Genomic DNA, 104788 nt, shown 5'->3' with positions numbered 1-104788 from the left:
CACTTATTGCAACAAAGTTGTCATCTCGGTCAAAAGCGCTGAAAAGCGAAGAAGGGCGGCCTTGCGGCCGCCCTTCTTCTATATAGCTCGCGTTACAGACTCGGGAACGCGAACTGCGAAGCCTCATGGCTGGCACGTTGCGGCCAGCGCTGGGTGATCGCCTTGCGCCGGGTGTAGAAGCGCACGCCGTCCGGGCCATACGCATGCAAGTCGCCGAACAGCGAACGCTTCCAGCCGCCGAAGCTGTGGTAAGCCACAGGCACCGGCAGCGGCACGTTGACGCCGACCATGCCCACTTCGATCTCGTCGCAGAACAGCCGCGCCGCTTCACCGTCACGGGTGAAGATGCAGGTGCCGTTGCCGTACTCGTGATCGTTGATCAGTTGCATGGCCTCTTCCAGGCTGCCGACACGTACGATGCACAGCACCGGTCCGAAGATCTCTTCTTTATAGATGCGCATTTCCGGCGTGACGCGATCGAACAGCGTGCCGCCAACGAAGTAACCGTCTTCATGACCGGCCACGCGATAACCGCGACCATCCACCACCAGCTCTGCACCCGCCGCCAGGCCATCGTCGATATAGCCAACGACCTTGTCCCGCGCAGCCGCAGTTACCAGCGGCCCCATGTCCAGGCCACAGGAAGTGCCAGCGCCAATCTTCAGCCCCTTGATCTGCGGAACCAGCTTGGCCACCAACGCATCGGCGACCTGGTCACCCACGCACACCGCAACCGAGATCGCCATGCAACGCTCGCCACAGGAACCATAGGCAGCGCCCATCAGCGCGCTGACCGCATTGTCCAGATCCGCATCCGGCATCAACACCGCATGGTTCTTCGCGCCGCCCAGCGCCTGGACGCGCTTGCCGCGCTTGGTGCCTTCGGAATAGATGTACTCGGCAATCGGTGTCGAGCCCACGAAACTCAGCGCTTTGACTTCCGGCGCTTCGATCAGTGCGTCCACGGCTTCCTTGTCGCCATGCACGACGTTCAGCACGCCCTTCGGCAGGCCGGCTTCCTGCAGCAGTTGAGCGATCAGTAGGGTCGAACTCGGATCACGCTCCGATGGTTTGAGAATAAAAGTGTTACCGCAGGCGATCGCCAGTGGGTACATCCACAGCGGCACCATGGCCGGGAAGTTGAACGGGGTGATACCGGCAACCACGCCCAGCGGCTGGAAGTCGGACCAGGCGTCGATGTTCGGACCCACGTTGCGGCTGTACTCGCCCTTCAGCACCTCAGGAGCGGCGCAGGCGAACTCAACGTTCTCGATCCCGCGCTTCAGCTCACCGGCGGCGTCTTCCAGGGTCTTGCCGTGCTCTTCGCTGATGAGCTGGGAGATGCGTGCTTCATTCTGCTCCAGCAATTGCTTGAAACGGAACATGACCTGGGCGCGTTTGGCAGGCGGGGTATTGCGCCAGGCCGGGAACGCAGCCTTGGCTGCATCGATGGCCTGCTGCACGGTAGCGCGGCTGGCCAGCGACACTTTATGGATCGCCTGGCCAGTGGCCGGGTTGAAAACGTCGGCACTGCGCTCGTTCGGGGAAACCAGCTCGCCATTGATCAGGTGTGCAACGGTGCTCATGCAAAACTCCAGAATTCGGGTTCGGGCAGGCGCAAGACCGCGCCCACCCCGGAAGAGGAAATCAGTCGATGGCGTTCAGGGCTTCGCCCACGGCGTCGAACAGGCGGTCCAGTTCTTGTGGCTTGGTATTGAAGGTCGGGCCGAACTGCAAGGTGTCGCCGCCGTAACGGACATAGAAGCCGGCTTGCCACAACTTCATCGCCGCTTCGTAAGGACGCACGATGGCGTCGCCGTCCCGCGCGCCGATCTGGATCGCGCCGGCCAGGCCGTAGTTGCGGATGTCGATGACGTTCTTGGTGCCCTTGATGCCGTGCAACACGTTCTCGAAGTGCGGCGCCAGTTCGGCGGCGGACTGCACCAGGTTTTCCTTCTGCAACAGGTCCAGTGCGGCGATACCGGCCGCGCAGGCCACTGGGTGCGCCGAGTAGGTGTAGCCGTGGGGGAATTCCACCGCGTACTCAGGCGTTGGCTGATTCATGAAGGTCTGGTAGATCTCGCTGCTGGCGATTACCGCGCCCATAGGAATGGCGCCGTTGGTGACCTGCTTGGCGATACACATCAGGTCCGGGGTCACGCCGAAGGCATCGGCACCGAACATCGCGCCCATGCGACCGAAGCCGGTGATGACTTCGTCAAAGATCAGCAGGATGTTGTGCTGGTCGCAAATTTCCCGCAGACGTTTCAGATATCCCTTAGGCGGCGGCAGGACGCCGGCGGAGCCAGCCAGCGGCTCGACGATCAGCGCGGCGATGTTGGACGCATCGTGCAGCTCGATCAACTTGAGCATCTCATCGGCCAAGGCGATACCGCCCTCTTCCGGCATGCCTTTGCTGAAGGCGTTGCTCGGCAGCACGGTGTGCGGAATGTGGTCGACATCGAGGAACTGGCCAAACAGTTTACGGTTGCCATTCACACCGCCCAGGCTGGTGCCGGCGATGTTCACGCCGTGGTAACCACGGGCACGGCCAATCAGCTTGGTCTTGGTGGCCTGGCCTTTCAGGCGCCAGTAGGCACGGACCATCTTCACCGCAGTGTCACAGCACTCGGAACCAGAGTTGGTATAGAAGACGTGATTGAGGTTGCCAGGCGTCAGGTCGGTGATCTTCTCGGCCAACTGGAACGACAGCGGATGACCGAACTGGAACGCTGGCGAATAGTCCAGCACACCCAACTGACGAGAAACGGCTTCCTGGATTTCCTTGCGGGTGTGACCGGCGCCGCAGGTCCACAGACCCGACAGCGCGTCGAAAATCTTGCGGCCTTTGTCATCGACCAGATAGTTGCCTTCAGCGGCGACGATCAGGCGCGGATCGCGCTGGAAATTACGGTTTGCGGTGTAAGGCATCCAGTGCGCATCCAGCTTCAGCTGGCTAGCCAGACCGGCGGGAGCGTTTTCAGGCAGGTTCATCGTCAAGACCTCGCAAGGCGGATTGAACAGCATTCGAAGAAAGCGTTGTGTTGCCGATACGTTGTCACGGCTATAAAGTCCGGAAAACTGTACTTTTCTAATCCTCAGTTCACTGGACACTAAACTATGAGTCGTCGCCCGGAGCCGCTTTCCCAAGTCAGTGATTTCGACATCCGGCTACTGAAGATTTTCCGCAGCGTTGTTGAATGTGGCGGCTTCTCTGCGGCGGAGAACGTGCTTGGGATCGGGCGCTCGGCGATCAGCCAGCAAATGGGCGATCTGGAACAACGCCTCGGGCTGCGCCTTTGTCAGCGCGGGCGTGCCGGTTTCTCGCTGACCGAGGAAGGTCGGGAGGTCTATCAGTCGGCGCTGCAGTTGCTCAGCGCACTGGAGAGTTTCCGCACCGAGGTCAACGGCCTGCACCAGCATCTACGCGGCGAGTTGAACATCGGCCTGACCGACAATCTGGTGACCATGCCGCACATGCGCATCACCCATGCCCTCGCCCAGCTCAAGGACCGTGGCCCGGACGTGCGCATCCGCATCCGCATGATCCCGCCGAGCCAGGTCGAACAAGGCGTGCTCGACGGCAGCCTGCATGTCGGCGTGGTGCCGCAGGCCAGCCCGCTGTCCGGGCTCGAATACCAGCCGTTGTACAGCGAGCGTTCACTGCTTTATTGCGCGGTGGGCCACCCGCTGTTCTATGCCGATGACCGCCAACTGGACGACCAGCGCCTCAACAGCCAGGACGCCATCGCCCCGACCTTCCGGCTCCCTGCGGAAATCCAGGAGCACTACCAGGCACTTCACTGCACCGCCAGCGCGTCTGACCGCGAAGGCATGGCGTTCCTGATCCTCACCGGACGCTACATCGGCTACCTACCGGATCACTATGCGACCTTCTGGGTGCAGCAGGGGCGCCTGCGTGCACTCAAACCCAGCGAGCGCTTTTACGACCTGAGCCTGGCCTGGGTAACACGCAAGGGGCGGCGCCCGCATCTGGTGCTGGAGAGCTTCCTGGAGAGTCTGGCTGCGACACGATGAGACGCATTTGCGATATTCTGCCGCTTCGCGCTTGTCTGCCCGCTGCGGCTGGGGTATCAGTGCAGGTGCCTCTATTTCCCAGCTCTTGCCGGAATCGCCCATGACCCTCGAAGTGCCCGCCCACCGCCCCTTGGCCGCCAAGCCCGCCGGGCGAATTCGCCAGAAGAACGAGCAAGCCATCATCCAGGCCGCCGAGGACGAATTCGCACGGCACGGCTTCAAAGGCACCAGCATGAACACCATCGCCCAGAACGCCGGGCTGCCCAAAGCCAACCTGCACTACTACTTCACCAACAAGTTGGGGCTGTACATCGCGGTCCTGAGCAACATCATCGAGTTGTGGGACAGCACCTTCAACGCCCTGAGCGTCGATGATGACCCGGCCGAAACCCTCGCCCAGTACATTCGCGCCAAGATGGAGTTCTCGCGACGCAACCCACAGGCCTCGCGGATCTTCGCCATGGAGATCATCAGCGGCGGCCAGTGCCTGAGCGACTACTTCAGCCAGGACTACCGCGAATGGTTCAAAGGCCGGGCCGCGGTGTTCCAAGGCTGGATCGATGCCGGCAAGATGGACCGGGTCGACCCGGTTCACCTGATCTTCCTGCTCTGGAGCAGCACCCAGCACTACGCCGACTTCGCCACCCAGATCTGCCAGGTCACCGGCCGCAGCCGCCTGACCAAGCAAGACATGGAAGAAGCCGGCAACAATCTTACCCACATCATCCTCAAAGGCTGTGGCCTGACGCCGCCGAACTGACACCCGCTTATGCCTTCTACCCTGCTGGACACTTGCGAATACCGCGAAGAGATTCGCAAGAGCCGCTTCATTACCTTGGCCGCGCCCATCAGCACGCCTGGCGACGCCCAGGCGTTCATCGAGCAGAACAGCGACCTCGCCGCCACCCATAACTGCTGGGCCTGGAAGATCGGCGAGCAATACCGCAGCAGCGACGACGGCGAACCCGGCGGCACTGCCGGTCGGCCGATACTCGCCGCCATCGAAGCCCAGGACTGTGATCAAGTGGTAGTGCTGGTGATCCGCTGGTACGGCGGCATTCAGTTGGGCACCGGCGGACTGGCCCGGGCCTACGGCGGCGGCGCCAACAAGTGCCTGCAACAGGCGCCGAAGCGCCTGCTGGTCAGTCGTACGGAGCTCAAGTGCAGTTGCTCGTTCAGCGAATTGGCGCTGCTAAAGTTACGGGTGAGCGAAGCCGATGGCGTGGTGCTGGGCGAGGAGTTCACCTCAAATGGCGTCGATGTCCGCCTCGCCCTTGGCGCAGCGCAGATCGATACCGTGCAGCGGCAGCTGGCGGACCTCAGCCGTGGCCGAATCCTGCTCGAACCCTGCTGAACGATTTGCCCACATGTGCTGTGGGCCCGGTTGTGGATAACCTCTGCGCACTCCTCTACAGGCCTTGTCCAGCAAGGCCTGCAGGGAAACGATCAGATTTTGATCACAATCTGATGACAACCGCTTATTCGTCCAAAAATCAGCCGCTTAAGTCCGGTTATCAGCGTTGGAAAGCAACGAATCCGGGTCTGGATCCCCCGCGCGGTGTTGCACACAAATACTGTGGAGCAAGTTGTGGATAAACCGTGCACGCCTGCGCCAATCGCTTGCCTGGCCGTCACGCGGAGCAGTTGATCGTTTTTTGATCAGCCGAGTTTTCCACAGCGCGTATTGGCCACAACTGCAGCGCCGCCCAGGCCAACTCCATCACCAGAATCCCCCAGATCAATTCGGTCGCGCCCTGCATCAGTGCATACGCTTGCCAACTGGCGAACAGCAATCGGCCCGCGGCGTCATAGCGACCGAATTGCACCTGTGGATCGCGAATACGCAGCACAGACCAGACGCAGACAATCGAGCCCATCAGGTTGGCCATCAACACGTGCATCGGGGCGAAGGGCGGCAGTTCTCCCGCCAATCCCCAACCGGCGCTCAACTGGCTCAACGCACCGTGCAACAAGGCCAGGCTCCAAGGCGTTACGAATGCCGCCGTGACCAACAGGTCGTACCAGCCACTGGCCCTGACCAAACCCCGATAACCCTTCTGACTCCACATGTGCCGCTCCTTGCTGGAAAGTAAAGGCAGCAGGCTAAAGCCTGGAGTATGCTCCAGGGTCAACCCTTCCTCAGGAATCAATTGTGCGTATCGGAGAACTGGCCCAGACCTGTTCCGTAAGCCGCGACATGTTGCGGTTCTACGAGGAGCGCGGCCTGATCCGCGCCCATCGCAGTGCCAACGGCTACCGCAATTACCCGGCAGAAACCGTGCAACTGGTGCTGCTGATCAAGACCGCGCAGAAGCTCGGTTTCAGCCTTGGCGAAATCAGCCAGAACGTCGCCGAGTTGTGGCAGGCGAAAGACCCGGAAGCGCTGGTCACGCGCTTTATCGAAGACAAGCTGGCACTGGTCGAAGCCCGGATAGAGGCCCTTGATCAGTTGCGCCAGGAGTTGCGTGAACGGCTGCAGCAACGCTGTCCCTTGCGCCTGACGGCGTCCCCCTCATTGAAAGGAGCTCTCGCATGACTAACCCGAAAACCGCCCTGATCATCGGAGCCTCCCGTGGTCTGGGCCTCGGCCTGGCTGAACGCCTGAGCGAAGACGGCTGGAAGGTCGTCGCGACCGTGCGCGACCCGGCCAAGGCCAGTGCACTGGCGGCATTGCCAGGCATCCAGGTGGAAACCTTGGAAATGAACAGCACCACCCAGCTCGACGCCCTGCAAAAGCGTCTCGATGGCCAGGCGTTTGACCTACTGTTCGTCAACGCAGGAGTTAAAGGGCCGGACAATCAAAACGCTGAAGTCGCACAACTGAACGAGATCGGAGAACTGTTCCTGACCAACAGCGTGGCACCGATCCGCGTGGCCCAGCGCTTTGCCGGGCAAGTGCGTGGAAGCGGCGTTATCGCGTTCATGAGTTCTATCCTCGGCAGCATCAGCATTCCCGACGCTCCGGACCTGGCCCTGTACAAAGCCAGCAAGGCCGCACTGAACTCGATGATCAACAGCTTCGTCGTGCGCCTGGGCGAAACCGGCCTGAGCGTGCTGGCCATGCACCCGGGCTGGGTCAAGACCGACATGGGCGGCGACGGCGCCGACATCGACGTGCTCACCAGCACCCGCGGTATGGTCGAGCAAGTCAACGCTTACGCCGGCAAGGGCGGCGTGCATTACATCAACTACAAGGGCGAATCGCTGGTCTGGTGATTTCTCCTGCGAAGGGGCCGTTCCACGCAAAGTGAAACGGCCCGGACAGGTGTCACGGCGCAGCTACAGTTCAACCGGCCGGTCAGGTTTCACCGCCCCGGTCCGACAACCTCTGTAGAATGCGCCGATTGCACCTGATGAGAATTGACCATGTACGACTGGCTTAACGCGCTGCCCAAGGCAGAATTGCACCTGCACCTGGAAGGATCGCTGGAGCCCGAGTTGCTGTTCGCCCTGGCTGAGCGCAACAAGATCGCCCTGCCCTGGAATGATGTCGAAGCCCTGCGCGCGGCTTACGCCTTCAACAACCTGCAAGAGTTTCTCGACCTGTACTACCAGGGCGCCGACGTGCTGCGCACCGAGCAGGACTTCTACGACCTGACCTGGGCCTACCTGCAACGCTGCAAGGCTCAGAACGTCATCCATACCGAGCCCTTCTTCGACCCGCAGACCCACACCGACCGTGGCATTCCCTTCGAAGTGGTCCTCGACGGCATCGCCCGCGCACTCAAGGACGGCCGCGAGAAACTGGGCATCGGCAGCGGGCTGATCCTCAGCTTCCTGCGCCACCTGAGCGAAGAAGAAGCCCAGAAGACCCTCGACCAAGCCCTGCCGTTTCGCGATGCCTTCATTGCCGTGGGCCTCGACAGCTCGGAGAAAGGTCATCCACCGAGCAAGTTCAAGCGCGTCTTCGACCGTGCCCGCAGCGAAGGCTTCCTGACTGTCGCCCACGCCGGCGAAGAAGGTCCGCCCGAGTACATCTGGGAAGCGCTGGACCTGTTGAAGATCGAGCGTATCGACCACGGCGTGCGCGCCATCGAGGACGAGCGTCTGATGCAGCGCATCATCGACGAGCAAATCCCGCTGACCGTGTGCCCGCTGTCCAACACCAAGCTCTGCGTGTTCGACCACATGAGCCAGCACAACATCCTCGACATGCTCGAACGCGGCGTGAAGGTCACGGTGAACTCGGACGACCCGGCGTACTTCGGCGGTTATGTCACCGAGAACTTCCACGCCCTGCACACCCATCTCGGCATGACCGAAGACCAAGCCCGTCGCCTCGCCCAGAACAGCCTGGACGCCCGCCTCATCAAAGCCTGAAACGCCTGACCAAACGCTCGGCGACCTTCTCGCCGGGCGTCGTGTTCAGCCCATCGACAGCGGCGCCGGCATGCGGGCGATTTGCTGGATGCCGCGCAGTCCACCGGGGGTCAACTGCGCGACCCTGGACTCATCGCTGATCCGCACCCAACCCGACTGAACGAACAACTTCATGAGACTGCTGCCCAACGCGCCGCCCAGGTGCGAGCGTCGGTCGTGGACCTCGCTGCAGCAGTTGCAGAGGCTGCACAGGCGACCATCGCGTGGGGCCAGTGCGTCGATGAAGATGCCCTGGCGAGCGAAATGAACGCGGCCGTGCAGGGTAATTTCCAGTTGCTGCTCGGCTTGTTGCACCCACTGCGCGTCCAGCAGGCGCTGCAGCAGATCAGCCGCCACCTCGCCGCCCAGGTGATCCCAACACACCCGCGCCCGACGCATTGCCAGCGGCACCGTCACCGGAGCCTGCTCGCGTGATGTCGCCGGCCGCTCGAAGTCGCGGATTGTCACGCTGGCCAGTGCTTCCACGGCAGTGCCGATTTCCGGTGCGGCCAGCCGGAAGTAGCGCTTGCGCCCGCGAGCCTCACGCTTGAGCAGCCCCCCGGCCGACAGCCGGGCCAGATGCGCGCACGCCGAAGAAGGTGTCAGCCCGGCCAGGGTGGCCAGTTCCTCCAGGGGACGCGCCATTCCATCGATAAGTGCCCAGAGCATTGCACTGCGTTTGGGATCGGCCATCAAACTGGCGATCTGGCTGATACTGGCTATCGGTTGCATCTGTCCACTCCCTGCGTAGTTGTCATTGGCGAATGCGGGCTCCTCCCATCTTCAAGCCGGGCAGACAATGGCCCGACCGCCGATACCAGGAAACCGGTACGGTACTTACTCGAGGTAGAAGTTCATGGGGAAAGGGCATCCCGCCCTTGCTTCAACCTGGAAACATTATCCCGATGATGGCAATTGCCCGGTCCAGTATAAGCCTGCTTATTCCGGTGTAAGCGCCGCCTTTTGCGACAAACTGCCCATGCTTTCGCAACCCTGGGTGAAAGCCCGACGCTAGGTGTTCTGCGGGACAACGGCCATTTTTGCGGCGCAAGTGCCTATGTATTCATGGCATCGAGGATGACAGGAAAGTTATCAAGGCAAATTGAATAGTTACTTTACCTACATTCAAAGTAATAACTTCCTTCATACATATGCGCAGTGTATGTCGGACATGAAAACGAATGATTAACCTGCCTCTGTTTTCAACTCATCCAGCAACAACCGGCAGCGCTCCTTGAGCAGGGCGCTCAAGCGTTGTACCGGCTTGCTCAACTGCGCCCGGTGAGTGCACAGCAGGTTCAGCGGCGTGGACTCGCCGCGATAGTGCCCCAGCAACACTCGCAGGCGACCGGCGCGCACATCGGCGGCCACATCCAGCCAGGATTTGTAGGCGATTCCGACACCTGCCACGGCCCAGCGCCGCACGACATCCGCGTCGTCGCAGAAACGGTCGCCGCTGACCAACACGCTTTCCTCGCGGCCCTGCAGATGGAACCGCCAGTGATCATGCACACCGCTGCCCAGTTGATAAAGCAGGCAGTTGTGATCGCTCAGTTGGGCGATGCTGCGCGGCTCGCCATGTCGCGCGAGGTAGTCCGGCGCGGCGCAGAGCACACGACGGTTTTCCAGGCACAGCGGCACCGCGACCAGGCTGGAATCCTCCGGGGTGCCGTAGCGCAGGGCGATATCCACCGGCTGGCGGAACAGGTCGGCGTTGCGGTCGCCCAGCAACAGGCGCACGTTGAGCAGCGGATGGGCGCGCTGCAGTTCGTCCAGCCAGGGCAGCAGCACGTTGCGGCCAAAGTCCGAAGGCGCCGATAACTGCAACACCCCGCTGATTTCATCCTGCTCGCGGGCCAGCAGGCGCCGTCCTTCGTCGAGGCTGGCCAGGGCCGCCCGGGCGTGCGCGAGAAAGCCCTCACCCTCGGCGGTCAGCCGCAGGCTGCGGGTGGAGCGGGCCAGCAAACGCGCACCGAGTTGCGCCTCCAGGCGCTTGAGCGCCGCGCTGGCCACCGCCGGCGACAGGTCGAGCAAGCGCGCCGCCGCCGACAGGCTGCCGTGCTCGGCGGCACTGACGAATAATTGCAGGTCATCGAAGCGCAGCAAGGCGGCCTCCATTTTCAAAATTATTTTGAAAGTTTCTGCGGTTTTAGCGGCTTTTAACTGGAAACGAAAGGGTCAATGATGGCCAGCATCCGTTCACGAGGAATCCCCTGATGAAAGCCGTTGCCTATTACCAGTCGCTGCCGATCGAAGACGCCGCCGCCCTGCAGGACATTGAACTGCCGGCCCCCGAACCCGGCCCGCGCGACTTGCTGGTGGAAGTCCGGGCAATCTCGGTCAACCCGGTGGACACCAAGGTGCGCCGCAACGCCCAACCCGAAGGTGGCGCGGCCAAGGTGCTGGGCTGGGATGTCGCCGGGGTGGTCAAGGCGGTGGGCAGTGAAGTCAGCCTGTTCCAGCCGGGCGACAAGGTCTATTACGCCGGCTCTATCGCCCGCGCCGGAGGCAACAGCGAACTGCACGTGGTCGACGAGCGCATCGTTGGCCACATGCCGAAAACCCTGAGTTTCGCCGAAGCCGCTGCCCTGCCACTCACTGCGATTACTGCCTGGGAACTGCTGTTCGAGCGCCTGCAGGTCGCCGAAGGCAAACAGGACCTGGGGCAGAGCCTGCTGATCGTTGGCGCCGCCGGCGGTGTTGGTTCGATCCTCACCCAACTGGCCAGCCAGCTCACCGGCCTGCGGGTGATCGGCAGTGCTTCACGGGAGCAAACCCAACAGTGGGTGCGCGAGCTGGGTGCCGATCATGTGGTCGACCATCGCCAGCCACTGGCCGCGGAGTTGAAGGCGCAAGGGATCGATCAGGTCACCCATGTCGCCAGCCTGACCCAGACCGATGAACACCTCGATCAACTGGTCGAAGCCCTGGCGCCGCAAGGCAAGCTGGCGCTGATCGACGATCCGAAGCAACTGGACGTGACCAAGCTCAAGCGCAAGAGCCTGTCGCTGCACTGGGAGTTCATGTACACCCGTTCGCTATTCGAAACCCCGGACATGCTGGAACAGCACAAGCTGCTCAACCGGGTGGCCGAACTGATCGACGCCGGCACCCTGAAGACCACCCTCGGCGAGCATTTCGGTCAGATCAACGCCGCCAACCTGCGCCGCGCCCACGCATTGCTGGAGAGCGGCAGCGCCAAAGGCAAGATCGTACTCGAAGGGTTCTGAGGCATCCGACGCACGGCATGACCGTCAGTCCGCGGATTGCGCCAGGTCATGCCGTCTGCGCGAACACGGCGTCTACAATGCGGCAGCCTTTGCCAACCGGAGGTATGCCGCGATGAAGATTGTGCTCAATGCGTCAGGCAAAAAACCGGGCTGCCCTTGGGAAGTCCGGCTCGATCAGCATGTGGTGAGTTTTCGCAGCGAGGCCGAAGCCCGGGCCTTTATAAATACCCTTCAAGCCCGGCTTCAGGCGCCGCATCCGCTCAGGCGCTACGCTTGAGTTGCAGGCGGCGGGTCAATACCGCCGCTGTCACCGCCCCGGCACCGCACAGGGTGATGACCAACGCCATGGGGAGCGCGGTGCCGTCGTGCAACGCGCTCACCAGCGCAGCCGCTCCCGCCGCCACACTGAACTGCAGACAACCCAGCAATGCCGAGGCACTGCCGGCGCGGGCGCCCTGCCCGTTCATCGCGCAGGCCGAGGCGTTGGGAATGATGCAACCCAGACTGGCGATACACAGGAACAACGGCACCAACAGCGGCCACAGCGCTTGCGTGTTCAGCGCGCTGATGCCCAACACCACCAGGCCCGCCGCCAGATACACCCAGATCGTGCGCGCCAGCAGCGAGCTGGGCGCGCGCTTGGCCAACAGGCGGGCGTTGACCTGTGCCACCAGAATGAACCCCGCCGCGTTCATGCCGAACAGCCAGCCGTAGTGCTCGGCTGGCACGCCGTACAACTTGATGAAGACGAACGGTGAACCGGCGACGTAGGCAAACATCCCGGCCATGGCGATCCCGCCGGTCAGGGCGTAACCGAGAAACACGCCATCCTTGAGCAGCCGCCCGTATTGCCCCAGCGCCCCGGACAACGGTGGCCGTGGCTGATTCGCCGGCAGGCTTTCCGGCAAGCCCCAAGCCACGGTCAGCGCACAGACGGCACTGAACAGGGTCAGGGCGATGAAGATCGACTGCCAGCCATAGAGGTTGACCAGCACCCCGCCGAGCATCGGCGCGAGGATCGGCGCCAGCCCCATCACCAGCATCAATTGCGAGAACACTTTCGCCGAGCCGACCGCGTCGCACTTGTCGCTGACGATCGCCCGCGACAGCACCATCCCGGCGCAACCGCCCAGGGCCTGGACGAAGCGCGCGACCACCAGCGTATCCAGGCTTGGCGCGAAGGCGCAGGCCAGCGATGCCAGGGTGAACAAGGTGACGCCGGCCAACAGCGGAATGCGCCGGCCAAAGCGGTCAGCTACCGGGCCATAGGCCAGTTGGCCGATGGACAGGCCGAGGAAATACGCCGCAAGGGTGGTCTGGATATGTTTTTCATCGGTGCCGAAGGTCACCGCCATCGCGGGAAAGCCGGGCAGATAGAAATCGATCGCCAACGGCCCGAACGCACTGAGTGCGCCGAGTATGAGGATGGTTCGCAGGTTCATCGGGAATCCGTAGCAGGCTAAGCAAGTTGGCTAGTCTAACTGGCCCGCGGGGTTCTCGCTGAAGGAGTTATAAGGAAATTCTTTTCGACCCTCATCGCCAGCAAGCAGGGGCGCCGGCCGGCGATGAAGCCGGATCAGTCAGATCGCCCGCGCTTCGTAGCCTTCGTCGCGAATCAACTCGAGAATCTGCTCCGAGGGCAATTCGCTCTTCACCGACACCTGTTTCTGCGCCAGATCGACGGTGACTTGCGCCGTCGCATCTTCACGCTGTACCGCGTTGGTCACGGCCTTGACGCAGTGGCCGCAGGTCATGCCTTGCACATTGAATACTTGCATCGTCGCTACCTCCTGGTTGGATTTGGTCGCAGTCTCAAGCTTGCCACCGGGGCAAGGTCAAGTTTGTCGTGGCGCTGCCGGGCTGGAAATCCTCGCCCGCCTCGGCCAAGCTGCGTGCTTGTCGATTCATCAGCAGGAGATTCATCCATGGGCAAGGCAGCGTTGGGCCTTCTCGGTGTGCTGGGGCTGTTCAGCAGCGTTTCCCCGGCCATCGCTGAAAGTCAGGACTACAGCGTGCTGATCATTTCCCGCGAGCGCCTGGAAGTGGCCACCACATGCGAGATCGGGATTTACCTCAACGACCAGCTCTCCGGTCGCGTATTCCAGGAAGACTCCGTCTCCTTCAACCTGCCGGCCGGCCAGGTGGATATCCGCCTGCGTCTGCTGCCCGGCCAGGCACCAGGCTGCGACAACGGCATCGAAAACCAGCGTAGCCAGCGATTCACCCTGCAGAACGGCCAGATCAATAAATACCGCATCGCCTCGGGCCAGAATGGCCTCTACCTGAAGAAGGCCGACTTGAACTATTGACCTTGCCAGCATGGCAAGGTTGATGCTGGCGGCCAGTCCACGGAGGAGAGCCCCCATGCCCGAGTCAATCACCTTCGACCTGCCGATCTCCGGCATGACCTGCGCCAGTTGCGCGGGTCGGGTGGAGCGGGCGCTGCGCAAAGTCGCCGGCGCCGAGCAGGTCAACGTCAACCTCGCCACCGAGCAGGCCCGCATCCTGGCCCCGGCTGACCGCCTGCCGGCGCTGGTGGAAGCGGTCAGCCAGGCTGGCTACAGCGTGCCGCTGCAGAGCCTTGAGTTGCAGATCGGCGGCATGACCTGCGCGTCCTGCGCCGGCCGTGTCGAGCGGGCCCTGAACAAGGTGTCCGGCGTGCAATCGGTCAGCGTCAACCTGGCCAGCGAACGTGCCCATGTCGAAGTCATCGGCCAACCCGACAGCAGCCTGCTGATTGCCGCCGTCGAGCGCGCCGGCTACAGCGCCAGCCTTCCACAAACCGGCAAGACCGCCGTGGATGACAGCGAACGGCGCCTGCGCCACGAGCGCTGGGCGGTGGGCCTGGCGTTGCTGCTGGCCCTGCCGCTGGTGTTGCCGATGCTGCTGCAACCCTTCGGAATCCAGTGGATGCTCCCGGCCTGGGCGCAGTTCGCCCTCGCCACGCCGGTGCAGTTCGTGCTCGGTGCGCGGTTCTATGTCGCGGCCTGGAAAGCCGTGCGCGCCGGCGCCGGCAATATGGACCTGCTGGTCGCCCTCGGCACCAGCGCCGGCTACGGCCTGAGCCTGTACGAATGGAGCCAGGCCCACGCCGGCATGGCGCCGCACCTGTATTTCGAAGCCTCGGCGGTAGTCATCGCGCTGGTACTGCTGGGCAAATACCTGGAAAGCCGCGCCAAGCGCCAGACCGCCAGCGCCATCCGCGCCCTCGAAGCGTTGCGCCCGGAGCGCGCGCTGCAAGTGGTGGACGGTGTGGAGCGCGATGTACCGATCAGCGCACTGCGCCTGGACGACCTGGTGCTGGTCAAACCCGGCGAGCGCTTTCCGGTAGATGGCGAAGTCATCGAAGGCCAGAGCCACGCCGATGAAGCGCTGATCAGCGGCGAGAGCCTGCCGGTGCCCAAGCAGCCGGGTGATCGTGTCACCGGCGGCGCCATCAACGGCGAAGGCCGGCTGCTGGTCCGCACCCTCGCGCTGGGCACGGAAACCGTGCTGGCGCGGATCATTCGACTGGTGGAAGACGCCCAGGCGGCCAAGGCGCCGATCCAGAAACTGGTGGACCGGGTCAGCCAGGTCTTCGTGCCGACGGTGCTGGTGCTGGCGCTGGTCACCCTGATCGGCTGGTGGTTGGCCGGCGCCTCCATGGAAGTGGCGCTGATCAATGCCGTCGCCGTGCTGGTGATCGCTTGTCCGTGCGCCCTCGGCCTGGCAACGCCCACCGCGATCATGGCCGGCACCGGCGTGGCCGCGCGCCACGGCATTCTGATCAAAGATGCCGAAGCCCTCGAGCGTGCCCATGCGGTGAACCGCGTGGTCTTCGACAAGACTGGCACCCTGACCTCCGGCAGCCCGCGCATCGTCCACAGCCAGGCACTGGCGGTGTCAGCCGATGAACTGCTGCAACTGGCCGGCGCCCTGCAGCGCGGCAGCGAGCACCCGCTGGCCAAGGCGGTGCTGGATGCCTGTGCCGAACAGCAACTGAACGTACCCGAGATCCAGGACAGCCAGTCGCTGACCGGTCGCGGTATCGCCGGCAGCCTCGACGGCCGCTCGCTGGCGCTGGGCAACCGCCGCCTGCTGGATGAAAGCGGCTTGCAGCCGGGCGAGCTGGCAGCGAACGCGCAAGCCTGGGAAGCCGAGGGCCGCACCTTGTCCTGGCTGATCGAGCGTGCTCCGCAGGCGCGGGTGCTGGGCCTGTTCGCCTTCGGTGACAGCCTCAAGCCCGGCGCCGAGCAGGCCGTGAAGCAACTGGCCGCGCAAGGCATCAGCAGCCACCTGCTGACTGGCGACAACCGCGGCAGCGCCAAGGTGGTGGCCGAGGCGCTGGGCATCAAGGACGTGCACGCCGAAGTGCTGCCCGCGGACAAAGCCGCCGAAGTCGGCGCACTGAAGAAGACCGGCGTGGTGGCGATGGTCGGCGACGGCATCAACGACGCCCCGGCCCTGGCCGCCGCCGATATCGGCATTGCCATGGGCGGCGGCACCGACGTTGCCATGCAGGCTGCCGGCATCACCCTGATGCGCGGTGACCCGCGCCTGGTGCCCGCGGCGCTGGAAATCAGCCGCAAGACCTACGCGAAGATCCGCCAGAACCTGTTCTGGGCCTTCATCTACAACCTGATCGGAATTCCACTGGCGGCCTTCGGCCTGCTCAACCCGGTACTGGCCGGCGCGGCGATGGCGCTGTCGAGCGTCAGCGTGGTGAGTAACGCCCTGCTGCTCAAGACCTGGAAACCGGACACGCCGACAGAGGAGCAAAAGCCATGAATATCGGCCAGGCGGCCAAGCGCACGGGCCTGAGCGCGAAGATGATCCGCTATTACGAGTCCATCGGCCTGCTCAAGCCGGCCTCGCGCAGCGACAGCGGCTACCGTCTCTACCAGCAGGACGACCTGCACAGCCTGACGTTCATCAAGCGCTCGCGGGACCTGGGATTTTCGTTGGAGGAAGTGGCGAAGCTGCTGACCCTGTGGCAAGACCGCCAGCGCGCCAGCGCCGACGTGAAGGCGCTGGCCAGCGAACATATCGCCGACCTCAACCGGCGTATCGACGAGTTGGTGAGCCTGCGCGACACCCTCAGCGAACTGGTCGCCCACTGCCAGGGCGATGATCGCCCCGACTGCCCGATCCTCAAGGATCTGGCAGCCGGTTGCTGTCACTGACTCACTGCATCCACGGGGGCGGGGGTTCCTCGCCCTTGGTCGGGCCACGTTCGGCATCGACCTTGGCGGCCTTGCGTCGCTCGTCGTCGATCCGCGCCGCTTCGATTTCCCGCATCACGCCGTTCACATCGGCGGTGTGCTCATCGTCTTTCCACTGTCCGCTCAGGACGCTGTCCGGTTGCAGCTCGCCCGCCTGGTACAGCGACCACATCTCGCGGGCAAAGCGGGTTTCCTTGAGCTCCGGGGCGAAGCGCCCGAAGTAGTGGGCCATGTTCGCCACATCCCGCTCCAGCATGCTGAAAGCGTGGTTGTTGGCGGCGGCGTCCACGGCCTGCGGCAGGTCGATGATCACCGGGCCTTCCGGGTCGAGTAGTACGTTGAACTCGGAAAGGTCACCGTGCACCAGGCCCGCGCACAGCATCAGCACGATCTGACGAATGACGAAGGCGTGGTACTCACGGGCCTGTTCCGGCTCCAGGTCGACATCGTTGAGCCGCGGCGCGGCCTGGCCGTCCTCGCCTGCGACCAGTTCCATCAACAGCACGCCGTCGAGAAAATCGAAGGGCTTGGGCACCCGCACGCCGGCACTGGCCAGGCGGAACAGCGCCGCCACTTCGGCGTTCTGCCAGGCATCTTCAGCTTCCTTGCGGCCGTATTTCGAGCCCTTGGCCATCGCCCGGGCCTGGCGGCTGTTACGCACCTTGCGCCCTTCCTGGTACTCGGCAGCCTGGCGGAAACTGCGTTTGTTCGCTTCCTTGTAGACCTTGGCGCAGCGCAGTTGCTGACCGCAACGCACTACGTACACCGCTGCTTCCTTTCCGCTCATCAGCGGACGCAGCACTTCATCTACCAGACCGTCTTCGATCAGCGGTTCTATCCGTTTGGGAGTCTTCATCGGCTTTTGTTCTTGCTCCTGTCTCTGCCACTGATGGATGCGCTGCCGTGGCGCCGCGCGCACACGATAGCTCAGGCGCCCTGCCGGAAACGGACCCGGATCAAGGGCGAGGGGTTTCAATTTACGTCAGCTCAATTTCTGAACAGTTCCCCGGGAGTGGCACCAAACAACCCTTTGAAGGCCGCGATGAAGGCCGAGGTCGAGTCATAACCACAGCCCAGCGCCGCCTGGGTGACACTCTGGCCCTGTTCGAGGGCGTCGAGGGACGATAACAGACGCATGCGCTGGCGCCACGCACGAAAACTCAAACCGGTCTCGCGCTGGAACAGCCGCATCAGGGTTTTTTCCGAACGCCCCAGGCGCTGCGCCCAGTGTTCAAGGGTGTGCGTCTGCTCAGGGTGGGCCAGCAATTCGTTGCATAACCGCAACAAACCGGGGTGTTGCGGTGAAGGCAGCGAGAAGCCCACCTCCGGCAAACGCTGCAACTGATCGAGCAAGACCTGTACCAGATGGGCCTCGTGGCTGTCGCCTTCGGGGTAGTCCACCGGGTACACGCAAAACTGCTTGATCAGCTCCCGCGCCAGCGGCGTCACCTCCAGCACCCGGCAGTGCGATGCAGCCCAGGACGAATCTTCGCTGCGCACATACAGGCTGCGCATTTCCGCCCGGGTCGAGGTGATCACCTCATGCTCGACCCCGGCCGGAATCCACACGCCCCACTGCGGCGGGGCGAAATAGCTGCCCTCGGCGGTATGCACCCCGAGCACTCCGCTGATGGCGTAGGAAAACTGCACCCAATCGTGCCGATGACGCGGCGTCCAGGAGCCGGCGCCGAGGCTTTCGGCACGGGCATAGAGCGGCCGAGGCAGCACCGTCAGGTCGGGAATCCGACGAGGGGCGGAATTTTGTCCGTTACTCGGCATCGCTTGGCCTTATGTCGCAAGACGGAAACTGACGGGCAGGTTAGCCTCAACCACGATTATTACAAGATGATTCGAAGGTACGCCGATGCAAGCAATCAAACATCTCAAGCGCGTGGTCACCGACTGGTTCCTCTGCGGCATGTTCCTGGCCACCTTTCTCGCCTGGCTGTTCCCGCACTTCGGTGCGGCGGGCGGGGCGATGCATGCCGAATACGTGATCAATATCGGCGTGTTCCTGGTGTTCTTCCTCCACGGCATCAACCTGTCCAGCGAGCAGATCCGCCACGGCCTGAAAAACACCCGCCTGCACCTGATGGTGCAGCTCTTCACCTTCGTGGTCTTTCCGCTGCTGTGGCTGCTGGGCAAGACGCTGCTCGGCAGTCAGGTTCCGGCGCTGCTGATGCTCGGCTTCCTGTACCTGTGCGCCCTGCCCTCGACCATTTCGTCCTCGGTGGCACTGACCGGCAGCGCCGGCGGCAACGTGCCGGCGGCGATCCTCAACGCCAGCCTGTCCAGCGTGCTGGGGATCTTCATCACGCCATGGCTGGTGAGCCTGGTGGTGGGGAGCGGCAGCGACGGCATCGACCTCGGCGCCACCCTGCTCGACCTCTGTGGCCTGCTGCTGGCCCCACTGCTGCTGGGCCAGGCGCTGCGGCCCTGGCTGGGACGCTTCTTCGCCCGGCACAAGCGCTACACCAATGTCATGGACAAGCTGGTCATCCTGCTGCTGGTCTACGCGGCGTTCTGCAACTCGATGATGTCGGGCATGTGGCAGCAACAAGGGCTGTCGGTGATCGTCACCGCCTTGGTCGGCAGCGCGGTGCTGCTGGCGCTGGTCCTGTGGCTGACCACCCGCAGCGCGCGGGCGCTGAAATTCAGCCGTCCCGACGAGATCGCCGCGGTGTTCTGCGCCAGCAAGAAGTCCCTGGCCGCCGGGGCACCGATGGCCGCGCTGATTTTCGGCGCCCACCCGGGCCTGGGACTGATCCTGCTGCCGATCATGATCTATCACCCGCTGCAGTTGATCGTCTGCTCGATCATGGCCGAGCATTACGCCAACCAGCCGGCCCGGGAAGCCGCCGCCCTGGTCAGCGCTCGATAATCGCCGTCACGCCCTGACCGCCCGCGGCGCAGATGGAAATCAGCCCGCGGCCCTGACCCGCCTGGTCGAGCAGCTTGGCCAGGTTGGCGACAATACGCCCGCCCGTAGCAGCGAACGGATGGCCGGCGGCCAACGAGCTGCCCTTCACGTTCAACCGGCTGCGATCGATGGACCCCAGCGGCTGGTCGAGGCCCAGCCGCTCGCGGCAGTAGTCGGCGTCCTCCCAGGCTTTCAAGGTGCACAACACCTGCGCGGCGAAGGCTTCGTGGATTTCGTAGTAATCGAAGTCCTGCAGGCTCAGGCCGTGGCGCGCGAGCAGCCGCGGCACCGCGTAGACCGGCGCCATCAACAAGCCTTCGTGGCCTTTGACGAAATCCACCGCGGCGTTCTCGCCGTCCAGCAGGTAGGCCAGCACCGGCAGGCCGCGCTCTTTCGCCCAGTCCTCGCTCGCCAACAGCACCACCGAGGCGCCGTCGGTGAGCGGCGTCGAGTTGCCGGCGGTGAGGGTGCCCTTCTCGCTGCGCTCGAACACCGGCTTGAGGCTGGCGAGTTTTTCCAGGGTCAGGTCCGGGCGCAGGTTGTGGTCGCGGGACAAGCCCTGGAACGGCGTCAGCAAATCGTTGTGCCAGCCTTCGGCGAAGGACGCGGCCATGTTCTGGTGGCTGCGCAGCGCCAGTTCGTCCTGCTCCTGGCGGCCGATCTGCCAGGTCTGCGCCATCAGCTCGCAATGCTCGCCCATGGACAGCCCGGTACGCGGCTCGCCATTGCGCGGCAGTTCGGGTTTCAAAAAGCTTGGCCGCAGCTTGAGCAGGGCCTTGAGTTTGTCTGCGGTGCTCTTGCCGCGATTGGCTTCCAGCAGCACCCGGCGCAGGCCTTCGTTGACGGCGATGGGTGCATCGGAGGTGGTGTCGACGCCGCCGGCAATGCCGCATTCGATCTGCCCCAGGGCGATCTTGTTGGCAACCATCAACGCCGCTTCCAGACCGGTGCCACAGGCCTGCTGGATGTCGTAGGCCGGGGTCTGCGCCGACAGGCGCGAGCCAAGCACGCATTCACGGGTCAGGTTGAAATCGCGGGAATGCTTGAGCACCGCCCCCGCAGCCACCTCGCCCAGGCGCAGGCCGTGCAGGCTGAAGCGCTCGATCAGCCCTTCCAGGGCAGCGGTCAGCATCACCTGATTGCTGGCGTGGGCATAAGGACCGTTGGAGCGGGCGAAAGGGATTCGATTGCCGCCAATGATCGCGACCCGGCGCAAAACTCGCATAGAAAACTTTCCTTACTTCGCGAAATAGACGCCTACAGCGTAGGTGTTTTTTCCTGGAGCGAACGACCAATGGCCGATCATGGTCCACACTTTGTGGCTTATTTCAGGGAGACGTACTCATGAGCGATCGCTATATCAACTTCGCCAACTCCGATTTCGGACGCCGTGTAGTCGGTGCTGTCGGCCTGCCCGCGCCAGCCCGCCTGGAGCGCTGGGAAGCCGGTCGGCTGCGCCCGGTGGAAGGCGCCCTGCTGCTGGGTGGCGGGCCGCTGGCGGCGAAGGTGGCGGCGTTCGCCAATCGTCTCACTGACGAGTCCTACAGCTTCGCCGACGAAGCCCTGGGCTTGCCGGCCTGGGTCGCCGGGCTGGGCAGCAAGCTCAAGGCGGTGGTGTTCGATGCCAGCGCCATCAGCGATATCGATCAGCTCAAGCAGTTGCGCGAGTTCTTCCAGCCGCTGCTGCGCAGCCTCGCCGGCAGCGCGCATATCGTCATTCTCGGGCGTGCGCCGGAGCATCTCGACGAGGTGCTGGCCAGGGTCGCCCAGCGCGCCCTTGAAGGTTTCAGCCGGTCGCTGGCCAAGGAACTGCGCAACGGCGGCACCCTGCAATTGCTCTATGTGTCCCGCGACGCGGAAGACCAACTCCAAGGTGCGCTGCGCTTCTTCCTGTCGCCAAAAAGCGCCTTCGTCAGCGGCCAGGTGCTGCGCCTGGAAGCCTGCGCCAGCCAGGTGCAGGACTGGACCCGCCCGCTCGCCGGGCGCACGGCGCTGGTGACCGGCGCGGCGCGCGGCATTGGCGCGTCTATCGCCGAAACCCTGGCCCGGGACGGCGCCGACGTCGTGCTGCTGGACGTACCGCAGGCCAGCGATGATCTGCACGCCCTGGCCGAGCGTCTCGGCGGTCGTGCCTTGCCGCTGGATATCTGCGCCAGCGACGCAGCGACGCAACTGCTCCAGGGCCTGCCGGAGGGCATCGATATCGTCGTGCACAACGCCGGCATCACCCGCGACAAGACCCTCGCCAACATGACCCCGGAATACTGGGACTCGGTGCTGGCGGTCAACCTCAAGGCCCCGGCCGTGCTGACCCAGGCCCTGCTCGACGGCGGCGCCCTGCACGACAACGCGCGGATCGTCCTGCTCGCCTCCATCAGCGGGATCGCCGGCAATCGCGGGCAATCCAACTACGCGGCGAGCAAGGCCTGCCTGATCGGCCTCGCGCAGGCCTGGGCGCCGCTGCTAGCCGAGCGCGGCGCCAGCATCAACGCCGTGGCGCCGGGGTTTATCGAAACCCGCATGACCGCGGCCATCCCGTTCACCCTGCGTGAAGCCGGGCGGCGTATGAGCTCCCTCGGCCAGGGCGGCCTGCCGCAGGACGTCGCCGAAGCAGTTGCCTGGTTGTCGCAGCCGGGCAGCGGCGCGGTCAACGGCCAAGTGCTGCGGGTGTGCGGCCAAGCCGTGATGGGGGCCTGACCATGACCCAGACCTGGCACGACGTTGGTCACACCGCCGGCCTTTCCGGGCTGTACCTGAAGGCCGCGAGCAAGCGCAAGATCAGCGGCGACACGCTGCCGACCACCGGCCTGCGCTGCTCGCTCAGCGTCGATGAACGCAATCTGGCCGCTTACCGCAAGCTCTGCCTGTTCAGCAACGACGGCCGCCTGCCGCCGACTTATCCACATGTGATGGCGTTCGCCCTGCAATTGCAGTTGCTGACGGACAAAGCGTTTCCGTTTCCGCTGCTGGGGCTGGTGCACCTGAGCAATCGCATCTGTGTGCTGCGCCCGTTGGGCGGCGTGTCGCGGCTGCGCTTCGCGGTGTCTGTGGATAACCTTCAGCCTCACGAAAAAGGCGCCACCTTCGACCTGCGCACCGACGCCGAAGACGGCCTCGGGCTGCTCTGGTCGGAGAGCAGCCGCATGCTTTGTCGCGGCATGAAACTCGAAGGCGAGCCGCCCGTGGCGCAAGAGCCGGCGCAACTGGAAATGAGCGAGCTGACCCGCTGGTATGCCGACAGCGATATCGGCCGGCATTACGCCAGGGTCTGCGGCGACTACAACCCCATCCACCTCAGCGCCGCGACCGCGAAGCTGTTCGGTTTTCCACAGGCCATCGCCCACGGCATGTGGAGCAAGGCCATGGCCCTGGCTCACCTGCGCGGGCACTTGCCGCGCAGTGGCTATGAAGTGGCGGTGGATTTCCACAAGCCGGTGCGGCTGCCGAGCGAGGTCATCCTGGATGGCAGCAAAGAGGCGCCGAGCGGGCAGTTCCGCTTGAGCGGGCATGGCGGGCTGGTGCATATGAGCGGCACATGGCGACCGCTCGATTAGACACGCATCGCTTGCCAGCCACCCGCTTCCCCCTGAAGCTATACCGCCTCAGGAGACCCCACATGAATCTGCAAGAACTCACTCAACGGCTGCACCGCATCCGCGACAACAATGACTGGCGTGGTTTTCACAGCCCGAAAAACCTGGCCATGGCCGCCAGCGTTGAAATGGCCGAGCTGGTGGAAATCTTCCAGTGGCTGAGCGAGGACCAGTCGCGGCAGTTGTCCGCCGAACAGCTGGAACACGCCGGCCAGGAAGTGGGCGATGTGGTGCTCTACCTGCTGTTGCTGTGCAGCGAACTGGGCCTGGACATGGAGCAGGTGGTGCGCGCCAAACTGGCCGACAGCGAGAGGCGCTTCGCCAAATGAACGACCGTCATTTCGATGCCCTGGCGACCCGCTTCGCCGAGAAGATCTACGGCGGTGCCAAAGGCGCGATCCGCCTCGCGGTGCTCCAGGCAGACCTCGCCGAGTGCCTGCCGGATCGCCCATTGCGGGTGCTGGATATTGGCGCGGGCCTGGGCCACATGTCGTTGTGGCTGGCCGAGCGCGGGCATCACCTGACGCTGGCCGAACCCGCCGCGCCGATGCTCGACGGCGCCCGCGAGCGCTTCGCGGCCGCCGGCCAGCCGGCTACCTTCATCCAGGCGCCGTGGCAGGACCTGCTCGGTGAACTGACCGAGCCCTATGACCTGGTGATCTGCCACGCGGTGCTGGAATGGCTCGCCGAGCCGGAAACCATCCTGCCAGTGCTGCATCAGCTCACCCGCCCCGATGGCCTGCTGTCACTGGCGTTCTACAACCGCGACGCGCTGGTCTACCGCAACCTGCTCAAAGGCCATTTCCGCAAGATGCGGCGCAACACCCTGGCCGGTGAAAAGCAGAGCCTGACGCCACAGAAACCCCTTGATCCGCGCGAACTCAGGGCGCAAGTTGAAGGTCTATGGCAGATAGACACCGAGAGCGGCGTGCGCGTGTTCCATGACTATATGCCCACGGAATTCCAGGCCCGCGCCGAACTGATCGACCTGCTCGAAATGGAACTGGCCCACCGTCGTCACCCGGCCTTCGCCGGCCTCGGTCGTTACCTGCACTGGATATGTCGACCCCGTTAGGGCCCAACGCCCTGGGAGAGCCACATGCCGTACCGTGTCGTCCTCGCCCTCACTTGTCTTGCCCTGGCCGCCTGCCAGGGCAGCAACCCTTATGTCGCCGACTCCCGGCCCTTGCCGCCCGCGCCCCCGCAGGCCGCCACGACCTTTGACCAGAGCGCCTACCCGGCACCGGCCCGCGACTACGGTCGCTACCGCAGTTGGACCTGGCGCGACGGCCAGTTGCCCGCCGGCAACGCCGCGACCGACGCCGCGCAACTGGCCGATGTGGTCAGCAATGCCCTCGACCAGCGCGGTCTGCGCCCCGCCCGTGGTGGCCGCGGCGACCTGCTGGTGAGCGCCGGCATGCGCATGGAACGGCGCCTGCGGCAGTACCGCGACGATGATTACTATCCCTATGGTGGCTATGGCGGAATGGGCTATCGCCACGGTTACTACGGCAACAGCTACGGGCTCTACGGCAGCGTGCCCGTGGTGCGAACCTACGAGATCGAGGTGATGGTGGTGCGCGTCGATTTGTTCGATGCCGGCAGCGGCCAGCCGGTCTGGAGTGCCAGTGCCGAGAGCGGCAGCCAGGGTTCCCTGAGCGATCGCGAAGAGGCCCTGCGCAAGGCCGTCGAAAAAGCCATGAGCGGCTATCCTCCCAGCTAGTCAACGTCATTGGAGTACGACCATGTTCCGCCGACTTGCTTTATTCTCGCTGCTGGCACTGCTCGCAGCCTGCCAGACCAACAACGTCAGCCAGGACTTCGATGCCAGCCGCGACTTCGCCGCGTACCGCAGTTGGACCTGGCTGGAACCGGCGCTGCAATACCGCCCGGATGATCCCCGGATCAAGAGCGATCTCACCGAACAACGCATTCGCCAGGCCGTCAGCGGGCAACTCGACCAGCGCGGCCTGCGTCCTGCGCAGCCCGGCACTCGCGGCGATCTGAACGTGCAGACCTATCTCATCGTGGAAAACCGTCATCAACAGGTCACCACCCAGTACGGTGGCGCGTGGGGCGGTTATTGGGGAGGCTACTGGGGCGGCCCGGCGTTCAACGAGACCCGCACCGTCGAGTACAAGGTGGCGACCATCCAGATCGACCTGTTCGACGGCCGCGACGGCAAGCTGGTCTGGCGCGGCAGCGCCGAGCAGACCATGAACCACTACCCGCCGACGCCGGAAGAACGCAACACCGCGATCCAGAAAACCGTCAATCAGGTGCTGGCCAACTACCCACCTCATTGACCCTTCGTCCATGGCCGGTCACCGATAAAGGCGACTGGCCATGTTCTTGACTACACTCCTTGGACGCACGCGACGTGCACGGCCATGTGCCGGCAAAGGAGTGCTCGTGTCTTCCCGATTCGCTACACGCCAGGGCGGTGCCATCGGCCTGATGACCGCGCTGACACTGGCCCTCGCCGTGGTTTTCGGCCTGCTCGCGGTGGACGGCGGGCGGCTCTACATGGAACAGCGCAAGCTGCAACGGATCGTCGATATGGCCGCCCTGGAAGCCGCGGGCCAGGGCGGAAGTTGCAATGGCATCGGACAGCAGGCCGCGCCGCTGGCGAACACCAGCGCAGTGCGCAACGGTTTCACCCTCGGCGGCGGCAACACCCTGGTCACCACTTGCGGCAGCGTCAGCACCGGCGCCAACAGCCTGCGCAGCTTCAACCCGAATGCGAGCCTGGCCCAGGCCATCAAGGTCGCGGGCACCGTGAACGTGCCCACCAGCATCGCCGCCGGCATCCGTAACCTGGTGGCTGGCGAGCCCATTCCCGAAACCCTGCAATTGCATGCCCAGGCCGTGGCCACTGCTGCACCAGTGGCCATGCTGCGTCTACGGTCGACCCTGCTGACCATGGACACGCAAAAGTCGGCGCTGCTCAATGCGCTGATCGACCCGCTGGGCGGACGCGTGACCCTGGATGCGGTGGGCTGGCAGGGCATCGCCAACACGCAGGTCAACCTGCTGAGTTTTCTCGACGCGCTGGCGATCAAGGCCAACGTCGGCGCCGGCCATTACGACGAACTGCTGGCCAAGGACCTGCATGTCACCGATATCGTCCAGGTTGCGGCGAATGTGGCGAACCAGTCCGGCGCGCTGGCCGAGGTGGTGACCAACCTCGGCAAGGTGGTGGTGGGCGCCAACAACAGCACCGTGATCCACCTGGGCGACATGCTGGATATCCAGAACGGCACTCCCAGGGCTGGGCTCGACACCATGGTCAACGTCATCGACCTGGTGCAGGCGTCGGTGATGCTGGCGGCCAAGGAGAGCGCGGCGGTGGCGCAGATTCCGCTCAACCTGCTGGGGTTGGTGACGGGCACGATCAGTCTGAAGGTAATCGAACCGGAGCAGTTTTCCGCCATCGGCAATCCGGAGACCGACGAAATCAAGGTGCACACGGCTCAAGTGAAAGCACTGATTTCTCTTGATCTACCGATACTGAAAGACATCACCGGCCTGGTGAATGAAGTGCTCTCACTCGCCTCGCCGCTGACCACACTGATCGGTAATCTGCTGAGCCTGAACCTCAAGGGAACCCTGCAATCGGTCGGCTGCGCGCTGCTGGTGCCGTGCAAAGTCAGCGATATCCAGTTGATGCCCAATGTGCAGCAGATTCATATCGGCATTAAAGTAGCCAAGGCCACCAGCGAAGTCAGTGACTACAGTTGCACACCCGCCAAGACCCTCACCGCCAGTACCGAAAGCTCCGTGGCGGATGTCGCAGTAGGCAAGTTCGACACGCCCAGTGACTTTTTCAACTCTGGCACCGCGGTGATCCAGCCCATTCCGCTGATCGACTTCGGCACCAACGTGTGTACCAGGCTGATCGTCATTCCGCTTGGCTGCGATACGCGCGTACCCTTCGCCGGAGGTGGCATTGGCATCAAAGTCGATACCACCGTGCTGGGAACACCTCCCGGCACTGCGGTCGATGTGCTGTTCAGCGGGGCTACCGCACCGCCCAATCTCAACCAATTGACGGTGTACAAGTCGACCCCCGGCGCCAGCAATGCCGTTGCCAGCCTCGGCACTACACTCACGGGCGTGCAGTTATTGGCGTACCAGCCGCAAGGCGCTCACCCGCTGGGGCAGGTGGTCACCTCGGCCACCGGCCTGCTCAACGGCGTGAAGAACATCCTGGTGCCAAAAATCACGACCTTGCTCGACCGGCTGACCAATCCGCTGATCAACTCACTGCTCAAGGTGCTCGGCATTGATCTGCTGGTGACCGACGTCGGCGCCAACCTCACTTGCAACCGCGCTCAACTGGTGCTCTGAACCGGCAACTCGATAACGAAGCGCGCCCCGTCCCGGCCATTGCTGACGCTCAGCGTGCCGCCCATGCTTTCGACGATCCGGTAACTCACCGACAACCCCAGTCCGGTCCCGACACCCGCCGGCTTGGTGGTGAAGAACGGTTCAAAGATGCACTCCAGCAGACGCGGCTCGATGCCGCCGCCGCTGTCTTCCACCAACAGGCGCACCCACTGGCCATCGCGCTCGCTGCGCAGCGAGATCCACGGCTGCTCTGGCTTCTTCTCCATCAGCACATCACGGGCGTTGACCATCAGGTTGATCAACACCTGCTCCAACTGATCCATATGACCGCTGACCGGACACCCCGTCAGCGGATCACCCAGGCGCACCGCTACATTCTTGGCGGCCAGACCATCGGCCAGCAGCGACAGCGCGCCCTCCACCGCAACCCAGGGCTCGAACAGCCCGCGCTCGACCTCCGAGCGGCGACCAAACACGCGCATGTGATCGACCACCTTCGACGCGCGCACCACCTGGGCGTCGATGCGTTTGAGTTTTTCCTGCAGGTAATCGACATCCACCTCGCCGCCTTCCAGACGCTTGAGGGCGTTGACCACCGCCATGCGCATCACGTTGAGCGGCTGGTTGATCTCATGGGCGAGCCCGGTGGACATCTCGCCGAGGGTGGCCATCTTCGCGCTCTGCAGCAGCAGTTGCTGGCTGCGCCGAACTTCGGTGTTGTCGCGGCCCACCGCCTGGATCTCCAGCAGACGGCCGTCGGCATCGAACAGGCCGCGGTCCGACCAGATCCACCACGCATGCTGGCGCCCCGGCAGTTGCAGGCAGACTTCGTCACTGCTCACCGGCGCATCAGGGCTGAGCCGGGCAATGCGTTCGACAAACAGCTCGCGCTGCCCCGGCGACAGCCAGTTGCCGAGGTTCATGCCCGGCAGTTGCGCCGGGGTGCATTCCAGGTAATCGGCCAGCGGCCGGTTGCCGTAGAGCAGTTCGAGATCGGGGCGGTAGCGACAGATCATCGCCGGCGAATCCTCCACCAGCACGCGATAGCGCTCCTCGCTCTGGCGCACCCGCTCGGCGGCCTGGGTCGTCTCGGTGACGTCGAGCCAGATGCCCACCGCCTCCACCGGGATGCCCAGGTCATTGCGCAACAGCCGGGCCTCGTCGAGCACCCAGTGCCAGCCGCCTTCGCTGTCGCGCAGGCGGTAGCGGCTGCGCACCTGGCCTTCGCGCAACAGGGTGCGGGTGCGCGCCAGCCACAGCGGCTGGTCGTCAGGATGCACCCATTGCGCCGGTTGCAGGCGCTCACCCGGCACGGGCTGCCAACCGAGCAACGGTTGCAGGCTGGCGCTGAAGAACTCGGCGTGCAGCGCGCCGTCGTCGTAGTGCTGGATGTAGATCACCGCCGGCGAACTGGCGATCAGGTTGTCCAGCCGCGCATGGGCGGCGCTGGCCTGTTGTTCCTGTTGCTTGATGTCGCTGATATCGAGCATGAAGCCGTGCAACCGGCGCGCCTCGCCCTGACCACGCAGCTCGCCGCACAGGCGATACCAGCGCGGCGTGTCGCCGAGCAGGCGCAGGCACAATTGCAGGCTGTCGCCCTGGCGTTGCAGGCCGGTGAATGCCAGCAGCGCCGCCTCGCGATCGGCCGGGTGCACCTGGGTCAGCCAGTCGGCCAGGGTGACCCGCGCCGGCACGCCGAAGCTGATCGCCAGCCCCGGCGCCAGATGCAGGTAAGGATCATGCGGCGACCACTCCCACCAACCGGCGCCGAGCAGCCCCTGAACATTGTCCAGCCGCTGCTGACTGGCCTGCAGCCGGTCACCGGCCAGGCGTGCCAGCAGCGGCTCGGCCATTGCGTCGGCGAGCAACAGGGCATCGTCCCCCAGGCGCGGCTGGCCGCTGTCCTCGCACAGCAGCCAGGCCTGCACTTCATGCTGCTGGGTGTGGGGCATCAGGTAGAACGGTAATTCCAGCACCTGCAAGGCCGACTGGGCTTCGCTGTGACTCAGGTGCGCGGTCGGCAGGTCGTTGAGCAGCAGGCCGAGCCGTTGCTCGCTCCAGGGCAGGTTGTCGCCGTAGTGCACGTAGTTTTTCCAGCCGCCGGCGCCCCGTACCCACAACATCGCCCAACCCGCCTGCCAGTGCCAGGCGAGACGGCGCAACTGCTCGCCGGCCTGTTCCGCCAGGTGCTCAAGGCTGCAATCGCGTAGCGCCGCCGCGACTTCACTGGCGAGCATTTGTCGCTGCTGCGCAGCCAGGCCCTGGCGTTGTTGCTGCACCAGGTCGCCGATGTCGAACAGTTGCAGCAACCAGCCCTCGGGCTGAGCCAGCAACCAGCCACGGGTATGCAAGGTGTGACCTGCGGCGGCGCGGAAGTCCAGGTCAAGCGGGTGCGCCTGCCAGTCCGGCGGCTCGCCTTCCAGGGCCAGCAGGCTATGAGGCTGCACATAGTCCTGCAATCGCGCCGGCATCTGCGCCGGCAAGGCCAGCACGGTGCGCAACGGGCCGCTGAGGCGCAGCACTCGCGCCTGATTATCCAGCCACAGTTGCAGGCCGACCGCGGGCGGTGCCGAGGTTTCGGGCCAGGTCGGAAGTTCGCCGGCGCGGGTCCGCCAGCGGTCGAATAACCCCGAGCCGCCGCTCAAAGTTGCAGGCTCGCTTGAGCACCCAGTCGCGCCGGCAGTCGCGGCACTTCGCCGATGACCGGCAACACCAGCACCGGCATCGCCGAAGTGATCTTGGCTTTGTCGTAGTGGACGCTCACCGTCAGCAGCTTGCCCGACGTCAGCGTCACGGTGGCGTCACTGGCGTACTGGAAACGCAATGCACCAGGTAGCCAGGCCAGTTGTTGCTCCAGCACCTGTTTGGCCAGGTTGGTGACGTCGGTGCCATAGGTCGCACTGGTCGGGTCCAGCGCCACGCAGCGGCGCACCGCTTCGCTGCTGGCCTGGTTGAACGACTGCACCATGAGCATGGGCAGGCTGTAACTGAGCAGCCCGTAGAACACCGTAAAGAACATTACGAAGACCAGGGCGAACTCAATCGCCACCGCACCTTTTTCCCGTCCACCTAAGCTCGCTTTCATGATCGCGTCTACCCTGACAGTGACACCTCTTTGACAAGCATAGAATCAATCAGACCAGGGGATGGCCTTTCGCCAATGCAAAGTCTAGTCGTGCTGTTGTGGCTTGCCCTTTGTGCCGAACAGGATGTGCGCGAACGACAGATCGCCAACGTCCTCACCCTCGGTGCAGCCGCCCTCGCCCTCGCCTATCTGTTCGTCACCGGCCACACCTGGATCGGTGCCGAGCCCACGGATGCGGCGGTCGCGCTGGTACTGGTGATGTTGTTAACCCTTCCGGGTTATATCCTCGGCCGCTTGGGGGCTGGCGACGTGAAGATGTTGGGCGCCCTGGCCCTGGCAACTGACCAGTGGTATCTGCTGGGCACTTTCATCGGCGCCGGAGTCGCGGTGCTGGTCTGGATGATCAGCCGACGCTGGCTGTGGTCGCTGCTTAATCAGAAGGTTAAGAAGCGCCTGCAGGCGATCCACGAGGAAGTGTCAAAAAAGCAGCCCTTCGCCCCATTCCTCATGGCGGGCTTCCTGCTGGCTGCTTTATGGATCCATTAGTCGCCTGGTGCCTTCAGCACGGGTGTTACGCCTTGTAAATAGTCGAAAGGAGCGACTACTTTTGAGTTAGTGCCCCACCGTGACCCGGGACCGCCTTGGCAGCTTTCAGGGAGGGCACCTCAGCATGGAGTTGCGAGTTAAATGCCTACCAGCCAAGTGAAAGTCCTGGTCGTCGATGACCAACCACTGATCGTCGAAGAGCTTTGCGAATTCCTCGAAAGCAGCGGTTACCTCTGCGTCCCCTGCCATTCCAGCGTCACTGCCATCGATCGCTTCAACGCCGACCCGGCCATCGGCCTGGTCCTCTGCGACCTGAACATGCCCGAGTACGACGGTATCGAGCTGGTCAAGGCGCTGAAGAAAAGTGCCGGGCAGGAGCGCGCCTTCGAAGCCATCATGCTCACCGGCCGCGCCGAAAAGCAGGATGTCATCAAGGCCCTGCGCGAAGGCTTCGCGGACTATTACCAGAAGCCGGTCGACCTCGAAGAGTTGCTCAAGGGCCTGCAGCATCAGGAAACGGAATTGCTGAAACGGCAGAAGAACTTCCATCAACTTGGCCACCTGAACCAGAAGCTCAAGTACCTCGCCGACTCCATCGACGATCTCTACCAGGACCTCGACAAGGCTCGCGGGCAGGCGCCCGGCAAAGGCGACGGCAGCGAAGACAGCGAGCACGACAGCGTCACCATCCCGACCATCTTCTCCCCGCTGTCGCCCCGCCAGCTTGATGTGGCGCGGCTGGTCGGCAAGGGCAAGACCAATTACCAGATCGCCTGTGAACTGGGCATCACCGAGAACACGGTGAAGCTCTATGTCTCGCAGGTGCTGCGCCTGACCCACATGCACAACCGCACGCAACTGGCCCTGGCGCTATCGCCTGGATCATCGACGCCGTGGCAGCGGGTGACGGAGCATTGAGCGCCCTTGAGATCGAACGCCGCTTAGGCGGTGCTCGATCTCAAGAACGCTGGAAAGCTTCCGCCCGACTCACTGACTCCCCGACGACGTCACCTTCTCCCACTTGAAGACCTCCGGAATCTTGTAGTCATACACCTTCAGCCAGCGCTCCATGGTCTGGTCATATTCCTTGGGTGTGGTGGCCTGCGGGTTGCTGGAGGCGTGCAGCCCTTTGGGTTGCAGTTGCAGCCAGGTTTCGGTGGTTTCCTGGGCCTTGGACGAAGGCCCTTCGGGAACCGCCGTGGCGGCGCACGAGAAACCGACCAGCACGATCAACAGCGGGATTCGCACGTTCATCAGGAACTCCTGGGCGGCTGCGCGCCGCCGGGTTTGAGTTGCTCGGCACGGGCCTGGGCTTCGCTGAACTGGGCCGAGCTCAGGCCCAGGCGGCTGACCAGATCGGCGGCCTGTTGCCACTTGTCCTGGTACAGCAGCAGGGTCACCAGGTTGACCGCCGCCAGTCGGTCGGTGTCTTTCAGCTCGATGGCGGTGAGGAATTCGAAGCGGGCTTTTTCCATTTCGCCGAGGTTGAGGTAGGTCACCCCGAGGTCGTTGCGGATTTTCTCGTCGGTGGGCGCCAGACGCACCGCACGCATCAGGTGTTGCCGGGCCTGGACGTTATCGCCCCGGGCCGAGGCCAGTTGCCCCAGGCCATGTTCCGCCTCGGCGGCCATGCAGCCGCCCAGCAGGCTGCGGTACAGCGGCTCGGCCTCGCTGCTGCCGAGCAACCGCAGCACCTTGGCCTTGCGCACGCGCACCTGGGCGAGGTTATCGGGCATTTCCTCAAGGTGCGCGAGGCTCGCGTGAGGACGGCCGTCGGCGAGCATTTCGTCGGCCATGCTCAAGGTCAGTTCCTGGGATGAATCCGGTTTGGCGCAACTGGCCGAACCACCCTGCAAGGCCAGCCATGGCGCGCCGCCCTGGTTGGCGCAGCCGCTCAACAGCATCGCGCCCAGTATCAATCCGCCGACTCTCATGCGCAGTTCCCCATTCAGTGACTGAAGGCCCGGGCCAGCGCGGTCAGACCCGGCCCGGCCAGCACGATCAACAAGGCGGGAAAGAGAAAGACCATCATGACGACGGACATCTTCCCGGACATTTTCGAAATACGTTCCTGCAGCCGCGTCAGGCGCCGGTCATCGAGCAGTTGCTTGAGCGCCAGCAGCGACTTCATCGCACCACCGCCCTGGGTCAGCAACTGTTGCAGGATCACGCAGGTGTCGTTGAACTCGTCCACCGACAACAGCTTCGCGGTCTTTTCCAGCTCCGGCGCCAACGCCAGTCCCGAGTCCACCCGAACCAGAATCAGTTGCAGTTCCTGGCTGAGCACGGGAAGCAATTGTCGCCCTTCAGTGCCGAGGATGCGCAGGCTCTGTTCCACCGCGAGTCCGGAATCGAAGAGGATGCGCAGCAGCGGAATGAAACTGGAAACCTCATCGGCAATCTGCTGCTGCCGTCGTGCCGCGACGTAGGCGAGGATGCGTTTGGGCAACAGATAGCCGATACCGAGGGCGAACATTGGCAGCATCCACGGTGTTTTGCTGTCGGCGTAGAAAAACTGCTGGACCAGAACGGCGATAAGCACGGCGCAGAGCGGCACGCCGATCTGCAACGCAGCGAACAGCGAACGTTGGCGCGTGCGCCGCCAACCAATGCGGTCGAGCAACAAGCGGGTTTCGCCGTCCAGGCTCAGCGCGCGTTGGGCCAGCGCACTGCTGCCCAGGCGCTCCAGCCAGCCATCCCGCGCCAACTCGGCGCTCGCCCGGCCCTGCAGACGCGTGGCGACCAATTGCTCGCGGCGGTGCTGGCGCGCCAGGTGAACCACCAGCAGCACGAAAGTCAGCAAGAACAGCGCGGCACTGATCAGCAAGGCCATTTCAGATACTCCGCAACATGCGCCATAGCGCCACGCAACCCAACACCTGCAGGATGAACGCGGCAAGCAGCATCATCTGGCCGCTGTGGTTGTGCCACATCGACAGCAGGTAGCCGGGGTTGGCCACCATGAAGTAGCCGACCATGCAGATCGGCAGCGACGCCAGTACCACCGCGGTCATCCGCGTTTCACCGGTCATGGCGCGCAACTGGCGAGCCCCTTGGTCGCGCTCGCGAATCAGCTTGATCAGGTTTTCCAGCAGCTCGCTGGCATTGCCGCCATAACGGTGGTTGATACGCAGGCCGAGGGCGAGCATGTGGAACTCGTCCTGGTCATAAAGCTCGGCCAGGTCCAGCAGGGCCTCATCCAGGCTGACGCCCATCTGCACGTTGCGCTGCACCCGTTGCATGGCGCTCTTGAGGGGATCGTCGGCGACCTCGATGGCGCCCAGCAACGCGTCACTGAGGGTGCGCCCGGCCTTGAGGCTGCGCACCGCGTGATCGAGCAGTGCCGGCAGTTGCTCGATCATCCGGCGCAAGCGGCGTCGGTAGCGCCAGCTCATGTACAAACGCCAGAGCAACGGACCGAGGACCACCATCAGCAACGCCCCCGACCAACCGGCAAAACTGCCGGCCAGGGCAATCAGCAGCAGCCACGCCGAGCCCCAGAGCAGCAGGCGGTCAGCGCGGCGGTCGAAGCCGGCGCGCAACAGCAGCAGCTCCAGCCAGTCTCGGGTCGGCGCCTCGACCGCCACTGGCTCCGGCAATTGGCCCAGCCGCTGCAAGGTGCGCTCTTGCGCCGACTTGCGCACGCCGCTGTAGAACAGGCTGACAGAAGCGCTCAGCAACAGCAGGCCGAACAGCCCCAAGACCAGGGCGATCATGGCGCGGACTCCAGCGGATCGTGACGCAGCTTATCTCCGGCCGGGTTGACCGCGTCGCGCACGAAGGCCGTGCCGCCTCGCCGATCAAGGCGGAACAGGGTGTTGGTGACGTACACGTCATCGCGCAGGCCAACCACTTCCAGCACCTCGCTGACACAACGGCGCCCATCGGGCAGGCGGGTCAACTGGATCACCACATCAAGGGCGGCGCAGATCATCTGCCGCAGGGTCTTCTCCGCCACCTGGAGCCCGGTCAGGCCGACCAGGGTTTCCAGACGCAACAGCGCGTCCTGCGCGGTGTTGGCGTGGACGGTGCTCATGGAGCCGTCGTGGCCGGTGTTCATTGCGGTCAGCACGTCGATGACCTCCACCCCGCGAATCTCCCCGAGCAGGATGCGGTCCGGGCGCATCCGCAGGGCGTTGCGGATCAGTTCGCTGGCCTTGATCTCGCCATGGCCTTCGGCATTCGGCGGCCGGGTTTCCAGACGCACGACGTGAGGGTGGTCCAATTGCAGCTCGGCCACGTCCTCGATGGTCACCAGTCGCTCGTGCGGGCTGATCAACTGGCTGAGGATGTTCAGCAACGTGGTCTTGCCGGTGCCGGTGCCGCCGCTGACCAGCACGTTGCAACGCTTGCTCACCGCCAGTTCGAAGAACGCCATGATCCCCGGATCGATGGCGCGAGTCGCCAGCAGATCGGCGCTCTTGAGCATGTCCTTGCGGAATTTGCGGATCGACAGGCAAGGCCCGTCCAGCGCCACCGGCGGAATGATCGCGTTGACCCGGCTGCCGTCGGGCATGCGCGCATCGACCATCGGCGACGACTCATCCAGACGCCGGCCAAGCGGCGCGAGGATGCGTTGCATCACCCGCTCGACATGGTGCGAGTCGATGAAGCGCAGGTCGGTCTGATGCAACACCCCGGCGCGCTCGACGAACACGCGGTACGGGCCGTTGACCAGGATTTCGGTAACGCTGGTGTCGCGCAGCAGGACTTCCAGCGGGCCGAAGCCGGTGAGTTCGTCGACCAGTTCTTCGGCCAGCCGCTCCATTTCATAGCGCGACAGCGCCAGGTGCAGGCGGGCGATGTAATCGCCGACCTGCTCGGTGACGAATTGCGCCAGCGCCGGGCGCGAGCCTTCCAGCAGGTTGCGGCCGGAGTCTTCGATGGCATCGATGATGTGACGGTGCAGCGCACGCTTGAGCGCCTGGGGATCGTTGCCAAGGTTGGCCCGGGGTCCGCCGAACAACTCGTCACTGGTCATGCTTGTTTCCCCAGAGCCGCGTCAGCCAGTTGTTGGCCTTGGGCTTGAGGTTTTCCGAACGCCGCGCCAGGCGATCGCCGAGGGTCTTGAGGGCATGGGTGAGGTTGTCGCGCGGGGCCAGTTCGAACAGGCTTAGGCCCTGGTTCCGGGCGTTGAGCCGCACCTCGGGACTGGACGGCAGCTCGGTCAGCACCGGCAAGGCGAAGCGCTTGCCGAGGGCTTCGGCGTCCGGCACCACGCTGCGCAGGTAGCGGTCGACCAGCAGTTTGGCGTGCTCCAGGTTCATGCCTTTTTCACGCCAGGTGTTCAGCACTTCAAGGTTGCGCCGACACTCGATGACGTTCTGGTCGGTGTACCAGATCAGCTTGTCGCAGTGGCTGACGAAGGTGCGCAGCGCCTCGCTGTCGGCCTGTCCGGTGAGGTTGACGATGATGTGCTGGAAGTGTTGCCGCAGCGCACTGAGCAACATGTACAACTCGGCGGCGCTGGTGCGCTCCAGCGCTTCATCGCCGAGGGCGTAGGCCAGCAGGCGCAGGCCGCTGGCCTCGCGAGCGAAGGCGCTGTCGATCAGGGTGCTGTCGAGCCGACGCAGATGGCGCAAGGCATCACCGAAATGAAAGGACGACTCCACGCCCAGCAACGCCAGGCTGTCGCCGCGGGGCAGGCCGAGGTCGAGCAACAGGGTTTGCTGACCGCTTTTCTGCACCACTTGCCCGAGATGCAAAGCCAGCAGCGCGCCATCGGAACCACACTGGGTGCCATAGAGCACAGTGAGGCCGCCCAGGTGCGGGTTGGTGGTCACTGGCGGCAGGCGCTTGCCCAGGCGCCGGACCAGCCCGGCCACCTCGCTCGAGCGCGAACCGTAGGCGACGAAGTCCCGCGCGCCGGCGCGCATCGCATTGAGCACAAGCTGGTTGTCCATGCCATCGCCGAGGGCGACGATGGCCAGCATCGGCTTGGCCTCCAGCACCCCTTCGATGAGTGCGCACTGGTTGACCACATGGTCGCGGTCCAGGCCGATGAACACCAGATTGGCGAAGGTCACGTCGACCAGCGCCAGCATTTCATCGAGGCTGCCGCTGCCGGCGCCGACCACCTGCCCCAGCGGCGCCAGCGCGGTCTGCAGCCATTGCAGATCACCCTCGTTGCGGGTGATGGCAAGGAAGGTCTGACTCAGGCTTTCGCTCATTGAGATAACCCACTGCGACGTTCGAAGTCGCCGTTTTCCAGGAAGAAAAGCCGCCCCCAGCTCGGGTCGTAGGTGCGCAGGCGCTCACCCGGGAGCTCCGGCAGCTTCGCATTGACGGCCAGCGGCCTGACAAGGTGCGGCGTGACCACCATCAGCAGTTCGGTTTCTTCGCTCTGCACGTTTGACTGACGGAAGAACGCGCCAAGGATCGGCACATCGCCGAGGCCCGGGAATTTGTCCACGTCGGAACGGTTAGTGGTGCTGATGAGGCCGCTGATGATGAAGCTCTCACCATCGGCGAGGGAGATGCTGGTATCGGTGCGCCGGACTTTAAGACCGGGAACCGTGGTGCCGGCAATATTGACCGTTCGGGAGTAATCCAACTCGCTGACTTCAGGGGCGACCTTGAGCATGATGCGGTCGCGGCTCACCACCGTTGGCGTCAACGCCAGGCGAATGCCGAACTCCTTGAACTCGATCGACACGTTGTCGCTGCCGCTGCTGGGCACCGGGATCGGGATTTCTCCACCGGCGAGGAAGCTTGCGGTCGTGCCGCTGAGCACCACCAGGCTGGGCCGTGCCAGGGTGTAGGCGAAGCCGCTGCTCTCCAGGGCGTTGATCGCTGCGAGGAAGCGACTGCTGCCGCCGCCCCAGACAATGTTGAACATATCGTTGCCAAGCGGGATCAACGGGTTGACCACCGGCACATTGCCCGGCGTCACGTTGGTATTCGGCACTGTGCCGGGCGAGCCGATCAGCGAGTTGTTCGAACCTTTGAAGAACAAGCGCGCACCGGCTTCCTTGAGCTTGGTGCGGCTGACTTCGACGAAGCGTATATCGGCCTGCACCTGGCTGGGCGTTTCCGCATCCAGCGAGGCCGGCACTTGCGTGGAAACCATGTCCGCCGTCGCCCGCCCACGCACGAACACCATGGTCTGGCGCGGTGTGCTGGTGCAATTGGTCCACAGACTGAGGCTGGTAGCGCCGGGCCCCATGGCCGTGAGCAGCACCGCGTCATTGCCCACGGGATGCACATCGGCGACTTTCGGATCGCCCACCGCCGCACGGCTGATGCCGACCGGCAGGCGGACCTCCTGTTGCAGGCCTTGGTCGATTTCGATCACTGCCGGCACCTGCGGCAGTGCCGAACAGCCCTTGTTTGCGGCATGCGCTTGGGACAACGGCAGCAGCCCCGCCAGCATGGCCATCAAGGTGTAGCCAGGGATCCGTGAAGAACGGCTGCTCATTGAAGGACATCCTTGCTGGGTTCAGTGGGATTGTTCGGAAGACTGCGTGCCGCGAATGATTTCCATGGCCCGTGGTGGCGCCGGACTACCACGGACAGGCGCCGGGGCCTGGACCATGGCCAGTTGGCTGAAGCGATAGAGTTCGCGATTGGCATTGGCCAGGGTGCTGTCCGTGGCTTTCGGGTCGGCCCAGTAGCGGGCCAGGCGTTTTTCTTCAGCGCTGCGCACGGCCAGGCGCAGGCTGCCGGCCTGGGCGGCAAGCACCAGCCGGCTCGCCAGCCCTTCGGGCACCGCGACCACCACGGTACGCGGGGCATCGCGGCGTTTCTGCTCGCGGACCTTGGGATCGACTTCCACCGGCTCGGCCGGCTTGCCATCACTGGCCAGGCCCATTTGCTGGCCGACACTGAGCAGGCGCAAGGCGGGTATCACCACCTGGGCACTGGCCAGGGGGTTGTCGGTTTCATCCTTCAGGTAAAGCAGCACATCGACATAGTCGCCGGGACGAATCTGCCCGGCAGCGCCACTGACCTCATCCACCGCCAGGGTCAGGGCGCGCTCGCCCGGCTGGATCATCCGCGCCAGCGGGCCGCCGGCCTCGAAGCTGCTTTCTTCCAGCCAGGTGCCGGCCGGCAGCTCGCGCCACGGCGTGCGCCCGGCGACCTGCTCGACAGTCTGGAAACTCCCGGCCGGCGCCACCAGCAGGCGCTCCACGGCGAGATCATCGGTACTCAATGGCGTATTGGCGGCAACATCCCGACGCAGCACCACGACCGGTTTGCGCAATTCATCCTGGACGTTGTTGACGGCTTGCGTCACCGGCTGGGTCGCCGGTGTGGGAGATGGCGTTTCTTTCGCGGGCTTCTTGCCAAGGGTCAGCCCCCAATAACCGGCGACGATGGCCCCCAGCAAAAACAGTCCGGCGAGTATCAACGTGATGCGACTGCTCATGTCCGGCCCCTCCCTGCCCTGCGCCCCATCAGCCCGGTACTTCGTGTTAACGGGCTCACAAATACTCAATTGGAAGTAACTATTTCGCTATTTGACGGTAGCGCAGGTAGGACAAAACGCCATTACACCGTCAGATTATTTTCGGTGGCATTTCTGTCACCCCCGTAAAACAACAGCTTATTGGCGGCAGTTTTCCATTATTACTTTGGCATTAATGCTTTCTTACATTTGCTGAAGGGTTAACTCTTGGCGATGCTCAGGTGGCAAAGGGGAATCACCAAAGCCCCGCGTTACCAGCGCTTCCAGCGCAAGGAGCAACATCATGCGTCTTTCCAAAATCATCCAGTCGATCCGGGGCTTCTTTCAGCGTACCGACGGCGCGTCGGGTATCGAATATGCGCTGGTCGCCGCCATGGTGGCCGTTGCGCTGGTGGCATTTGTGCCAACCATTTCCGAAGGTGTGACCACCATCTTCACGTCGATCGAGGGCGCTCTGCCCGCCGCCGATTAACCGTGCGCCGGCATAGCCGTGAAGCGATGACCAACCAGCCCACGTAACCCGTGACAGGACCACGCCATGCCAGCTTCCCACCCACGTGAACAGTTGCTGTTAGTGGATGATGAAGAGGAAGCGTTGAACGAACTGGCTGAACTGCTGGACGGCGAAGGCTTTCGTTGCCATGTGGCGACATCGGTGAAGCTCGCCCTCCAGCAGTTGACCCGGCACCCGGATATCGCCCTGGTCATCACCGACCTGAACATGCCGGAAGAATCCGGCATCTCCTTGATCAAACGCCTGCGCGACCACACGGCCCGCGAGTATCTGCCGGTGATCGTCTGCAGTGGACAGATCGACCCCGTTGTCGCCGACGAACTGGAACGCTTGCAGGTACAGGGGGTCTTTCGCAAACCGATCTATCACACCCGCTTGCTGGATACGCTGAGCAGCCTGTTTCCGCTGGAGAGCATGCACGACAGACTGCACGCTGTTCCCTAGCGCATACGTAAAAGCCCCGGGGTTGCTTTGCAGCCCCGGGGCTTTTCCATTACGGCTCACTCACAACTGATAACTGAAGCTCACGGTGAACCGCGGCCGGCGGTTGAAACTGTCCAGCGCCATGTCCGACATCGGCTTGGCTGCTTCCAGCGAGATGTTGTAATAGCGCGCATCGCCAAAGCGCAGGCCGAGGGCCAGAGATGACATTCGCGAGTCCTGCACCTGCAGTTCGTTGAACCAGGTCCGCGCCGCATCCAGCACCACATAAGGCTGCAGCATCTTCACCCACTCGCCCTCGCGCTTGAAGCTGTAGTTGACCTCATAGGCCGCGCCCCAGCCCTTGTCGCCTGACGCCTGGTCCACGGGGTAACCGCGCCCGAAGTTCTGCCCACCGAACACCGCCCGCTCGCTGTCGGGCAGGCTGTCGTCGGTCCAGTACAACGCGGCGGAAGCCACGCCCTGCCAGTTGTCGAAGAAGCGGTCGCTCTGTACGCCGGACAGGCGCAGGCGGAAGAAATCCAGGTCGTAGCCCGCGTTGGTATTGGCGCCGAAATGATCGAGGCCCTGATAGACGCCCGCACTGATGATCCGTAGCTGCTTTTCAGTCGCCTTGCGCCAATCGCCTTCGAAGGCCAGGGCGCGGATGTCGGTGTTGGTGCTGACTTTCAGCGGGAAGCCGATCACGCGGTAATCGGTGGTGTCGTCTACGGCGTAGAAGCGTGCTGACAGGCTCAGCCACTCGTTGGGCGAGGCGATCAGCGGATGGGTCAGGCCGATGGAGTAGCGGTCGTTTTCGCGGTGCTGCTTGAGGTTGATGTTATCCGTCAGCCGCACCACCGCGCTGGGGTCGCTGCGGTAGCGGGATGCCGACAGGATCAGTTGGGTGCCTTCGCTGTCCAGGGACTGCGAATAGTCGGCGCGGAAGTAGTGTTCCTTGTCCTCGCCGGGAGGAAACAGGGCGCTGATACTCAATTGCTCGGCTACCGCGGTATGCGCGTTGCTGTTGGCGCCGAACAGGGCCTGGATATCGTCGCGACTACCGTCGGTGAGGTTCATCGTGGTGGTGAACGGCTTGCGGGAAGCCTGCACCATCAGCTTGCTCGCCCCGTCGGTGGTGCCGGGTGGAGGCACACTGGCCTGCAAGGTGATCCCGGGCACGCGGCTCATCAGCGAGGTGTAGCGTTCGAATGCCTTGCGCGTCAGCGGTCGTACGGCCTTGAGCTTGGTCACCAGTTTGTCCAGGTAGCCCGAGACACGACCAACATCGCCCTGCAGTTCGTAATCACTGATATAGCCTTCGACCAGCACGACCCGCAGCCGGCCTTCGGCGAAATCCTGTACGGGGAGAAACGCGTAGGACAACAGGTAGCCGTCCTGCTGGTACCGCTGGGTGAGACGCCGGGTTGCCTCGATCAGCTCGCCGACCGTCACCTCGCGATCGAGCAGCCCTTGGTAGTTCTCACGCAATTCACTCAGCGGGTAAACCGTCCCGCCTTCGATGCGAATCTTGTGGATCAGCACCTTGGTATTCATCATCAGCGGCTGGGGTTGAGCGGTTGCCGGACTCGGCACTTGCAGCTTGGGAGTTGTCGGCCTGAAAGCATCAGCCGGCAAGTTGGGCGCCGGCAGGTTGCGTTCGGTTTCGTTGCTGTTCAGATAGCTTGGGAGCGGCTCGGCCTGAAGCACACTGACCCAGGACAAACCCACTAACGCGACTGCCATCGATCGCATAGGACACTCCATGATCCTGAAAAGTACGAGGGAACCAAGGCGGTTCCCTCGTCAGACTCAAGCGTAGGTGTTGCCCGTAAGATCGTCTAACAACAGTGATGGCTTTTTATTTTTTGAGGCCCCCGGTCAGGCCGTTGAGCAGGCCGCCAACGCCGCCGGTAGCTCCGGCACCGGCCCCCACGGAACCACCGACACTGGCCCCGACGGTGCCATTCAAGGTTCCTGTCACGGTACTGACCACGGTACCCAGCCCTGCACCGGCACCGCCCGTTCCGCCAGTCGCGCCGCCCAAGGTATTGGTTACTGTGTTGACCACGCCACTAAGCCCTGCGCCTGCACCACCCGTTCCGCCAGTCGCACCGCTCAAGGTATTGGTTACCGTGTTGACCACGCCACCAAGCCCTGCGCCTGCACCACCCGTTCCGCCAGTCGCACCGCTCAAGGTATTGGTTACCGTGTTGACCACGCCACTGAGCCCTGCGCCGACACCACCACCGCTGGCTTGGCCGTTGACCAGGCCGCCCGTTTGGGTAACCGTTGCCCCGACTGCATTAAGCGTTGCGCCAACCTGATCCACTACCGGGTTGTTAGTAGCATTGGCCAGTTGGGTCCCAAGCCCGCTGACTGCACCGCCGACCTGACCGACCAGACCGCTCACCGGAGCGCCCAGGCCAGTAGCAGCCCCGACCTGCTGGGTCACGCCAGCGACAGTGTTGACGACCGGCGTAACCGCCGAGCTCACCGAGCTGGTCAGTGCCGCAGCCGGTGCGGCCGCGCCGCTGCTGGCGACACCGTTACCGCCAAGCAGCGTTCCCAGCGAAGCCACCGTGCCGCCAACACCGGTCGTGGCATTGCCGCCAGCGCTCACCACACCATTATTGCTGCCTGCATCGAGGCCGGTTCCGACACCTGCAACGACGCCGCCCACGGTTTCCAGCAAGCCCGTCGAACCACCCGCCTTGCCGTCGCCAACCAGGCCACCGGCGGTAGAGGTGCCACCACCGACATTACTCAGCAAGCCACCCACCGCAGTAGTAAGGGGGTTACCGTTGCCGGCGGCGGTGACGCTGTCGCCTACCTTGTCGACCAGGCCACCGACTTTCTGTACCACACCATCAACCGGGCTGCCCAGCCCGGTCACCTTGCCCAGGTTGCCGGTGGTGTTCTCCACCAACGACACGACTTGCACAGCGGTGTTGCTGAGTTGCTGGTTGAGACTGCCGAGCGGGCCAGTCGTGCTCTGAGTGTCGAGAGTGTTGCCCAGCATGGTGACCGCTTGGCCAACCTGGCCGACCAGGCCACCAACCACAGGTACCTGCTCGATGACATTGCTACCGGCGAGTGCCTGTACTCCACTGCCAAGGTTCGCGACACCAGCGCCGACCCCGGAAAGGGTCTTGCCAACGGCATTACCGCCAGTGCCCAGTTCGCCGAGGCCGTTGCTCACCCCAGTACCGATACTGGTGACTGCTTGACCCGCGGAGTTCACCAGGCCACCGGCATTGACGTTGCCCAGCACCGGCAACGCGTTGACAGTCGTACCAAGGCTGCTGACAGCCGTTCCAACCCCGGAGACCCCGGTGCCGACCTGATCCAGAACCTGGCCGGTAATGAGAGGTGTGGTGGTGTTGCCACCACCGCCGGCGTTACCGCCACCGGTGCCGCCACCGCCAGTGCCACCGCCGCCCGTACCGCCACCGCCGGTGCCGCCTCCGCCGGTTCCACCATCACCACCGCCCGTACCGCCGCCACCGGTTCCGCCACCGCCGGTTCCACCATCACCACCGCCCGTGCCGCCACCGCCGGTTCCACCATCACCGCCGCCCGTGCCGCCACCGGTTCCGCCATCGCCTCCGCCGGCAGCACCGCCGCCGTCAGTTTGCGAAGAACCGTCCACTGAGCTGTGATGGCCACCGCCACCACTGCTGCAACCCGCCGATGCGGTTACAGCCAGAACCAATGCCAGTGCTGTGCTTGCCTTAATCCACGCTTGAGTATTCATGATGGCGACTCCATAGCTTTCGCTGCCGCTGCTTGGTGTTTACGGACGGTCCCAGAGCGGAACCTCCACTTCCGTAACGCCATATCAGCCCCCCAAGCGAGGAGTCACAATTCTGAACTTGGTATTAACCGTTTATATACGCCGGCGATGGCCAAAAAAGTTCTTTTAGTTCAATGGCTTGAAAACCTCTTTCAGCCCAGGTGATAGCACTTCGACTTTCGCGCTATATCCATTTGACGGGTAGCTGGCGCCAATTTCTGGTGCCTGGCACACGCATTGGCAGCCCGGCGGCGATGCATGAAAAGCGATTCGGGAAACCCCGTTGACTACAGTAGACTCCGCGCCCCCTTGCGGGTTTTCACTTGACCGGGAGCTTGTCCGGCGAGTTTCGTAGCACTTTTTCCCTGGAGATTTTCCATGCCTGCCCCTGTCTGGTGGCTGCTTTGCCTGCCCTTTATCGCCGGTGCTTTCCTGCCCTTGCAGGCCGGTATCAACGGCCAGTTGGCCAAACAGGTGTCCAGCGTGCTGGCCGCCGCCCTTATTTCATTTGCGGTGGGCACCGTCGCCCTGCTGGCGCTGGTTCTGAGCCAGCGTGAGATGCCCGGCCTCACCGCCCTGAAAGGCCTGACCTGGTGGCACTGGAGCGGCGGGCTGCTGGGGGCGTTCTTCATCACCACCGCCGCCTTCGCCGGCCCGCGCATCGGCGCCATGCTGTTCATGGCGCTGGTGCTGGCCGGGCAACTGGCGATGGCCATGGCCCTCGACCATTTCGGCTGGGCGGGCTTTCGTGAAGCGCCGGCCAGCCTCGGCAAGATCGCCGGGCTGGTGTTGATCCTCGGCGGGGTGTGGATGATTCGCCGCTACTGAGTGACCTGGAAAGTCAGCCGCGCGGTCTGGCCGCTGGCATCGAGCACGCTCAGTTCGTACTGGCCCGCCTCGTCGAGGTTGGCCTTCAACAGGCTCTGGCCGGCGGTTTCACCCAGCGGCGCACCGTTGAGGAACCACCAGCGCTGACCATCGCCACCCAGCGCGGACACATCCACATGCAGTGTCTCGCGACTGGTGGCCGGACGCCGCAGCTGGTCGCCCTGGCGCACGCCGACGATGGACAGCGGCGGTGCCGTTGCTGGCACCTGTGGCGGGCAAGCGGAATCGGTCGCCGGTAGCCGCGCATCGCGCCGCTCCACGCGCGACAGCCACGGTTCCAACGGCGCGGGCCAGAGCGCGATATCCCGCGACTGCGCGCCGGGGCACGCCGCATCGACCCGCAAACCCCGATCATTGACCCAGACCCGCTCCAGCAACCCGACACTCAGTGGCTGGTCCTGCGCCATCAGTGTCGGCGGGGTGGTGCCGTCCAGCGTCCAGGCAAACCGCTGGCGTCGACAATTGGGATCGCTGCGCGTCAGCGGCTGGCCCAGCGGCCAGCAGATCGCTGCCACCCCGACATTGGCCGGCACTGCCGGCACAGGGGCGGCAATGCCACGCTGGCTGTCGCGGTTGCTCAACACATCGTGCACTTGCAGCATCAACGGCGCGGCCGAGGCCAGGCCAAACTGCCCCGGCACCGGCGTGCCGTCAGGACGACCGATCCAGACGCCAATCAGGTAACGCGGCCCGACCCCGATCGACCAGGCATCGCGAAAGCCGTAGCTGGTGCCGGTCTTCCAGGCCAGCGTCGGACGCTGCACCAGTTCGGCATGCGGATCACGGTCAGGGCGGGCCTGACCGCTGAGAATACGCCGCACGATCCACGCCGCGCCCGGCGACAGCAGGCGCCGCTCCAGTAGCGGCGCATCCGGTTGCAGACGCAGGCTGGCGCTCATGCCGTCGCGGGCGAAGGCGCTGTAGCCAGCGACCAGATCTTCCAGACGGCTGCCACCCCCACCAAGGATCAGCGACAGGTTCGGCTCGGCCAACGCCGGCAGCGCCAGCGGAACACCTGCGGCGCGCAGTTGCGCGGCGAAGCGCTTCGGCCCGTAGGCTTCCAGCAATTGCACCGCCGGCAGGTTGAGCGATAGCGACAACGCCGAGCTAGCCGCCACCGGACCACTGAAGCCCATGGAGAAATTGCCGGGGCGATAGTCGCCATAACGCCGCGGCACATCCTGCAACAGCGATTCGGAGTGGATCAGGCCGTCGTCCATGGCCATGCCGTAGAGAAACGGTTTGAGGGTCGAGCCCGGCGAGCGCCAGGCGCTGATCATGTCGACGTGACCAAAACGACGCTCGTCATTGAGGTCCACCGAACCGAGGTAAGCGCGGACCGCCATGGTCTGCGACTCGACCACCAGGATCGCCGCCGAAGTCCGCTCGGGAAGCCGCGCACGCCAGCCGATCAGCAGGTCTTCCAGGCGCCGTTGCAACACGGCATCGAGGGTGGTGCGAATCAGCGGCGGGCTGTCTGCACGGTTCAGGCGTCGCGCCAACAAGGGTGCCAGTGCCGGCTCCTGGCGCGGGGCGAGCAGCAGTGGTTCCTCCATGGCTTCGTGGATCTGCTGGCTCGGCCACACCTGATATTCATCGAGACGCTGCAGCACCTTGTCGCGGGCGGCGGTGGCGCGCTGCGGATGGCGATCCGGGCGCAGGCGGCTGGGCGCTTGCGGCAGTACCGCGAGCAGCGCCGCCTCGGCGGGCGTCAGGTGCAGCGGTGACTTGCCCAGGTACGCCCAACTTGCCGCCGCCACGCCTTGCAGGGTGCCGCCGAAGGGCGCGCGATTGAGATAAATCTCGAGGATCTCGCGCTTGGACAAATGCCACTCCAGTTGCAACGTGCGCCAGAGCTGGCGCAGCTTGCCGGGCAAGGTGCGCGAGTGTGGATCGAGCAGGCGCGCCACCTGCATCGACAAGGTGCTGCCGCCCGACAACACCCGGCCTCCACTGAGGTTTTGCCAGGCCGCACGCCCGAGTGCCAGCGGGTTGACCCCGGGATGGCGATAGAACCAACGGTCCTCATAGGTGAGCAGGGCCTGCAGGTACAACGGCGAGACTTCCTTGACACCGACCGGGTAACGCCAGACGCCTTCGGCATCGGCGAAGCGCCACAACGGCGTACCGTCCTCGGCCAGCACCACCCGGGCCAGATCATCCTCGGGCAGGGGCAACGGCCAGATCCGGTCGGCCAGCCACAGCAGCGCCACCAGCCCCAGTCCCGCCAGCAGCACCAGGGTTGCCAAGCGGGCCTTGCGACCACGCGGCAGGGCTACGCTGAACATCGGAAGCACTCCATCAGGGAACCGTAATGGCCTGGCGATAGCCAAAGGCTGGAAGGCAGCGTGAACGCTGTGACGATCATCAGGACACAACCATGCATGTAGAAGGTTTTTTCGAGTGGCTGGGACAAGCGATAGGCGCCGTCATCCACTTCGTGGTGGACGCCCTAAGCGGGCTGTTTGCGCTGCTGGCCAACGCCGGAACGAAATTCATCGACGGCCTGGCAAGCACCTTGGGCATGGACACGTCGCTCATCAGCATCCTGATTCTGATCATCGGGTTGCTGCTGTTGTATTCAGCGGTCAGGGCGTTCATGCGGGCATCGGTGATTGCCGGAATCATCTGGGCATTGTTGGGGTTGTGGGTGTTGAGTTGGGTAGTGCATTGAACAGTGGGGGCCGCGCTTGCGGCCCCCATTGATTTCAACGGCCCTTGATGACCATCTCTCCAGCGCCATCGCCCACAGCCTGCCAGTCCGGCCGGTACATCGACTCCACTTGCGGCGGCGGAATCCGGTAACTGCCCGGGGTTACCGCCCGCGCCAGATACAGCAGGTGGGTGGTGCCATAACCATCGAGGTTCAACGCCGCCACATAGCGGTCATCACGGAACTCCTGGTGAACCACGTTGGCGTTCTCCATCGCCTCACGCCATTGCTTGACCGCGCTGCTGGCGTTTTCCAGGCTGGCGGCGCTTTGCGCGAGGTTCTGGTTTTCCAGTTCCAGTCCCGCCGGCAGCAGATCCACCACCAGCGCATCCGGCACCCGGGCCTTGGCCTGAATCGCCAGGTGCACCAGCACCAGGTCGCCGCTTTCCAGCGAACGCAGATCCAGCGCCTGGCCATTCATGCCCAGGTACTCGCGACGGATACTCATGTTGTTGCCACTGGCTGCCGGTGCCTGACGCGGGTAACCAGATAAGGTCAGGCGCTGGTAAAGCGTCTGCTCGCCTTCGTTGTGCACGGTCAGCGGCGAAGCCAGTAACGCGCCCTCAAGGTGCAGGCCGGATTGCGTCGGGCTCAGCTCGCGGGTTTCGCCGGCGCTGTCCAGTTGTGCTTTCCACTGCCCTTCGGGGTGTTGCGCCAGACCACGACCGGCGAGGAACAGGGCGTTGCGCTCCTGGGTAGACAGCCACGGACTGGCGGCCAACTGATCGGAGAGCTGGAACAGGCGATCCGGAATCACCTTGCTGGCGAGCTTGTACTCGTCGAGCAAGGCGAGGATCAGCGCCTGGTCCCGCAACGGGCTGCCGTAGTCAGCCATCCACGCGTTGTCGCGGGTGACCGCCAGCCCGGCCTGCAAGGCCTGCTCGCCACGAGGCTTGTCGCCCATGGTGTCGAGGGCGATCGCCAGTTGCACCAGCGGCAGACCGGAACGGGCATCGGCGCGACGCTCGAACAGACTGCGCAGGGCGCCCAACGGCGCCTGCTGGCTGCGGGACAACACCAGCGCGGCGTAAGCCTGCACGGCAAAGCGGCTGTGCTCGGCGTTCTCGCTGTAGTTGACCTCGATCAGGTTGCGCTCCTGCACATATCGCAGCAGTCGCTCGCTGGCCTTCTTCATGGCCTCGGGCGGTACGGCGAAGCCCTGGTCACGGGCGCGCAGGAGGAAATCGGTGACATACGCAGTCAGCCAATACTCCTCGTCACCATCGGAACTCCACAGGCCGAAGCTGCCGTTGTAACGCTGCATGCCCAGCAAGTGTTCGATGCCCATCTCTATCTTGCGCTGGCGATCCGCGGCCGGCTCGCCGGTCAGGCCGAGGCGCTTGAGGGTGGCGGCATCGGCGTAGAGCGATGGGTACAAGCCGCTGGTGGTCTGCTCCAGGCAACCATAGGGATAGGCTTTCAACGCGCGGATCTGTTCGGCGAGGTTCAGCGGCGGCCGGCTCGACAACGCCAGGGTCGCTTCCAGTCCCGCCTGCTCGAACAGCGCCAGATCCTGCTCCGGCAAGCTCCATGGCTCGTCCTTGAGCGCCACGCGGTAGTGCTTGAGTTGCGCCGGATACGCCGGGCGCACACCGAGGGTCCAGTCACGGGAGAAGCCGGTGTCGGTCTCGCCCGGCAGCACCAGGCCATCGACGCGCACGGTGACGCGGCCCTGGCCGAAGCCGCCCTTGGCCTGCACCGGCACCTGCAGCGTGACGCGCTGGCCGGGCTTGAGCTTGAGCGTCTGATGGGACGAGCCCAGCAGGTCCAACTGGCCTTCGGTGGCGAGCGCCACCGCGAGGGTCTGCGGTTGTTCGGTGAGGTTGGACAGGTCCAGCGCCAGGCTGGTGCGGTCGCCACCGGCGAGGAAACGCGGCGCCGACAGTTCGGCGATCAGCGGCGCGGCAACCACGGTCTTGCCCTCGGCCACGCCGAAGCGGTCTTCGCTCCAGGCCTGAGCCATCAGGCGCAATTCACCGTTGAAGTCGGGAATCTCCACGGTCGCCTGACCTTTGCCCTGCGCGTCGAGGGTCACCGGCGCGCTTTGCAGGGCGACGATGGTCACGCTGGTGTCCGGACGCTTGCCGCCCTTGGCCATGCCGGCGTCACCACCGAAGGCGAGGCTGGCGAGACGGCCCTGGCCGGCTTCGATCAGTTGCCCGTAGATATCCAGTTGGTCAGCGCCGTAGGCCTTGCGGCCGAACATGCCGGTGAACGGATCAGGGGTGACGTAGCTGGTGATATTGAGAATGCCGACGTCCACTGCCGCCAGCAGCACCTGGACCTGCTTCGGCACGCTGCCATCGGCATTGCGCGCTTCGATGTTGACGGTCAGCGGGTGCTTGGGCCGCATCTTCGCGGGTGCGTCGAGGGTCAGCGCTAGCTTGCGCTGGGCACGATCCAGCGGCAGGTGCAGCACGCCCACGGCGCGCTTCGGTGTGACGTTGGCCTTGCGCTCGCCCGGACGGATCACCAGCGCGCTGACATAGAGGTCATGCCGCGCCCATTTCGGGTCGAGCTTCACCTCGAAGGCCTTGCCCTCGGCGGGGACGTCGATCTCCTGCCACCACAACGGGCCGTCATTGCCTTCCACCATCAGGTAGCCCTTGCCCGCAGCGGGCGGGGTGACCGTCACGGTGGCGGTGTCGCCATCGTTATAGGCCGGCTTGTCGAGGGCCAGACGCACTTGGTCAGGGCGCACCGCGCCGCCGTCGGCGTTGTCCTGGGCGCGGTAACCGGCCCAGAAGCGCAGGCTGCTGGTGATGCCGGTATCCGGGTCTTCCACTTCGACACGGTAAGGGCCCCACTCCACCGGGAAACTGAGCTTGGTGGTGCTGCCGGCGGGAACGTTGATGCTCTGTTCACTTTCGGTGAGCTGTTTCTCGTTGAAGTTGTAGCTCCAGCCGTCGCTCTGCGAGTAGTTCCAGTAATAGTCGCGGCGCTCACGCACCAGGCGCACGCGCAGGTTTTCTGCGGCGAGCTTGTTGCCGTCGCGGTCGGCCATCAGCAGTTCGATTTCCACCGGGGCATCGCCATCGGTTTCCTCGCCCTCGAACAAACCGCGCAGGCCCGGCAGACGTTCCGCTGGCCAGATCGGTTGTTCCAGGCGCCGGGTGATCGGCCGGCCACCGGACTCCTGCAAGCTGGCCTGCACCGTCAGTTGCAGCGGCGAGCGGGCTTCGGCCCATTCGCTGGCGATGCTGATCGTCGCCTCGCCATTGGCATCAAGGGTGCTTTCTTCCAGCTCCAGGTCGTGGCTCAACTCGCCTTCGGTGACCGAACCGAACTGGTAGCCGGGCAATGCCGGTACCGCCTCGCGCAGCGGCCGCACATAGACCTGGCCGCTGAGCCGGTTGCCCGCCGCCGGCGCGCCATACAGGTAGCGGCCGTTGACGCTGACTTCGGCGGTCTCGTCGGGGCTCAGCGGCGTATCGCTGCCCTTGAGTTCCAGCGCAAGGCGCTCGGGCAGGAAGTCTTCGACGAGGAATTCGTGAACCTGACGCTTGCCGCCGCCGAGGTCGAACAGCAATTGCCAACGCCCAGTCGGCGCTTCGCCGGCCAGTTGCAGTGGGTACTGATAGAAACCGTTGGCATCGGCTTCCCAGACGAACTTGCGACTGACCTGCTCGTCCGGCCGACGCACTTCCACGTTGATCGGCTGGGCGTTGACCGGCTTGCCGTCCTGGTCGCGCAGCAGGCCATTGAGCAGCACGGTTTCGCCGGGACGATAGAGGTCGCGCGGGCCGAAGACGAAGAACTGCAACGGGTTGGCCTGCGGGCCGGTGACGGTGAATTCGGAAAGATCCAGCGCGGCACTGTTCAAGCGCAAGAGCGTGGTGTGCTCGCCCTGGCGCGCCAGCAGCACGTCGGCCTTGGGTGGCAGCGGCAGTTGCGCGTGGCCACTGCTGTCGGTCTTGCCCTGGCCGAGCAGCTTGCCCTCGTTGTCGAGCAGGTCCAGCTCGACGCCACTCAGGGCCTTGCCACCCTCCAGCGCCTGGGTGAAGACATCGAGGCGATTGCTGTAGCGGTGCACCGACAGGCCGATGTCGCTGAGGGTGAACAGGGTCGCCGGCTGCGAATAGTTGTAGGTGCCGGAGGCACGCATCACCGCCAGGTAGACGCCGGCTTCCTGCAATGGCTTGATCCCGGCCATGGGCAGCAGCAGGGTTTCGCGGGTGTTGGCTGCCGGGTTCAGGTCGAAGCGACCGGCGTAGACCAGATCGGCCATGGGCAGCAGTTCATTGGCCTCGTAGCTCTGCAACGCGCTGTTGCGGCCCCACGAACCGAGGAAGGTCGGCAGGGACTCGGACTTGATGCGGAAGAATTCGACATCGACCTTGGCGACGTTCAGGGCGATCACCGGCAGGCCCTCGGCCAGGCGAGTCGGCAGCAGCGAACCGCGACTGGCGAAACCGATGCTCGGCTCCATGTCACGCGTCTCCAGGCGGCTGACATATTCACCGGCCAGGCGCTGGCCGTTGACGCTGAGCAGACCGGCATCGATGGTCAGCACCAGCTTGCGCTTTGGTTCCAGGTGGCGCAGGCGCAACTCCATGCGGTTGTTGGACAGCTCCCAGGCGCCATCCACCTTGCCCTTGACCGTGTCCACCAGGTGCAGGCGCTCGGCGAACGGCTGGTCGGCGTCCAGCGGCGCGGAGAATGTCACCGACAGCGCACTGGCGCCGTCGAGCTGCACCTCCGAGACGTCCACCACGTTCAGCTCACGGCCGGCGTAGCGCTGGGCCAGCGCGGCGACATCGACGGTGGTCGGCGTAGCCGCAGGAGCGGTTGCGGCGGCCTTCTCGGCGGGCGCGGGTTTATCGACGGATGACGAATCACAGGCGCTGAGCAGCGCCAGCGCGCAGGCCAGCCACAGTCCTTTGTTGAGCATGGGGATAACTCTTTGGCAGCAGGATCAGACGGGAAACTATATATCAAGGCTGGCGGCTTCACCGGCCAATGCCCGCGGGATGAGACAGGGTTCACCCGGCAAAGTGCGGCGAGGTGGGTAGAATGTGCCGATTCAGGCTGCTGCGCTGCCCTTCTGTAGGAGCGAACCTGCTCACAACGAGGACTGCGCCTCAGTCACATCAAGGACTTTTCATGCCCTCATTCTTCGCCGACTGGCGCCACCGCCCCACCCACCACAAGGTCTGGGCCCTGGCTGCGCCGATGATCCTGTCCAACATCTCGGTGCCACTGGTGGCCCTGGTCGACAGCACGGTGATTGGCCACCTGCCCCACGCCCACCAGCTCGGCTCCGTGGCGGTGGGCGCCAGCCTGTACACCCTGCTGGTGTCGGTGCTGGGTTTCCTGCGCATGGGCTCGACCGGTTTCGCCGCCCAGGCCGCCGGGCGATCCGACGGCGCGGCGCTGCGCCAGGTGCTGGTTCAGGGTCTGTTGCTGGCGCTGTTTTTCGCCCTGTTGCTCGGTCTGCTGGCCATCCCGTTGAGTCACCTCGCCGTGGGCCTGATGCAGCCCGGCGCGGAGCTGGAGCAAGGCACTCTGCAGTTTTTCCAGATCCGCCTGCTGGGCTTGCCGGCGGCGCTGGCCAGCTTCGCCCTGGTCGGATGGTTCCTCGGCACGCAGAACGCCCGCGCGCCGCTGATCATCCTGCTGACCACCAACCTGCTGAACATCGTTCTCAATCTGTGGTTCGTCCTCGGGCTGGACTGGGGCGTCGCCGGATCGGCGCGGGCCTCGGTGATCGCCGAATGGGCCGGGGCCTTGATCGGGCTGGCGCTGACCCGGCCCTCGTTACGCGCGTTTCCCGGTCACATCATCTGGCCGCTGCTCGCACGCTGGCAGAGCTGGCGCCCGATGCTCAGCGTCAACCGCGACATCTTTATCCGCAGCCTGGCGCTGCAAGGGGTGTTCTTCCTCATCACTGTGCAAGGCGCGCGCATGGGCGAAGCGACCGTAGCCGCCAACGCCCTGCTGCTCAATGGCCTGCTGCTGACCGCCTACGCACTGGACGGTCTGGCCCACGCCGTCGAAGCCCTGTGCGGCCACGCCATCGGCGCCCACGACCGTCCGGCGTTACGCCGTTCACTGGTGATCGCCGGTGGCTGGTCACTGATCGCCAGCGTGGGGTTTGCCGTGCTGTTCCTGCTCGGCGGGCACCTGTTTATCCAGATGCAGACCGACATTCCGAGCGTGCGTGAAACCGCGTTCGAATACCTGCCGTACCTGGCGCTGCTGCCGTTGATTGCCGTCTGGAGCTACCTGCTCGATGGCCTGTTCATCGGCGCTACCCGCGCTCGCGAGATGCGCGATGCCATGTTGCTCAGCGTCGTCATCGCCCTGCCCTTCGCCTGGTTCGCCAGCGACCTGGGGAATCATGGGTTGTGGTTGGCGTTTCTGTTGTTCATGGCCTTGCGCGGGGTGACGCTGGGGGCAATGGGGTGGTGGTTGCAGCGGCGGGACGGGTGGTTTGCGCAGTAGTCAGGCGTATGCCGGAAGACTTTTAGCACCCTCAAGATCGAGCGCAACAAAGCTGTTGGCAAGCACCTGACGCCCCAAAAAAAGGCCCGCCCCCGGAATCCCGAGGGCGGGCCGTTTCACACCAGCGATATTACGACGACAGGTACGAAGACCGCGTCAGCCCCAGCCGCAGTGCGTCGAGGAACTGGGTCCGCTCACGGGCACTGATGCGCGCACTGGCGACTTTGTCGCGGTAGTGGGTCATCAGTTCTTCCGGCGACAGGTGCACGTAGCGCAGCATGTCTTCGATGGTGTCGTGGGTTTCGATACCGGCGTGGTACACGCTGCCGTTCGGGTTCTGGTAGATGTTCACCGAGTCGGTGTCGCCGAACAGGTTGTGCATGTCGCCGAGGATTTCCTGGTAGGCGCCGACCAGGAAGATCCCCAGCAGGTAGTCCTCGCCCTCGTTGACCGAGTGCACCGGCAGGCTGGTCTCGATGCTCTGCTCGTCGACGTACTGGTTGATCTTGCCGTCGGAGTCGCAGGTCAGGTCCTGCAGCACCGCGCGGCGCAGCGGTTCTTCATCCAGGCGATGCAGCGGCAGGATCGGCAGGACCTGGCCGATGGCCCAGGTGTCCGGCAGGCTCTGGAATACCGAGAAGTTGCAGATGTATTTGTCGGCGAGCTTGTCGTTGAGTTCGTCGAGCACCTGGCGGTGCGAACGCTGACGCGCCTTGAGCGAGTTGTGCAGGCGCCGGCAGACGGCGAAGTAGCACTGCTCGGCCAGGGCTTTCTCGGCCAGGGTGATCTTGCCGTCGGCGTACTGCGCCGCCACGTCGCTCATGTAGTGGGTGGCGCGCCAGTAGGTCTCGGTGACCATCTCGATATCGGTCGGGCCAAGCAGGTCGACCAGCCATTGCACGGTTTCCGGCAGGCTTTCCTTGTTCTCGATTTCCGGCACGTCGTCGTTGTGACGCTCGACGTCGGTCACCTGCACCACCAGCACGGCGTGGTGCGCGGTCAGCGAGCGACCGCTTTCCGAGAAGATGTGCGGATGCGGCAGACCCTGGGCATCGCAGAATTCCTTGAGCATGCCGACCACGACACCGGCGTAGTCGTCCATGTCGTAGTTGATCGAGCTGGCATTGCGCGAGTGGGTACCGTCGTAGTCCACGCCCAGGCCGCCGCCGACGTCGATGTGATCGACCGGCAGGCCCAGCGCGCGCAGTTCGCCGTAGTAACGGATGGCTTCCTTGAAGCCGTGCTGGTAGTCCGCCAGGTTGGCGATCTGCGAGCCCATGTGGAAGTGCAGCAGGCGAATGCCCTGGTCGAGCCCGGCATCACGGAAGCGCTGGACCACGGAGATCAGTTGCGCCGCGGACAAGCCGAACTTGGATTTCTCGCCACCGGTGTCAGCCCATTTGCTCGACGCCAGCGAAGACAGGCGCACACGCAGGCCGACCTGCGGCTTGACCTTGAGCTCGGCGGCCTCTTCGATCACCAGGCCCACTTCCGACTCTTTCTCGATGACGATGAAGACGTTGTGGCCGAGCTTCTGGCCCATCAGCGCCAGGCGAATGAACTCGCGGTCCTTGTAGCCGTTGCAGACGATGGTACCGCCCTTCGGCGCCAGCGCCAGCACCGCCAGCAGCTCCGGCTTGGAGCCGGCTTCCAGGCCGATGGAAACATTCTGGGTGGCGATGATGTTCTCGATCACCGCCTCCTGCTGGTTGACCTTGATCGGGTACAGCGCGGTGTACTCGCTCTGGTATTCCAGGCGCGCGATGTTGGCGTCGAAGGCGCCAGTCAGTTGGCGAACGCGGTCTTGCAGGATATCGGGGAAGCGAACCAGCAGTGGCAGCGACAGGCCGCTCTTGCGCAGTTCGTCGACCTGTTCGAACAGGTCGATCGGCGCACTGCCCGGGCCATTGGGGCGAACTTCGACACGCCCCGCTTCATTGATCGCGAAATATCCCGCGCCCCAATGGCGAATCCCATAAACACTGCGGCTATCGGCCACGGTCCATTGGCTGCCATCGTCTTTGCGTGTGCGTCGTACGGACATCGAAGTCCCCTATTCAAGAAAGTCAGGTAACACCGGCCAAGCGGGATGGCGCAGTGTAAAAAATGAAAATGACGATTTTCCCTGTTCAGGCATAGACCCCTCACAAGGCAACGAGTTTAGACGCTGGACGAAAAGTCCCGGGGGCCTCGGCCCTGCGCCCGCCCTGCACAAGCTGCGGACACGCAAGAGCGAGGCAGGCGATCAGCCGCCGGATTTTTTCGCTTTGAAACCCTGCTTGATCAGCTCGGCCAGCAACAACTCGACATGGTCGCCCTGGATTTCGATGACGCCGTCTTTCAACGCGCCGCCTGTGCCGCAACGCCGTTTCAGCGTGGTGGCGAGGTCCTTGAGCTGTTCGGCTGGCAGCGGGACGCCGCTGATGGTGGTCACCGTCTTGCCGCCGCGACCTTTGCTTTCGCGGCGCACACGGGCGATGCCATCACCTTCGGGGATGACCGTCTGCTTGCAGATGCAGGCATCGATGGGTTTGCTGCAGTCCGGACAGTGCCGACCTGCATCAGTGGAGAACACCAGGCCGCCGAGGGCGGAAAATGATGAGGCTTTCTTGGCCACTTTTGATCCTCTGTGTTGAGGACAAAAACTGGTCGCTGTCCCTGGCAGGACATCGACCGCGAAGCCCCACTCTGGCAGGGGCAGCGCACCTGCCGTGAGCGGGTCGCGGCAGGGTGAAAAAGGCCGCGCAGTGTAACGGCAAATGCGCCGGTTGCTAAGTACAGAACTGCGCCATTTTGGGCGATTTTCGCGACGTCAGGCTTGACGGTCGAAAACCCGGTTCAGGGCAGCCAGGGAGTCGGGGCAATACGGCAGGTGGCGGGACTCTTCGTGGATCACTTCGAGATTGACGAAGCGGGCTTCGCTGACCTCTTCCGGCTGCAGTTGCAAAGGCCCGTCCCAGACGGCCGAGAACACCGAACACCAGAGCCGGTTGCCCGGCTGGTCGAAGAAAAAGTGGTCATGGGCGCGCAGCTCGACGCCACTCACCCCCAGCTCTTCCGCCAGTTCCCGCGCCGCCGAGTCGGCGTATTCCTCGCCCGCCGCGACCATGCCGCCCGCAGCCACATCCCAGTAGCCGGGATAAATGGCCTTGCTCAGCGTGCGCTTATGAACGCACAACTGACCGGCGCCGTTGAACAGCAGGATGAAGGTGCAGCGGCCGATGAGGCCACGCTCGCGCAACTCGGCGCGCGGCAACTCGCCGAGCAGGCGGTCATCCTCATCGACCCAGGCAACCCGTTCCAGGTCCGAGGCGGCCCGATGCGCCGCCTCCGCTTCGCTGATGCTCATCAGCCCTGGGACAGCAACTGGCGCAGGTCGATGACTGCGGCGTTGGCCCGGGAAATGTAGTTGGCCATGACCAGCGAGTGGTTGGCCCACATGCCGAAGCCGCTGCCGTTGAGCACCATCGGGCTCCACAGCGCTTCCTGCGAAGCTTCCAGCTCGCGGATGATCTGCCGCACGCTGACGGTTGCGTTCTTCTTCGCCAGCACGTCGGCGAAGTCCACCTCGATGGCACGCAGCAGGTGCGACAGCGCCCAGGCCTGACCGCGGGCCTCGTAGAACACGTTGTCGATCTGCATCCACGGGGTTTCAACCAGCTCTTCATCCAGCTGCGGTGCCTGACCCGCGACCACCGCCTCGGTTTTCAGGGTGCTGTTGAGCTTGACCCGGCCAACGCTGGCCGACAGGCGCTGCGACAACGAGCCCAGACGGGTGGCGACATCGCCCAGCCAGTTGTTCAGGTTGTCGGCGCGGGTGTAGAAGATCGCGCCCTTGTCAGCGGCGGCCAGGCGAGCCTGATAGCGGCTCAGGGACTTGATGCCTTCTTCGAACTCGGACTCGCTCGACGGCAGGATCCAGCTCTTGTTGTCGAAGTTGAAGCGCGGCTCGGCCTTGGCCAGATCGGCGTCTTCGGTCGATTGCGACTGCGAGCGGGCGAAGTCCTTGCGCAGGGCGCGGGACAGATCGCGGACCTGGACCAGCACGCCGTATTCCCAGCTCGGCATGTTGTCCATCCACAGTCCCGGCGGGAAGCGGTCGTTGGAGATGTAGCCGCCCGGCTTGTTCAGCAGGGTGCCGGCGACAGTCTTGAGGGTTTCGATGGTGGTGTAGCCGATCACCATCTGCTGGCCGCTCTGCTCGGCGGCGATCTGGGCGTTCTGCTGCACGGGGAACAGCGCGGGCTCCTCGCTCCAGTACCAACCCAGGCCGACCGTCACCAACAGGTACAGGCCGATCACTACCGCCAGCGAACGGCTGAGCAGGCCGCGGAAATAGCTGTCTTTCGGCGTGGAACGACCAGCGCTGCGCTCCTCGCGCGCTTCGGCGCTGCCCGTACGGTTTTTCCAGTCAAGCATGGCGTTGTCCTTATCGGTCAGGGGCATTTCCAGGGTTCGACCGCAACCTCCGGGCATTGGTGCCGACGCATCGACGATTGTCGGAAAATGCGCGGGCGCCGGGGCGGCCTGAGTGTCAGCACTATAAAGCAAGGGCAGAGGATCGCATAAACGACTCACGGGTCAGGAACTGAATTGTTCTCCGGCGTCAAAAAATTGATGCAGGGCACTCGTTTGCTCAGAAAGTGGTGCTAGCATAGAGCCATCACTCGAACTGCCTCACCTTTATAAGTAGTCAGGACATGACCGAGCCAGAAGACCCGAATCGCGAGCGACTAAAGCAACACTTTGCCCAGCGGGTCATTCATCAGGCCCGGCAGATCCTCGAGATCTGGCAGCGACTGCAACGCAGCGAATGGTCCACCGGCGACCTGGGCGAACTGTGCGAGGCCAATCTGCGCCTGCAACGTTACGCCGTACGTTTCGAGCAACCGGAACACAGCCTGCTGGCCGACGCCATCGGCGAGGTGCTGGACGCGGTCGAAGCCAACAGCGCGCGGCTGAGCAGCAACCTGATCAGCGAACTCAACCGCCTGATGCAGCGCCTGTCGCGCACCGGCCTGCGTCAGGGCGACCGCCTTGAACAGACGCCGCTGCCACCGCTGCGCAAGCCGGTCTACATCATGCTTCAGGACCATGACCGGGCCGAGCGCCTGGTCAAGCAACTGGAGTTCTTCGGCCTGGGCGTGGAAGCGCTGGACTGTGCCAACGCCTTCAACGCGTCGATGAGCGAGCGCCTGCCCTCGGCGATCGTCATGGACGTGGATTTCGGCGGTCCCGGCCAGGGCCTGAAGCTCGCGGAACAAGCCCAGCAAGGTCTGGAACAGCGCGTGCCGCTGCTGTTCTTCAGCCTGCATGAAACCGATACCCCGACCCGCCTCGCGGCAGTGCGCGCCGGTGGCCAGGAATTTCTCACCGGCACCCTCGAAGCGTCGAGCCTGCTGGAGAAAGTCGAACTGCTCACCAGCGTCGCCCAGTACGAGCCGTTTCGCGTCCTCATCATCGACGACTCCCGCGCCCAGGGCCTGCACACCGAGCGCCTGCTGAACAATGCCGGCATCGTCACCCGCACGCTCACCGATCCGATCCAGACCATGGCCGAGCTGGCCGATTTCCAGCCCGACCTGATCATCCTCGACATGTACATGCCGGCCTGCACCGGCGCCGAGCTGGCCAAGGTGATCCGCCACAACGACCGCTACGTCAGCGTGCCGATCATCTACCTCTCCGCCGAAGACGACCTGGACAAGCAACTCGACGCCATGAGCGAAGGCGGCGACGACTTCCTGACCAAGCCGATCCGCTCGCGCCACCTGATCACCACCGTGCGCAACCGTGCCGCCCGCGCCCGCAATCTGAAATCGCGGATGGTTCGTGACAGCCTCACCGGCCTCTACAACCACACTCACATCCTGCAACTGCTCGAAGACTGCAGCTTCCGCGCCCGCCGCGAGAGCCTGCCGCTGAGCTTCGCCATGCTCGATATCGACCACTTCAAGAAGGTCAACGACAGCCACGGGCACCCCATGGGCGACCGGGTGATCAAGAGCCTGGCGCTGTTTCTCAAGCAACGCCTGCGCAAGACCGACTTCATCGGCCGCTACGGCGGTGAAGAGTTCGCCATCGTCATGCCTAATACCGACGTCGGCTCCGCGCACAAAGTGCTCGACGAGATCCGCCGGCGCTTCGCCGAGATCCACTACCCCGCCCAGCCGCAGGACCTGTTCTGCACCTTCAGCGCCGGCGTGGTGGAACTGAATGACGAACTCGACGCCCTGAGCATGGCCACCGCCGCCGACGAAGCGCTGTACCGCGCCAAGGCCGCCGGGCGCAATCGGGTGCTGCGGGTCGAGACATGAAATCAAATGGCCACTTTTTTTACCGAACGGCCCGCCTCGTCATAACCCCGTCATAAAAACGCAATAAGTTCAGTGGCTTGCCATCCAGCCGTTGGTAGTCACGCACATGCGCCTCAAGCTGCTCACCAATCTGAACACCCTGTTACTGGTCCTGGTCTGCCTCGCCCTGGGCGCCACCTTGTGGTGGTCGCAACGCGCGCTGGAGCGACCCTATCTGCTGATGGAGCGTTACCTGGGCCTGTCCCAGCAGTTCCAGAACGAGGTGGCGCGCAACATCCAGACCTACCTCGCCAGCGGCGACGCCCTGCAACATGCCACGGCCCTGCAGGCCACCCAGCAGTTGCAGGAAGAACTGGGCCAACTGCCGGCCGAACTGGCGCAAAGCGTGCGCCCGAGCCTGGACAGCCTGGCCACCTTCACCAGCAATGAACTGTTGGCCGCCGGCAAGCTGGCCGGGGATCCGCAGGCCCTGCTGCTGCAGGCCGAACGCGAACTGGGCGCCAACCTGGAACAGTGGCTGCGCTACAGCCAGAACAGCCAGAACAGCGAAGCGACGCGCTATACCACGCCGCTGTTCGAAGCCGGGCTGCACCTGAGTCGCCTGTCCCTGGCCCGCGACAAGCTGGTCAGCAGCGGCCGCAGCGAGCTGGCCGAGGAAGTCGAACGGGAACTCAACCTGATTGCCGGGCAGGCGCGCATTCTCGATGGCCTGCCGCTGCTGGGGGTCAAGGAAGCCAGTGCCTCGGGTTCCGACGATTTCGCCTCCATGATGGGCCTGGAAAGCGAGAGCAAGAGCGAGGCAGAAGACACCGCCGTCGGCCTGCGCCGCGAACTCAACAGCCTGATCAGTCGCTACCCTGCGGAACTGCAACGCACCCGCGAGCAGATCCAGCGCCGCGGTGAGCTGGCGGCTACCACTCAATCGCGCATCGCCGCTGTGCAGCAGGCCATCGCTGATCTGGAGCCCGGCGTACGCAGCCAGCACGCCCAGATCCAGAGCGAAGTGCGCCTGATGCAAGGCGTCATGATCGCTCTGATTCTGCTGATCGCCCTGGTGATCGACCGCCTGCAGCGGCGTCTGGCGCGGGTACTGACCAACCTCGACCCGGCGCTGTCGGACTGGGCCAGCGGCGACTTCAGCAAGCCGATCGCCCTGCCGCCCAGCAACCGCGAGATGCACGACATTCAGGATTCCCTGAACCGCCTGCGCGACTACCTGGTGGAACTGGTGGGGACCATCCGTCATAACGCCGAACAGGTCGCCGGCAGCAGCCACGCCCTGGCCGGCATGAGCAGCGCGCTGCACGACGGCGCCGAGCGCCAGGCCGGCGATACCGCGCAGATTCGCGATGCGCTGGGTGAACTGGAAGCCACGATCGTCCAGGTCGCAGGCGATGCCAGCCAGGCCGCCGACGCCAGCCGCCAGGCCGGTGAAGCAGTGGAACAGGGCCAGGCCGTGATCGGCCAGAGCCTGACCGGGCTGCGCAAGCTGGTGGACGAAGTGCAAGGCAACGCGCAGATGATCGAAGAACTGGCCCAGGAGTCGGCGACCATCGGCGGCGTCCTGACGGTGATTCGCGCTATCGCCGAGCAGACCAACCTGCTGGCCCTGAATGCCGCGATCGAAGCGGCGCGGGCCGGCGAAATGGGCCGCGGCTTCGCCGTGGTGGCCGAGGAAGTCCGCTCACTGGCGCAGCGCACCACAGGCGCCACGGGGGAGATCCAGACCCTCATCACCCGTCTGCAACAAGCGGCGCGCGAGTCGGTGGACGGCATGCGCGCCCAGCTCGAACACGCCGAAGCCACCGCCAATCAGGCCCAGGCCGCCGATGGTGCGCTGGATGAAATCGTCACTGCGATCCAGACCATCGCCGACACCGCCGAGCGCATCGCCGATGTCACCGCGCAGCAGAGCGGCGCGGTCAGCGAGATCCGCGATCACAGTGAACGGATTCATGGTCTGGGTGAGGACAATTTGCAGCGGATCGGCGAAGGACGGGATCAGGGTGAGCAGTTGTTGAGGCTTGGTGGAGAGCTGAATACGGCGGTTCGGGCGTTCCGTTTGTAGGTGGCTTTCGGGCCTAATCGCTGCGGTTCGGCCCTCAACAACACAGCAATCCCCAGACTCCGCTATCATGCGACCACCTCCGCACCCGCGAGACCATCATGCGTCGTCTGCTCTGCCTCCTGCTGCTGGTCCTGGCCATGCCCGCCGTGGCCACCGGCCTTTTCGACAGCCGCCCCAGCGCCACACTGGGCGCTTCTTCCCTGAACAACAGCGCCGATTTCCTGCCGGTGCGCGAAGCCTTCAAGCTCAACCTGATCCAGGGCGACGCCCAAGGGATCAAGCTGCGCTTCGTCGCCAGCGAGGGCTATTACCTCTACCGCCACCGCTTCCAGTTCCGCACCGAACCCGCCGACATCGTTCTGGGCAGCGCCCAATTGCCGCAGGGCGAGGCCAAGCACGATGAGTTCTTCGGCGATGTCGAGGTCTACCACGGCATCCTCGATATCGACCTGCCGCGCACCGACGATAAACGCCCGTTCACCCTGCTGGTGACCTACCAGGGCTGCGCCGACAAGGGCCTGTGCTATCCGCCGGAAACCGAGCGCCTGAGCATCGCCGGCGTCGGCGCGGCAACACCGGTTACCAGCGGCGCCCCGGTCGCAACCGAGAGCAACTGGAAAAGCCTGCTGCTGTTCTTCCTCGCCGGCGTCGGTCTGACCTTCACCCCCTGCGTGCTGCCCATGCTGCCGATCCTCTCCGGCGTGGTGCTGCGCGGTCAGGTCGGCGGCTGGCGCGGCCTTGCGCTGTCGCTGGCCTACGTGCTGCCGATGGCCGCCTGTTTCGCCCTGCTCGGCGCTTTGATGGGCCTGTTCGGCGCCGGCCTCAACCTGCAGGCACGCCTGCAATCGGTCTGGGTGCTGGTGCCGTTCTCGCTGTTCTTCGTGGCGTTCGCCCTGGCCATGTTCGGCCTGTTCGAACTGAAACTGCCGCAAGCCGTGAGCAACCGTCTGGACCGTCTCGCCGGGAATACCAAAGGCGGCTCGCTAGTGGGCGCGGCGGTTCTCGGCGTGGTCTCCAGCCTGCTGGTCTCGCCGTGCGTGTCTGCACCACTGGCGGGCGCCCTGCTCTATATCAGCGCCAGCGGCGACGCCGTCGGCGGTGCGCTGAAACTCTTTGCCCTGGGCTTGGGCATGGGTGCCCCGCTGCTGCTGGTGGCGACGGGCGGCGCGGCCTGGCTGCCGAAAAGCGGGCCTTGGCTGGTCACGGTGAAAAACGCCATCGGCGTGCTGTTGCTGGGCCTGGCGATCGGCCTGCTCAGCCGTGTTTTGCCCGGCCAAATCACGCTGTTGCTGGTGGGCTTGCTGGCCGCGGGTGTGGCGCTGTTCCTCGGCGCCCTCGAGTTCATCCCGAAAACCCCACGCCAGCGTCTGGCACAACTGCTCGGTCTGGTGCTGATGGTCTATGCCCTGGCCTGCTGGTATGGCGCGCTCAGCGGCCAGAGCGATCCGCTGCGACCACTTCCGGTCAGCGGCAACGCCGTGACCGCGCAGCCAACAGCGAGCGACACCTGGCAAACCATCAGCAGCCCCGCCGAACTGGACCGGATGCTGGCCGAGGCGAAAGCCGCCGGCCAACCGCTGGTGCTGGACTGGTACGCCGACTGGTGCATCAGTTGCAAGGTGATCGAGCATGAGGTGCTGAATGCGCCGAACGTGCTGCCATTGCTCAAGGAATACCGACTGGTTCGCTTCGATATCACCCAGAGCAGCGCCGAACAACGCGCCCTGCTGGATCGCTATCAACTGTTCGGCCCGCCCGCGCTGTTGTTCTTTGCGGCGAACGGCAGCGAAAAAACCGAGGCAAGGGTGGTCGGGGAGACCAACGCCGGCGAATTCGCCGAGCATCTGCAGCGCATCCGCGCCGATCTGCGTCTATAACTGCTGGGGCCATTAAAAAACCGCCACCAATGACCGAACTTAACAAAATAGTCACATATTTTGCGTGAATCTCGGTCATCGTGCTGGCTATTGCAGTTAACTGGACAGTGCTCGGCTCTTTGCGGCATAGTCGCCGCGCTTGTATTCATGTCCGACAAAAATCAAAGGATGCGCAGATGGCGACACTACTGGTGCTGCACGGCCCCAACCTGAACCTGCTCGGGACTCGCGAACCCGGTGTCTACGGCGCCGTGACCCTGGCGCAGATCAACCAGGACCTGGAGCAGCGTGCCCGCGCCGCCGGCCATCATCTGCAATACCTGCAAAGCAACGCCGAATACGAACTGATCGACCGGATCCACGCCGCGCGCAACGAAGGCGTGGACTTCATCCTGATCAATCCGGCTGCTTTTACTCACACCAGCGTCGCATTACGTGACGCATTGCTGGCGGTGAGCATCCCATTCATCGAAGTGCACTTGTCCAACGTGCACAAGCGCGAGCCGTTCCGTCACCACTCCTACTTTTCGGATGTTGCCGTAGGAGTGATCTGCGGTCTGGGCGCCAGCGGTTACCGACTGGCCCTGGAATCCGCCCTGGAACAACTGGCCGCCGCCGCAAAATCCTGAATAACGCGAGCCTGGCCATCGCCAGGCTTACAAGAACGTTTGAATCACGTTCATACGCCCCTGACCGAACCTTGGGAGTTGATGATTAATGGATATTCGTAAAGTCAAGAAACTGATCGAGCTGCTGGAAGAATCTGGCATCGACGAGCTGGAAATCAAGGAAGGCGAAGAGTCCGTGCGCATCAGCCGCCACAGCAAGACTCCAGCCCAGCAGTACTACGCGCCGGCTCCAATGGCCGCCGCTCCTGCACCGGCTCCTGTCGCTGCCGCTGCCGCCGCTCCGGCTGCCGAAGCTGCCGCTGCCGCGCCAACCCTGAAAGGCACCGTGATCCGCTCGCCAATGGTCGGCACCTTCTACCGCAAAGGTTCGCCAACCTCGCCTGCCTTCGTTGAAGTCGGCCAGAGCGTGAAGAAAGGCGACACCCTGTGCATCGTCGAAGCGATGAAAATGATGAACCACATCGAAGCCGAAATCGGCGGTGTCATTGACGCCGTTCTGGTAGAAGACGGCCAGCCGGTTGAATACGACCAGCCTCTGTTCACCATCGTTTGAACCGCGGAGAGCCTGCGATGTTGGAAAAAGTTCTGATCGCCAACCGCGGCGAAATTGCCCTGCGTATCCTGCGAGCCTGCAAGGAACTGGGCATCAAGACCGTCGCCGTACACTCCACGGCCGACCGCGAGCTGATGCACCTGGGCCTGGCTGACGAGTCCGTGTGCATTGGCCCGGCGTCGTCCAAGGATTCCTACCTGCACATCCCCGCGATCATCGCCGCGGCCGAAGTGACCGGCGCCACCGCCATTCACCCTGGCTATGGCTTCCTCGCGGAAAACGCCGACTTCGCCGAGCAGGTCGAGAAATCCGGATTTGCCTTCATCGGCCCGAAAGCCGACACCATTCGCCTGATGGGCGACAAGGTATCGGCCAAGCACGCCATGATCCAGGCCGGCGTTCCGACCGTACCGGGCTCCGACGGCCCGCTGCCGGAAGACGAAGAAACCGCGCTGGCGATCGCCCGCGAGGTTGGCTACCCGGTGATCATCAAGGCCGCCGGTGGCGGTGGTGGTCGCGGCATGCGCGTTGTGCACAAGGAAGAAGACCTGATTTCCTCGGCCAAGCTGACCCGCACCGAAGCCGGTGCAGCGTTCGGCAACCCGATGGTCTATCTGGAGAAGTTCCTGACCAACCCACGTCACGTGGAAGTTCAGGTCTTGTCCGACGGCCAGGGCAACGCCGTACACCTGGGCGACCGAGACTGCTCCCTGCAGCGCCGTCACCAGAAAGTACTGGAAGAAGCACCAGCACCCGGTATCGACGAAAAAGCCCGTCAGGAAGTCTTCGCCCGCTGCGTCCAGGCGTGCGTCGAGATCGGCTACCGTGGCGCCGGCACCTTCGAGTTCCTCTACGAGAACGGTAGCTTCTACTTCATCGAGATGAACACCCGCGTGCAGGTTGAGCACCCGGTTTCGGAGATGGTCACTGGCATCGACATCGTCAAGGAGATGCTCAGCATCGCCGCTGGCAACAAGCTGTCGTTCACCCAGGATGACGTGGTGATCCGCGGTCACGCCCTGGAGTGCCGGATCAACGCCGAAGACCCGAAGAAGTTCATTCCGAGCCCAGGCAAGGTCAAGCACTTCCACGCTCCGGGCGGCAACGGCGTTCGCGTCGATTCGCACCTGTACAGCGGCTACACCGTACCGCCGAACTACGATTCGCTGATCGGCAAGCTGATCACCTACGGCAAAGACCGCGACGAAGCCATGGCGCGCATGCGCAATGCCCTGGACGAAATCGTGGTTGACGGGATCAAGACCAACATCCCGCTGCACCGTGATCTGGTACGTGACGAAGCCTTCTGCAAGGGCGGCGTCAACATTCACTACCTGGAACACAAGCTGGCCTCGGAATAACGAGCCAGCCGCCTCCAGCGGTCGAATGGAAAAAGCCCCGCACGGATTCCGTGCGGGGCTTTTTCGTTTTCAGCGGGTCAGTGTGGTCAGCAGCAAGGCCTGGGCATCGACCAGGGCGGAGCTTGCGAGCGCGCCGTCCAGATTACGCACCGAACCGTCGGAGCGCTGCACCAGCGGCTCCTGACGGAAGCGCGCCATGAAGCGTTGGCCACGCCGGGCCATCATCCCCCTGCCGCCCTGGCTGGCCTCGCGCAGGATCGGCTCGACCACCTCTTGCACCGCATTGCGGGTGGTGGTGAACACCGTGGTCGCACCCTCGGCCAGATCGAGCCGGACCCCGTAAATGTTGCCCATGCACGACGAATAGGACCAGTGATCCCAGTTCGCCTGGATGCCCTTTCGCAGCAGTGCCGACCTGAGCGGCCCGCCGATATCCGCACCACCGGACAACCAATCGCCGCCTACCAGCGTGGCCCTGACCGGCTCGTGTCCTGCGCCGCGGCCTATGCGCGCCAGCGCGCTGGACAAGGCGTCATCGACCAGTGCGCGGATGTTGTGATCGACGTGGATCACCGCCCCCGTCCGTGTCGTCGGGTTGTACAGGCACGCCACCACGCAGCTCTGGGCATTCAATGAATACAGGTAGTTGTCGCTCGCGCCCGCATCAAACCGGGCGATCACGCCCTCGCCCTGAAGCGCCCCGCGAGCTGGCAGCGGACGGGTCCGCGCGGGGAACGCATCGGCGATACGCCGTATCTGCCCCAGGTTGTGAACATCGTTGCCGCCACCCCGAAGCCCGACCTGAGGATTGAACGACCAGCGCCCCCGAAGATCCCGGCGAATCGGCATTTTGTACTGTGCCGCCGGGTAGCGCGGATCGACCAGGCGCAGCGTCTGGTTATCCAGATCTGCTACCACCTCGAAGTACTTGCCCTTGTGGAGAATATGCAGCCGTCCCCCGTCGGGCCCGGTTGACGGGCCTTGGTACAGGCCGCCCAGCAAACCGTCCTGCTCCAGACGGCGCAGGTTTCCGGGGTTGCTCTTCAAAGCCTGATGCTGATCCAGAACGTCGAACAGTCCACGCCCGGCATGCTCACTCGACCTGATGCCCCCAAGTCTTGTTTTCCGCACCGCCACCCAGGCGCCCGGCAGCGCGACGCCCCACAGCCCCAGGGCAACATCGAGCCAATGTTGCAGGGCGCCCGCCGCATCATCGTCGCGGTGCGCGGTAATCGCCTTGCTCGCACCGAGCACCACAAAGACCGCATCAAGGGCGAACCCCAGCGGCGGAAACACCAGGCTCAATGGCAGGGCGGCATACACCAGTCCCTTGGCGACCAACTCGGCGATAACGTCGTGACGACTGGTGGTCACCGCCTCGACATCATCGATGTGGCGCTGCAGGTAATCGTCGTATTCGTCGAGAAAGTCTTCGACCCGGCTCGCCTCACGCAGCGCATCACGCGCCGCCTCGCCCTTGGCCAATTGAGTGAGCCGGCGGGAAGCGGCCGGATGGTCGGCATAGCGCAGGTGCGAGAGGAAGTAATCCTGCAGGGCGCCAGGACCGGCGCCGGTAAAACGCCCGTAGTCGCGCAGGACGATGCCATCCGGCGCTTGCGGCGTGTACAGCCAGTCCTGCGCCACGCCGCCATCGACCTCCCGGAACACGTAAAGGCCCACGGCCTGCCGCCCATTGATCGCGAGCCTGAACACGCCGCTGCTGGTCGCAACGTCCTCCGCGGCCCCGCGCCCCCGCGCAGGCTGGCGCCGTGAGAGCCCCTCGACAGCACTCGCCAGGCGTTGCAACTGCAAGGGCGTCAGCCGACCCTTGGCATGCGCGACGTGAACATCCCGCCGCATCGTTGCCTGGACCAGTGCTAGACGTAATGCCCGACGCTCGGCGTAGATCGGCTGTGACGAATCGAGGAACCCTGCGCGAATCGACTGCACGAAACGATCCCCCAGAAAAGCCCCGCGCAGATACGGCGCCAACTCCGCTGCCCGCAATTGGCTCAGGTCCTGCCCGACCGAAGAACGGACCGGCATGTGTGGGTTATCCAGTCCCCAGTTGTCGTCGTAGCCATACATGGCCAGATCCAGCAGCGAGCGAGTGATGCCGGGCGTCGAATCGGCAAGGCCGGGTTTGAAATCGAACAGGATGGTTTGCGGATCAACCTCGCCCTCCATCTGGTGCCCGCGCAGATACGCATCGATGTCAGCCGTGATGGCGCGCTTGGCAAACGCCTGAAAAGTCTCCTGCCCGGCAACCGCCTGTTGCAGCGCATCGTTGAGCAGGTGCAGGTCTTCGTTGAGGCCGGCGATTACCTGACGCTGTGCCAGGGGCAACGCACCGAACCAGGCGGGCGCCTCCTGCGTTTCCACACGGGAAAGATCATGAGCCTTGCGCAAGGCAACGAGCGCCTCGCAGGACTCCCGGTAGCCAAACGGTGCACGGCGATGATCGCGTTGAACATCCCAGTGGTCGGCACGCTCCACGACCTTGTCGAAAAACACCTCGGCCCGCTGCCGCTGAACGCCATCGACCAGTCCCAGCAGATACTCACGACCGGCTTCATCGCCCAGCCAGCCACCCAGCTCGATAGCCACCGCCCGCAGGGAAGGCAGCTCGATCCACACCTGCCCATCGGGCTTGCCGGGCGCATACAGCACCAGCGACTCCGGTGCTTGATCGCCCTTTTGCACATGAAACAGCAGGAGATCCGCCAACGGCAGATCCGGCAGCAACGAAACGCCGACCACCTTCTCGCCCGGCTCCGCCGCAGCGACACCGTTGGACTCTCGAATACGCAGCACCCGCTCCAGACCCTCGGCACTCAGGTGCCCTCGGCAGCGCGCGACAAACGCGGTCTGCTGCAAGCGCGCATCGTAGAGATCGAGGAGCGCCACCGTCAGTTCAGGGTGGTCATGACGCTCGCTGAGTCGCGCCCGGTATTCCCCGCGCGGATCGACGGTTTGCAGCAGGGATTCCAGAAATGCCTGGGCGAGCGGCGCGTGAGACGCCTTGGGGTCGTGGTGTAGCGTTCTGGTTTTTTGCGGGCCCGGCGCAAAGGGGCCCTCGGCCACCAGCGCCGTCAGCGAAGTGACTCGAGCCACGGGAGAAGACGCCGCGTTGCCACGGGTTTCCACCTGCAGGCGATCCGGCTCGATATCGATACCCAGCGTGGCGCGCGCGTGGTCGATGATCGCTCGCCGGGCAAAGGCGTGCAGCGAGGTGACGTCATCCAGCAAGTGCTGGACTTGCCCCTCCAGAAACAGGCTGCGTTGCTGAAACGCGCGCAAGATCGAAAGGTCGGCCTCGCCCAGCGCGGCGAACCAGTCACCGAAGGCGGAAGGGGTCAGGCGCCGAACCATCGAGCGCTCGGCATCGGGCAGTCCGTCACCGGCCTCGAACGACGCCTGCCAATGCTCCTCAAGCGCCTCGATACGCTGCGCCAGGGTCACGCCATCCAGTTGCTCCAGGCTCTCCGGCAGAAACAACGCATCAATGCTGGCGCAGTGAGCCTCCAGCCGTTGCAGGAAAAGACTGCCGACAGACGAGGTTGGCTCGAGGTCGTCCGGGCGTGCCGCCCAGCGCTGCCGCAGCGCACGCTGGTAATCGTCGACCACCCCGCCCGCGACACCTTCGATCACCTGCACCAGCACCTCGTAGGGTTCGGCATCCGCTTCACTGTCCGCTGCTTGCGGCCAGCGCAGCGGCCCTCGCAGGTTGCCGTCGTATGTGGCCACCTGCCCATCAATCAGGCGTTGCAGCAACGCCTCGAACAGCGCCTCGAGAAACGACGGCGCAACATCACCTTCCGGGAAATAGGTACGCAGATGCACCCTCAGGTGATCACCCGCGATTTCGGCGAAGGTCAGCCGGTCCGCCCAGAAACCTTCGGTCCAGGTCGCCCAGCGGGTTACCTGCACCAGCGACGCTCCGGCCACCGCAGACGATTGCAGATTGTTTTCCATTGTCTGGCTCCTCACGAAGGAAAGGAGCGAGCGTGCGGCAGGGGTAAAGGCGCCGGGTAATAGATAGTTAGGACGCAATCGATCCACGCCACCCGCCGCCTGTTATCCACTTTGCGGCCTAGCTGGCGTACACTGCCCGGCTTTCACAGCACTACGCTGAACCACCCTGGTGAAGGTACCCCAATGCCCTGGTTACAAGTTCGTCTGGCCATCACTCCGGAACAGGCCGAAACCTATGAAGACGCCCTGCTGGAAGTGGGCGCGGTTTCCGTGACCTTCATGGACGCCGAAGACCAGCCGATCTTCGAGCCAGACCTGAACACCACGCCGCTGTGGTCCAACACCCACCTGCTGGCGCTGTTCGAAGCCGACGCCGAGCCGGAAGCAGTGTTCGCCCACCTGCAACTGCTGACCGGCGCCGAGTTGCCCGAGCACCATGCTGAGGTCATCGAAGACCAGGACTGGGAACGCAGCTGGATGGACAACTTCCACCCAATGCGTTTCGGCCAGCGCCTGTGGATCGTGCCGAGCTGGCACGCCGCGCCGGAACCTGGAGCAGTCAACCTGCTGCTGGATCCGGGCCTGGCGTTCGGCACCGGCACCCACCCGACCACCGCGCTGTGCCTCGAATGGCTCGACGGTCAGGACCTGAAAGACACCCAGGTCCTGGACTTCGGCTGCGGCTCCGGCATTCTCGCCATCGCCGCACTGCTGCTGGGCGCTCGCCGTGCCGTCGGTACCGACATCGACGTGCAGGCCCTCGAAGCCTCGCGTGACAACGCCGGGCGCAACGGTGTTGCCGAAGCAGACTTCGAGCTGTACCTGCCCGAGCACATGCCGGCCCAACAGGCCGACGTGCTGGTGGCCAACATCCTCGCCGGCCCGCTGGTCTCGCTGGCGCCGCAACTCAGCGGCTTGGTGCGTCCGGGCGGCCTGCTGGCGCTCTCCGGCATCCTCGCCGAGCAAGGCCAGGAAGTGACCGCGGCCTACGCAGCAGACTTCGACCTGGACCCGATTGCCGAGCGCGATGGCTGGGTACGCATCAGTGGTCGCCGCCGTTAACTGCACTAGACTGGTTCTCATCCCACCCCGGATCGCCGCATGACCGACAGTTTCGTCACCCAGTGCCCGCATTGCCAGACCAGCTTTCGCGTCAGCCACAATCAACTGAGCGTGGCCCGCGGTGTCGTGCGTTGCGGCAACTGCCTGCAGGTGTTCAACGCCGCCCGCCAGTTGCTTGAGCAGAGCGCCGCCCAGCAACCGCCGGTCGCTCCTGCGCCCGCCGATGAACCGCAGGCGGTCGAGCCTGAGCGGGTAGTGCCGGTCGATACCGTCGAAGCCCTCGCCCTTCCCGTCGAAGAACCTGTGCCCGCTCCCGAGCCGGCGCCGGCCCCGCCGGCGAAGAGCTGGAGCAACGTCGATCTGGACCTCGACCACCTCGATCTGGACCGCGAACTGGCCCGCCTGGAGCAGCGCGAGATCCAGCCGAGCGTCGACTTCCACGCCGCCCCACGCCGGGAAGACAGCCTCAGCGCCAAGCGCGACGATGCCAACAACGACGATCTGCTGGAGGCTGGCCTGTTCAGCACCCCGGCGTCGGAGCGCGAGCCGGACGAGCCGTCCCTGGACGAGCCGCTACTGCAACTCGAAACCCGTGAGCCGGACGAGCAGCCATCGCCGGGCGACCGCACCGAGCCTTCGTTGTCGCTGGACCTGCCCGAGCCGGAAGAAACCCCGCCCGTGCGCAGTCACGTGATCGCGGACGAAGACGACGACCTGCCGGATGCCGGCACCCGTCTGTCGGCCCGGGATGACGACGACCTCGACCAACGCAACGATCACGACGACGAGCCCACGCTTAGCGAGCGGCGCGACCCGGAACTCGGCGCCATCGCCGAGCCCGACCGTCCGGCACGCAAGGAATCACTGGTCGATCTGGTCGACGACCCGCTGCAACTGGACTGGCAGAAGCCGCGTAGCAACCTGGGCCGGCGTCTGCTGTGGCTGTTCCTGATACTGCTGGCCGCCGCCGCGCTGGCCGGCCAGTACATCGCCTATCACTTCGACGAACTGGCCCGCCAGGACCAGTACCGCCCGTGGTTCCAGCAGGTCTGCCCGACACTGGGCTGCGAGGTGCCGTCCAAGGTCGACATCGCCCGAATCAAGAGCAGCAATCTGGTGGTGCGCAGCCATCCTGACTTCAAGGGCGCACTGGTGGTGGACGCGATCATCTACAACCGCGCGCCCTTCTCCCAGCCGTTCCCGCTACTGGAACTGCGCTTCGCCGACCTCAACGGCCAACTGATCGCCAGTCGTCGCTTCAAGCCCGCCGAGTATCTCAGCGGCGAGCTGGCCGGCAAGGCCGAGATGCCCAGCCAGACGCCGATCCACATCGCCCTGGATATCCTCGATCCGGGCCCGAAGGCCGTCAATTACAGCCTCAGCTTCCGCTCCCCGGAGTAAAAGCAGCCGCAAGTTGCACGCTTAAAGCGGCAAGAAAGAGCCGATCGCACGCGATCCTGCTGCCTTTTGTCGCTTGAAGCTTGCCACTTGAAGCAGGTCGCGCCAGCGGCCGAGTTGTTCAGATTTTATCCAGATTCATCTTTATCCGGTCATCGAGAGCGGGTATCATGCCCACCCTTTTTCGAACTCTAATGATCCGGCCCCACAACAGGGAACTCCTATGTCGGCGGTACGCATCGGCCCATACACACTGCAAAACAACCTGATCCTTGCCCCCATGGCCGGGGTCACGGACCAGCCTTTTCGTCAGCTCTGCCGACGAATGGGCGCAGGCCTGGTGGTGTCGGAAATGGTCAGCAGCGACATGAGCCTGTGGAACAGCCGAAAGTCGCGCCTGCGCATGATCCACGAAGGCGATCCCGAGCCACGCTCGGTACAGATCGCCGGCGGCGACGCGCAGATGCTCGCCGCGGCGGCCCGGGCCAATGTCGAACTGGGCGCCCAGATCATCGACATCAACATGGGTTGCCCGGCAAAAAAAGTCTGCAACAAGGCCGCAGGCTCTGCTTTATTGAAGGATGAAGCATTGGTCAGCGAGATTCTCCACGCGGTGGTCGCCGCCGTGGATGTCCCGGTGACCCTGAAGATCCGCACCGGCTGGGACCGGGCGAACAAGAACGGCCTGACCGTGGCGAAGATCGCCGAGCAGGCCGGGATCCAGGCGCTGGCCGTCCATGGCCGCACCCGCGCCGACCTGTACACCGGCGAAGCCGAGTACGACACCATCGCTGCCATCAAGCAGGCGGTGTCGATCCCGGTTTTCGCCAATGGCGACATCACGTCGCCGCAAAAGGCCCGGACCGTGCTCGACAGCACCGGCGTCGACGGCCTGTTGATCGGTCGCGCCGCCCAGGGCCGGCCATGGCTCTTTCGCGAGATCGAGCACTACCTGCGTACCGGCGAGATACTGCCGGCGCCGGGGCTGGAGGAAGTGGAACGGATTCTGCTGGAGCACCTGGCAGCGCTGCATGCCTTCTATGGCGATGTGATGGGCGTGCGAATCGCCCGCAAGCACGTTGGCTGGTACTTGGCGACGTTACCGGGGGCCAAGGAGTTTCGCGCCCGGTTCAATCGTTTGGAAGACACACACGCGCAATGCGCCGACGTTCGCCTTTTCTTCAGCGAACGTGAACAGAGCCTTGAGACAGAGGACGGACAAGGGGTGGCCGCATGACGATGATGACCGAGACTTTAGTGAGTGGAACAACGCCCGTGAGCGACAACGTCAACCTGAAACAGCACCTCAATACCCCCAGCGAAGAGGGACAGACCCTTCGCGGAAGTGTGGAAAAGGCGCTGCACAACTATTTCGCGCACCTCGAAGGCGCTGCTGTCACGGACGTGTACAACCTGGTGCTCTCTGAAGTCGAGGCGCCCCTGCTCGAAAGCGTGATGAACTACGTCAAGGGCAACCAGACCAAGGCCAGCGAGCTGCTTGGACTGAACCGAGGCACCTTGCGCAAGAAACTCAAGCAGTACGACCTGCTGTAAGCATGAATCCCAACCAAAAAGGCGACTCCCACAGTGAGGTCGCCTTTTTTGCTGACTCCACCGCGTTATGGAATCTGAAATGACCGACCAGACTACTCGCCTGCCGATCCGCCGTGCCTTGATCAGCGTTTCCGACAAGACCGGGATCCTCGAATTCGCCCGTGAGCTGCAAACGCTCGGCGTCGAGATCCTGTCTACCGGCGGCACCTTCAAGCTGCTCCAGGACAACGGCGTCGCCGCGGTCGAAGTCGCCGACTACACCGGCTTCGCGGAAATGATGGACGGCCGGGTCAAGACCCTGCACCCGAAAATCCACGGTGGCATCCTCGGCCGTCGCGGCACCGATGACGCCATCATGCAGGAGCACGGGATCAAGCCGATCGATCTGGTCGCCGTCAACCTGTACCCGTTCGAAGCCACCATCTCCAAGCCGGGTTGCGACCTGCCGACCGCCATCGAGAACATCGACATCGGCGGCCCGACCATGGTCCGTTCCGCGGCCAAGAACCACAAAGACGTCGCCATCGTGGTCAACGCCAGCGACTACGCGAACGTGCTGGAAAGCCTCAAGGCCGGTGGCCTGACCTACGCCCAGCGCTTCGACCTGATGCTCAAGGCCTTCGAGCACACCGCGGCCTATGACGGCATGATCGCCAACTACATGGGCACCGTGAACCAGTCCGCCGAGACCCTGAGCACCGAAGGCCGCAGCGAATTCCCGCGCACCTTCAACAGCCAGTTCATCAAGGCCCAGGAAATGCGCTACGGCGAGAACCCGCACCAGAGCGCGGCGTTCTATGTCGAGGCCAAGCCGTCCGAGACGGGCATCGCCACCGCCGTGCAACTGCAAGGCAAGGAACTGTCGTACAACAACGTGGCCGACACCGACGCCGCGCTGGAATGTGTGAAGAGCTTCGTCAAGCCGGCCTGTGTCATCGTCAAGCACGCCAACCCGTGCGGCGTTGCCGTCAGCCCTGAAGGCGGTATCCGCCAGGCTTACGAACTGGCCTACGCCACCGACACCGAGTCGGCCTTCGGCGGCATCATCGCCTTCAACCGCGAGCTGGACGGCGAAACCGCCAAGGCCATCGTCGAGCGTCAGTTCGTCGAAGTCATCATCGCCCCGAGCGTCAGCGAAGAGGCCCGCGCCGTAGTCGCCGCCAAGGCCAACGTGCGCCTGCTGACCTGCGGCGAGTGGTCGACTGAGCGCGCCGCTGCCTGGGACTTCAAGCGTGTGACCGGCGGCCTGCTGGTACAGAGCCGCGACATCGGCATGATCACCGACGCCGACCTGAAAGTCGTGACCAAGCGCGCCCCGACCGAACAGGAAATCCATGACCTGATCTTCGCCTGGAAAGTGGCTAAATTCGTCAAGTCCAACGCCATCGTCTACGCCAAGAACCGCCAGACCATCGGCGTCGGCGCCGGCCAGATGAGCCGCGTCAACTCCGCGCGCATCGCCGCGATCAAAGCCGAGCACGCTGGCCTGCAGGTGCAGGGCGCGGTCATGGCGTCGGACGCGTTCTTCCCGTTCCGTGACGGCATCGACAACGCAGCCAAGGTCGGTATCACTGCCGTGATCCAGCCAGGCGGCTCGATGCGCGACGCCGAAGTCATTGCCGCCGCCGACGAAGCCGGCATCGCAATGGTGTTCACCGGCATGCGCCACTTCCGTCACTGATTTACGGCAATCGGCCGCACTGAAGCAGGCATCTGCTTCAGTGCGACCCCGTACAGCGAATACAAAACGAAGGCATGCCCTTCGGAAACCACTGAGGTTTTGACATGAACGTTTTGATCATCGGTAGCGGCGGACGTGAACACGCCCTGGCCTGGAAAGTTGCCCAGGACCCGCGTGTCGAGAAAATCTTCGTCGCCCCCGGCAACGCCGGTACCGCCACCGAAGCCAAGTGCGAGAACGTCGCCATCGAAGTGACCGCGCTGGAACAACTGGCCGACTTCGCCGAGAAGAACGTCTCGCTGACCATCGTCGGCCCGGAAGCCCCGCTGGTTGCCGGCGTGGTCGATCTGTTCCGCAGCCGCGGCCTGGACTGCTTCGGTCCGACCGCTGGCGCCGCCCAGCTTGAAGGTTCCAAGGCTTTCACCAAGGACTTCCTCGCGCGCCACAAGATCCCGACCGCCGACTACCAGAACTTCACCGAGATCCAGCCAGCCCTGGCTTATCTGCGTGAAAAAGGCGCGCCGATCGTGATCAAGGCCGACGGCCTGGCCGCCGGCAAGGGCGTTATCGTCGCCATGACCCTGGCCGAAGCCGAAGACGCCGTGCGCGACATGCTCGCCGGCAATGCCTTTGGCGCAGCCGGTTCGCGCGTGGTCATCGAGGAATTCCTCGACGGCGAAGAAGCCAGCTTCATCGTCATGGTCGACGGCGCCAACGTGCTGCCTATGGCAACCAGCCAGGACCACAAGCGCGTCGGCGACGCCGACACCGGCCCGAACACCGGTGGCATGGGCGCCTATTCGCCAGCGCCAGTGGTCACCGCTGATGTCCATCAGCGCGTGATGGACCTGGTGATCTACCCGACCGTGCGCGGCATGGCCGAGGAAGGCAACGTCTACACCGGCTTCCTGTATGCCGGTCTGATGATCGACAAAGCCGGTAACCCGAAGGTCATCGAGTTCAACTGCCGCTTCGGCGACCCGGAAACCCAGCCCATCATGCTGCGCCTGGAGTCGAGCCTGATCCTGCTGATCGAGGCCGCACTGGCCAAGGCGCTGGACAAGGTCGAAGCCGTCTGGGATCCGCGTCCGAGCCTGGGCGTGGTGCTGGCCGCCGGCGGCTACCCTGGCGACTACGCCAAGGACGCACCGATCAAGGGTCTGGATGCCGCCGCCGCACTGCAAGGCAAGGTGTTCCATGCCGGTACCGCGCTGAAAGACGGCCAGGTCGTGACCAGCGGCGGCCGCGTACTCTGCGCCACCGCCCTGGGCGACACGGTCGAAGCCGCACAGCAACAGGCCTACCGTCTGGCAGCCGAAATCGACTGGGAAGGCGCGTTCTATCGCAAGGACATCGGCTACCGTGCCATTGCCCGCGAGCGTGGCGAGCATCAGGAGTAACCTGCCTGAGCGGGAGCGCGGCGCCTTTGCGCCGCGGCTCCCGGCTCGTCGTCAGGGCCCGGGCAAAACCTTGCCTTCGGCTTGGCACGCCGCGCATAGTGGTACACCGGCACTCAGCTAGGAAGGGAAATCGTCGTGCGTTGGCTCAGGATTGCCATTGGAACCATCGTCAGCCTGCTGACCCTGCTCTGCCTTTTTCCGGCCATGGCCGAATCGAGCAGCGGCTGGGCGGTCCTGCTCGACGGCCAGGCCAATCTGCAATTGGGCGACATCCGTTCCGAACGCTACCGCAACCAGTTCAGCCCCATCGAACTCAACCAGCTCAACGCCGCCGAGCCCAACCAGGCGCTCTGGCTGCACTACCGGCTGCCTCCCGGCCAGCATGAGCAGGTCATTCGGGTGTTCGCGCCCGACCTCTCGCGTCTCGATCTTTATGTTCTCGACGGCAACAACCTGCTGCAGCAATCGCACAACGGTCGTCGCATCGACAGCGGCCTGCTGACCCTGAGCAGCAGCGATCACCTGCTTTCACTTCCCGCCAGCCCCGTGGCGCTGGACGTTTACCTGCGGCTGGTGTCCGAACACCAGTTGCGCCCCGGCATCAGCCTGTTGCCCGCGGTCGAAGCCGCCGCCGACCAGCGTCGCCCGCTGTTGTTCGGCCTGCTGTTCGGCTGTCTCGGCATGCTGGCGCTGCACAACCTCACCCGCTTCGCCTATTCGCGCTCCACCGCCAGCCTGTGGCTGGCCGGCTACCACCTGCTGATGATGCTCAGCGCGCTGATACTGCTCAACCTCAGTGGCCCGTGGAACCTGTGGCACTCGGCGCAGACGCCCGCGGCCTACCTGACCGTGCTGCTCGCCACCCTCTGCGGGCTAGTGTTCACCCAGCGCTTCTTCGCCCCGCTTGGCCAACCCCGCCTGACCCGCTTGCTGCAGGGCCAGATGCTGCTGGTGGTGTTCTGCGGCCTGCTGCTGTTGTTCGTCGATACCCTGCCGCTGAACCTGATGACCTACGTGCTGGTGGCGCTGGGTTGCCTGAGCATGCTCGGCGTCTCGCTCTATCACTGGTACAAGGGCTTCTCCCCGGCGCGCCTGCTCAGCCTCGGCATGCTGATCTTCACGGTCGGCTGCCTGGTGGTCTTGCCGGCCCTCCTCGGCCTGACCCGCACGCCGACCCAGTGGCTGCTGTTCATCCTGCTCGGCCTTACCGCGTTCAGCGGCCTGTTGCTCAACCTTTCGGTCAGCGAACGCCTGCGCTACATGAACGAAGCGCGCTTCAGCGCCAGCCGCGAGCTGGCCGCGAGCACGGCCGAGATCAACGCCAAGGCCGAATTCCTGGCCAAGATCAGCCACGAAATCCGCACCCCCATGAACGGCGTGCTGGGCATGACCGAACTGCTGCTTGGCACACCGCTGTCAGTCAAGCAGCGCGACTATGTGCAAACCATCCACAGCGCCGGCAACGAGTTGCTGACGCTAATCAACGAGATCCTCGACATCTCCAAGCTCGAGTCCGGGCAGATCGAGCTGGACGACGTGCAGTTCGACCTCAACGCCTTGATCGAGGATTGCCTGGGCATCTTCCGCGCCAAAGCCGAGCAGCAGAACATCGAGCTCATCAGCTTCACCCAACCGCAGGTGCCGCGGGTAATCAGCGGTGACCCGACCCGCCTGCGCCAGGCCATGCTCAGCCTGCTGGACAACGCCTTGAAGAAAACCGACCACGGCGAAATTCTGCTGGTGGTGGCCCTCGATCAACGTGGCAGCAGCCCACGCCTGCGCATCGCCGTGCAGGACTGCGGCGAAGCCATGCAGCCCGCCGAACGCGACGCCCTGTTGCAGGCCGAGCTGCACAGCAAGCACTTCCTTTCCAGCAACAAACTCGGCGGCCACCTGGGCCTGGTGATCGCCAAGCAACTGATCACGCTCATGCAGGGCGAATTCGGCATCAAGACCAGCCACAACCAGGGCAACACCCTGTGGCTGACCCTGCCGCTGGACCCTCAGCGCCTGGAGCAGCCGGCCACCGACCTCGATGCTTCGCTGCGCGGCGCCCGGGTGCTGGTGGTGGACGACAACGATACGTGCCGCAAGGTGCTGGTCCAGCAGTGCGGCGCCTGGGGCATGAACGTCAGCGCCGTGCCGTCGGGCAAGGAAGCGCTGGCCCTGCTGCGGACCAAAGCGCACCTGCGTGACTACTTCGACGCAGTCCTGCTCGACCAGAACATGCCCGGCATGACCGGCATGCAACTGGCGGCGAAGATCAAGGAAGACCCGAGCCTGAACCACGACATCCTGCTGGTGATGCTCACCGGCATCAGCAATGCGCCGAGCAAGATCATCGCGCGCAACGCCGGGGTCAAACGCATCCTCGCCAAACCGGTGGCCGGCTACACCCTCAAGACCACCCTGGCCGAAGAACTCTCCCAGCGCAGCAAGGTGCCGCCACCGGGCTTCATGCCTGCCCAGCGCCCGGCCCCCATCGAGCTGCCCGCCGACTTCCGCATTCTGGTTGCCGAAGACAACAGCATCTCCACCAAGGTCATCCGCGGCATGCTCGGCAAGCTCAACCTGGAGCCGGACACCGCCAGCAACGGCGAAGAAGCGCTCAAGGCCATGAAGGCGCAGCATTACGACCTGGTGCTGATGGACTGCGAAATGCCGATCCTCGATGGCTTCTCCGCGACCCAGCAACTGCGCGCCTGGGAAGCCAGCACCCAGAGCCCGCACACGCCGGTGGTGGCGCTGACCGCGCACATCCTCGCCGAGCACAAGGAGCGTGCGCGCCTGTCCGGCATGGACGGGCACATGTCCAAGCCGGTGGAACTGTCGCAATTGCGTGAGCTGATCGAGCATTGGGTAGCCCGCCGCGAGCAGTCGCGGCCACCCGCCGATGCACCGCTGTCGCACTGATACACTTGCCCGGCCTTTTCTTCTTTCGCGAGCCCAGACCATGCTTCATGAGTTGTTCAGCGTTTACCTGAAAATGCTCGTGCTCTACAGCCCGTTCTTCGTCCTGTCCTGCTTCATCAGCCTGACCCGCGGTTATTCCAGCAAGGAGCGCAAGCACCTGGCCTGGAAGGTGGCCATGGGCGTGCTGATCGCCAGCGTGCTGCTGTACCTGTTCGGTCGGGTGATCTTCGGCGTCTTCGGGATTACCGCCGATGCCTTCCGCATCGGTGCCGGCAGCGTGCTGTTCATTTCCGCGCTGGGCATGGCCCAGGGCAAGTCGGCGGTGCAGACCGACAACGTGCAGCAGGACGTCACCATCGTGCCGCTGACCATCCCTCTGACCGTCGGCCCCGGCACCATCGGTGCGCTGTTGGTGATGGGCGTCGGCCAGCCGCATTGGGACGACAAGTTGCTGGCCATCGTCAGTATCGCGCTGGCCAGCTTCACCGTCGGCCTGGTGCTCTACCTCTCCAACCGCATCGAGCGGATCCTCGGCGACCAGGGCCTGCAGATCGTCAGCCGACTCATGGGCCTGTTCGTCTGCGCCCTTGCCGCGCAGATCATCTTCACCGGGATCAAGGGCTACCTGGTTTCCTGAGCCCGCGCCTCAAAGCTCGTAGACATCCTGCTGAAGAGCCTGCTCCAGGCTCTTCCCGATCCGCGCACCAAACTTCTGCTCGAACAGACGCACATTGAAACGCACCAGCTCGATGCGTGACCCGGTCACCACCCGTTCTCGGTAGAGAAACCCGTTGAGTCGCTCCTCGCGCTCCAGGGTTTCGTGGTACAGCACCAGATCCACGTAACCTGGCTTGATGATCCGGCAGGGCAACAACTGGAAAGACTCCTGCGCCAGCGAGCGGGCCTCGAAACGGTAGAGCGCCGCTTCGCTGGCCTGCAGCGCCTCGATGGACCAGCGAGTCATGTCGGAGTACTGGCTGTCGGCGGTGGCATTGATCTGCCCCAGCACATCGTTCAGCGCTTTGCGGCGTTGCAGATTGGGGTCGAAGGATTCCCTCGGCGACCTGGCGTCCCAGCCGAGAAACATCAGTTGTCGTCGGTAAAAGCTGTAGCCGTCGCTCACCAACTGGTTATCCAGGGCGTCCTGCGTCGCCCGCTGGGCGAACAGCATCGCCATCTGGACGCGCTCGCGGACGTCTTTGCCGATATCGGGAAAAAAGGACATCAGGGCATTGCCCACGACGGATGCCCGAGGTTGATCTGCCATAGCGTTCTTGCCTCAGTGAAGGGTGCAACCGGTCGCCGTATCGAGCAGCAGACGGGCGAAGCGGTCGTGTCCGGTTTCAAGCAATTCGGGCGCGGGCTCGGCCATCAGGCTCTGGAACGACAGATCGCCACGCAACGCAGCGCCATCCAGCGCGGCCACCAGCCAGTCGCGGCCAGGCGTCTCGCTGGTTTCCAGGGCGAGGCTGCACAGGCTGAGTCGCAACCCGGGCCGCAGTACGCCCATTTCCAGCACCAGACGGGCGCCACCTTGTGGTGAGCGCCGCAGCGCCGCACCGCTCAGTCGCTCGATACCCGCCTGCAGCGGGTCCAGCGCATCGATGCAACGCTCCAGCACTGCGCCCAGTTCCGGGTGCTGGCAACTCAGCCACAACACCAGCGGCTGCATCGGCGCCAACACCGTCCGGCACTGCGCGGCGTCGACGCTCTGGCAACTGTGGGTCACCCGCCAGCCGCGTTGGCCGAGGGCACTGCGATAGGCGCGATACCATTGCCGGTGCTCGCCGAACCGCGAGGTCATCAGACTGTCCGCCGAGCGTTGCGCATAACGCAGCGAGCCCAGCACATTCTGGCGCTCCACATCCCCGACCTGAGGGGCAACCAGCATCAGGCTGCCCTCGCTGGTCCACATCGTGTAGCCGTCGATATCCACGTCGGTCATCTCCAGAAAAATGCCAATGGCCCGCTGCTTCAGCGTCGGTCAGATGTCGTAGTCCATGATCCTGGCCACGGCCCGCTCACCCAGGCGCTGCTCCACGCCCGTGCGCACGCTGGCATACACCTGGCTGTTGAACGACAGGGCCGCGGTGCTCTTGTAGGTCGCCGACGTGGAGCTGTCCCAATCGAACACCAGGGCATCGATGTCCTCCTTGCGCACCGAGCGCTGGACCGCGCCGAGCGCCATCACCACTTCGCCGCTCTCGGTTTCAGTGCAGGAGGCCAGGCCGATGACGACATGGGTGCGTTTTTCCAGATTGCGCTTGAACACGGTCAAGGCCTTTTCGTTGCTCTCAAGGCCGGTGATCGCCGCCTCGGCGAGCGCCTTGATCGCGGCGGTCACCGGCCCACCCAGCAGCAGGCTGGTGGCCGCCGACTGCACAGCCTTGACCGCGACGTTGGCGACCTTGAGCGACTGGCCGGTGGTGCTTTCCTTTTCATGGGTGCGGTGCGCCACGACCCAGCCGCAATCCCCCATGACCTGGAGGAAGGACTTGAACCAGGATTCGCTCATGGCGGTCTGGTCGTGGAGCTTATTGGCGACCAGGGTGGCGAACAGGAAGCTGTTTTTCACGTCGATGCGGCTTTGCGCGGACATGCCGGCGCCGAAGGCCACAAGGGAGTTTTCCACCACGGCGGCGGAACTGGTGTTCGAAGATGGGTTGCTGTCGTTGGTCATGGCAAAGTCCTTTTTGAGGTGTTCCCTCTCGGGGAGGGAACGCCAAGGTACGTTGCGACGACAGCAGGGTCAGGAACGAAGCCTTTCCCCGCAGTGCTCAGTCCGCCTGGGGATACCAGCGCGGCGTGTAGACCCACTCGCCGCCATCGGCGCGGGCGAAGGTGCGGGTGGTGCTGGAACCGATCAGCACCATGGTGCGCATGTCGACCATCTCCGGCTGCAACTCGCCCAACCGAATGGCCTTGAGCGATTGCCCCGGCCGGGCGATGTCGCGGCCGAGCACCACGGGCGTTTGCGGTCCGCGATGGCGCCGGACGATGTCCAGCGCCTGCCCCAGTTGCCAGGGCCGCGAACGCGAGATCGGGTTGTAGAAGGCCAGGGCCAGGTCCGCCTCGGCGGCCAGGTCCAGACGCTTCTCGATGATCGACCACGGCTTGAGGTTGTCCGACAGCGAGATCACGCAGAAGTCATGCCCCAGCGGCGCCCCGGCCTGGGCCGCGGTAGCCAGCGAGGCGGAAATGCCCGGCAGCATTTCCAGCTCGACCCGGTGCCAGGCCGGATCGTCGGACGCTTCCAGCGCTTCCAGCACCGCTGCGGCCATGGCGAACACGCCAGGGTCGCCGGACGACACCACCACCACCGAACGCCCTTGCGCCGCCAGCTCGAAAGCGTGACGGGCGCGTTGCAGTTCTTCGCGGTTGTCGGTGCAGTGCAGCACCTGATCGGCACGGAATGGCCCGGCCATGCGCACGTAGGTTTCATAGCCAAGCACATCGTTGGCCCGCGCCAACTCGGCCTTGACCGCTGGCGCCATAAGCTCGGTGGAGCCCGGACCAAGGCCGATCACCGCGACGCGGCCCCGGCCCTGGCCAATGCGTTGCGGATCGATCGGCTCGTTGGCCACGGCAATCGCCAGGCCCTCGCCCACCGCCTGCGGTGCCAGCAACTGCGGCAATGCCCGCGCCGCCAGGGCGCTGACCGAGGCTTGTGCCGGGGCGAAACGCAGCGGCACACCCAACTCCCGCGCCGCGTCGTGCAAAGCCGGCACGGCCATTTCGTCGTCATTGGCGAGCAGGCAGGCCAGCGACGCCTCGGCGATCTTCGCGTCGTGCAAGGCCGCGCGAACCGCTTCGGCCGGTGCCGCGACCGAGGCCGAAACCGCCACCAACACGCAGCGCGGATGGATCAGCAATTCGTTGGCCGCCGCCTCACGCTCGGCACAGCCGACATGGATGGTCAGCGACGCCTGCTCGTCCTGCGGCAAGCGCGCTTCGTCGAGCCAAGGCGCGGCGCCTTCGATGCGCACGCGCTCGCCGGCCAGCAAGTCGGAGACGAAGCGCTTGCCCAGCTCCAGGTCCGCCAGGGCATAGCCGCTGGGAGGATTGAGCAGGCAGGTGCCGAAGCGCAGTTCGCCACTGGTGGTGATCGCCGCGGCGACGCCCAGTCCGGCGCCGATTTCCCGGGCCATGACATTGACTCCGCCCAGCCCGCCGAGCAGCGGCACGACCGCGCTGCCGTCCTCGGCCACGGCCAGCACCGGCGGCTCCGCGCCCTTCTCCAGCAATACGCCGGCGAGGCTGCGGATCACGATGCCGGCGGCGCACAAGGCGATGATCGGCGTGTCCTGTTGATAGAGCTGGCGCAAGCTCGCGCCGAACTCCTGATAGGTGACATCGACGCCCTCGACCCGGCCAGCCAGGCCGTGGATCAGGGCATCGGGATAAAGCTGCTGGATCTTGCGGGCCGTGGCCACGCTGCCTTTGCCGAGGATGACAATGGCCGGTGCGCGTCGGGTCATCAGCCTTGCCACCTTTCGCCGGGAACGATGATCAGCGAGAAGTACGGCGACGACGCCGGGTCGACCTCATCCAGCGCGACGATCTTCTGGTTGGCCATGGTCGCCCGCTCCACATACAGCGCGCGGCCATCGAGGCCCAACTCGGTCAGCACCTGGCGGACCTTGGGGAAGTTGCGCCCGAGCTTCATGATCACCGCCGCGTCGGCATCGGCCAGGCGGCGCTTGAGTTCGTCATGGGGCAGCACGCCGGACAACACCGACAGGCTCTGGTTGCGGTACACCAGCGGCGCGCCGAGCACCGAAGCACCACCGAGCATCGAGCAGACACCCGGGATCACCTGGGCGTCATACCGTTCGGCCAGGCGATCGTGAAGGTACATGTAGGAGCCGTAAAAGAACGGATCGCCCTCGCAGATCACCGCCACGTCGCGGCCCGCGTCCAGATGCGCGGCAACTTCGATACTCGCGGCATCGTAGAAATCGCTGATGACCTGCTCGTAGGACAGCGGCGCCGGCAGCGCCTCGGTGGTCACCGGATAAACCAGTGGCAACAGGGTCTGCTCGCTTTGCAGGTACTGCTCGATGATGCCGAAGGCGTTGCCGCGTTTGCCCTTGGCGACGAAGTACGCCACCACCGGGGCTTCACGCAGCAGACGCAGGGCCTTGAGGGTGATCAGCTCGGGATCCCCAGGGCCGACGCCCAGGCCGAGCAAACGTCCGCGGGCCTGCATCATTCAACCTCCGTGGCGAGGGCGTTGACCGCGGCGGCGGCCATGGCGCTGCCGCCCAGACGCCCTTCGACGATCACGAACGGCACGCCACGGCTGTCCGCCGCGAGCATCGCCTTGGACTCCGCCGCACCGACGAAGCCCACCGGGAAGCCGAGGATCAGCGCCGGTTTCGGCGCGCCGGCGTCGATCATTTCCAGCAGATAGAACAGCGCGGTCGGCGCGTTGCCGATCACCACCACGCTGCCTTCCAGGTGCGGGCGCCACAACTCCAGGGCTACCGCCGAACGGGTGTTGCCCAGTTCCTTGGCGAGGTCCGGCACGCTGTCGTCACGCAAGGTGCAGATCACCTCGTTGTTGGCCGGCAGGCGCGCGCGGGTGATGCCTTCGGCAACCATCCGCGCGTCGCAGAGAATCGGCGCGCCAGCGGCCAGGGCTTCACGCCCGGCCTTGCCGGCGCCTTCGGAAAAGCGCAGGGCATCGACCACCTCGACCATGCCGCAGGCATGGATCACCCGTACCGCGAGCTTTTCCAGGTCGGCCGGAATCCGCTCCAGGCGGGCCTCCTGGCGAATGATGGCGAAGGAGTTGCGATAAATCTCCTGGCCGTCGCGGATGTAATCAATCATCGAGGGTTGCTCCGTGGGCGGGCGTCCAGCGTGGCGCCCGCTTCTTCCAGTGTCAGGTTGCGCCCGGCGACAACGCCGGGGCCCGGCTGCGCCGGGTCGTGAAAATACAGGTCATAGCGACCGGGGCCGACCGCCAGCAAGGTGACCGGCGCAGTGTGCGCCATGGCGCAGGAACGGCCGCAGCCGCTCAAGTGAACGCCGGCCACCGGGACCGGCTGGCGCAGGCTGAAGGCCAGTTGCAGCGCATCGCCCTTGGTGTCGGCGAGGGCCTTGGCGCAGCCGGCCGAGCCGGTGCAGGCGACCACGCCGGCCAGCGGCTCGGCGGCGTCGGTGATCAAACCAAGGTGAAGCAAGGCGGCCAGCACCCGTTCGGCGCGGCCAACGGCAATGTTCGGCAGCAGCACGCTCTGCCAGGGCGTCATGCGCAGGCTGCCGTCGCCCAATTCTCGGGCCAGCCCGCCGACGCCGCGCAATTGCGCCGCGCTCAGGCGACCCAGCGGTGCCATCGCGCCCACCGCGACCCGCTCGGCCTGCTGCTGGGGATAGACACCCAGGTGGCGCGCGAGGTCACGTCCGGGGCGACGCCAGTCGAGCACCGCGGCGTCGCGGCGCAGCGCCAACGGCAAGCCGGCGAGGAAGGCGTCGGTGGACAGCGTCTCCAGCAATTGGCGCATCCGCGACTGACCGGCATCGGCCAGATCGAGGAATCGCTCCAGCACCGCCCGCACCAGCGCCAGCCCCGCCGCCAGCGGCACGGCGGCCACCGGCGCATCCCGTCCCGGACAGCCTGCCAGGCCGAAGGCCAGCCACAACTCGTCGTCCAGGCGCAGCGGCGACAGCCACAGGTCATGGGGGTGCCAGAGCATTGCCAGGTCTTCGCCGCCATCGAGTTGCACGGCGAACTTGGCCGACAGCGCATGGAAGCGCGGCGTGGTCTGCAGCAGGTCGAGTATCTGCGCGCCCAGCGCGCGGGTGTCGAACAGCATGGCCGGGTCGAGGCCCGCGGCGGGGCTGAGCATCAGGTTGCGCACGTCGTCGCCGGCGGCGACCCGCGGGCCCAGGCCAGCCGCCAGCAGGTGCGCGATCAGACCCTGCGGGTCGCTACCAACGCCACGAATCTGCAGGTTGCTGCGGTTGGTCACCTCGATCACGCCACCGGCGAAACGCTCGGCGGCCTCGGCCACCGCTTCGGCCTGGTCGGCATCCAGGTGCCCGGCATCGAGCTTGATCCGCGAGATGCCACCGTCGCGTGCCTGGACAATGCGCCACAGCCCCGGGCAGGCCGAGGGGCGAATGGCAGGAGCGGGCTGGGACTGATTCAAGGGTTCACCCGTCAATCGTGAAATGGGGCTGGGCATCGGAAGGCGCGGTATTATGCCTGCTTTGCCCGGCGGCGGGCCAAGCCTGCCGGTCGGATAGGCCCGGAAAAGAGGAACGGCATGGCGCCCTGGTTGACCATAGTAGGAATCGGCGAAGACGGCTTCAGCGGCCTCGGCAAGCAAGCCCGGCGCGCCCTGCTGCACGCCGCCAGGGTGTTCGGCAGCCCACGCCAGCTCGACCTGCTGCCCCATTGCCTGAAGGCCGAGCGCCTGACCTGGCCGAGCCCGTTCTCGCTGGCGCCGGTGCTGGCCCTGCGCGGCGAGCCGGTGTGCGTGCTGGCCAGCGGCGACCCGATGTTCTACGGCGTTGGCGCCAGCCTCGCGCGGCAAGTCCCGGCCGATGAGCTGAACGTGATTTCCGCGCCCTCCTCCTGCGCCCTCGCCGCCGCCCGCCTCGGCTGGCCGTTGCAGGACGTGGTCATTGTTTCCGTGGTCGCCCGTCCGCTGGCGCAACTCAACGCCCACCTCTACAGCGGTCAGCGCCTGCTGGTGCTGAGCAACGATGGCGACAGCCCCGCCGCGATCGCCGCATTGCTGCGCGAACGCGGCTTCGGCCCGAGCCAGTTGCAGGTGCTGGAACACCTGGGCGGCAGCGCCGAACGTCACCGGCAAGGTAGCGCCAGCGACTGGAATGAGCACGCTATCGCCGACCTTAATCTGGTCGCCATCGAATGCCGCGCCGACGCCAACGCGCCGCGCCTGTCGCCCCTCGCCGGGCTGCCGGACAACGCCTTCCAGCATGACGGACAGATCACCAAGCGCGATGTCCGCGCCATCACCCTCGCCCGCCTCGCCCCGCAACCGGGCGAGTTGCTCTGGGACGTCGGCGCCGGCAGCGGCTCGATCGGCATCGAGTGGATGCGCGCGCACCCGGCGTGCCGCGCGCTGGCCATCGAGGCCGACGACGGCCGCCAGCAACTGATCGAACTCAACCGCGACGCCCTCGGCGTACCCGGCCTGCATCTGGTGCGCGGACGGGCGCCGGAAGCACTGCACGGACTGGAGCGCCCGGACGCGATCTTCATCGGCGGCGGCGTCACCGTGCCCGGCGTGCTGGAGCACTGCTGGGAGCAGTTGCGCCCCGGCGGCCGGCTGGTCGCCAACGCGGTGACCCTGCAAAGCGAAGTGCGCCTGATGGACTGGCGCGAACGCCACGGCGGTGAACTGACCCGCATTCATGTTGCCCAGGCCCAGCCGCTGGGCGGCTTCGACACCTGGCGCCAGGCGCTGCCGATCACCCTGCTCGACGCCATCAAGCATGCGTGACGAAACCGCCGAACAGCCGGCGCCGCTGCGCAGCGGCCTGACCACCGGCAGTTGCGCCACCGCCACCAGCCTCGCCGCCGCGCGCCTGCTGTTGACCGGGCAAGCGCACGACGCGGTGGAAATCACCCTGCCCAAGGGCAAGCAGGTGCAGATGCGCCTGGAGTTCTGCCGCCTGCACGCGGCGGGCGCCGAGGCCGGCACGCTCAAGGACGCTGGCGACGACCCCGACGTGACCCACGGCGCCCTGCTCTATAGCCGCGTGCGCCTGCTGGACGAACCCGGCGTGCGCTTCGTCGCTGGCCAAGGCGTCGGCACCGTGACCCGGCCCGGGCTGGTGCTGACGGTGGGCGAACCGGCGATCAACCCGGTGCCGCGGCGGATGATGACGGAGCACCTGACCCGCCTCGCGCAGGAATGCAATTACCCCGGCGGCTTCGAGGTCACTGTGAACGTGCAGGACGGCGAAAACCTCGCGCTGAAAACCATGAACCCGCGCCTGGGCATCCTCGGCGGGCTGTCGATCCTCGGCACCAGCGGCATTGTCCGGCCCTTCTCCTGCTCGGCCTACATCGCCTCGATCCACCAAGGCATCGACGTCGCCAAGACCAACGGCTACGAACACATCGCCGCCTGCACCGGCAACGCCAGCGAAGACACCATGCGCCGGGTCTACGCCCTGCCGGAAATCGCCCTGATCGAGATGGGCGACTTCGTCGGCGCGGTGCTCAAGCACCTGCGCAAGGTGCCGGTGGCGCGCCTGAGCCTGTGCGGTGGCTTCGGCAAGATCAGCAAACTGGCCGCCGGGCACATGGACCTGCACAGCCGCCATTCCAGCATCGACCTGCCGCAACTGGCGCAATGGGCCGCGGCGGTCGGCGCCGATGCGGCGCTGCAAGCGACCATCGTCCAGGCCAATACCAGCCAGCAGGCCCTGGCGCTGGCCCACGCCGCTGGCGTGCCGCTGGGCGATGCGGTCTGCGCCCATGCGCTGGCTTTCGCCCGCAGCGTGGTGCCGGCGCAGGTGCAGGTCGAGGTGTTCGCCATCGACCGCCAGGGCGGCATCGTCGGCAAGGCGGGTGTGCAATGAGCCGGCGCATCCTGCTGCTCGGCGGCGTCACCGAGGCCCTGCGCATCGCCCGCCAGTTGGGGCCCGAGCACGTCTACAGCCTGGCCGGGATCGGCCGGGTGCCGGATGACCTGGCCTGCCAGGTGCGCGTCGGCGGTTATGGCGGCGCGGACGGCCTGGCCGCCTACCTGCGCGAGGAGGGCATCGAGCTGCTGATCGACGCCACCCACCCCTACGCCGCGCAAATCAGCGCCAACGCCGCCCGCGCCGCGACCCTCGCCAGCATTCCCTGCTGGGCCCTGCGCCGTCCCGCGTGGCAGGCCCAGGCCGGCGACGACTGGCGCGAGGTCGCCGACTGGGCCGAACTGATCGCCGCACTGCACACCTTCCGCCGCCCGCTGTTCACCCTCGGCCGCGAACCGCTGCAACATCTGGATGAAATACCCGACCATCAGTTCTGGACCCTGCGCGCACTCGACGCCTGCCCCGGCAACGACCGCTGCGAAGTAATCGGCGCCCGTGGGCCGTTCCTGCTGGACGACGAGCGGCAGCTGTTCGAACGCCGCCAGATCGACGTTCTGATCAGCAAGAACAGCGGCAGCGGCGCCACCGAACCGAAGTTGCAGGTGGCCCGCGAGCGCGGCGTGCCGGTGCTGATTCTCGGCCGTCCGGCACTGCCCGAGGTCGACCGTCACTTCACCGACCCGGCCGCGCTGCTCGCCGCGCTGGCTGACGGACACCTCCTGTAATAGGCCAGTGCACCACTCAGGTATTGCCAACACACCGGCAAGCGATTCCAATGCCTCATCCTTTTCCCTACGCAAGGCTGCGACTATGGAACTGCAATGGTGGATCTGGCTCGTTCTGGGCTTTGGCCTGATCTTGCTGGAGCTGGTACTGCCCACCTTCTTCATCATCTGGTTCGGCATCGGCGCCGTGGCGGTCGGCGTGATCGCCGGGCTGGTGCCGGGCCTGTCCCTGGCCAGCGAGCTGATGATCTGGGTGGTGCTCTCGTCCCTCACCGTCGCCCTCTGGTTCAAGGTGTTCAAACCCCGCAAGGCGGACAACCGCTGGACCGCCGACGAAGTGATCGGCGAAGTCGGCCTGCTGACCGCGCCCGTCTCGGAATTCCAGAAAGGCCGCGTCCGTTTCCAGAAGCCGATCCTCGGCAATGAAGAGTGGGTCTGCATCGCCAACAGCGACATCGCCTCCGGCGAGCGGGTCCGCATCCTCGCGATCGAGGGCAACATCGTCCGGGTCGGCAAGGCCTGAAACCGTTTCAAGACACCATCAAAGGAAGAGAAATGTCATGACCAGTCTAATCATTACCGCCACCATCGCCCTGTTCGTCCTCATCACCGTATTCAAGGGCGTACGCATCGTGCCCCAGGGCGAGGAATGGATCGTCGAGCGCCTGGGGCGCTACCACAACACCCTCAAGCCGGGCCTGAACATCCTCATCCCGTACATGGACGTGGTGGCCTACCGGCTGCCGACCAAGGACATCATCCTCGACGTGCAGCAGCAGGAAATCATCACCAAGGACAACGCGGTGATCGTCGCCAACGCCCTGTGCTTCGCCAAGGTGGTGGACCCGCAGAAAGCCGCCTACGGCGTGGTGAACTACGCCTACGCGGTTACCAGCCTGACCATGACCTCGCTGCGCGCCATCGTCGGCGCCATGGAACTGGACGAAGCGCTGTCCAGCCGCGAGCAGATCAAGGCGCGCCTGCGCGACGCGATGTCGGAGCAGACCGAAGACTGGGGCATCACCGTGCGTTCGGTGGAAATCCAGGACATCAAGCCCTCGCCGAGCATGCAGTCGGCCATGGAACGCCAGGCCGCGGCCGAGCGTGAGCGTAAAGCCGACGTGACCCGCGCCGAAGGTGCCAAGCAGGCCGCGATCCTCGAAGCCCAGGCGCGCCAGGAATCGGCCAAGCTCGACGCCGCCGCCCAGGTCAACCTGGCCGAGGCTTCGGCCCAGGCCATCACCCTGGTCAAGAACGCCGTGGGCAATGACGTGACCCCGGCCATGTACCTGCTGGGCGAACGCTACATCAGCGCCATGGAAAGCCTCGCGGCCAGCAACAATGCCAAGCTGGTGGTGTTGCCGGCGGATCTGCAAGAGGCGGTCAGGGGCATGCTGGGTCGGGCGAAGGCCTGACCTGCTGTGCAGGCCATCGCGACGGTTCGGCGCGGTGGTCTGCGCAGTTGCTCCCACACCTTGCGAATCGACTGCGACACTTCATCACACCCCCATTTTTTACATCCCCGGGAGTTTCAGGCTAAATAGCCATCATTCGAATCCCACCGGATCAACCCATGCCCGCACACCGGCCCGCCCTTGCCTGGATCGCCTGCTTCGCAGTGCTGTTCAATCTGCTGGCGATGCCGTTGTCCGCCAACGCCGCCAGGGCGCCCGCCGAGCAACTGCTGTGGGGCGCCTTCTGTTCCACCGGCGGCACCAAGCTGATCGCCGTCTCCCTCGGCCAAGCCGACCCGCAAAACGACGATCACGCCGTGATGCAGCATTGCTGGTGCTGCTCCGGTGCCGCGCCGTTGCTGGCGCTGCCGGGCCAGGCGCCGCAACTGGTGCTGCCGACGCACGCCTTCGCCAACACCTCGGCCCTCGCCCAGCCCACCCAGCCCACGCCGCGTGAACTGTGGCCCTCGCTCAATCCCCGCGCCTCTCCCGCCGTTTGATTCACTACGCTGATACCTGCGAACAATCTGAATCGACCGGAGATTTTTCATGCTCAAGAACGTCCTGATGCTGGCTGCCCTGCTGCTGCCCGCCAGCTTCGCCAGTGCCCACGAATACACCAAGGGTGACCTGCATATCGCCCACCCGTGGTCGCTGCAACTGCCGCCGAACGCACCCAACGTGGCGGCCTATTTCATCATCGACAACAAGGGCAAGGAGGACGACCGCCTGCTCAGCGTCGACACCCCAATCAGCGACCGTTCCGAGTTGCACGAACACGTGATGACCGGCGACGTGATGCGCATGCAGCAAGTCGCCAACGTCGCCGTGCCGGCGGGCGGCAAAGTGGTGTTCAGCCCGAGCGCCTACCACGTGATGATCATGCAGCCCAAGGACCGCAGCCTGCTCAGCGACGGCAAGCGCTTCCCGCTGACCCTGCACTTCGAAAAGGCCGGCGATATCACCGTGGACGTCGCGGTGCAGAAGCAGCCGCCTGAAGGCGGCGACGAGCACCAGCACCAGCACTGATCCCTGAGCGCCGCTCGCCATGAGCCTCGCCCGCACCGGACGCCACCGGCCCCCGCGCCCTGACCACAGGACACTGCGCGCGGGCTGGCTGAGCCTGTTCGCCATGCTGATGATCTTCATCGGACCGCTGGTTTCCCAGTCGATGCCGATGGATCACAGCACCTCCATGTCGATGAACATGGACATGGGCGCAGGCACGGACGACGCGGCGGGCCATCACGGCGACGCGCACCATGGCGGCGGCGATCCGTCGCTGCACGTTCTGTGGGAGAAGTGCGGCTATTGCAGCCTGTTCTTCCATTGCCCGGCACTGCCGCAGCAACTGAGCCTGCTCAACAGCGAGGCCGTCCCGGCCAGCCACCGTCTTGTCGTTCTACCCCGCCAGGGCCATCCGCGCCCGACGTTCTTCCCCGGCGCCCGCAGCCGCGCGCCACCTTCCCGCAACGTCGTCTGAACATTCCGAAACAGCGCTCGTCACCGGCCTATCGCCGCGTGCGTGCGCACCTTCATGACTGATCGATGTTGGAAGACCTATGTCCAGCTCCACCCCTGTCTATCGTTTGTCCCTGCGCGGGACCATTGCGCTGCTGTGCGGCAGCCTCTTCGTTCCCGCAGCCCTGGCCGCGGAAACCGGCCACGAAGGCCATGACCACGGCCAGCCGGAACTCAGCCCCACGGTCATCACCGCCGTGGCGCCCAGTTCGCCGCTGACCGTGGTCACCAACCCCAAGGACCCGCGCCAGCCCGTCCCGGCCAGCGACGGTGCCGACTACCTGAAGACCATCCCCGGTTTCTCGGCGATCCGCTCCGGCGGCACCAACGGTGACCCGGTGCTGCGCGGCATGTTCGGCTCGCGGCTGAACATCCTCACCAACGGCGGCCTGATGCTCGGCGCCTGCCCGAACCGGATGGACGCGCCGACCTCCTACATTTCCCCGGAAACCTACGACCGCCTCACCGTGATCAAGGGCCCGCAAAGCGTGCAGTGGGGCCCGGGCGCGTCCGCCGGAACCATCCTCTTCGACCGCGAGCCGGAGAAATTCGGCGAGCTGGGCACCCGGGTCAACGCCAGCCTGCTGGCCGGCTCCAATGGCCGTTTCGACAAGGTGCTGGATGCCGCCGCCGGTGGCAGCCAGGGCTACGTGCGCTTCGTCGGCAACCAGTCGCGCTCCGACGACTATGAAGACGGCCATGGCGACACCGTGCCGTCGAAATGGGACAAGTGGAACGGCGACGTCGCCGTTGGCTGGACCCCGGACAGCGACACCCTGCTGGAGCTGACCGCTGGCCGCGGCGACGGTGAAGCACGCTACGCCGGGCGTGGCATGGACGGTTCGCAGTTCAAGCGCGAAAGCCTCGGCCTGCGTTTCGAGAAATCCAATATCGGCGAAGTCTTCGACAAGCTCGAGGCGCAGGTCTACTACAACTACGCCGACCACGTGATGGACAACTACAGTCTGCGCACGCCGTCCGGCATGGGCATGATGGCCGGCCCCATGGTCAGCAACGTCGACCGCCGCACCATGGGCGCGCGCATCAAGGGCACCTGGCGCTGGGAAGACGTCAGTCTGGTCGCCGGCATCGACGCCCAGACCAACGAACACCGCAAGCGCGGTGGCATGGGCATCGACGTGCACAAGCAGCAGCCGTGGACCAAGGACGCGGATTTCCATAACTACGGCGCGTTCGGCGAGCTGACCTGGGAGCTGGACAGCCAGGATCGCCTGGTCAGCGGCGCCCGCCTGGACCGCGCCTCGGCCAGGGATTTCCGCAAGACCGTCACGTCCAGAATGATGGTCATGCCCAATCCGACCGCCGGCAACACCCGCGCCGACACCCTGCCCAGCGGCTTCCTGCGCTACGAGCACGATCTGGTCGACGCGCCGGCCACCGCCTATGTCGGAATCGGCCATGTGCAGCGTTTCCCCGATTACTGGGAGCTGTTCTCGCCCACGTTCGGCCCGGTCGGCTCGGTCAATGCCTTCGATGCGATCAAGCCGGAGAAGACCACGCAACTGGACTTCGGCATCCAGTACAAGACCGAAGACCTGGAAGCCTGGGCCTCGGGATACGTCGGCCAGGTGCGCGACTTCATCCTCTACGACTACACCGCTGACACCAGCGTCTCCCGCGCTGGCAACGTCGACGCCCGGATCATGGGCGGCGAGCTGGGCGTTGCCTATCAACTGACCAGCAACTGGAAGGCTGACGCGACCCTGGCCTACGCCTGGGGCAAGAACAGCAGCGACGGCTCGGCCCTGCCGCAGATGCCGCCGCTGGAAAGCCGCCTCGGCCTGACCTACAGCGAATCCGACTGGAGTGCCGGCGCCCTGTGGCGATTGGTCTCGGCGCAGAATCGCATCTCGGAAAACTACGGCAACATCGTCGGCAAGGACTTCGAGAAAACCGGCGGTTTCGGCGTGTTCTCGCTCAACGGCGCCTATCGTGTGAGCAAGAACCTCAAGCTCAGCGCCGGCGTCGACAACCTGTTCGACAAGGCCTACGCCGAGCACCTGAACCTGGCGGGCAATGCCGGCTTCGGCTACTCGGGCTTTGAACCGGTCAGCGAGCCGGGGCGTACGCTCTGGACCAAGGTCGACCTGAGTTTCTGATCTAACCCGGGCGCGGCCAGTCGCCGCGCCCACCACCTGGGAGCGCTCCATGAGCAAACCTTCGTTTTCGTTCTACAACCTGGCCTGGCGCTGGCATTTCTATGCCGGGTTGTTCGTGGCGCCGTTCATGATCCTGCTGGCCATCACCGGGATCATCTACCTGTTCAAGCCACAGCTCGATCCGCTGATGTACCGCTCGTTGATGGTGGTCGAGGCCGGTCACCACCGGCATGGCGCCGACCATCTGCTGCACACCGTGAAGGCCGCTTACCCACAGGGCCAGGTCAGCCAGTACCTGCCGGCGCCGGCCGCCGACCGCAGCGCACAGTTCGTGGTCAAGGACGGCGGGCAGGAACTCAACGTATTCGTCGATCCGTACACCGGCACGCTGCTCGGCGCGCAGGATGCCAAGAGCAACCTGCAAGCCGTGGCTCGCGCGCTGCACGGCGAACTGATGATCGGCACCACGGGCGACCGCCTGGTGGAACTGGCCGCGGGCTGGGGCATCGTCCTGGTGGTGTCCGGCCTGTATCTGTGGTGGCCGCGGGGCGGGCGAATGGCCGGCGTGTTGTGGCCGCGCCTGAGCGCCCGCGGGCGTCTGCTCTGGCGTGACCTGCACGCGGTCAGCGGTTTCTGGGGTTCGCTGGTCCTGCTGCTGATGCTGCTCAGCGGCATGACCTGGACCGGCTTCTGGGGCAAGCAATACGCCGACCTGTGGAACCGCTTTCCGGCAGCGATGTGGAACGAGGTGCCGACCTCCGACCAGGAAGCCCGCACCCTCAACACCGCCGCCCGCCAGACCGTGCCCTGGGCGGTGGAAAACACGCCGATGCCGCAGTCGTCCGGCGCCCATGCCGAGCACCAGGGGCACATGACGATGGACAACGCCCCGGCTGCGCCGCAGGTCAGCCTGCAGCAGGTGGAGGAGTTGGCCAACGCGCGTGGCGTCGAACCCGGCTACAGCATCACCCCACCGACCACGGCCAGCGGCGTGTTCACCATCGCCGTATTCGCCGACGACCCGCGCAACGACGCCACCCTGCATGTCGACCAATACACCGGCAAGGTGCTGGTGGACGTGCGCTGGAAAGACTACAGCCCGGTGGCCCGGGCCACGGAACTGGGGGTCATGCTGCATGAAGGCAAGATGTTCGGCTGGTTCAACCAGATGCTGATCCTGCTGATCTGCCTGATGGTATTGCTGGGCTCGGTCAGCGGCCTGGTGATGTGGTGGAAACGCCGCCCCGAAGGCGGCCTCGGCGTACCGCCGCTGCGTCACGACCTGCCACGCTGGAAGACCGCCACTGTGGTCATGCTGGTGCTGGGCGTGGCGTTTCCGCTGGTGGGGGTGTCGATGCTGGTGGTGTGGGGGTTGGACAAAGTGTTCGGGAGGCGGTTGTTGACGGCGCGGGTTTGAGATCCACAAAGCAGGGCATGCCCCTAAAGTCGAGTCACTTTGCCGCGTCTAGGTTGCGGGTTTGCGTGTTAGCCTACCCGCCGCTTCACGCACAAGAAGACTGCAATTTATGGAATGCATGCAATGAATCAAGACCTCACAAAGGACTCGCAGGAACACCACCTGCAACGCAACCTCACCAACCGCCACATCCAGTTGATCGCCATCGGCGGTGCCATCGGCACCGGTCTGTTCATGGGGTCGGGCAAGACCATCAGCCTCGCCGGCCCGTCGATCATTTTCGTCTACATGATCATCGGCTTCATGCTGTTCTTCGTCATGCGGGCGATGGGCGAGCTACTGCTGTCGAACCTCAACTACAAATCCTTCATCGATTTTTCCGCCGACCTGCTGGGCCCCTGGGCCGGTTACTTCACCGGCTGGACCTACTGGTTCTGCTGGATCATCACCGGCATCGCCGATGTGATCGCGATCGCCGCGTACTCACAGTTCTGGTTCCCCGACCTGCCGCAATGGATACCGGCGCTGGCCTGTGTCGGCGTGCTGCTGTCGCTGAACCTGATCACCGTGAAGCTGTTCGGCGAGATCGAGTTCTGGTTCGCGATGATCAAGATCGTCGCCATCCTCGGCCTGATCGGCACCGGCCTGTACATGGTGTTCAGCGGCTTCCAGTCGCCCACCGGGAACACCGCCAGCTTCGCCCACCTGTGGAATGACGAGGGCATGTTCCCCCACGGGCTGATGGGCTTCTTCGCCGGATTCCAGATCGCCGTGTTCGCCTTTGTCGGCATCGAGCTGGTCGGCACCACCGCCGCCGAAGCCAAGGACCCGGAGCGCACCCTGCCACGGGCGATCAACTCCATCCCGCTGCGGATCATCATGTTCTACGTCTTCGCCCTGATCGCCATCATGGCGGTGACCCCATGGCGTGACGTGGTGCCGGGCAAGAGCCCGTTCGTGGAGCTGTTCATCCTCGCGGGCCTGCCGGCCGCCGCGGCGGTGATCAACTTCGTGGTGCTGACGTCCGCCGCCTCGTCGGCCAATAGCGGCGTGTTTTCCACCAGCCGCATGCTGTTCGGCCTGGCCCAGGAAGGCGACGCGCCCAAGGCGTTCGAAAAGCTCTCCAGCCGTGACGTGCCGGCCAACGGCCTGTATTTCTCCTGCACCTGCCTGCTGCTCGGCGCCGCGCTGATGTACGTGATCCCGGACCTGGTGGAGGCCTTTACCCTGGTCACCACCGTCTCGGCGATCCTGTTCATGTTCGTCTGGTCGCTGATCCTGCTGTCGTACCTGAAGTACCGCACGCACCGCGCCGCGCTGCATGCGGCGTCGAAGTACAAGATGCCTGGCGGTCGCTTCATGTGCTGGGCGTGCCTGGTGTTCTTCGCCGCGATCCTGGTGCTGTTGAGCTTCGAGAGCGACACCCGCCAGGCGCTGATCGTCACGCCGTTGTGGTTCGTGTTGCTGACCGTGACCTACCAGTTCGTGCGCAACAGGCGCCATCCGCGCACTGCCGTGCGAGGCAACTGATAACGTTATCGAAGGGGCCAGCCGGCCCCTTTTTTTCGCCTCATTGCTGTGCATCGGGTTGATGCGTGGCACCAGTCTGGCTCCTGTCCCTGGGACCGCGCTGCGGTCCTTCGCGAGCAAGCTCGCTCCTACAGGGCACCCCCCCAACCCACGGTCTAGTGCCTTCCCTGTAGGAGCGAGCTTGCTCGCGATGCCCCCAAAACCCCACCGCCTCCGTCTTGTACACAAGACGGCACACCACTTGCAAAAGCCCTTTCCGCGAGTCGCCAACACCCAAGAACTCAACGGAGAGAGAGCACCATGAAGCGTCGTAGTCTGATCAAGGCCTTTACCCTCAGCGCGTCCATCGCCGCAATGGGCATGAGCTGGACCCTGCAGGCCGCCGAAACCATCAAGGTCGGCATCCTTCATTCGCTGTCGGGCACCATGGCGATCTCCGAAACCTCGCTCAAGGACATGGCCCTCATGACCATCGAGCAGATCAACGCCAAGGGCGGCGTCAACGGCAAGATGCTGGAAGCGGTGGTGGTAGACCCGGCGTCGAACTGGCCGCTGTTCGCCGAGAAGAGCCGGCAATTGCTGACCCAGGACAAGGTGGCCGTGGTGTTCGGCTGCTGGACCTCGGTGTCGCGCAAGTCGGTGCTGCCAGTGTTCGAAGAACTCAACGGGCTGCTGTTCTACCCGGTGCAGTACGAAGGTGAAGAGATGTCGCCGAACGTGTTCTACACCGGCGCGGCGCCGAACCAGCAGGCCATTCCGGCGGTGGAATACCTGATGAGCGAAGAAGGCGGCGCGGCCAAGCGCTACTTCCTGCTCGGCACCGACTACGTCTACCCGCGCACCACCAACAAGATCCTGCGCGCCTTCCTGCACTCCAAAGGCGTGGCCGACAAGGACATCGAAGAGGTCTACACCCCGTTCGGTCACGCCGATTACCAGACCATCGTCGCGAACATCAAGAAGTTCTCCGCCGGCGGCAAGACCGCGGTCATCTCTACGGTCAACGGCGACTCCAACGTGCCCTTCTACAAGGAACTGGCCAACCAGGGCCTGAAAGCCACAGACGTTCCGGTGGTGGCGTTCTCGGTGGGCGAGGAAGAACTGCGCGGCATCGACACAAAGCCGCTGGTCGGCCATCTGGCGGCGTGGAACTACTTCGAGTCGGTGGAGAACCCGGTCAACACCCAGTTCGTGTCCGACTGGAAAGCCTACGCCAAGGCCAAGAACCTGCCGGGCGCGGACAAGGCGGTGACCAACGACCCGATGGAAGCCACCTACGTCGGCATCCACATGTGGGCGCAGGCAGCCGAGAAAGCCAAGTCCACCGATGTCGACAAAGTCCGCGCAGCCCTGGCCGACCAGAGCTTCAAGGCGCCGTCCGGTTTCACCCTGACCATGGACAAGACCAATCACCACCTGCACAAGCCGGTGATGATCGGCGAGATCCAGGACGACGGTCAGTTCAACGTGGTCTGGCAGACCGAGGCGCCGCTGCGGGCGCAGCCGTGGAGCCCGTTCATTCCGGGTAACGACAAGCGGCCGGATTATGCGGTGAAGGGCAACTGATACAGCCCCCATCGCGAGCAAGCTCGCTCCTACACTCGCCACGCCTTATCCGTAGGAGCGAGCTTGCTCGCGAAGGGCCGCAGAGCGGCCCCAAAAACCTCGAATCCTCCAAAGGGACCCCCGCGCCATGCCCAAGGCCCTCTACCGTCTCATGCTTTGCCTGTGCCTGTTGCTGCCCTTCGCCGCTCACGCCAACGAAGCCGAATACTTCGCCACCGCCAAGCCCAACGACCAGGCCCGCCTGCTCCAGGACTGGGCGGCGCAACCCGAGGCTGCGCGGCTGCCACTGCTGACCTCGCTGCAACAAGGTCGCCTCGGCCCCGATGACGACCGCAAGCTACGTCTGAACAACCGCCTGCGCGGGCTGGTGGACAACGCCCTCGCCGCGCATCAGTTGCTCAGCGACGATGCCGCGTTGCGCCTGCAGGCCGCGCAGCAACTGCAAAAAAGCGCGCAACCGGCGCAGGTCGCGTTCCTCGACCGCCAATTCGCCCAGGAAAAAGACAACGCGGTGCACGCCGCGCTTGGCCTGGCCCTGGCCAATCTGCAACTGGCCGCCAGCGAACCTGCCGTGCGTCTCGCCGCCGTGCGCCTGCTCGGCGAAACCGGCGACCCGATGGCCCGCACCCGCCTCGAAGCGCTGCTCGACCCGGCGGTCGAAAGCGATGCCGGCGTGCGCACCGCCGCCGAAACCAGCCTGGCCCAGGTCAAGCGCAAGCTGCTGGTGGGCGAGTTGCTCGGCCAGGCCTTCAGCGGGCTGTCGCTGGGGTCGATCCTGCTGCTGGCGGCACTCGGCCTGGCGATCACCTTCGGTCTGCTCGGGGTGATCAACATGGCCCACGGCGAGATGCTGATGCTCGGCGCCTACACCACCTATGTGGTGCAGGTGATGGTCCAGCGTTATGCGCCCGGCGCCATCGAGTTCTACCCGCTGCTGGCGCTACCGCTGGCGTTCTTCATCAGCGCCGGGGTCGGCATGCTGCTGGAGCGCACGGTCATCCGCCACCTCTATGGCCGCCCGCTGGAAACCCTGTTGGCAACCTGGGGCATCAGCCTGATCCTGATCCAGGCCATTCGCCTGATCTTCGGCGCGCAGAACGTCGAAGTGGCCAACCCGGCCTGGTTGTCCGGCGGTATGCAGGTGCTGCCGAACCTGGTGCTGCCGTACAGCCGCATCGTCATTATCGGCTTCGCCCTGTTCGTGGTGCTGCTGACCTGGCTGCTGCTCAACCGCACCCGCCTCGGCCTGAACGTGCGCGCCGTCACCCAGAACCGCAACATGGCCGCCTGCTGCGGCGTGCCCACCGGTCGCGTCGACATGCTCGCCTTCGGCCTCGGCTCGGGCATCGCCGGCCTCGGCGGCGTCGCCCTGAGCCAGATCGGCAACGTCGGCCCTGACCTCGGCCAGAGCTACATCATCGACTCCTTCCTGGTGGTGGTGCTCGGCGGTGTCGGGCAACTGGCCGGCAGCCTCTGGGCCGCCTTCGGCCTCGGAATCGCCAACAAATTGCTGGAACCGCAGATCGGTGCGGTGCTCGGCAAGATCCTCATCCTTGCGCTGATCATTCTGTTCATCCAGAAACGCCCGCAAGGCCTGTTCGCCCTCAAGGGACGGGTAATCGACTGATGAACCAGCCTCTGCTTGTCACTGCCGCGCAAAAAGCCGGGCCACGGTTGTCTCTGGCCGTCGGCGCCATCGTCCTGCTGATCCTGCTTGCACTGCCGCTGTTGTCGCTGCTGCCCGAGGGCCACGCCCTGCAAGTCTCGGCCTACACCCTGACGCTGGTGGGCAAGATTCTCTGCTACGCCATCGTCGCGCTGGCGCTGGACCTGGTCTGGGGTTACGCCGGGCTGCTGTCGCTCGGTCACGGGTTGTTCTTCGCCCTCGGCGGCTACGCCATGGGCATGTACCTGATGCGCGAAGCCGCGGGCGACGGCCTGCCGGCGTTCATGAGTTTCCTGTCGTGGACCGAACTGCCCTGGTACTGGGCCGGCACCCAGCACTTCGCCTGGGCCATGTGCCTGGTGGTGCTGGCGCCGGGGTTGCTGGCGCTGGTGTTCGGCTACTTCGCCTTCCGCTCGCGGATCAAGGGCGTGTACTTCTCGATCATGACCCAGGCCCTGACCTTCGCCGGCATGCTGCTGTTCTTCCGCAATGAAACCGGGTTCGGCGGCAACAACGGCTTCACCAACTTCCGCACCCTGCTGGGCTTCGACGTCACCGCCCAAGGCACCCGCGCGGTGTTGTTCCTGCTCACCGTGGCCCTGCTGGTGGGCAGCCTGTACCTCGGCTGGCGACTGGCGCGGAGCAAGTTCGGCCGGGTACTGACTGCGCTGCGTGACGCCGAGAACCGCCTGATGTTCTGCGGCTACGACCCGCGCGGCTTCAAGCTCTTCGTCTGGGTGCTGAGCGCCGTGCTCTGCGGCCTGGCCGGGGCGTTGTACGTGCCGCAGGTGGGCATCATCAACCCCAGCGAAATGTCGCCGACCAACTCCATCGAAGCCGCCGTGTGGGTCGCCCTCGGTGGTCGCGGCACGCTGATCGGGCCGCTGCTGGGCGCGGGCCTGGTCAACGGCATGAAGAGCTGGTTCACCGTGGCGTTCCCGGAGTTCTGGCTGTTCTTCCTCGGCGCGCTGTTCATCCTCGTCACCCTGTACCTGCCCAAGGGCGTGGTCGGCCTGTTGAAGAAAAGGGGCGAACAATGAAGTTTCCGTCGATCCATCCTGAATTCATGCTCGAACCCATCCTCGACCCGGGCAGCGGCCGCGACGCCATCGGCCTCGGCCAGGCGCGCACCCCGGGCCTGGACGTGCGCCACGGCACGGTGCTGACCCTGGAAGACATCAACGTCAGTTTCGACGGCTTCAAGGCCCTGACCGCGCTGAACCTGTACATCGGCGTCGGTGAACTGCGCTGCATCATCGGCCCCAACGGCGCCGGCAAGACCACCATGATGGACGTCATCACCGGCAAGACCCGCCCCACCAGCGGTAAGGCGTGGTTCGGCGAAACCCTCGACCTGACCCGCATGAGCGAGGTGGAAATCGCCCAGTCCGGGATTGGCCGCAAGTTCCAGAAACCGACAGTGTTCGAAGCGCTGACCGTGTATGAAAACCTGGAACTGGCGCAGAAGACCGACAAATCGGTCTGGGCCTGCCTCGGTGCGCGCTTGAGCGGCGAGCAACAGGACCGCATCGACGAAGTGCTGACCACCATCCGCCTGGAAAGCTCGCGCCAGCGGCCCGCGGGCTTGTTGTCCCATGGCCAGAAGCAGTTCCTCGAAATCGGCATGTTGCTGATGCAGGACCCGCAACTGCTGCTGCTCGACGAACCGGTGGCGGGCATGACCGACGCCGAGACCGAGTTCACCGCCGAGCTGTTCAAGCGCCTCGCCGGCAAGCATTCGCTGATGGTGGTGGAGCACGACATGGGCTTCGTCGGCAGCATCGCCGACCACGTCACCGTGCTGCACCAGGGCAGCGTGCTGGCGGAAGGGTCGCTGGAGCAGGTGCAGGCGGATGATCGGGTGATTGAGGTTTATCTGGGTCGTTAGCTCAACGCGATCACGCTCTTCTGTAGGAGCTGGGGTGGG

91 protein-coding genes and 1 pseudogene are annotated in these 104788 nt (G+C 64.6%); 55 read left to right on the top strand and 37 right to left on the bottom strand.

The features are described 5' to 3' along the window. Positions 1–92: 92 nt before the first annotated feature. Entirely contained in the window at positions 93–1586 is a 1494-nt protein-coding gene (locus NTD82_RS22215) for a CoA-acylating methylmalonate-semialdehyde dehydrogenase (RefSeq protein WP_110971318.1), read from the bottom strand. Positions 1587–1647: 61 nt separating this feature from the next. Continuing rightward, positions 1648–2994, bottom strand: a complete 1347-nt coding sequence (locus NTD82_RS22210; RefSeq protein ID WP_262130253.1) for an aspartate aminotransferase family protein — start codon at positions 2992–2994, stop codon at positions 1648–1650. Between the two features lie 126 nt (positions 2995–3120). Between NTD82_RS22210 and NTD82_RS22205 the strand changes: the two genes are divergently transcribed. The 3 genes from NTD82_RS22205 (at position 3121) to NTD82_RS22195 (ending at position 5392) form a co-directional block, all read left to right on the top strand. Beyond that, complete coding sequence (locus NTD82_RS22205; RefSeq protein WP_095156091.1) at positions 3121–4038, top strand: LysR family transcriptional regulator; 918 nt, start codon at positions 3121–3123, stop codon at positions 4036–4038. A 100-nt stretch (positions 4039–4138) separates the two neighbouring features. Continuing rightward, complete coding sequence (locus NTD82_RS22200) at positions 4139–4798, top strand: TetR/AcrR family transcriptional regulator (RefSeq protein WP_262130252.1); 660 nt, start codon at positions 4139–4141, stop codon at positions 4796–4798. Between the two features lie 9 nt (positions 4799–4807). After that, positions 4808–5392, top strand: a complete 585-nt coding sequence (locus NTD82_RS22195; RefSeq protein WP_095156089.1) for an IMPACT family protein — start codon at positions 4808–4810, stop codon at positions 5390–5392. A 277-nt stretch (positions 5393–5669) separates the two neighbouring features. On the opposite strand, the gene NTD82_RS22190 is transcribed toward NTD82_RS22195, so the two are convergent. After that, positions 5670–6107 carry a hypothetical protein gene (locus tag NTD82_RS22190; protein WP_262130251.1) on the bottom strand — a complete coding sequence of 146 codons (438 nt, stop codon included), beginning with the start codon at positions 6105–6107 and terminating at the stop codon, positions 5670–5672. Positions 6108–6190: 83 nt separating this feature from the next. On the opposite strand from NTD82_RS22190, the gene NTD82_RS22185 reads away from it, so the two are divergent. The 3 genes from NTD82_RS22185 (at position 6191) to NTD82_RS22175 (ending at position 8358) form a co-directional block, all read left to right on the top strand. Then, entirely contained in the window at positions 6191–6574 is a 384-nt protein-coding gene (locus NTD82_RS22185; protein ID WP_262130250.1) for a MerR family transcriptional regulator, read from the top strand. Then, a complete protein-coding gene (locus tag NTD82_RS22180; RefSeq protein WP_095156086.1) occupies positions 6571–7254 on the top strand; it encodes an SDR family oxidoreductase in 684 nt (227 codons plus the stop codon). Before NTD82_RS22185 ends, NTD82_RS22180 begins: the two co-directional genes overlap by 4 nt. Positions 7255–7404: 150 nt before the next feature. Next, positions 7405–8358 (top strand): adenosine deaminase, encoded by a 954-nt coding sequence (locus NTD82_RS22175; RefSeq protein WP_262130249.1) that lies wholly within the window; start codon positions 7405–7407, stop codon positions 8356–8358. A 45-nt stretch (positions 8359–8403) separates the two neighbouring features. On the opposite strand, the gene NTD82_RS22170 is transcribed toward NTD82_RS22175, so the two are convergent. Together NTD82_RS22170 and NTD82_RS22165 are read right to left on the bottom strand one after the other, a co-directional pair. Continuing rightward, on the bottom strand, positions 8404–9129 hold the full coding sequence (locus tag NTD82_RS22170; RefSeq protein ID WP_262130247.1) for an ArsR/SmtB family transcription factor: 726 nt from the start codon (positions 9127–9129) through the stop codon (positions 8404–8406). 453 nt (positions 9130–9582) lie between these two features. Then, positions 9583–10503: a LysR family transcriptional regulator gene (locus tag NTD82_RS22165; protein ID WP_262130246.1), complete on the bottom strand. Its 921-nt coding sequence runs from the start codon at positions 10501–10503 to the stop codon at positions 9583–9585. 110 nt (positions 10504–10613) lie between these two features. Here NTD82_RS22165 and NTD82_RS22160 point away from each other — a divergent pair, with 110 nt between their 5' ends. Together NTD82_RS22160 and NTD82_RS22155 are read left to right on the top strand one after the other, a co-directional pair. Continuing rightward, entirely contained in the window at positions 10614–11627 is a 1014-nt protein-coding gene (locus tag NTD82_RS22160) for a zinc-binding alcohol dehydrogenase family protein (RefSeq protein WP_095156083.1), read from the top strand. Between the two features lie 112 nt (positions 11628–11739). Then, positions 11740–11904: a hypothetical protein gene (locus NTD82_RS22155; protein WP_177431580.1), complete on the top strand. Its 165-nt coding sequence runs from the start codon at positions 11740–11742 to the stop codon at positions 11902–11904. Here NTD82_RS22155 and NTD82_RS22150 read toward each other — a convergent pair. Together NTD82_RS22150 and NTD82_RS22145 are read right to left on the bottom strand one after the other, a co-directional pair. Next, entirely contained in the window at positions 11888–13069 is a 1182-nt protein-coding gene (locus tag NTD82_RS22150) for a multidrug effflux MFS transporter (RefSeq protein WP_262130245.1), read from the bottom strand. The genes NTD82_RS22155 and NTD82_RS22150 overlap by 17 nt on opposite strands. Before the next feature lie 138 nt (positions 13070–13207). Then, positions 13208–13405, bottom strand: a complete 198-nt coding sequence (locus NTD82_RS22145) for a heavy-metal-associated domain-containing protein (RefSeq protein ID WP_262130244.1) — start codon at positions 13403–13405, stop codon at positions 13208–13210. 147 nt (positions 13406–13552) lie between these two features. Between NTD82_RS22145 and NTD82_RS22140 the strand changes: the two genes are divergently transcribed. Genes NTD82_RS22140 through cueR form a run of 3 tightly spaced genes read left to right on the top strand, consistent with a single transcriptional unit; the run spans position 13553 to position 16789 of the window. After that, complete coding sequence (locus tag NTD82_RS22140; RefSeq protein WP_095156080.1) at positions 13553–13936, top strand: hypothetical protein; 384 nt, start codon at positions 13553–13555, stop codon at positions 13934–13936. Positions 13937–13991: 55 nt separating this feature from the next. Further along, positions 13992–16394 (top strand): heavy metal translocating P-type ATPase, encoded by a 2403-nt coding sequence (locus tag NTD82_RS22135; protein WP_262130243.1) that lies wholly within the window; start codon positions 13992–13994, stop codon positions 16392–16394. Further along, positions 16391–16789, top strand: a complete 399-nt coding sequence (gene cueR / locus NTD82_RS22130) for a Cu(I)-responsive transcriptional regulator (RefSeq protein WP_262130241.1) — start codon at positions 16391–16393, stop codon at positions 16787–16789. The genes NTD82_RS22135 and cueR overlap by 4 nt, the downstream gene beginning before the upstream one ends. A gap of 1 nt (position 16790) precedes the next feature. Here the strand turns inward: cueR and NTD82_RS22125 are convergent, their stop codons facing one another. Beyond that, positions 16791–17684: a PA4780 family RIO1-like protein kinase gene (locus NTD82_RS22125; RefSeq protein ID WP_262130239.1), complete on the bottom strand. Its 894-nt coding sequence runs from the start codon at positions 17682–17684 to the stop codon at positions 16791–16793. Positions 17685–17815: 131 nt separating this feature from the next. Beyond that, positions 17816–18607, bottom strand: a complete 792-nt coding sequence (locus NTD82_RS22120; RefSeq protein ID WP_262130238.1) for an AraC family transcriptional regulator — start codon at positions 18605–18607, stop codon at positions 17816–17818. 85 nt (positions 18608–18692) lie between these two features. Between NTD82_RS22120 and NTD82_RS22115 the strand changes: the two genes are divergently transcribed. Beyond that, positions 18693–19709, top strand: coding sequence for a bile acid:sodium symporter family protein (locus NTD82_RS22115; RefSeq protein ID WP_262130236.1), 1017 nt, complete (start codon positions 18693–18695; stop codon positions 19707–19709). Here the strand turns inward: NTD82_RS22115 and NTD82_RS22110 are convergent. Continuing rightward, positions 19696–20973 (bottom strand): acetyl-CoA C-acetyltransferase, encoded by a 1278-nt coding sequence (locus NTD82_RS22110; RefSeq protein ID WP_262130234.1) that lies wholly within the window; start codon positions 20971–20973, stop codon positions 19696–19698. The genes NTD82_RS22115 and NTD82_RS22110 overlap by 14 nt on opposite strands. 119 nt (positions 20974–21092) lie before the next feature. Between NTD82_RS22110 and NTD82_RS22105 the strand changes: the two genes are divergently transcribed. The 7 genes from NTD82_RS22105 (at position 21093) to NTD82_RS22075 (ending at position 27691) form a co-directional block, all read left to right on the top strand. Next, positions 21093–22445: a 3-oxoacyl-ACP reductase gene (locus NTD82_RS22105; protein WP_262130232.1), complete on the top strand. Its 1353-nt coding sequence runs from the start codon at positions 21093–21095 to the stop codon at positions 22443–22445. 2 nt (positions 22446–22447) lie between these two features. After that, on the top strand, positions 22448–23302 hold the full coding sequence (locus tag NTD82_RS22100; protein ID WP_262130230.1) for a MaoC family dehydratase: 855 nt from the start codon (positions 22448–22450) through the stop codon (positions 23300–23302). Between the two features lie 62 nt (positions 23303–23364). Then, positions 23365–23670, top strand: a complete 306-nt coding sequence (locus NTD82_RS22095) for a MazG-like family protein (protein ID WP_175653329.1) — start codon at positions 23365–23367, stop codon at positions 23668–23670. Further along, on the top strand, positions 23667–24416 hold the full coding sequence (locus NTD82_RS22090; RefSeq protein WP_095156070.1) for a methyltransferase: 750 nt from the start codon (positions 23667–23669) through the stop codon (positions 24414–24416). Before NTD82_RS22095 ends, NTD82_RS22090 begins: the two co-directional genes overlap by 4 nt. A gap of 24 nt (positions 24417–24440) precedes the next feature. Then, a complete protein-coding gene (locus NTD82_RS22085) occupies positions 24441–25064 on the top strand; it encodes a DUF4136 domain-containing protein (RefSeq protein ID WP_262130228.1) in 624 nt (207 codons plus the stop codon). A gap of 22 nt (positions 25065–25086) precedes the next feature. Further along, the gene (locus NTD82_RS22080; protein ID WP_095156068.1) at positions 25087–25647 is read left to right on the top strand and encodes a DUF4136 domain-containing protein; all 561 of its coding nucleotides are present in this window, start codon (positions 25087–25089) and stop codon (positions 25645–25647) included. A 106-nt stretch (positions 25648–25753) separates the two neighbouring features. Then, entirely contained in the window at positions 25754–27691 is a 1938-nt protein-coding gene (locus NTD82_RS22075; protein WP_262130227.1) for a pilus assembly protein TadG-related protein, read from the top strand. Here the strand turns inward: NTD82_RS22075 and NTD82_RS22070 are convergent. Together NTD82_RS22070 and NTD82_RS22065 are read right to left on the bottom strand one after the other, a co-directional pair. Continuing rightward, a complete protein-coding gene (locus NTD82_RS22070; RefSeq protein ID WP_262130226.1) occupies positions 27676–30336 on the bottom strand; it encodes a PAS domain-containing sensor histidine kinase in 2661 nt (886 codons plus the stop codon). The genes NTD82_RS22075 and NTD82_RS22070 overlap by 16 nt on opposite strands. Beyond that, a complete protein-coding gene (locus NTD82_RS22065) occupies positions 30333–30776 on the bottom strand; it encodes a TadE/TadG family type IV pilus assembly protein (protein ID WP_095156065.1) in 444 nt (147 codons plus the stop codon). Before NTD82_RS22065 ends, NTD82_RS22070 begins: the two co-directional genes overlap by 4 nt. 75 nt (positions 30777–30851) lie before the next feature. On the opposite strand from NTD82_RS22065, the gene NTD82_RS22060 reads away from it, so the two are divergent. Both NTD82_RS22060 and NTD82_RS22055 read left to right on the top strand, forming a co-directional pair. Continuing rightward, positions 30852–31322 carry a prepilin peptidase gene (locus tag NTD82_RS22060; RefSeq protein WP_262130225.1) on the top strand — a complete coding sequence of 157 codons (471 nt, stop codon included), beginning with the start codon at positions 30852–30854 and terminating at the stop codon, positions 31320–31322. Positions 31323–31463: 141 nt separating this feature from the next. Next, a complete protein-coding gene (locus NTD82_RS22055) occupies positions 31464–32240 on the top strand; it encodes a response regulator transcription factor (protein WP_175653335.1) in 777 nt (258 codons plus the stop codon). Positions 32241–32309: 69 nt separating this feature from the next. Here NTD82_RS22055 and NTD82_RS22050 read toward each other — a convergent pair whose 3' ends face one another. From NTD82_RS22050 to cpaB, 8 genes are read right to left on the bottom strand one after another with little or no spacing between them, the layout of a single operon-like run. Then, positions 32310–32576: a DUF3613 domain-containing protein gene (locus tag NTD82_RS22050; RefSeq protein WP_262130224.1), complete on the bottom strand. Its 267-nt coding sequence runs from the start codon at positions 32574–32576 to the stop codon at positions 32310–32312. Continuing rightward, positions 32576–33256 carry a tetratricopeptide repeat protein gene (locus NTD82_RS22045; protein WP_262130223.1) on the bottom strand — a complete coding sequence of 227 codons (681 nt, stop codon included), beginning with the start codon at positions 33254–33256 and terminating at the stop codon, positions 32576–32578. The genes NTD82_RS22050 and NTD82_RS22045 overlap by 1 nt, the downstream gene beginning before the upstream one ends. A 14-nt stretch (positions 33257–33270) precedes the next feature. Further along, positions 33271–34155, bottom strand: a complete 885-nt coding sequence (locus NTD82_RS22040) for a type II secretion system F family protein (RefSeq protein WP_262130222.1) — start codon at positions 34153–34155, stop codon at positions 33271–33273. Position 34156: 1 nt separating this feature from the next. Further along, positions 34157–35038 carry a type II secretion system F family protein gene (locus NTD82_RS22035; RefSeq protein WP_262130221.1) on the bottom strand — a complete coding sequence of 294 codons (882 nt, stop codon included), beginning with the start codon at positions 35036–35038 and terminating at the stop codon, positions 34157–34159. Then, positions 35035–36303 carry a CpaF family protein gene (locus tag NTD82_RS22030; protein WP_262130220.1) on the bottom strand — a complete coding sequence of 423 codons (1269 nt, stop codon included), beginning with the start codon at positions 36301–36303 and terminating at the stop codon, positions 35035–35037. The genes NTD82_RS22035 and NTD82_RS22030 overlap by 4 nt, the downstream gene beginning before the upstream one ends. Beyond that, the gene (locus tag NTD82_RS22025) at positions 36293–37492 is read right to left on the bottom strand and encodes a pilus assembly protein (RefSeq protein ID WP_262130219.1); all 1200 of its coding nucleotides are present in this window, start codon (positions 37490–37492) and stop codon (positions 36293–36295) included. Before NTD82_RS22025 ends, NTD82_RS22030 begins: the two co-directional genes overlap by 11 nt. Then, a complete protein-coding gene (locus NTD82_RS22020; RefSeq protein WP_410017077.1) occupies positions 37489–38739 on the bottom strand; it encodes a type II and III secretion system protein family protein in 1251 nt (416 codons plus the stop codon). Before NTD82_RS22020 ends, NTD82_RS22025 begins: the two co-directional genes overlap by 4 nt. 21 nt (positions 38740–38760) lie before the next feature. Continuing rightward, entirely contained in the window at positions 38761–39690 is a 930-nt protein-coding gene (gene cpaB / locus NTD82_RS22015) for a Flp pilus assembly protein CpaB (protein ID WP_262130218.1), read from the bottom strand. Positions 39691–40012: 322 nt separating this feature from the next. On the opposite strand from cpaB, the gene NTD82_RS22010 reads away from it, so the two are divergent. After that, positions 40013–40201, top strand: a complete 189-nt coding sequence (locus NTD82_RS22010) for a Flp family type IVb pilin (RefSeq protein WP_262130217.1) — start codon at positions 40013–40015, stop codon at positions 40199–40201. Positions 40202–40267: 66 nt separating this feature from the next. After that, on the top strand, positions 40268–40687 hold the full coding sequence (locus tag NTD82_RS22005; protein ID WP_262130216.1) for a response regulator: 420 nt from the start codon (positions 40268–40270) through the stop codon (positions 40685–40687). Positions 40688–40747: 60 nt separating this feature from the next. Here the strand turns inward: NTD82_RS22005 and NTD82_RS22000 are convergent, their stop codons facing one another. The 3 genes and pseudogenes from NTD82_RS22000 to NTD82_RS29470 all read right to left on the bottom strand — a co-directional run. Next, the gene (locus NTD82_RS22000; protein ID WP_262130215.1) at positions 40748–42418 is read right to left on the bottom strand and encodes a ShlB/FhaC/HecB family hemolysin secretion/activation protein; all 1671 of its coding nucleotides are present in this window, start codon (positions 42416–42418) and stop codon (positions 40748–40750) included. Between the two features lie 106 nt (positions 42419–42524). Then, positions 42525–43685 carry a collagen-like triple helix repeat-containing protein gene (locus tag NTD82_RS29475; RefSeq protein WP_410017078.1) on the bottom strand — a complete coding sequence of 387 codons (1161 nt, stop codon included), beginning with the start codon at positions 43683–43685 and terminating at the stop codon, positions 42525–42527. A 27-nt stretch (positions 43686–43712) separates the two neighbouring features. Continuing rightward, positions 43713–44420: pseudogene (locus NTD82_RS29470) on the bottom strand (hypothetical protein); the annotation flags it as partial. A gap of 417 nt (positions 44421–44837) precedes the next feature. Between NTD82_RS29470 and NTD82_RS21990 the strand changes: the two are divergent. After that, positions 44838–45287 (top strand): DMT family transporter, encoded by a 450-nt coding sequence (locus NTD82_RS21990; protein ID WP_095156050.1) that lies wholly within the window; start codon positions 44838–44840, stop codon positions 45285–45287. Here NTD82_RS21990 and pbpC read toward each other — a convergent pair. Continuing rightward, the gene (pbpC, locus tag NTD82_RS21985; protein WP_262130214.1) at positions 45281–47635 is read right to left on the bottom strand and encodes a peptidoglycan glycosyltransferase PbpC; all 2355 of its coding nucleotides are present in this window, start codon (positions 47633–47635) and stop codon (positions 45281–45283) included. The two genes, NTD82_RS21990 and pbpC, sit on opposite strands and share 7 nt — an antisense overlap. 92 nt (positions 47636–47727) lie before the next feature. Between pbpC and NTD82_RS21980 the strand changes: the two genes are divergently transcribed. Then, complete coding sequence (locus NTD82_RS21980) at positions 47728–48021, top strand: hypothetical protein (protein ID WP_262130213.1); 294 nt, start codon at positions 47728–47730, stop codon at positions 48019–48021. 34 nt (positions 48022–48055) lie between these two features. On the opposite strand, the gene NTD82_RS21975 is transcribed toward NTD82_RS21980, so the two are convergent. After that, complete coding sequence (locus NTD82_RS21975; protein WP_262130212.1) at positions 48056–52951, bottom strand: alpha-2-macroglobulin family protein; 4896 nt, start codon at positions 52949–52951, stop codon at positions 48056–48058. A 212-nt stretch (positions 52952–53163) separates the two neighbouring features. Here NTD82_RS21975 and NTD82_RS21970 point away from each other — a divergent pair, with 212 nt between their 5' ends. After that, positions 53164–54504 (top strand): MATE family efflux transporter, encoded by a 1341-nt coding sequence (locus NTD82_RS21970; RefSeq protein WP_262130211.1) that lies wholly within the window; start codon positions 53164–53166, stop codon positions 54502–54504. Positions 54505–54634: 130 nt separating this feature from the next. On the opposite strand, the gene speA is transcribed toward NTD82_RS21970, so the two are convergent. From speA to NTD82_RS21950, 4 genes are all read right to left on the bottom strand, one after another. Further along, positions 54635–56548, bottom strand: coding sequence for an arginine decarboxylase (speA, locus tag NTD82_RS21965; protein ID WP_262130210.1), 1914 nt, complete (start codon positions 56546–56548; stop codon positions 54635–54637). A gap of 201 nt (positions 56549–56749) precedes the next feature. Further along, positions 56750–57121, bottom strand: coding sequence for a translation initiation factor Sui1 (locus NTD82_RS21960; protein ID WP_095156044.1), 372 nt, complete (start codon positions 57119–57121; stop codon positions 56750–56752). A 195-nt stretch (positions 57122–57316) separates the two neighbouring features. After that, entirely contained in the window at positions 57317–57853 is a 537-nt protein-coding gene (locus NTD82_RS21955; protein WP_262130209.1) for an NUDIX hydrolase, read from the bottom strand. Next, positions 57853–58923 (bottom strand): DUF2333 family protein, encoded by a 1071-nt coding sequence (locus NTD82_RS21950; protein ID WP_095156119.1) that lies wholly within the window; start codon positions 58921–58923, stop codon positions 57853–57855. The genes NTD82_RS21955 and NTD82_RS21950 overlap by 1 nt, the downstream gene beginning before the upstream one ends. A gap of 281 nt (positions 58924–59204) precedes the next feature. Between NTD82_RS21950 and NTD82_RS21945 the strand changes: the two genes are divergently transcribed. The 6 genes from NTD82_RS21945 (at position 59205) to accC (ending at position 67309) form a co-directional block, all read left to right on the top strand. After that, complete coding sequence (locus NTD82_RS21945; RefSeq protein ID WP_095156042.1) at positions 59205–60821, top strand: diguanylate cyclase; 1617 nt, start codon at positions 59205–59207, stop codon at positions 60819–60821. Positions 60822–60927: 106 nt separating this feature from the next. Continuing rightward, entirely contained in the window at positions 60928–62889 is a 1962-nt protein-coding gene (locus NTD82_RS21940; RefSeq protein WP_262130208.1) for a methyl-accepting chemotaxis protein, read from the top strand. 98 nt (positions 62890–62987) lie between these two features. Then, positions 62988–64766 (top strand): protein-disulfide reductase DsbD, encoded by a 1779-nt coding sequence (locus NTD82_RS21935; protein ID WP_262130207.1) that lies wholly within the window; start codon positions 62988–62990, stop codon positions 64764–64766. 176 nt (positions 64767–64942) lie between these two features. Then, on the top strand, positions 64943–65395 hold the full coding sequence (gene aroQ, locus NTD82_RS21930; RefSeq protein WP_095156039.1) for a type II 3-dehydroquinate dehydratase: 453 nt from the start codon (positions 64943–64945) through the stop codon (positions 65393–65395). An 88-nt stretch (positions 65396–65483) separates the two neighbouring features. Further along, entirely contained in the window at positions 65484–65948 is a 465-nt protein-coding gene (gene accB / locus NTD82_RS21925; RefSeq protein ID WP_095156038.1) for an acetyl-CoA carboxylase biotin carboxyl carrier protein, read from the top strand. Positions 65949–65965: 17 nt separating this feature from the next. After that, entirely contained in the window at positions 65966–67309 is a 1344-nt protein-coding gene (accC, locus tag NTD82_RS21920) for an acetyl-CoA carboxylase biotin carboxylase subunit (protein ID WP_095156037.1), read from the top strand. Between the two features lie 69 nt (positions 67310–67378). Here the strand turns inward: accC and NTD82_RS21915 are convergent, their stop codons facing one another. Next, positions 67379–71284 carry a dermonecrotic toxin domain-containing protein gene (locus tag NTD82_RS21915; protein WP_262130206.1) on the bottom strand — a complete coding sequence of 1302 codons (3906 nt, stop codon included), beginning with the start codon at positions 71282–71284 and terminating at the stop codon, positions 67379–67381. Positions 71285–71467: 183 nt separating this feature from the next. Here NTD82_RS21915 and prmA point away from each other — a divergent pair, with 183 nt between their 5' ends. The 8 genes from prmA to NTD82_RS21875 all read left to right on the top strand — a co-directional run bounded on the left by prmA (position 71468) and on the right by NTD82_RS21875 (position 81929). Further along, a complete protein-coding gene (gene prmA, locus NTD82_RS21910) occupies positions 71468–72346 on the top strand; it encodes a 50S ribosomal protein L11 methyltransferase (protein WP_262130205.1) in 879 nt (292 codons plus the stop codon). A gap of 39 nt (positions 72347–72385) precedes the next feature. Beyond that, entirely contained in the window at positions 72386–73747 is a 1362-nt protein-coding gene (locus tag NTD82_RS21905; protein WP_262130204.1) for a DUF3426 domain-containing protein, read from the top strand. A gap of 220 nt (positions 73748–73967) precedes the next feature. Continuing rightward, positions 73968–74981 carry a tRNA dihydrouridine synthase DusB gene (gene dusB, locus NTD82_RS21900; RefSeq protein ID WP_262130203.1) on the top strand — a complete coding sequence of 338 codons (1014 nt, stop codon included), beginning with the start codon at positions 73968–73970 and terminating at the stop codon, positions 74979–74981. Continuing rightward, positions 74978–75298, top strand: coding sequence for a DNA-binding transcriptional regulator Fis (gene fis, locus NTD82_RS21895; RefSeq protein WP_003186237.1), 321 nt, complete (start codon positions 74978–74980; stop codon positions 75296–75298). Before dusB ends, fis begins: the two co-directional genes overlap by 4 nt. Before the next feature lie 79 nt (positions 75299–75377). Then, positions 75378–76979, top strand: a complete 1602-nt coding sequence (gene purH / locus NTD82_RS21890; protein ID WP_095156032.1) for a bifunctional phosphoribosylaminoimidazolecarboxamide formyltransferase/IMP cyclohydrolase — start codon at positions 75378–75380, stop codon at positions 76977–76979. A gap of 104 nt (positions 76980–77083) precedes the next feature. Then, entirely contained in the window at positions 77084–78379 is a 1296-nt protein-coding gene (gene purD / locus NTD82_RS21885; protein WP_262130201.1) for a phosphoribosylamine--glycine ligase, read from the top strand. Positions 78380–78514: 135 nt separating this feature from the next. Continuing rightward, entirely contained in the window at positions 78515–81292 is a 2778-nt protein-coding gene (locus NTD82_RS21880; RefSeq protein ID WP_262130200.1) for a hybrid sensor histidine kinase/response regulator, read from the top strand. Positions 81293–81332: 40 nt separating this feature from the next. Continuing rightward, positions 81333–81929, top strand: a complete 597-nt coding sequence (locus NTD82_RS21875; RefSeq protein ID WP_262130199.1) for a MarC family protein — start codon at positions 81333–81335, stop codon at positions 81927–81929. 9 nt (positions 81930–81938) lie between these two features. On the opposite strand, the gene NTD82_RS21870 is transcribed toward NTD82_RS21875, so the two are convergent. The 7 genes from NTD82_RS21870 to cobG form a co-directional block, all read right to left on the bottom strand. Then, positions 81939–82559 carry a hypothetical protein gene (locus NTD82_RS21870; protein ID WP_262130198.1) on the bottom strand — a complete coding sequence of 207 codons (621 nt, stop codon included), beginning with the start codon at positions 82557–82559 and terminating at the stop codon, positions 81939–81941. 12 nt (positions 82560–82571) lie between these two features. Next, positions 82572–83237: a hypothetical protein gene (locus tag NTD82_RS21865; protein ID WP_262130197.1), complete on the bottom strand. Its 666-nt coding sequence runs from the start codon at positions 83235–83237 to the stop codon at positions 82572–82574. 39 nt (positions 83238–83276) lie between these two features. Next, the gene (locus NTD82_RS21860) at positions 83277–83972 is read right to left on the bottom strand and encodes a hypothetical protein (protein ID WP_262130196.1); all 696 of its coding nucleotides are present in this window, start codon (positions 83970–83972) and stop codon (positions 83277–83279) included. Positions 83973–84069: 97 nt separating this feature from the next. Beyond that, complete coding sequence (cobJ, locus tag NTD82_RS21855) at positions 84070–85770, bottom strand: precorrin-3B C(17)-methyltransferase (protein WP_262130195.1); 1701 nt, start codon at positions 85768–85770, stop codon at positions 84070–84072. Continuing rightward, positions 85770–86501: a precorrin-2 C(20)-methyltransferase gene (locus tag NTD82_RS21850; protein WP_175653383.1), complete on the bottom strand. Its 732-nt coding sequence runs from the start codon at positions 86499–86501 to the stop codon at positions 85770–85772. The genes cobJ and NTD82_RS21850 overlap by 1 nt, the downstream gene beginning before the upstream one ends. Further along, positions 86501–87127: a precorrin-8X methylmutase gene (locus NTD82_RS21845; protein ID WP_095156023.1), complete on the bottom strand. Its 627-nt coding sequence runs from the start codon at positions 87125–87127 to the stop codon at positions 86501–86503. Before NTD82_RS21845 ends, NTD82_RS21850 begins: the two co-directional genes overlap by 1 nt. After that, a complete protein-coding gene (gene cobG, locus NTD82_RS21840) occupies positions 87124–88485 on the bottom strand; it encodes a precorrin-3B synthase (protein WP_262130194.1) in 1362 nt (453 codons plus the stop codon). Before cobG ends, NTD82_RS21845 begins: the two co-directional genes overlap by 4 nt. A gap of 81 nt (positions 88486–88566) precedes the next feature. Here cobG and cbiE point away from each other — a divergent pair, with 81 nt between their 5' ends. The 15 genes from cbiE to urtD all read left to right on the top strand — a co-directional run bounded on the left by cbiE (position 88567) and on the right by urtD (position 104749). Further along, positions 88567–89772: a precorrin-6y C5,15-methyltransferase (decarboxylating) subunit CbiE gene (gene cbiE / locus NTD82_RS21835; protein ID WP_262130193.1), complete on the top strand. Its 1206-nt coding sequence runs from the start codon at positions 88567–88569 to the stop codon at positions 89770–89772. Beyond that, entirely contained in the window at positions 89765–90859 is a 1095-nt protein-coding gene (locus NTD82_RS21830) for a cobalt-precorrin-5B (C(1))-methyltransferase (RefSeq protein WP_262130192.1), read from the top strand. Before cbiE ends, NTD82_RS21830 begins: the two co-directional genes overlap by 8 nt. Next, positions 90856–91587 carry a cobalt-precorrin-6A reductase gene (locus tag NTD82_RS21825; RefSeq protein WP_262130191.1) on the top strand — a complete coding sequence of 244 codons (732 nt, stop codon included), beginning with the start codon at positions 90856–90858 and terminating at the stop codon, positions 91585–91587. The genes NTD82_RS21830 and NTD82_RS21825 overlap by 4 nt, the downstream gene beginning before the upstream one ends. Before the next feature lie 85 nt (positions 91588–91672). Beyond that, the gene (locus NTD82_RS21820; protein ID WP_095156018.1) at positions 91673–92110 is read left to right on the top strand and encodes an NfeD family protein; all 438 of its coding nucleotides are present in this window, start codon (positions 91673–91675) and stop codon (positions 92108–92110) included. Between the two features lie 37 nt (positions 92111–92147). Further along, positions 92148–93002, top strand: coding sequence for an SPFH domain-containing protein (locus NTD82_RS21815; RefSeq protein WP_095156017.1), 855 nt, complete (start codon positions 92148–92150; stop codon positions 93000–93002). Positions 93003–93160: 158 nt separating this feature from the next. Next, positions 93161–93541, top strand: a complete 381-nt coding sequence (locus NTD82_RS21810) for a DUF2946 domain-containing protein (RefSeq protein ID WP_262130189.1) — start codon at positions 93161–93163, stop codon at positions 93539–93541. Positions 93542–93590: 49 nt separating this feature from the next. Beyond that, entirely contained in the window at positions 93591–94070 is a 480-nt protein-coding gene (locus NTD82_RS21805) for a copper chaperone PCu(A)C (RefSeq protein WP_262130187.1), read from the top strand. 19 nt (positions 94071–94089) lie between these two features. Beyond that, positions 94090–94524, top strand: coding sequence for a DUF2946 domain-containing protein (locus NTD82_RS21800; RefSeq protein WP_262130186.1), 435 nt, complete (start codon positions 94090–94092; stop codon positions 94522–94524). A gap of 79 nt (positions 94525–94603) precedes the next feature. Next, on the top strand, positions 94604–96682 hold the full coding sequence (locus NTD82_RS21795) for a TonB-dependent copper receptor (protein ID WP_262130185.1): 2079 nt from the start codon (positions 94604–94606) through the stop codon (positions 96680–96682). 49 nt (positions 96683–96731) lie between these two features. Further along, positions 96732–98099 (top strand): PepSY-associated TM helix domain-containing protein, encoded by a 1368-nt coding sequence (locus tag NTD82_RS21790; RefSeq protein ID WP_262130184.1) that lies wholly within the window; start codon positions 96732–96734, stop codon positions 98097–98099. Positions 98100–98222: 123 nt separating this feature from the next. After that, on the top strand, positions 98223–99629 hold the full coding sequence (gene cycA / locus NTD82_RS21785; protein WP_095156009.1) for a D-serine/D-alanine/glycine transporter: 1407 nt from the start codon (positions 98223–98225) through the stop codon (positions 99627–99629). 300 nt (positions 99630–99929) lie between these two features. Beyond that, positions 99930–101195 (top strand): urea ABC transporter substrate-binding protein, encoded by a 1266-nt coding sequence (gene urtA, locus NTD82_RS21780; protein WP_262130183.1) that lies wholly within the window; start codon positions 99930–99932, stop codon positions 101193–101195. Between the two features lie 127 nt (positions 101196–101322). After that, the gene (gene urtB / locus NTD82_RS21775) at positions 101323–102822 is read left to right on the top strand and encodes an urea ABC transporter permease subunit UrtB (RefSeq protein ID WP_262130182.1); all 1500 of its coding nucleotides are present in this window, start codon (positions 101323–101325) and stop codon (positions 102820–102822) included. After that, positions 102822–103901, top strand: a complete 1080-nt coding sequence (urtC, locus tag NTD82_RS21770) for an urea ABC transporter permease subunit UrtC (RefSeq protein ID WP_110971393.1) — start codon at positions 102822–102824, stop codon at positions 103899–103901. The genes urtB and urtC overlap by 1 nt, the downstream gene beginning before the upstream one ends. Next, positions 103898–104749 carry an urea ABC transporter ATP-binding protein UrtD gene (gene urtD, locus NTD82_RS21765; protein ID WP_262130181.1) on the top strand — a complete coding sequence of 284 codons (852 nt, stop codon included), beginning with the start codon at positions 103898–103900 and terminating at the stop codon, positions 104747–104749. The genes urtC and urtD overlap by 4 nt, the downstream gene beginning before the upstream one ends. The last annotated feature ends 39 nt before the right edge of the window (positions 104750–104788 follow it).

Source organism: Pseudomonas sp. 5P_5.1_Bac1 (assembly GCF_025466015.1).
Classification (GTDB): Bacteria; Pseudomonadota; Gammaproteobacteria; order Pseudomonadales; family Pseudomonadaceae; genus Aquipseudomonas.
Note: the sequence above shows the minus strand (reverse complement) of the source record. Positions and strands in the feature narration are given on the sequence as shown.

Coding starts and splice junctions, on each gene's coding strand:
- NTD82_RS22055 (WP_175653335.1), top strand. CDS start 31,464: ATGCCTACCAGCCAAGTGAAAGTCCTGGTCGTCGATGACCAACCACTG.
- cpaB (WP_262130218.1), bottom strand. CDS start 39,690: ATGAGCAGTCGCATCACGTTGATACTCGCCGGACTGTTTTTGCTGGGG.
- NTD82_RS22170 (WP_262130247.1), bottom strand. CDS start 9,129: ATGCAACCGATAGCCAGTATCAGCCAGATCGCCAGTTTGATGGCCGAT.
- accC (WP_095156037.1), top strand. CDS start 65,966: ATGTTGGAAAAAGTTCTGATCGCCAACCGCGGCGAAATTGCCCTGCGT.
- NTD82_RS22060 (WP_262130225.1), top strand. CDS start 30,852: ATGCAAAGTCTAGTCGTGCTGTTGTGGCTTGCCCTTTGTGCCGAACAG.
- NTD82_RS21790 (WP_262130184.1), top strand. CDS start 96,732: ATGAGCAAACCTTCGTTTTCGTTCTACAACCTGGCCTGGCGCTGGCAT.
- NTD82_RS22010 (WP_262130217.1), top strand. CDS start 40,013: ATGCGTCTTTCCAAAATCATCCAGTCGATCCGGGGCTTCTTTCAGCGT.
- NTD82_RS22160 (WP_095156083.1), top strand. CDS start 10,614: ATGAAAGCCGTTGCCTATTACCAGTCGCTGCCGATCGAAGACGCCGCC.
- NTD82_RS22125 (WP_262130239.1), bottom strand. CDS start 17,684: ATGAAGACTCCCAAACGGATAGAACCGCTGATCGAAGACGGTCTGGTA.
- urtA (WP_262130183.1), top strand. CDS start 99,930: ATGAAGCGTCGTAGTCTGATCAAGGCCTTTACCCTCAGCGCGTCCATC.
- NTD82_RS22180 (WP_095156086.1), top strand. CDS start 6,571: ATGACTAACCCGAAAACCGCCCTGATCATCGGAGCCTCCCGTGGTCTG.
- NTD82_RS22205 (WP_095156091.1), top strand. CDS start 3,121: ATGAGTCGTCGCCCGGAGCCGCTTTCCCAAGTCAGTGATTTCGACATC.
- dusB (WP_262130203.1), top strand. CDS start 73,968: ATGTCGGCGGTACGCATCGGCCCATACACACTGCAAAACAACCTGATC.
- cueR (WP_262130241.1), top strand. CDS start 16,391: ATGAATATCGGCCAGGCGGCCAAGCGCACGGGCCTGAGCGCGAAGATG.
- NTD82_RS21875 (WP_262130199.1), top strand. CDS start 81,333: ATGCTTCATGAGTTGTTCAGCGTTTACCTGAAAATGCTCGTGCTCTAC.
- NTD82_RS22045 (WP_262130223.1), bottom strand. CDS start 33,256: ATGAGAGTCGGCGGATTGATACTGGGCGCGATGCTGTTGAGCGGCTGC.
- NTD82_RS21815 (WP_095156017.1), top strand. CDS start 92,148: ATGACCAGTCTAATCATTACCGCCACCATCGCCCTGTTCGTCCTCATC.
- aroQ (WP_095156039.1), top strand. CDS start 64,943: ATGGCGACACTACTGGTGCTGCACGGCCCCAACCTGAACCTGCTCGGG.
- NTD82_RS21795 (WP_262130185.1), top strand. CDS start 94,604: ATGTCCAGCTCCACCCCTGTCTATCGTTTGTCCCTGCGCGGGACCATT.
- pbpC (WP_262130214.1), bottom strand. CDS start 47,635: ATGTTCAGCGTAGCCCTGCCGCGTGGTCGCAAGGCCCGCTTGGCAACC.
- NTD82_RS21980 (WP_262130213.1), top strand. CDS start 47,728: ATGCATGTAGAAGGTTTTTTCGAGTGGCTGGGACAAGCGATAGGCGCC.
- NTD82_RS21865 (WP_262130197.1), bottom strand. CDS start 83,237: ATGACCGACGTGGATATCGACGGCTACACGATGTGGACCAGCGAGGGC.
- cycA (WP_095156009.1), top strand. CDS start 98,223: ATGAATCAAGACCTCACAAAGGACTCGCAGGAACACCACCTGCAACGC.
- speA (WP_262130210.1), bottom strand. CDS start 56,548: ATGTCCGTACGACGCACACGCAAAGACGATGGCAGCCAATGGACCGTG.
- NTD82_RS21820 (WP_095156018.1), top strand. CDS start 91,673: ATGGAACTGCAATGGTGGATCTGGCTCGTTCTGGGCTTTGGCCTGATC.
- fis (WP_003186237.1), top strand. CDS start 74,978: ATGACGATGATGACCGAGACTTTAGTGAGTGGAACAACGCCCGTGAGC.
- NTD82_RS21850 (WP_175653383.1), bottom strand. CDS start 86,501: ATGCAGGCCCGCGGACGTTTGCTCGGCCTGGGCGTCGGCCCTGGGGAT.
- NTD82_RS22215 (WP_110971318.1), bottom strand. CDS start 1,586: ATGAGCACCGTTGCACACCTGATCAATGGCGAGCTGGTTTCCCCGAAC.
- NTD82_RS22110 (WP_262130234.1), bottom strand. CDS start 20,973: ATGCGAGTTTTGCGCCGGGTCGCGATCATTGGCGGCAATCGAATCCCT.
- NTD82_RS22145 (WP_262130244.1), bottom strand. CDS start 13,405: ATGCAAGTATTCAATGTGCAAGGCATGACCTGCGGCCACTGCGTCAAG.
- NTD82_RS22155 (WP_177431580.1), top strand. CDS start 11,740: ATGAAGATTGTGCTCAATGCGTCAGGCAAAAAACCGGGCTGCCCTTGG.
- prmA (WP_262130205.1), top strand. CDS start 71,468: ATGCCCTGGTTACAAGTTCGTCTGGCCATCACTCCGGAACAGGCCGAA.
- NTD82_RS22150 (WP_262130245.1), bottom strand. CDS start 13,069: ATGAACCTGCGAACCATCCTCATACTCGGCGCACTCAGTGCGTTCGGG.
- purD (WP_262130201.1), top strand. CDS start 77,084: ATGAACGTTTTGATCATCGGTAGCGGCGGACGTGAACACGCCCTGGCC.
- NTD82_RS21975 (WP_262130212.1), bottom strand. CDS start 52,951: ATGCTCAACAAAGGACTGTGGCTGGCCTGCGCGCTGGCGCTGCTCAGC.
- NTD82_RS22115 (WP_262130236.1), top strand. CDS start 18,693: ATGCAAGCAATCAAACATCTCAAGCGCGTGGTCACCGACTGGTTCCTC.
- NTD82_RS22120 (WP_262130238.1), bottom strand. CDS start 18,607: ATGCCGAGTAACGGACAAAATTCCGCCCCTCGTCGGATTCCCGACCTG.
- NTD82_RS21845 (WP_095156023.1), bottom strand. CDS start 87,127: ATGATTGATTACATCCGCGACGGCCAGGAGATTTATCGCAACTCCTTC.
- NTD82_RS21905 (WP_262130204.1), top strand. CDS start 72,386: ATGACCGACAGTTTCGTCACCCAGTGCCCGCATTGCCAGACCAGCTTT.
- NTD82_RS22095 (WP_175653329.1), top strand. CDS start 23,365: ATGAATCTGCAAGAACTCACTCAACGGCTGCACCGCATCCGCGACAAC.
- NTD82_RS22030 (WP_262130220.1), bottom strand. CDS start 36,303: ATGACCAGTGACGAGTTGTTCGGCGGACCCCGGGCCAACCTTGGCAAC.
- NTD82_RS22100 (WP_262130230.1), top strand. CDS start 22,448: ATGACCCAGACCTGGCACGACGTTGGTCACACCGCCGGCCTTTCCGGG.
- NTD82_RS29475 (WP_410017078.1), bottom strand. CDS start 43,685: ATGCTGGGCAACACTCTCGACACTCAGAGCACGACTGGCCCGCTCGGC.
- cbiE (WP_262130193.1), top strand. CDS start 88,567: ATGGCGCCCTGGTTGACCATAGTAGGAATCGGCGAAGACGGCTTCAGC.
- NTD82_RS21870 (WP_262130198.1), bottom strand. CDS start 82,559: ATGGCAGATCAACCTCGGGCATCCGTCGTGGGCAATGCCCTGATGTCC.
- cobG (WP_262130194.1), bottom strand. CDS start 88,485: ATGCCCAGCCCCATTTCACGATTGACGGGTGAACCCTTGAATCAGTCC.
- NTD82_RS22175 (WP_262130249.1), top strand. CDS start 7,405: ATGTACGACTGGCTTAACGCGCTGCCCAAGGCAGAATTGCACCTGCAC.
- NTD82_RS21805 (WP_262130187.1), top strand. CDS start 93,591: ATGCTCAAGAACGTCCTGATGCTGGCTGCCCTGCTGCTGCCCGCCAGC.
- NTD82_RS21945 (WP_095156042.1), top strand. CDS start 59,205: ATGACCGAGCCAGAAGACCCGAATCGCGAGCGACTAAAGCAACACTTT.
- NTD82_RS21915 (WP_262130206.1), bottom strand. CDS start 71,284: ATGGAAAACAATCTGCAATCGTCTGCGGTGGCCGGAGCGTCGCTGGTG.
- NTD82_RS22195 (WP_095156089.1), top strand. CDS start 4,808: ATGCCTTCTACCCTGCTGGACACTTGCGAATACCGCGAAGAGATTCGC.
- NTD82_RS22050 (WP_262130224.1), bottom strand. CDS start 32,576: ATGAACGTGCGAATCCCGCTGTTGATCGTGCTGGTCGGTTTCTCGTGC.
- NTD82_RS21950 (WP_095156119.1), bottom strand. CDS start 58,923: ATGCTTGACTGGAAAAACCGTACGGGCAGCGCCGAAGCGCGCGAGGAG.
- urtC (WP_110971393.1), top strand. CDS start 102,822: ATGAACCAGCCTCTGCTTGTCACTGCCGCGCAAAAAGCCGGGCCACGG.
- NTD82_RS22035 (WP_262130221.1), bottom strand. CDS start 35,038: ATGATCGCCCTGGTCTTGGGGCTGTTCGGCCTGCTGTTGCTGAGCGCT.
- NTD82_RS22085 (WP_262130228.1), top strand. CDS start 24,441: ATGCCGTACCGTGTCGTCCTCGCCCTCACTTGTCTTGCCCTGGCCGCC.
- purH (WP_095156032.1), top strand. CDS start 75,378: ATGACCGACCAGACTACTCGCCTGCCGATCCGCCGTGCCTTGATCAGC.
- urtD (WP_262130181.1), top strand. CDS start 103,898: ATGAAGTTTCCGTCGATCCATCCTGAATTCATGCTCGAACCCATCCTC.
- NTD82_RS21940 (WP_262130208.1), top strand. CDS start 60,928: ATGCGCCTCAAGCTGCTCACCAATCTGAACACCCTGTTACTGGTCCTG.
- NTD82_RS22190 (WP_262130251.1), bottom strand. CDS start 6,107: ATGTGGAGTCAGAAGGGTTATCGGGGTTTGGTCAGGGCCAGTGGCTGG.
- NTD82_RS22140 (WP_095156080.1), top strand. CDS start 13,553: ATGGGCAAGGCAGCGTTGGGCCTTCTCGGTGTGCTGGGGCTGTTCAGC.
- NTD82_RS22025 (WP_262130219.1), bottom strand. CDS start 37,492: ATGAGCGAAAGCCTGAGTCAGACCTTCCTTGCCATCACCCGCAACGAG.
- NTD82_RS21860 (WP_262130196.1), bottom strand. CDS start 83,972: ATGACCAACGACAGCAACCCATCTTCGAACACCAGTTCCGCCGCCGTG.
- urtB (WP_262130182.1), top strand. CDS start 101,323: ATGCCCAAGGCCCTCTACCGTCTCATGCTTTGCCTGTGCCTGTTGCTG.
- accB (WP_095156038.1), top strand. CDS start 65,484: ATGGATATTCGTAAAGTCAAGAAACTGATCGAGCTGCTGGAAGAATCT.
- NTD82_RS22065 (WP_095156065.1), bottom strand. CDS start 30,776: ATGAAAGCGAGCTTAGGTGGACGGGAAAAAGGTGCGGTGGCGATTGAG.
- cobJ (WP_262130195.1), bottom strand. CDS start 85,770: ATGACCCGACGCGCACCGGCCATTGTCATCCTCGGCAAAGGCAGCGTG.
- NTD82_RS22020 (WP_410017077.1), bottom strand. CDS start 38,739: ATGAGCAGCCGTTCTTCACGGATCCCTGGCTACACCTTGATGGCCATG.
- NTD82_RS21825 (WP_262130191.1), top strand. CDS start 90,856: ATGAGCCGGCGCATCCTGCTGCTCGGCGGCGTCACCGAGGCCCTGCGC.
- NTD82_RS21800 (WP_262130186.1), top strand. CDS start 94,090: ATGAGCCTCGCCCGCACCGGACGCCACCGGCCCCCGCGCCCTGACCAC.
- NTD82_RS22210 (WP_262130253.1), bottom strand. CDS start 2,994: ATGAACCTGCCTGAAAACGCTCCCGCCGGTCTGGCTAGCCAGCTGAAG.
- NTD82_RS21810 (WP_262130189.1), top strand. CDS start 93,161: ATGCCCGCACACCGGCCCGCCCTTGCCTGGATCGCCTGCTTCGCAGTG.
- NTD82_RS22090 (WP_095156070.1), top strand. CDS start 23,667: ATGAACGACCGTCATTTCGATGCCCTGGCGACCCGCTTCGCCGAGAAG.
- NTD82_RS22135 (WP_262130243.1), top strand. CDS start 13,992: ATGCCCGAGTCAATCACCTTCGACCTGCCGATCTCCGGCATGACCTGC.
- NTD82_RS21955 (WP_262130209.1), bottom strand. CDS start 57,853: ATGAGCATCAGCGAAGCGGAGGCGGCGCATCGGGCCGCCTCGGACCTG.
- NTD82_RS22105 (WP_262130232.1), top strand. CDS start 21,093: ATGAGCGATCGCTATATCAACTTCGCCAACTCCGATTTCGGACGCCGT.
- NTD82_RS21935 (WP_262130207.1), top strand. CDS start 62,988: ATGCGTCGTCTGCTCTGCCTCCTGCTGCTGGTCCTGGCCATGCCCGCC.
- NTD82_RS21830 (WP_262130192.1), top strand. CDS start 89,765: ATGCGTGACGAAACCGCCGAACAGCCGGCGCCGCTGCGCAGCGGCCTG.
- NTD82_RS21970 (WP_262130211.1), top strand. CDS start 53,164: ATGCCCTCATTCTTCGCCGACTGGCGCCACCGCCCCACCCACCACAAG.
- NTD82_RS22005 (WP_262130216.1), top strand. CDS start 40,268: ATGCCAGCTTCCCACCCACGTGAACAGTTGCTGTTAGTGGATGATGAA.
- NTD82_RS22200 (WP_262130252.1), top strand. CDS start 4,139: ATGACCCTCGAAGTGCCCGCCCACCGCCCCTTGGCCGCCAAGCCCGCC.
- NTD82_RS21990 (WP_095156050.1), top strand. CDS start 44,838: ATGCCTGCCCCTGTCTGGTGGCTGCTTTGCCTGCCCTTTATCGCCGGT.
- NTD82_RS22080 (WP_095156068.1), top strand. CDS start 25,087: ATGTTCCGCCGACTTGCTTTATTCTCGCTGCTGGCACTGCTCGCAGCC.
- NTD82_RS22040 (WP_262130222.1), bottom strand. CDS start 34,155: ATGGCCTTGCTGATCAGTGCCGCGCTGTTCTTGCTGACTTTCGTGCTG.
- NTD82_RS22000 (WP_262130215.1), bottom strand. CDS start 42,418: ATGCGATCGATGGCAGTCGCGTTAGTGGGTTTGTCCTGGGTCAGTGTG.